Source organism: Exiguobacterium sp. FD-YE-25-4, assembly GCF_057004685.1.
In genome coordinates this window covers 1,535,601-1,650,943 of the sequence record NZ_CM168041.1, presented here as the reverse complement: position 1 = coordinate 1,650,943, position 115,343 = coordinate 1,535,601, and the positions used below count along the sequence as shown (strand labels likewise).

Below are 115,343 nucleotides of genomic sequence, written 5' to 3'. Positions count from 1 at the left end.
GTCTTGTTGGTAAATGGACGAGAAGTGGCTGAACATCATGTCATGTTGCATAAAAGTTATTGAACTTCCATATAATAAACGGTTCAAAAAAGGGCAACCCTGTCTATTTAGACGGGTTGCCCTTTTTTAGCGTATAACATAACGATCTGGTTAAAACGCACGTTTGAAGAACGTGGACGCATAGTCGAGCGTCGTATGTAGCGTCGTCGCGAAAACGAGTCCGAAGAAGCATGCTGCCCCGTTCAGGTCGAGCCACGATCTGACAGCTTCCTCATACGGCGTGACCGTGAGCAGAAGCGTGAGCGGGAAACCGAGATAGATGACCCGGATCAGATCGCTCAAGAGCGGAAAATGCGAGAATAACGACCGATGGGGCATAATCTTCACATAAGGGAGCCAAAAGCCCCGAAGCGGTCCCCATCGATAATAGGCGTCCGACTTCAAATCGAGATCCGGGGAGAGCCAGAACGTCCCGATGAGGGCGCCAAGCAAGAACACGGTCGGAACATCGATGTCAATAAAAGGCGTGGCAATCGCAAGAGCACCGATTGCCACGAGATTCGTACGGGTATGTGTCTTGCCACTAGCCATTAGTGAATCGTGCGGTATACACCGATGACCTTCCCTAAAATCGACACGTTATCGAAATACATCGCTTCGAGCTCGTCGTTCTCCGGCTGGAGGCGAACTTTCGAAGCTTCTTTATAAATCCGCTTCACGGTCGCTTCACCTTCATCCGTCATGGCGACGACAATCTCTCCATTGTCGGCCGTGTTCTGTTGACGGACGAGGACGCGGTCCCCATCCAAGATCCCCGCGTTAATCATCGAGTCTCCTGAGACAGAGAGCATGTAGACGTTGTCGGAACCGACGACGTGAGCCGGGAGCGGGAAGTGTTCTTCCACGTTCTCGATGGCCGTGATCGGCGTACCGGCTGTGACTTTCCCGATGACCGGCACGTACATGACGGCATCGTGGTCTTCGACGACGGACATCTCTTCATCCAAAATCTCGATGGCGCGTGGCTTCGTCTTATCACGTCGAATCAATCCACGCTTCTCAAGACGGTCCAAGTGACCGTGTACAGTCGAGCTCGATGCGAGCCCGACAGCCTCGCCAATTTCGCGGACCGAAGGGGGATACCCTTTCGCCCGAACCTCGGCTTTTATAAAATCAAGAATCTGTTGTTGTCTTGCTGACATTTTTTTCAATGGATTTCACCTCGATTATGTCGAATAACCTGCGAACGCATCCTATTCTTTATGGGTTTAGTTTAACACAAGAACACATGAGCGCACAAACATTCGTTCGTTTTTTTCTGCTTGACCGAACAGAAGTTCTTGTTTTATGATGAGAACAGATAAACGAACAGACGTTCTCGAGAACGTGTATTCTTATTCCCAGGAGGCAATGATTATGAGAGACACAATCAATGGAATCATCTTAGTCGGCATGTTGGCATTCGGTATGTTCGTATTTTTCGCGGTCGGAGAGCTTCGTGACAACGAAGCGGTCGTCGTGACCGAACAAAAAGTCGAACACAGTATTGAAGAAGAAGTCGCCTTGACAGAGGCGGAGACGCTCGAAGCGCATATTCTCGCTAAACGGGATGAGAAAAAAGACGACAAGACGACGTGGTTCGCCGCCGAATAATCGTTTCTGATTGCGAACATCCCTTCATCCTGTGTATCGTAGAGGGCGAATGGAAAGAAAGGAAGTGACGCGATGCGAGTCGTCATTTATTGTCGCGTATCGACGAACAAGTCCACCCAAGAGACGTCGCTCAGTCGTCAGGCGGACGAATTGAAGCAGATGGCGAGACGTCTTGATGCTGAGGTTGTCGATGTGATCAGTGAACAAGAGAGCGGGTATGAGGTCAATCGGGCGGGACTGCTCGATCTATTGGAGCACGTCTCGACGTCTGATCTCGATGCCGTGCTCGTGAGCGATGACAGCCGTCTCGGACGGGGAAATGCAAAAATCGCTATCTTGCATACGCTCATGAAACATAACGTGCGCTTGTTGACGATGCAGTCGTCCGATGAATATATCGTCTCCGACGCCGAGAAGATGGTGCTCGAAATCGTCAGTGTCGTCGAAGAGTATCAACGCAAGATCCATAACGCTAAAATTTCACGCGGAATGCGTCGGGCGGTCGCGAACGGATTTAATCCGCATCGGAATATCCAGCACCATGACCAGGGCGGCCGGAGCCGAATCGAAGTTCCGATTGAAGAAATCGTCCAATTGCGTGAACGTGGACTCACGTTCGCTGAAATTGCCGCCACCCTCCGCGGTTTTGGTTATGAGGTATCGAAAGCGACCGTGAACCGGCGCTACTTGGAGCACGTGTCGGTACCAGAAACTTGATTCCTGCTCGCTGATTTTGTACAGTAGAAGGACAAATTCAGTAGAGAGGGGGCGAGCCCGATGCTAGCACCTGAACAGTTGGAGCGAATCAATTTCCTCGCCAACAAAGCAAAGACAGATGGTCTGTCACCACAAGAGATGGACGAGCAGCAAGCGCTGCGCCAACAATATTTGCAAGCGTTCCGCCAATCATTCAAATCACAGATGATGGGAATGAAGGTCGTCGATCCGGAAGGAAACGACGTAACGCCAGAAAAATTAAAAGATGAGCAGGAACGTTACCGCTCAGAATGACCATGAATGCACATCCTATTTCATATAGGATGTGCATGTTTGTTATACGCGAACGTTGATCAGGGGGACTCATTGATGCGTTTTCAAACGAAAGGAAGTAAACGATTCCATTTAATGTGTTATACTAATTAATTAGTTGTGACACACGAATGAGTGTGCTAAAATATGACGGGTAGAAACTTTGTTAACAACAGAGAGGATGAAATTAGTGGAAACAACTACTAAAGAATTATTAGCGATTAACTCGATTCGGACGCTCTCAATCGATGCGGTCCAAAAAGCGAACTCAGGTCACCCGGGTATGCCGATGGGTGCGGCTCCGATGGCGTTCACACTTTGGACGGACAAAATGCGTCACAACCCGAAAAACCCGAACTGGTTCAACCGTGATCGGTTCGTCCTTTCAGCGGGACACGGTTCGATGCTCTTGTACTCGCTTCTTCACTTATCTGGTTACGATCTCTCAATGGACGATCTCAAATCGTTCCGCCAAATGGATTCGAAAACGCCTGGGCATCCAGAGTACCGTCACACGGCAGGTGTCGACGCGACGACTGGACCGCTCGGACAAGGGATTGCCATGGCTGTCGGGATGGCAATGGCAGAGAAACATTTGGAAGCGACGTACAACCGCGATGAGTTCAAAGTGGTTGACCACTTCACATACGGGATTTGCGGAGACGGTGACTTGATGGAAGGCGTATCGGCAGAAGCTGCTTCGCTCGCTGGTCACTTGAAACTTGGCAAACTCGTCGTCCTTTACGATTCAAATGATATCTCGCTTGACGGCGACCTTCACAAATCGTTCTCGGAAAGCGTTGAAGATCGTTTCAACGCCTACGGTTGGCAAGTGATCCGTGTCGAAGATGGTACGGATATCGATACGATCGCGAAAGCAATCGACGAAGCGAAAGCAGAAACGTCGAAACCGACCCTCATCGAAGTGAAGACGGTTATCGGCTTCGGTTCACCGAACAAGTCAGGCAAATCGGCATCACACGGTGCACCACTCGGCGAAGCTGAAATTGAGCTCACGAAGCAGTTCTACAAGTGGGAAGGCGAGAACTTCTACGTACCGAACGAAGTATACGACTTGTTCAACGATAAAGTCGTTGAGCCAGGCGCGAAGCATGAAGCGGACTGGAACGAACTCGTTGAAGCTTACAAGTCAGCACACCCTGAACTTGGTGCCCAGTTCGAGCGTGCGATGAACAACGAGCTCCCAGAAGGTTGGGACAGCGAATTGCCGACGTTCGAAATCGGTTCGAAAAAAGCGACTCGTCAAACGAGCGGTGAAGTATTGAACGCGATCGCCAAAGCGGTTCCGACTCTCTTCGGAGGCTCGGCTGACCTCGCTGGTTCGAACAACACGATGATCAAAGGCGCTGCGGACTTCGATGAAGATCCAGCCGGCCGCAACATCTGGTTCGGAGTCCGTGAATTCGCGATGGCAGCAGCCGTCAACGGGATGGCGCTCCACGGTGGGGTTCTCCCATACGGCGCGACGTTCTTCGTCTTCTCGGATTACCTTCGCCCGGCCGTTCGACTTGCTGCGCTCATGGGAATCCCATCAACGTTCGTCTTGACACACGATTCAATCGCGGTCGGCGAAGATGGCCCGACCCACGAACCGGTCGAGCACTTGATGAGCTTCCGTGCGATGCCAAACTTGTCTGTTCTCCGTCCGGCTGACGGAAAAGAGACGATTGCGGCTTGGAAGCAAGCAATCACAACGAAATCATCACCGTCACTTCTCGTCTTGACGCGTCAAGCGTTGCCAGAACTCGAGGGCACGTCGATTGAAGAAGCGGCCAAAGGTGGCTACGTCGTCGCCGGTAACTCGAGCGAGGCGGACGTCCTCCTTCTCGGTACAGGTTCTGAAGTACACGTCCTCGTCGAAGCTCGCGAAGCACTCGCGGCTGAAGGCGTGAACGCGGCTGTCGTCTCGATGCCTTCTTGGGAATTGTTCGAAGCGCAATCGGCAGAGTATAAAGAATCGGTCCTTCCGTCGTCGATCACGAAACGTGTCTCGCTCGAAGCGGGCGCGACGCTCGGTTGGTACAAATACGTCGGTTTCGGCGGAAAAGTACTCGGCATCGACAAGTTCGGCGCTTCTGCTCCTGGGGATCTCCTCATGAAAGAATACGGCATGTCTGTCGACAACGTCGTCGCAGCTGTCAAATCACTTTAATCGCATGTTGTCAGTGGTGGCCCGGAGGTTTTGGGTCACCACTTTTTTTTCAGACGACTAGCGAATTAGCGTAATATAGTGTATAGTAAAAAACGATGTTTCATATGGTAGAGGAGGTTAAGCCTTGAGTACATTATTCTGGATTCTTCTTATCGTGGCAGCACTAATCGGGGGTATTGCGATCGGTTTCTTTATCGCTCGTAAATACATGATGAACTACCTCGAACAGAACCCACCGATCAACGAAGATATGATTCGTACATTGATGATGCAAATGGGTCAAAAGCCGTCACAGAAGAAAGTCAACCAAGTGATGCGCGCCATGAACGTTCAAATGAAGAACGAAAAGAAATAAACTCGATTGACCGAAGCACTTTGCGCCCGCAAAGTGCTTTTTTCATCCAGTTTTTGTTAGACAATCGAACAAACTTTCGCTAATCTAATAGAATAGTCTGAATTCAAGACAACATAGGGGGTGTTTCCAATTCGTGTATTCAAACAACTAGCTTGGTTCTTCAAGCTCGAGTGGCGGACGTATGCGCTCGGCATCGTCTTACTCATGTTCGTCGCGGCGCTCGAACTTATACCGCCGCGCATCATCGGACGAATCGTCGATGAAATCAACCGGGGAACGCTTGGAACAGATTTATTATGGATGTTGCTCGGCGGGCTCGCGGCCGTCGGGATCGGGAACTATGTGGCCCGTTTCTTCTGGCGATACTTCATCTTCGGGGCTTCGATTCGCCTCGGTCGGATGTTGCGGAGTCAGCTCTATCGTCATTTCACCGATTTAGATCAACGGTTTTATAAGAAGTCGCGGGTCGGGGATTTGATGGCCCATGCGACAAACGATGTCCAAGCCGTCTCGACGACGGCGGGTGCGGGGATTTTGACACTCGTCGATAGCATCACTATGGGAACGTTCGTCATTATCACGATGGTGACGACCATCAGTTGGAAGTTGACGGTCGTGGCATTGTTGCCGCTGCCAATCATGGTCGCGTTGACGACGCGATACGGCAAACTCTTACATAATCGGTTCGGGGTCGCCCAAGCGGCGTTCTCTGAACTGAACGATAAAGTCCAAGAGAGCGTCAGCGGTGTCCGGGTGTTGAAGTCGACCGGGGAAGTCGGCCGCGACGTCGACTCGTTCGAGAAGCTATCCGACGAAGTCATGGCGAAAAACGTACGTGTCGCGAAAATCGACGCCTTGTACGACCCGACCATCTTCGGGATTGTCGGCCTCTCGTATATCTTGTCGATCGGTTATGGCGCGTATTTGATTGAACAAGGAGAGCTGACCATCGGACAGATCGTTAGTTTCACCGCCTATCTCGGCTTGCTCACGTGGCCGATGCTCGCTTTCGGCTGGCTGTTCAATATCGTCGAACGAGGGCGGGCGTCTTACGACCGGATCGAGCGGATGCTCGCCGTCAAACCTGAGATTCAGGATGATCCGATGGCGGCGACGAAACTCGCCCATTCGGAGATTGAAGCGGATATTCGTGCGTTCCGTTATGACGAGACGCCCGTCCTGCAAGACGTCACATTCCGCCTCGAACGCGGACGGACGCTCGGACTCGTCGGCCGTACCGGTTCTGGTAAGACGACGATTGTACGCTTGTTGACACGAGAGTATGACGTGCATGATGGGACGATCAAAATCGGTGGTGTCAACATTCGCCAAGTGAAAAAATCACTCCTGCTCGATAAAGTCGCCGTCGTCCCGCAAGACCATTTCTTGTTCAGCGATTCGATTGCGAACAATATCGCATTCGGCAAACCGGAAGCGAAACTCGACGAAATCATGGAGGCGGCCAAAATCGCCGAGGTTCATGATGACATCATGCGGCTGCCGGAAGGATACGCCACGCTCGTCGGGGAACGGGGTGTGACGTTGTCGGGTGGTCAGAAGCAACGGATTTCAATCGCACGTGCCCTCATGATTGAGGCGGACGTGTTGATCCTCGACGATGCCCTCTCGGCTGTCGATGCGAAGACGGAGGAGGCGATCATCGAGCATTTCCGGACCGGGAACCCTGACCAGTCCCGCTTGATCGTGGCGCATCGACTGTCTGCGGTCGAGCATGCTGATGAGATTCTCGTCCTTGAGGACGGTCGAATCATCCAACGCGGGCGTCATCAGGACTTGATTCGCGAGCCCGGTTGGTACAAAGACACGTACGATCGCCAACAACTCGAGGCGATTGTCGAAGGAGGTGGCCACCATGAAGCATGACGTTCAGGAATGGGCGGTCATCAAACGCCTGTTGGCCTACACGAACCGCTACGCACGTCCGCTCGGACTCGCTTTTGTGTTCTTGCTGCTCGCCACCGGCGCAAAACTCGCAGGACCGTTCTTAATCAAAGTGTTCATCGATGAGTTCGTGACGCCTGGCGTCTATCCGACAAACTGGGTCGTCACCTTGCTCGTCGTCTATCTCGTCCTCCATATCTCGGCGATCATCTTCGACTACTTGCAGTCAATTTCGTTCCAAAAGATTGCCTTGAAGATCGTGCAAAACATCCGGATGGATATCTTCCGACATGTGATGGGGATGCGGCTCGCCTACTTTGACCGGACTCCGGCGGGAGTGCTTGTCTCTCGAATCACGAACGACACCGAGGCCGTCAAGGAACTGTATGTCGGGGTAATGAGCACGTTTGTACAGTCAGCGGTTCAATTGGTCGGGACGTACGTGTTCCTTTATATCCTCGAACCGACGCTCGCGACGATGGGGCTCGTCCTTGTTCCGCTGTTCTGGCTCATCATCTGGGCGTATCGCCGCTATTCGACAAAATATTTTGCCCAAGTGCGTGACTTGTTGTCACAACTGAACGGGCAATTGAATGAATCGATCAACGGGATGGGAATCGTTCAACAGTTTCGTCAAGAAGAGCGGCTCGTCCGCCAGTTCGAAGAAACGAACGAGGCCCATCAAGAGGCACGCTATCGAAACTTGAAGCTCGACAGCATGTTGCTGCGACCGATCATCGAGCTGTTGCTCGCCTTCTCCATCATTGGACTGCTCGGCTATTACGGCGTCTTGTCGACGACCGAGCAAGTGCAGGTCGGGGTCGTCTATGCCTTCATCAGCTACATCGAGCGCATCTTCCGTCCGGTGCTCGACATCATGCAACGCTTGAGCGAGTTTCAACAGGCGGTCGTCTCGGCGGACCGTGTCTTCAAAATCTTGGACACGGATGAACCGGCTCCAGGAAAGAGTCTTGCCGGTCCTGCCGAAATCGGCTCCGGGGAAGTCCGGTTCGAGAACGTCACGTTCAGCTACGATGGGGAAGTCGATGTATTGAAACAGATATCATTCGTCGCCAAACCAGGCGAGACGGTCGCCCTCGTCGGTCACACGGGTAGCGGAAAGAGTTCGATCATCAACCTGTTGACCCGGTTCTATCCGTATCAATCAGGTCAAATCACGATCGACGGGTATCCGATTGAGCAGTTCGAGGAAGCCGAGCTCCGAGCCAAAGTCGGGCTTGTGCTCCAAGATCCATTTTTGTTCACAGGGACGATCGAGGATAACTTGAAACTGTTCAATCCGACAATCGACTCGGACAAAGTCCGGGAAGCGGCCGAGTTCGTGCAAGCTCATACGTTCGTCGAGAAGCTTGAGGCCGGTTACGGACATACGGTCGGTGAGCGCGGCGCGACATTCTCGAGCGGGGAACGGCAACTGCTCGCCTTCGCCCGGACGGTCGCCCGTGACCCGAAGATTTTGATTTTAGATGAGGCGACGAGTTCGATTGACACCGAGACCGAGGAGCGTGTCCAGCTCGCCCTCGATCGGATGAGACGGGGACGGACGACGATTGCCATCGCTCACCGTCTGTCGACGATTCAAGATGCCGACTTGATTCTCGTCCTTCATCGGGGTGAGATCGTCGAACGAGGTAACCATCAGGCGCTTTTAAAACAGGATGGGCTGTACAAAAAGATGTACGAACTTCAATCTGGTCAACGTCTGATGTCATAAATTACAAAAAAGACACCGTCAAGGTGTCTTTTTTCCATGGAAAAAGCCCGCCACTTCAAAGAAGGACGGGCCGTTCGGTTCGATTAATTTATGTGGTCTGAAGCGTGTATGGCTAGGACGTGACGTGTAATCAGCTTGTCCAATTCTTGGCTGACATGAATCACTTCTGGAGACGTCCAACTGTGCTGCGAGGCGATTTCATACAGTTCATCGCGTTTCTGTTCAATGGCATAATGTAAGTTTTCAGCTGTGATGACCGCCACGGTGTTTCCCCCATCATTTTAAGATCGATACTGACTAATAAGAATATCCAAATCTTAGCATCTAACACTACCGTTTACAAGTTTCATTTCCATTTCAAAGATTACAACTTCAATCATGTAAGGTGCTCGGAAAAAGATGCGAGCATTTTGAAAAGGTTTTCGCTATAATGGGGCTGAAAGGTGGAAGATCGCATGGAAGTCACACTTTGGCTCGCATTTGGGGCGGGCGTCTTATCATTTTTATCACCGTGCACGCTACCGTTGTATCCAGTCTTTTTATCGTATATCACTGGGGTCTCAGTCTCTGATTTAAAGAGCGAGGGACTGCGACAACGCACGGCCTGGTTTCACACGTTCTCATTCTTGATTGGTTTCTCGATCGTCTTCCTCGTGCTCGGTCTGTCGACCTCGCTCATTGCCGACGTGTTCATTCAATATAAGGATAGTTTGCGCATGTTCGGTGCCATCCTCATCTTCGTATTCGGCGTCTTTTTGGCGGGACTTTGGCAACCTAGTTTCATGATGCGTGAGAAAAAGCTCGCTTTAGGGGAGCGTAAAAGCGGCTACTTTGGAACGGCATTGATCGGAATTGGATTCGCGGCGGGTTGGACCCCGTGTACTGGACCGATTCTTGCCGGTGTCATCGCGCTCGCGGCCTCGAACCCGAGTCAAGGGATGGGCTATATGTTGGCGTACGTCATCGGCTTCGCCATCCCATTCCTCATCATGGCGAGCTTTGTCGGGAAAATCAAATACTTGGCGCGCAACAGTGCCAAGGTGGCAAAATTCGGAGGTTATTTGATGATGGCCTTCGGCGTCGTATTATATTTTGATGGCATGAATCGCTTCGCTGCTTGGATGAGCGAATTAGTAGGATTCACCGGATTTTAAAAGGGGTTGACCGAATGTCGATATTTTGGGGATCGACCCTCGTCGCACTAATGATGGGCCTGATTGCGAGCTTCGTTCGCGTCAAAGCATCAGCACGTCCGACGAATGCTAAAAAGATCTTGATTCCGCCCTTGGCGATGTCGACCGGGATGTTGCAATTCCTCGTCCCGGCGTTTCGATTGACTTGGCTCGAGGTCGGAGAAGCTTTAATCGTCGGATTGATTTTCAGCGTATTTCTCATCAAGACATCGAACTTCGAGAAACGTGATGGTGAGGTGTACTTATCCCGCTCGAAAGCGTTTTTTATCGTCGTCTTCGTCTTATTGGCGATTCGGACGGTCATGAAGGCGTTTCTCGGAGACGAAGTCAATATTTTCGCGACGGGCGGACTGTTCTATTTGATTGCCTGGGGCATGATCGTCCCATGGCGCATCGCCATGTACCAAAAATATAAACAAATCGCTTCAACATGAACGGCGTCCCTCGCGAGGGACGCCGTTTTGTCGATTATGAAGATTTTTTCGTCATGGCAGCTTCCGTCTCGGCATCGATCCCGGTGTTCGCTTTGACGAGGATGCGTTCGAAGTTTCCGGCGACTTCGTCCGACTTCGTCACGTACGTCCCGACGATGGCGGCCAGGAAGCCGAGCGGGATCGAGACGATTCCCGGGTTCGTGAGCGGGAATAACGCCTCACCGATAAAGATTGCCGAGCCATCCGGTGCCCACACGTTCGGGCTGATGGCGACGAGGAAGAGGGACGAGAATAAGCCGACGACCATGCCGAACACAGCACCGCCTGTATTGAACCGTCTCCAATAAATCGTGAACAAAATGACCGGCAAGTTCGCGCTGGCAGCGACAGCGAATGCGAGTGAGACGAGAAATGCGACGTTCATCGATTGGGCGAAGAAGGCGAGTCCCATCGAGACGAGGGCGACCGCGATTGAAGCAATCCGGGCCGCTGTGACTTGTTCTTTCTCGGTCGCTTCGCCCTTCCGGATGATATGACCATAGAAGTCGTGGGCGAACGCCGAGGCCGCCGATAGGACGAGTCCTGCGACGACGGCAAGGATTGTGGCGAAGGCGATGGCGGCCACGAAAGCGAACAATAAGTCACCGCCGAGCACTTGGGCGAGGAGCGGCGCGGCCATGTTCCCGGCCGGGTTGGCGGCGACGATGGCGTCCGATCCGACGAACGCGGCGGCCCCAAATCCGAGGAAGATCGTCAGTATGTAGAACGCACCGATGACCCATGTCGCATAGACGACGGATTGTCGTGCCGTCGGTGCATCCTTGACCGTGAAGAAGCGGATGAGAATGTGCGGCAGACCGGCCGTCCCAAGGACGAGTGCCAAATTGAGTGAAATCGTATCGAGCGGGAGCTTGAACTTGTTGCCAGGGTTCAAGAAGCTCTCCCCGAGCGGTGTCGCCTTACTGACCTCGGAAAACATGGTGAAGACGGAGAAGTCAAAGCGGGCGAACACGAGGAATGAAATGATGGCGGTCCCGATCATCAACAAGACGGCTTTTGTGATCTGTACCCATGATGTCGCGGTCATCCCCCCGAAAACGACATAGACGGTCATTAAGATTCCGACGACGATGACGCTCGTCGTGTAGGGGATGCCGAGCAAGAGCTCGATGAGTGCCCCGGCGCCGACGAGTTGGGCGATCATATAAAAGATGGAGATGACGATGGCATTCATGGCGGCAACCCCACGCACACGCGGCTTGTTGAAGCGTGCCGCAATCATATCGGCCATCGTATACTTCCCGAGGTTACGGAGCGGCTCGGCGACCAAATAAAGGACGACGAGGTAGGCAACGAGGAAACCGATCGAGTAAAAGAACCCATCGAACCCGGCGAGGGCAATCATCCCGGCAATCCCGAGGAATGAAGCGGCCGACATATAATCACCGGCGATGGCCAGACCATTTTGAAATCCGGTCAACCCACCGTCGGCCGTGTAAAAGTCGCTGGCGGTCTTTGTCTTTCGGGCGGCGAAAAATGTGATGACGAGCGTGAGTCCAACAATCGCGACGAATAGAAGAATAGCTGTCCAGTTCATCGTCCATCCTCCTCTTGTTTGATGGCTGCGACGAGCTCGTCGAAGCGGCGGGCCCGGCGGCTATACATGACACAAAACGTCCAGGTCATGAAGAATTGAGCGAAGGCGAGCACCCAGGCCCAAGTGATCTCACCGGCGACAGCGATGTTCAAGAACGTGAAGTAGCTCGTGGAGATTGGTAACGTAAAATAAAAGATGAGTGAGAAGATGATGGATGGAACAATGAACCGGTTCTTTTCTTGCATCAACTTGTGGAATGACGAGCTCTCGACGATTGTTTCGGCGGAGCGAGTGCTGTCAGTTCGCGTGACGTGCGTGACATCATGCATCGGAAAACCTCCTTTTGGAATCAAGATACGTACATTATAGAAATGTAAATAAAGGAAAAGCTATCCATTTTTTATTGCTAAAACCTATACATATTATACTAATATTGGTCATACCACTTTATTGTAAGCGTTTTCAATATTGTCTATATTATGAACGTTATTTAGGAATAATTAATCTGGCGAAAAAAGGTACTTTGGACCTAGTAGTCGTATGGCACAATTTCCGTTTCGTATAACTTAGTTGGGCTGTTGAAGACAAAAAAAGATGCCAAACCTAAGGCCGGCATCTCGTTTCATCATTGTTGGAAATAATGTTGATACATTTTCCAGTCGATTTGTTCTTCTTCAAGCGCCTTTTTTAAAAATTTATGGTCCCGCTTCGGTGTCGCGGCGATATAGCCTTTGACGACGAGCTCGGTCGTCATTTCACGGGCCCGCGTCTCGAGAGCGAACTGCCCGATTTTGCCCGCAATCTTTCGGATGGCGACGTCGCGGAACAGCTCCGGTACCGGTGTGACGAGACGATCAAGCAATGTACGCGTCTCCGGTGTCCATAAGTGGCGTGTCTTGTCGATGTAATCATCCTCGATGTCGAGGAGTGAGCGCCCGTCTTCTTTCGGCATTCGTTTTAAAAATTTGCGGAACATGAAGTAGCCGCCGATCGACATCAACCCGATCATCACGAATCCCCAGAAGACAATGAAATACATCACCAAGTTTTCTGGCATCGTCTTTCCCCCGTTCTGTCATTTCACGATCATTCAAGCTAAGTATACAAAAAAGGGGCGCGATACAAAAGCTACAGCTATCCGTTCATTACTATAAAGATGGACGAAACGCGTGGGCTTCGTTAGAATAGATAGCGTTGCAATGAGCAAGAGCCAGTGTAAATCGTAATGTTCAGAAAGGAAAGAGCCATACATGAACCAATTAAAACAAGAAGTTGAGAAGCGGCGTATTTTCGGCATCATCTCGCACCCGGATGCCGGTAAGACGACGCTCACCGAGAAATTGCTCCTTCACGGGGGAGCCATCCGTGAAGCGGGGACGGTCAAAGCCCGTAAAAACTCTAAACACGCCAAATCTGACTGGATGGAGATCGAGAAACAACGTGGAATCTCGGTCACGTCATCGGTCATGCAGTTCGTCTATCAAGACAAGGTCGTCTCGATCATGGACACACCAGGACACAACGATTTCGGGGAAGATACGTATCGCGTCTTGACGTCGGTCGACAGTGCCGTCATGGTCATCGATGCGGCCAAAGGGATCGAGACGCAGACGAAGAAACTATTTCAAGTTTGTCGGATGCGCGGGATTCCGATTTTCACGTTCATGAACAAGCTTGACCGCCAAGCGAAAGATCCGCTCGAGCTCATGGAAGAACTTGAAGAAGTGCTCGGCATGCCTTCGGTCGCCGTGACTTGGCCGATCGGGAGCGGAATGCAGTTCGAAGGGGTATACGACCGCTTAAAAAACGAAGTGCACTTGTTCCGTGGTGACAAAGCGACGCTCACATTGAACGAAGATGGGGTCAATGATCCAATCCTCGCCGATCACTTGACGGAAGAGAACTTGACGAACCTTCGAGATGAAATCGATCTTCTCGACGGTGCCGGCAATGAAATCGACGTCGATGCGATCCAGCACGGGAAATTGACGCCGGTCTTCTTCGGGACGGCGCTCGTCGACTTCGGGGTGACGTCATTCTTGAATCACTACCTTGATATGTCACCGGCGCCTGAGGCACGTAAGTCGAACGTCGGTCCAATCGACCCGACGTCAGAGGACTTCAGCGGCTTCGTCTTCAAGATTCAAGCGAACATGAACCCGGCCCACCGCGACCGCATCGCTTTCGTGCGCATCTGTTCGGGCGTCTTTGAGCGCGGCATGGATGTCACGCTCACACGGACGGGCAAAAAGATCAAGTTGAGCCAGTCGACACAGCTCATGGCCAACGACCGGGAGACGGTCGACAAGGCGTTCGCTGGAGACGTGATCGGGATTTATGATTCGGGCACGTATCAAATCGGTGATACGATCACGACATCGAAACAAAAAATCGCGTTCGAGGCGTTGCCGACGTTCCCACCAGAACTCTTTATGCGCGTCTCGCCGGTCAACTCGCTCAAGTCGAAACATTTCCACAAAGGTGTCGAGCAGCTCGCCCAAGAGGGAGCGATCCAAGTGTACCGTAACGAGTACAACGAGATTTATCTCGGTGCGGTCGGTCAACTCCAATTCGAAGTGTTCGAGTATCGCTTGAACAACGAGTACGGCGTCGACATCCGCATGGAGCCGGTCTCGTACAGCGTCGCCCGTTGGGTGAAGGACAAGGAATTAAAGGCGCTCAAGCCGTTCCAAGACTCACGCAACATGCTCGTGACAGACCGCTGGGAGCGTCCTGTGTTCTTGTTCGCCAACGAGTTCACGTTCGATCGCTTCAAAGAACGCTATGAAGACGAGCTCACGCTCGTCGACGCTCTCGACGTCAACGTCGAGATCGGCGCAGAATAATGGATGGACGGCTCTTCAAAGGGCCGTCCTTTTTTTGTTTCAGTGACTTGGTTGATTTTGATAAGTTTTACTTATGACTAATTTGTGACGGAATGTATTTTACGTCACGCTATAGTTGTATTATGATAAACATGTGATAAGTAAGCGATTACGGCACATGCCGAAGTCGCCGCTTTCAAAAAGGGGGATATCGTATGGAACAGACGAACGTATTAGACGCTTTCAAATCTCGGACGCAGTTCGAGGTCAATGGCAAAGCGTACGATTATTACCGGCTCAAAAAGCTTGAAGAAGAAGGGGTGACGGAACTTAGTCGACTTCCGTACTCGATTCGTGTGTTGCTCGAATCTGTACTTCGCCAGCAGGATGGCCGCGCCATCACGAAAGAACATGTCGAGAACTTGGCTAAATGGGGTACTGCCGAAGTCTCGAAAGACATCGATGTTCCGTTCAAACCGGCTCGCGTCGTCCTTCAGGACTTCACGGGTGTACCGACGGTCGTTGACCTCGCTTCACTTCGTAAAGCGATGGCCGACCTCGGCGGAGACCCGAACAAGATTAACCCGGAAATCCCGGTCGACCTCGTCGTCGACCACTCGGTCCAAGTCGATGCGTACGGTTTCGCCGGCGCACTCATGAAAAACATGGACATCGAGTTCGAGCGTAACGAAGAGCGCTACAAGTTCTTACGTTGGGCCCAGACGGCATTCGACAACTATCGTGCCGTCCCGCCAGCAACAGGGATCGTCCACCAAGTCAACTTGGAATACTTGGCTTCGGTCGTGCTCGAAAAGAATGATGGAACGGGCAATGTCGCCTATCCAGACTCGCTCGTCGGAACGGACTCGCACACGACGATGATCAACGGACTCGGTGTCCTCGGCTGGGGTGTCGGTGGAATCGAAGCCGAAGCGAGCATGCTCGGACAACCGTCTTACTTCCCGGTACCAGACGTCGTCGGCGTCAAAATCGTCGGTGAAGTCAACCCGGGTGTCACAGCGACTGACGTCGCGCTCGTCGTCACAGAGATGCTCCGTAACGAGAAAGTCGTCGGCAAGTTCGTCGAGTTCTTCGGACCGTCGCTTCACACGATGCCGCTCTCAGACCGGGCAACGATTGCCAACATGGCACCTGAATATGGTGCGACATGTGGCTTCTTCCCAGTCGATACAGAGACGCTCAACTACATGCGCACGACAGGTCGCCCAGAAGAATTGATCGACCTCGTCGAAGCCTACTCGAAAGCGAACGACTTGTTCTATACGCCAGACCAGGCTGACCCGTCGTTCACGAAAACGCTCACGCTCGACTTGTCGAAAGTAGAGCCGTCGCTTGCTGGACCGAAACGTCCACAAGACCGGATCAACTTATCAGACCTTCAAACGGCGTTCGTCGACAGCGTGACAGCACCAGCCGGACACAGCGGTTTCGGTCTTGAAAAAGCCGAGCTTGAGAAGACGGTAGCTGTCAACTACACGGACGGCGCTGTCGATATGCGTACAGGTGACGTGGCAATCGCAGCGATCACAAGTTGTACGAACACGTCGAACCCATACGTTATGGTCGGAGCAGGACTTGTCGCGAAGAAAGCCGTCGAACGTGGTCTCACGGTTCCGAAATTCGTGAAGACGTCGCTCGCACCAGGCTCGAAAGTCGTTACCGATTACCTCGATAAAGCCGGTCTCACGCCGTATCTCGACCAACTCGGTTTCAACACCGTCGGTTACGGATGTACGACTTGTATCGGAAACTCGGGTCCACTCGACCGCGAAGTCGAAGAAGCGATCACATCGAACGATTTGCTCGTCTCGTCGGTCCTCTCGGGGAACCGTAACTTCGAAGGCCGTGTCCACCCGCTCGTGAAAGCGAACTTCTTGGCGTCACCGCCACTCGTCGTCGCGTACGCGCTCGCCGGATCGGTCAACTTCGACATCATGAACGAGTCGTTCGGAACGGACAAAGATGGCAACGATGTCTTCTTCAAAGACATCTGGCCATCAAATGATGAAATCAAGATGGTCGTTCAAGACGTCGTCTCACCGGAAGCGTTCCGTAAAGAGTACGACACGGTGTTCACAGGAAACGAGCGTTGGAACGCCCTCGACGTGCCAGAAGGCAACTTGTATGACTTCTCGGACGATTCAACGTATATCCAAAACCCGCCATTCTTCGAAAACCTCGAGCCGGAAGCGGGCGTCGTCCATGCGTTGAACGGACTCCGCGTCATCGGGAAGTTTGCTGATTCGGTCACGACCGACCACATCTCACCAGCCGGAGCATTCTCGAAAACGACACCAGCAGGCCAATACCTTCAATCAAAAGGTGTCGCACCGCTCGACTTCAACTCGTACGGCTCACGCCGCGGAAACCACGAAGTCATGATGCGCGGTACGTTCGCGAACATCCGTATCCGTAACCAAGTCGCACCAGGCACTGAAGGCGGCTTCACGACGTACTGGCCGACTGGCGAAATCATGCCGATGTACGATGCGGCCATGAAGTATAAAGAGCAGGGCACAGGCCTCGTCGTCTTCGCTGGGAACGACTACGGAATGGGCTCGTCACGTGACTGGGCAGCCAAAGGAACGAACTTGCTCGGCATCCGTGCCGTCATCGCGCAAAGCTTCGAACGGATTCACCGCTCGAACCTCGTCATGATGGGCGTCTTGCCGCTCCAGTTCATGGACGGAGAGTCAGCGGACTCACTCGGACTCACAGGCGAAGAGGCGATCGACATCCAAGTCGACGAATCGGTCCGCCCACGTGATATCCTGAACGTCAAAGCGACTCATGAGAACGGTACGGTGACTGAATTCAAAGTCGTCGCCCGCTTCGATTCTGAAGTCGAGATCGATTACTACCGTCACGGTGGAATCTTGCAGATGGTCCTCCGTAACAAATTGAAATAAGCCAACTGACCTTCCTTTGAAAAAAGGAAGGTTTTTTTAGTGAATGTGCGAATATAAGGTGAGACGGTGCACGATATCGGGAAGAGAATGGGGAGAGGGGGGAGTGTATGGAGCGACAAACGAAATCAGGCAAAAACTGGTGGCAACGGCTGACGCAAAAAGAGGAAGTGACGGAACAGGAAGTCGACATCACGCTTCCTCAGTTGCGGGAGGCGATCCACGAGTATGAGCAGACGTTGCCGAAAGGCGTCAATCGGACGGTGCTCCTCGATGAAGCACAGGAAATCGATCTTTCGCGTTTGAAAAAACATTTACCCGGCAAACCGAGGCAGCGATTTTACATGTCGAAAGAGACGTTTCACATCGTTCCCGAAACTGAACGGGAAGTGGTCTATGAGATGGATCAAGTCCAGCGGGCGCTCGATTTATATTTCGAACAAGAAAAAAAATTACCGCTCCGAAAATTCCAACAGACGTTACAACTTGATTTGACACGATTACGTGAAGGCGGGTATTTAAAAGTGTTGCCGAAACGGCCTTATTACGTCGTGGACGAGACATTGATCGTCTCGTTAGAACCGAAGCCGCAAGAGTGACGAAACCGAATCGTCACTCTTTTTGTCAGCGGCGCGATTACACGCCGAGGGGTTGAGTCGGGTTTATAAACTATGTTACGGTGGAAAACGTATATGAAAATAAGAAAATTGAATAGGAGTGAGATTATGGAAAGAAAAAGCCAAGTGACGACCGTTTTTCTCGTTTCAGCCATCATTACGGTCTTGTTCACAATTTGGGGCGTCTTCCCGGAGAGCCTCCTCGGTAACGCGAGTCTCTTGAACGTGACGACGAAGTTACAAGGTTGGCTCTCGAACGGGATGGGTTGGTTTTATTTACTCAGTGCGACCGGAATATTACTTGTCGCCGTCTTTTTAATTTTTTCAAGATTTGGTTCGATTCGACTCGGAAAAGATACGGACCGACCAGAATTCAGCTACATGACATGGTTCGCCATGTTGTTCAGTGCCGGGATGGGGATCGGACTCATCTTCTGGGGGGCGGCAGAACCGTTGTCGCATTTCCACGCACCACCATTCGAATCACCGACGCCTGAAGGCGATGCGCGTACTGCGATGCGTTATTCATTCTTCCATTGGGGCTTCCACCCGTGGGCGATTTATGCGATGATCGCGCTCGCCATTGCTTACTCGACGTTCCGCAAAGGTCGTCCGGCGACGATCGGAGAGACGATCGGTTCGCTCGTCAATGACCGCTATGAACGTCCGGTCAAACAGACCGTTGATATTTTGGCCGTCATTGCGACCGCTTTCGGTGTCGCTACTTCGCTCGGTTTCGGGGCCCAGCAAATCGCAGGTGGTTTGCATTACTTGATTCCAGGCGTGCCGAACGCGTTCTCGACACAACTGATCATCATCGCCGTCGTGACGGTGCTCTATATGATCAGTGCTTCGACGGGTCTCGAGAAAGGGATTCGAATCTTGAGTAACACGAACATCTTCCTTGCCATCGTCTTGCTCGGGGCAACACTAGTGGCTGGACCGAGTGCGTTCATCCTCGATTTGTTCACACAGACGATTGGGACATACTTGCAACAGTTGCCGACGATGAGTTTCCGTACGGGTGCATTTGAACCTGTCGAACGGGAATGGATCAACGGGTGGACGATTTTCTATTGGGCATGGTGGATCTCATGGTCACCATTCGTTGGAACGTTCATCGCCCGCGTCTCAAAAGGTCGCACGATTCGTGAGTTCATCATCGGGATTCTACTCGTTCCGACATCGTTCGGTCTACTTTGGTTCTCTGTCTTCGGTGGATCGGCGATCTGGGCTGACTTGTTCGGCGGCGCAGCACTGATCGACCAAGTCAACGAGATTGGGACGGAAGTCGGGTTGTTCGCCTTGTTCGAGACGTTCGGCGGATTTGGGACGGTACTCAGTATCGTGGCCATCTTCCTGATTTCGACATTCTTCATCACGTCAGCGGATTCGGCCACCTACGTGCTCGGAATGCTGACGACGAACGGGAAACTGATCCCGCCGATGCGCATCAAGTTGATTTGGGGCTTCATCCAGTCCTCAATCGCTGCCGTCCTCTTATATGCAGGTGGGCTCGGGGCGCTACAAGCGGTCGCGATTCTCGTCGCCTTCCCGTTCATCTTTGTCTTGATTCTGATGATCGTCGCCTTGTTCAAGGACTTGGCCGACGAACCGGACGAGCGGGACAAGTGGATTGAAGCGTATAAAGACGAAGAAGATAAACTCGGATAAGTTGAAAGGTCTCCATACGGAGGCCTTTTTTAGTGGTTAATGTTTTGCAGGACCCTCTCGCTAGTGTAGGATAGTAAGTGAAGAAGATTGGGAGGGCATTCTATGAAACAACACGTAAAGAAGCGATTGAGTTGGGTGATTTTTGCCGGTATTCTCATTGTCGGCGCCCTGCTCGCCTATAACTTTTATTTGGTCACCAATTTAAATGACGACGACGGCCGCACCAATCGGGCCGAGCCGTTCTATACGTCTGTGGTCATCGGCTATGAAGAGAAAAAGTTGCCGGAAGACGGGGAGACGTTAGAAGTTCGTGAATATAAAGTGACATATGACGAAGACGGGCACTTCGTGTCCGAGGTCGTAGAGGGCCCGAACGTCGGCGCCCGTGCCGAGTGGGACGGGACCGTCTATCGTGAGTTCAATCCGGACGGCGATGAGACGAATAGCCAAGAGACGAGTTCAGGCGCGGTCGCCCCGCACCCGTTCTTGTCGCGGGCGACGAACGAACAGATTCGTAAATGGCTAGACGACGGAACACTTGGCTCGAGCGAAGGCGATGTCGATATCATCGGTCGTACGGCACAAGCGTTCGTCAAGAAAGAAACACCGGAAGCCGTCCCAGCGGAATGGGTCGAGAAGTATCCATCGATTTTCAGTGAAGATGAGAATGAAGAAGCGGTGACCTATTACGTCGATGCGAACGAGCGAATCCTGCTCGCCGCCGAGTCGCGTAACAACGGAAAGTTGTTCCATTCGATTCGCATGACTTCTTTTGAATCACGATAATCCGGCGAGGAGCAGACTGAGACGTCGGCTCCTTTGTCGTCTAAAAAGGAGAATATTATGAAACAGATCACCTTGGAGCAAGTCCAAACCGATTTGACGGCTTGGGAAGAAGGTGGGCGCGTCGATGAAGCGGCTCTCCTGTCCTACGCCCATTGGTCACGCGCGACCGGGCATCGTCAAGAATTGATTCGCACACTGACACTACTCGCGACGAGACGGTTACAGCACCGTCAGTCGATCGACCCGCTGTTAACTCGTTGGGTGAAAGAGTTGGAGTCGCTCGGTGCTTTGCCGCCAGCCCTTCGTGTCAGTCAATTGTATGATCTTTTGCGGCGCCACAAGCAACAGCTGCATGTCGAGTGGCCGAAGCTGCGTGAGACGGATTACGCGTCGATGAAAGTTCAAATATTGACCGAATATGAGTCGAAGACATCCGAGTTGCTCGAACATCTCGAGCAGCTTCACGATGAGATTGACCGCGCCAAATCTGATTTACGGGACTCGGAGTTTAAAGGGCAACTCGAACGTCTGTTCATCGTCGTCATCGAAGCGATGCAAGAAGTGGCCGCGCTCGAAGACGACACGGCCTCGCTCTTGGCGTCGATGCAAGGGAATTATTTCAGCCGCGAGGCGTTTCACCGCTTCGGCGAACGAGTCGGTCTCGTCAAGGAACGACTCGACGCGATCGTTGCGTTGTTACCAGAACAAACTGAAGCGACACGGTCGAGTGCGATTGAGTCGCTTGAGTCGATGATTGGCTTGTCTGACGTGAAGCAACGTGTCAAAGCATGGTATCGGTTCTTGTTGTTCCAGAAAGAGCGTGAGAAAGCGGGGTTCTCGTCCAAACACCAACCTTCACTCCATCTCGTGTTCACCGGCAATCCAGGGACCGGCAAGACGACGCTCGCGCGTCTCATGGCCGAGATTTATTTCGAGCTCGGTCTGCTCGCACGTCCCGATGTCGTCGAGGCGGACCGGTCGAGTCTCGTCGGTGCGTTCGTCGGTCAAACGGAAGAACAAGTCATGAACAAGGTGAAGGAAGCCGAGGGCGGTGTCTTATTCATCGACGAGGCGTATGCCTTGAAACGTCAAGATGCGAGTGGGAGTGACTATGGACAAGCAGCCATTGACACGCTCGTCGCCGCGATGACGAGCGGGGAGTATGCGGGAAAATTTGTCGTGATTCTCGCCGGTTACCCGGAAGAAATGCGTCATTTTCTGCTCGCGAACCCGGGACTTCGTTCCCGCTTCCCAGAATCCAACCATTACGAGCTCCCGAATTACAGTGATGACGAACTCGTCGCCATCGGTGAAAAAGTGGCGGCGGAGAACAACTACGTCCTGACGGTCGAAGCGAAACGCGCCTTGATTGCGCGAATCGACCGGGAACGGGTCGACGCGACGTTCGGCAACGCGCGGACGGTGCACAACATTCTACTCGACGCCATGTTCAAGAAAGGGTCGCGATTTGGTGCCGACGCCCCACTCGACGAGATGGCGCTCCTGACAGAAGTCGATTTTGATATGGATGCGACCGAGGATACGTCCGGTCCGACACTCGACGATTTGGTAGGGATGGATGAGGCGAAACGTCAACTGCGCGAGATCGAGGCACTCGTGACGATTCAGAAGCGTCGGCGTGAACTCGGGTTGAAGACGGCACCCGTCCAGCTCCATGCCGCCCTCGTCGGGAACAGCGGGACCGGAAAAACGACGTTCGCCCACCTGTACGCCCAGCTCTTGAAGAAGACGGGCTATTTGAAACGAGGACATTTGAAAGTCGTCAGCCGGGCCGATCTCGTCAGCGGCTATGTCGGGCAAACGGCACAAAAAACGAAAGCCGCGATTCGCGATGCGCTCGGTGGCGTGTTGTTGATCGATGAGGCATACAGCCTGAATGGAGGGCCGAACGACTACGGGCGCGAAGCGATTGATACGCTCGTCGACGAGATGCCAAAGCATGGAGACAACCTCGTCGTCGTGATGGCGGGCTATGAGGCACCAATGCGTCGCCTGATCGACTCAAACCCAGGGCTCAACAGCCGAATCAAACGGACGATTCACTTCGAGGACTACTCGCTTGAACAGCTCGTCGATATCGCCAAGAAGTATGCCGCAAAATTCGGCTATACGTGTGATGAAGATGTCAGTCAGGCACTCCTTGACCGTCTAAAAGAAATCGACCGACCGAATGCACGGACGGCCCTATCGTTGATCGATGAAGCGATCGCGAGACAATCATATCGTTTGATCGAAGCATCGTCACAAGACAGTGAATTGAATCGGATTTTAGTAGTAGATATTAAGACCAAGTTATAATATAATCAAGTTGAAAGTGAGGACGATTCAATGCATACGATTCAGATTCCGGTCCGCTATCAGGAGACCGACATGATGGGCATCGTCTATCATGCAAACTATTTAATATATCTTGAAATGGCACGCACCGAATTGTTGCGCCAGCTAGGGGTCGAATATAAAGACATGGAGGAAGCTGGATTTGTTTCCCCAGTGACGAACGTCTCGGTCGATTATAAGAAGAGCGTGACGTACGGAGACACAGTCCACGTACGAGTTTGGGTCGATAGTTATTCGAAGGTCCGGACGGTCTATGGCTATGAGTTGACTGATCAAAACGGTCATCTCGTCGGTTCGGCAAAGACGACACATGTCGTCGTCAAACGAGGTGACTTCAAACCGATTCGACTCGACCGTGAGTTTCCTGAGTGGCATGACATGTATATGCGCGTCATGAGTCCCGTCTTATAACAGTGGTTCTTTTGTACCGTCAGTATGGTATCATATCTTGACGGTATTTTTTGTACAATGAAAGGGGAAGATCGCATGCGAAAACCATCTATGCTGATGGTGTGCTGCGCCTTGACGCTCACATTAGTGGGTTGTACCACAAGCGACCAAAGCAAAACGGAAGAAGCCGAGAACAAACCGGCCGAAACCGAACAACAAACAGAAACTCCGGCCGAAACGCCGACGGATAAAGAAGACGAGCAAGCAGAACAACCGACTCCGGAAACGGAGGAACCGACAGCGGAAGAGCCTTCCGAGGATCAGCCTGAAGAAGAAGCGCCGGTTGCCGAGGCCCCTCCTGTAGAGGAGCCGACTGAAACGCCGAGCGAACCGCTTGAACAGAATGGGACGGCGAATTTGAAGCTCGACACACTCATCCTTGTCAATAAGCAAATCGCCTTGCCAGCGGGCTATAAACCAGCCGATCTCGTGACGGCGAATATCGATTTCGTCGAATCGGCGACCGGGGAGCGGAAGATGCTTCGTAAAGAAGCGGCACAGGCCATCGAGAAGCTCATGACGGGCGCGAAAGCGGCCGACATTGAGTTGAAAGGGACGAGTGCGTTCCGTTCCTACGATTATCAAGTGCAACTGTTCAATAACTATGTAGCCCGGGACGGGAAAGAACAGGCGATGAAATATTCGGCACCACCAGGACACTCGGAACATCAGACCGGGCTCGCCATCGATGTTTCGAGTGCCTCGGTCGGCTATCAATTGACACAAAGTCTAGAACAGACGAAAGAGGGCAAGTGGTTGGCCGACAATGCCCACACGTACGGATTCATCGTCCGTTATCAACGTGCATATGAGTCCGAAACCGGTTATATGTACGAACCGTGGCACTTACGCTATATCGGGGTAGAGCATGCGACTGACGTCCACAAGGCGAACGTCCCGCTTGAGCACTATCTCGAGCAATTAATGGATTAAGGGGAATTGCGATGCCTTACATGACAGAAATCATCATCATTTTAATCAGCTATTTACTCGGTGCGATTCCGTTTGCTCTTATCGTCGGAAAACTCGGCTATAAGGTCGACGTCCGGGAGCATGGGAGTGGGAATTTGGGCACGACGAACACGTTCCGTGTGCTCGGCAAAAAAGCCGGCACGCTCGTTCTGCTCGGGGATATGGGTAAAGGGTTGGTCGCAGCGCTATTACCGCTCCTCTTCGGGAGCGAGATGAGCTTGCTACTCGCCGGGATCCCGGCCATCATCGGTCATTCGTATCCGGTGTTTGCCAAGTTCAAAGGCGGAAAATCGGTGGCGACGAGTGCAGGCGTTCTGCTCGCGGCGTTCCCATGGTTTTTCGTCGTCGTCGTCGGGACGTTCCTCGTGACGCTGTTCGTTTCGAAGATGGTATCGCTATCTTCGATGGCTGCCGCAGCCGTGGGGCTCGTGACCGTCGTCACGTATGGTGTCATCGCGAAAGATTGGCTGCCGCTCATCGTCATCGTTCCGCTCGCCTTGTTCATCATCATCAAACACCGCACGAACTGGCAGCGGATTCGCTCCGGCACTGAACCGAAAGTACCACTGTTCCAAAAACGGAAATGAATGTTTCGATGACCGGCAAGCTCTCGGAGGACACGGAGAGAAGGCCGGTCATTTTCATGAGATGCGCTCGGGATTGAAAGCAAGACGTCAACGTTCGACTGTCTTTTTTGTGGATTTCTGTTGATTTTCGTCGAAATGAGCGAAAAATCTGTTGGATTTGCCCGTTCTTTACTCTCTGTTTACGTTAAATTTACATCCGTTCGCTACACTGAGAAAGGAAGCGATATTTGCGGAGGAGGCAGGGAAGTGTCTTTAATTGGAGAAGAACGTAAGCAAAAGATTGTGGAATGGATTGAACGAGAAGGCAAAGTGAAGACGAGTGAATTGATTGAACGGTTGAACGTCTCTGGGGAGTCGATCCGCCGCTACTTAGAAGAACTTGAAAAAGAACATCGCATCAAACGGGTGTATGGCGGGGCGGTGCTCCATCAAAGCGTATCGTTCCAACCGATGATGATTTCAAACATGGACGGGATTCGTCGCATCGCCTATACGGCGTTTCAGCTCGTCGAGGATGATACCCTCCTTTACATCGGTCATGGGGTCGCCCCGGAACAAGTCGCCGCGAGACTTCGCGGACGAAATTTGACGGTCGTCACACCGTCACTCATGGCGGCAAAGGCGCTCTTCGAGCAACGGGCCAAAGGCGTCTTCACGGGGGACATCCAACTGCTCGGCGGCACGATTGATCCGAAGCATCTCGTCACCGTCGGCGAACACGTCTTGCAGCAGTTAAAGACGTACATGTTTGACATGGCGATTTTCTCTGTCGAGGGGGTCGATCCCTCGCTCGGTTTGACGTGTGATGCTCACGGTCTCTCGACCGTGACGCAAGCGGTACTCGACCAAAGTAGACAATGTTTTCTACTGGCCGACCATACCCAGTTCAACCAACAAAAGCGGTATCGGGTCTCCGATTTTTCCAAGGTGACGACAATCATCTCGGATTTCCCGGAGCCCGCAGATTGGAAACGTGCGTTAGCGGAGCACGAGGTCGAATGGCGCTTCGCACCTTAATAAGGAGGCAGAAGACATGATTGAAGTGATCGTGACCACATTGAAAGAAGCGAAACAGGCAGAGCGTTACGGGGCGGACCGTCTCGAATTGATTGCGGATATGCGAGCTGGCGGGACGACACCAAGTTTCGGGACGATTCGAAACGTGCTCGAACAAGCGACGATTCCGGTCCACGTCATGATTCGTCCGCATGCAGACTCATTCGTCTATGATGAGGCGGACGCGGAGACGATTTTGGCAGACGTCGGTCTGTGTCGTGAGCTCGGAGCCGATGGCATCGTGTTCGGTGCTTTGACGAATGACGGGCGCATCGATGAGGCACTGCTCGGGGAAGTGATTAAACATAAGGGCGAGATGGCATTGACGTTCCATCGGGCCATTGATGACGCGGTCGATTTGATGGACGCCATCACCGTGTTGAATGATTTCCCTGAAGTGGACCATGTGCTGACGTCTGGCGGTCAAGCGACGGCATTAGAGGGCTTAGAGCGGTTGAGCGCGATGCACGACGTCGCGGAAATGAACATCCTTCCAGGCGCTGGGATCACGGCGGACAACGTGTCCCAACTCGTCGACCGATTAGGCATTGACTTTGTCCATGTCGGTAGTGGTGTAAGGACCGATGGACAGCTAGATGAGCAGAAGTTCAACGCCATCAAGGAAACGATGACACGCTAAAAACAGTCGGATGACTGTTTTTTTGCTATAATGAAAAAAACGATACAGTAGGTGAAGTCATGCAATCATCAGTCTATAAACAATTTGCCCTTCGGATGTTGTCCGGGAACTGGGGCATCTCGCTCCTTGCGGTCGTGGCAACGATGCTCGTTCAAGCGGTCATCACGACGCAGCTCGATTTAGAATCGACCGACCCGAGCATCCTGTTCGTCTCGATCGGTTTGCTATACACCGCGACCGTCTTGCTCGCTCCGCTAGAACTTGGCCGCAACTGGGTATTCCTCGACATCGCCAAAGCCGAGAAACCGTCGATCGGTCTGCTGTTCGAAGCGTTCGGTTCGCACAAAGATTACATGCGTGCCGTCACGTATTATGCCGTCTTTTATCTCGGCTTGAACGTGCTCATGCTGTTCTTGATCGTGCCGGGAATCTGGTTCTATTTGACGTATCGGATCGTCCCATTCGTCCTACGGGACCGCCCGGAACTATCCGCTTTCGGCGCGATGCGTGAAAGCCGCCGTCTCATGTTTGGACACAAGCGCACGATGCTTCGTCTATATGCGAGTTTCATCGGTTGGTATGTGCTCGTCTTATTCACCGGCGGATTGGCCTATATCTTCGTGCAACCTTATATCAACACGGCGCTCGCCGGACTGTACGTCGAAATCAAGGCAGAAACAGAAGCAAACGAACAACCGGTCGGCTGAATGAGCCGACCGGTTGTTTTTATGTCCCGTGCCGATCCGACTTTTGTGGGTCGGGAGCGTCACGGAACTCGTCTTTCTCTTCTTTTGAGGCATGTTCATGCCATTTTTTCGCTTGTTCCGTGGCGATCGGAATCGCCTTTTGATCGGAGTAGCCTTGGGCGAGCAAGGCGTTGGCGATATCAATGGCTTTCTTTTTGACGAGCGGGTCGAAGTTTTTCAGTGATTCCGGATAATCTTTCATATTCCATGGCATCTTACATCGCTCCCTTCTGTACTACTAATTCCACGAGCGAGCCGATTCAAACGTCCTGGTGCATGTAGTATTCGATGAGCGCCTGCGTCCCGTTCTCGCCGTAGCCGTTCTCTTCGAGGATCGAGTACAGTTTATGAGCCAACTCGAGGCTCGGCAGTTTGATATTCAACTGGTCTGCGCTCTCGAGGGCAAGTTTCATATCTTTGATGAAATGTTTGATGAAGAAACCAGGAGCGTAGTCCTCGATGATCATCCGCGGGACAAGGTTCTCGAGCGTCCAGCTGCCGGCTGCGCCGCCTCGGATCGTCTGGCGCAGTTGATCGGGATTGAGCCCGGCTTGTTTCGCAAAGGCGAGCATCTCGGCGTTGCCCATCATGATGCCGGCGATTGCGATTTGATTGGCGAGCTTTCCATATTGGCCACTCCCGGCATAGCCCATCCGTTCGATCGATTGGCCCATCGCCTCGAACAGCGGTCGTGCCTTCGTGAAGGCGTATTCGCCGCCCCCGACGAGAATCGACAACGTCCCGTTCTTCGCACCGACATCGCCACCCGTGACCGGTGCGTCGAGCGGGAGTAAGCTGCGATCGATTGCCGCCTCAGCGATACGTTCGGCAAGCGTCGGCGAAGACGTCGTCATATCGATCACGAGCGTTCCCGGCTCGGCCGACTGCAAAATCATACCGTCCCCGAAATAAAGGCTCTCGACGTCAGACGGGTAGCCAACGATGGTGATGACGGCATCGGCGTTTTGACAGACGGCTTCGACCGAATCACACCAGCGGACACCTTCCGCCAATAAATCAGCCGCCTTCTCTTTCGTCCGCGTATACGCTTGGACTTCGAATCCCGCCTTCATTAAGTTTCTGACCATCGATTGACCCATCACACCGAGTCCGATAAATCCGATTGTCTTCATAATTGATTGCCTCCTAAAAGTTGTTGTTTCACGAGTCGTTCATAGAGCGCGTTGTCTCGAAGCAACTCTTGATGCGTCCCGAGCCCACTAATGCCGCCGTCCTCGAGCACGACGATTTGGTCGGCATGTTGAACGGTCGAGAGCCGGTGGGCGATGACGAGCGTCGTCCGTCCTGTCATGAGCCGGTCGAGCGCTTCTTGGACGACGCGCTCAGATTCTGAGTCAAGGCTTGACGTCGCCTCGTCGAGCAATAAGATTTGCGGGTCGCGTAACAGCGCCCGGGCAATGGCGAGTCGTTGTCGTTGACCACCCGACAAGCGGACGCCGCGCTCACCGATCTCTGTGTCGAGCCCGTCCGCCATCGCCTCGATGAACGACCAGGCGTTGGCCATGTCACAGGCGTGACGAATCTCATCCTCGGTCGCGGACCGGGTCAAGCCGTACAAGATATTTTGCCGCACCGTCCCGGATAGGACGGGTGAATCTTGGGCGACGTAGCCGATGACTTGTCGCCATTCGTTTCGGCCATACGTTGCGATGTCCCGGTCCCCGTAATAGATGTGACCGCTCGACGGGAGGTAGAACTGCTCGACGAGGGCGAACAGTGTCGTCTTGCCGGCACCGCTACGACCGACGATGGCCGTCGTGGCACCGAACGGGATGGTGAGCGACACGTCGTCAATCACAGGTTGGTCGCCATAGCGGAACGTCAAACCCTCGAACGCGAGCGACGATTGCCGAATCGTCGACGGTTCATCCGTATACGGTTCTGGCTCGATGGCGAGCAGCTCGGAGATTCGTTCGGTCGCGCCGCGAGCTTTCTGGAGCCGGGTGATAAACTCCGTCATCGTGATGAGCGGCGTGATGATTTGGAACAAATACAGCATGAACGCGAGCAACGAGCCGGTCGACAAGGCGCCGGTCGAGACCCGATAAGCCCCGAAGCCGAGAATGGCGATGAGCATCGCGGTCAACGTGACGTTCAAGAGCGGAATCAAAATCGCTTGAATCCGTCCTTCACGCACACCGAGGGCAAAGAGACGCTCGATTCGGCGTTTCCCTTCTGCGACCTCGACGGATTCAGTCGCCTGTGATTTGACGAGCCGAATCTCTCCGAGCAATTCGGCGAAGAATCCGGACAAGTCGCCGAGCTCGTGTTGTGTCGCCTTGGCGATTTTGCGAAGTTTCCGTCCGAGTGGGATGACAATCAAGAGCGTCGTCGGTACAGAGAACAAGATGACGAGCGTCATCTGCCAATCGAGCGTGAACAAGATGCCGACGGCGCCGATGACCGAGACGAACGACGTCAAGAGTCGGACGCTCTGTTCGGACAAGAGTTGCTGCAATGTCGTCGTATCGTTATTTAACCGCGAGACGAGATCGCCTGATTTGACGCCGTCATAAAACGGGATTGGCAGTGCGACGAGATGCTCCCATAATGTCGTCCGCAAATTGGCGACGACGCGTTGTCCGACGATATGTAACCAGTAAATCGAAATCGCGCTCGAGATGACTTGGATAAGAAATGCCGTCACGAAAATCGCGACGAGGCGGGCGTCGAGTGCGGCCTCGCTCCAATTGTCGACGACGCGTTGCAAGATGAGCGGGATGGCGAGTGACGCCATCGCTTGGAGCAATGAAATCAATACAGCGCCGATAAACAGACCTTTCGGTGGTCGAGCGACACGGAACAAGCGTAGAAACGCTTGCCATGTGGATGTGGACTCCATGATTCGTCCCCCTTTCCTATTAACTTTCGCTGTTTCGAAAACAAGTGTCAAGACGTCGAATCGTGCACCGGAATAATGCTAGAATGGAATCAGAGGTGAAGTCGCATGAAATGGATACATACGGCCGATTGGCATTTAGGTAAAATCGTCCACGGTCGCCACATGACAGAAGAACAACAATATATATTATTTGAATCATTTTTACACATCGTCGACGAGGAGAAGCCTGATGCCATCGTCGTCGCCGGTGATTTATACGACCGGGCCGTGCCGCCCGTCGAGGCCGTCGATCTGCTCGATGAGATGTGGCGTGCGCTCGTCCTCGAGCGGGGCATCCCCGTGCTCGCCATCGCCGGCAATCACGATTCGGCCGAGCGGCTCCAATACAGCTCCAAACTGTTGACGAAAGTCGGTCTCCATATCGTCGGGAAATATGACCCGGGAACAGAGCCGATTGTCGTGAACGACGTCCCGTTTTATTTGATGCCGTTCCTGGAACCGGCGCGCATCCGTTATGCGTTCGGCGACGAGTCGATTCGGACCCATCATGACGCACTCGCCGCGGTCGTGGAATCTTACGGGACGATCGACCCGAAAGCCGTTGCCGTCGGGCACAGTTTTGTCGCCGGCGGCCTCGAGACCGATTCCGAACGGCAACTGTCCGTCGGGACGGCCGGGCAAGTCGCGAAAGGACTGTACGCCCCGTTCGGCTATACGGCGCTCGGACACCTGCATAACCGTGACGCCATCCGCGACGACCGCATCGCGTACAGCGGGTCGCTCATGAAATATTCGTTCTCTGAGGCGACCCATGTGAAATCGGTCGACATCATCGAGTGGGACGGGGGATGGACACGCCGTCGGCGCCCGCTAACAGCTCGTCGAGACTTGCGCATCTTGACCGGGACGCTGAACGAGTTGCTCGACCCGTCATTTTATCAAGACGAGGCCGTCGACGACTATTTAAAAATCGTCTTGACCGATGAACGCGCATTGTTCGACCCGATGGCGAAGTTACGCACAGTCTATCCGAACATCTTGCATCTCGAACTGGAGTTGTTGCGTCGCCAAGACCAGACGTCTCGCTTCGAACGGGAAAAACTCGAGCGGCAATCGGTCGAAGACGTCTATATGAACTTCTTTAAAGCCGTCCATGGCCGCGATGCCGATGCGACGGTGCGACGTTTCTTAGAAGGGGAGGAATCGATTTGAGACCCCAACAATTGACCATCACCGCCTTCGGTCCTTACGCCGAGACGGAACAAATCGATTTCACGCAACTCGAGGGCCGTTCGATGTTCGTCATCAGCGGCCGGACCGGTGCCGGCAAGACGACGATCTTTGACGCGATGACGTTCGCGCTCTACGGCCGGGCCAGTGGGGCGCTCCGGAACGCCAGCGACTTCCGAAGCCAATACGCGGACCCGGAACGGAAGACCGAAATCGACTTCTCGTTCACGATTCGCGACGAACGGTATCGCATCGTCCGGCAGCCGCAACAACCGCACCCGAAAAACAAGACGCCGATTCCGCATGAGGCGGTGCTCTATGAATGGAAGGACACCTGGAAGCCGCTCGCGACGAAAGTAAGCGATGTCGAGCAGACGATTGAATCGTTGTTGCAGCTGAGCTATGAGCAATTCAGTCAAATCTTGCTGTTACCGCAGAACCAGTTCCGTCAGCTCCTCGATTCTGATTCGACGAAGAAGCAACAGATTTTACAATCGATCTTCAAGACGGAGGCGTACCGCGCCTTTCAGGAAGAATGGATTGAACGTTACGGCAAGTACCGCAAACGTGTCGAATGGGCGGTCGAGACGACGCGTCTAAAACTGTTGGAGCTCGAAGATGAGGCCGTCGAAGACATGTCGACCCGCAACTTGCCTGACATCGTGATGTGGCTCGACGCCCGGGAGGAGCGGCTCTTGGCGGCGAGGGACTCGCTACAGGCACAACGCCGGACTGGTGAAGAACGGCTCGAGGCGCTGCGTCGAGAAGTGAATCAGGCGACCACGCTCGCCGAGTTGATGGAAGAGCGGGACGTGCGCGCGACCGCGCTCCAAGCATTCCGCGAAGCGGCACAGGAGCGCGAAGAACGCCAGACGCTCATTCAACGACTTGAACAAGTGGCAAGCGTCAGCCCGCTCTATCAACGTACCGAAACGGTGCGTCACGACATCGAACGATTGACCCGTGAACGTGACGTATCCCGTCAACGAGACGAAGGCTACACGAGACAGCTGGAAGAGTTGAAGGCAGAAGCAGAAGCCATCACGACCATGCGCCAGGAGGCAGATCAAGCCACAAGTCGCGTCAATGCGATTGACGAGATGTTGCCTTATGTCGACGAATGGCACCGGGCCACGAGACGTCGGGATGACTTGAAACGCCAGTTGGAGCCGCTCAGCCTGTTCTCAGAAGAAGCGCGTCTCAAGGAGCTCCAAGCGACTGAAGGCGAACTTGAGGCTAAGCTGGAACACGCACCGGCCCCAGACCAACTCGTCGAGGCCGAACGGCTGTATAGTCAGCTCCAACATCAGGTTCGGCTCGAGGCGAAAGTGGCAGAGGTCACGGAACGACTCGGTGCCTGTGAACGCAACGGGAAGGAAGTCCAGCGACAATTCACTGCCCAGACGAAGCAAGTCGACCAATTCGTCGAGGCCGAGCATGCGCTCATGGCCGACACGCTGCGCGAGCAACTCGAAGCGGGGGAACCTTGTCCGGTCTGCGGTTCATTGACCCACGGACACGTCGAGCGAACGGGGACGTCCATCGACCAAGCCAGTCATCGCTCAGCCATCGAGACGCTGAAACGGATCGAGGCTGAGCTACATGAAGCACGGGCGGATTATCGGGCGCTCAAACGCCAACTCGATGAGCTGATCCGTGAACGTGATCTCGCTCGACTTGAATTGAAGCTCGATGGTGCGGCTGACGCTGCGATGCAACACCAAGACGCCCGCGTCCGGCAGTTGCGTCAAGAAGCCGAAGAACGACAACGGATGGAGCGTCTCTTGCGCGCGACCACGACCGAATTGAAGCAACTCGAGACGGCGAAGCGTGTGCAGGCAGATGAACGACAGAAGTTGTTCGAACAGCTCCAAACCGTCCAAGAGCAGCTTCAGTCGATGCGTCAACCGGATGGGACGACGTTAGAAATGTTGCAGACCGAGCGGAATCAGCTCGCGACGCGACTCACTCACATCGAACGAAACGTGGGGACGTATGAACGTCGGCTTGAAGAATTGAATCGATTGAAGTGGGGGGAAGCGGAGCGACTCCGTCTCCTTGGTGAACAACTCGAGTTCGAGCATGTTCGTCTTTCCGAAGCGACGGCTGAACTGGAGGCTGCTCTCGAGAAGATTGAGTTGACTGAAGTTGTGTTCAAGGAGTATCGCGCGCGCGTCGAGCAACTGCCCGAGCTGCGCGAACGCCAAACGACCGAGCTGGAGGAAGGTGTTCGGCTCGAACACGCCGTCAAGGCGCTGAACGATAAAATCGGGGACCGTCCGCGACCAGACCTTGAACGGCTCCAGGAGAAGTTGCACGAGGAGAACCGTTCGTTCGAAGCGCTGTCCGAACAACTCGTGACGGCGGACGGGCAATTGAAACGTCATCGTCACATCGTAGCCGAATGGAACGCGCTCCGGGAGAAGACGGATGAGGATCAACGGAATCTGGAGACGGTCAAATTGATCGCCGACACCGGTCGAGGACTGAATCCGCAAAAGTTGACGTTCGAGACGTACGTGCAGACGGCGTTCTTCGATCAAATTCTCCATGCGGCCAACGTCCATCTCGATCAAATGACGAGCGGACAGTTCCAATTGGAGCGGAAAATCGAGACGGCGAGAGGAAATGCCAAGTCCGGTCTCGAACTATTAGTCTTTGACGCCTATACGGGTCAGTCACGCCGCGTCCAAAACTTGTCTGGTGGGGAAGGGTTCAAAGCATCATTGTCGCTCGCCCTTGGACTCGCCGAAGTCGTCCAGCAACTGAGTGGCGGGGTCAGCCTTGAGACGATGCTCATCGATGAGGGGTTCGGGACACTCGACGCTGAATCGCTCGACCAAGCGATCGAGCTTCTCATGTCGCTCCAATCGAGCGGGCGGCTCGTCGGGGTCATCAGTCACGTTCAGGAATTGAAGGACCGGGTCGACGCCCGGATTGAAGTCAAAAAATCAAGGAGCGGGTCGACGATCCAGCTCATCGTGGAGTGAATCCGATGAAACATATCGAAACGAAAACAAGTTTAGTTGCCCACTTACAGGGTGCCGGCGTCAAGCCGGGGGACACCCTATTCGTCCACACGTCCTTATCAAAGCTCGGATGGGTATGTGGCGGGGCTCAGACCGTCATCGAGGCGCTCCAAGATACGGTCGGTCCGGACGGGCTGATCATGATGGCGACCCAAAGCAGTGATAATTCAGACCCGGCTGAATGGGAAGCCCCACCCGTCCCAGTCGAGTGGTGGCCAACGATCCGGGAGGAAATGCCGGCGTATGACCAGGAAAAGACACCGACTCGAGGCATGGGCCGTGTCCCGGAACTGTTCCGTACGTATCCGAACGTGTTTCGGAGCGATCATCCGATGTGGTCGGTCGCTGCGTGGGGGAATGGTGCCGAGGAGATCGTGGCTGGACATACACTTGAGGTCGGTTTTGGGCCGGGTTCGCCAATCGAACGCATGATCGAGCGTAATGCAAAAATCCTACATCTCGGTTCACCGCTCGATGCGACGACGTTATGGCATTATGCCGAGTATGGAATTGACGGACCGGTGAAGTCGTTTGGGTGCGCGCTTTATGAGGACGGGGCGCGGGTGTGGAAGACATTCGACCATACGGATGTCAACAGTGACCCGTTCGGTCCAATCGGTGAAAATATCGTCCGACGTGCCGATGTGACGACGTTTCACATTGCGGAGGCGACGTGTTACGTCATTCCGTCTGAGACATGGGAACCGGTACAACATGCGTTAATCGCTTTACGGAGTTGGCTCCGATGAGTCAACTGAAAGCAAGTGGACAATGGAGAGGGGCAGTGCGATGAATCGTTGGGTTAAATATATAGGGATTGCGACCGGTGTGTTGCTTCTCATCGTGTTTCTCGCCGTCGTGGGCATCTCGGCCCACATCGGCGATCAGTTGACGTCGCCCGAACGTGAGACGTTGACGTATACGCCGAAGACGTTAGGTGTCAAATACGAGAATGTGACCATCGAAGCCGAGGATGGTCACGATTTGTACGGGTGGTGGATCCCGCACCCGACACCGCGCGCAACGATCGTGTTCGCACATGGTTATGGGAAGAACCGCGAGCAGTCCGATTTGCCGCTCAAAGAATTGATTCCGGAGTTTCATGAACAAGGATATCAGTTCCTGACGTTCGATTTTCGGGGGTCAGGCATCTCGGAAGGTGACCGTGTGACGGTCGGGGCGAAAGAACAAGCGGACCTCGCTTCCGCAATCGCCTATGCGAAAGAACGCTCGGACGGTCCGATCGTCTTATACGGGGTGTCGATGGGCGCGGCGACGGCGTTGTCTGCGGCTGATGAGACCGACGTGGCCGCTGTGATCGCCGATAGTCCGTTCAGTGACCTCCGGGGCTACCTCGAGACAAACTTGCCTGTATGGAGCGATTTACCGAACTTTCCGTTCACACCGGTCATCATGACGGTGACGCCGTGGTTCACGGGTCTCGATGCCGATGTGGTCAAGCCGATTGACGATATCGCTCAAATCGAGGCACCGGTGTTGTTGATTCATAGTGAAGGCGATGATGCCATCCCTGTGAGCGAGAGTGAACAATTGGCCGAGGCCGGGGAGGAAGTCGAACTGTGGGTGACCGAGAATGATGGGCACGTGCAGTCGCATCGCTCGTTCCAAACCGAGTATCGTCAAAAAGTATTCGGATTTTTAGAGAAGGTATTATAAACGAGGGGCGCCATAAAGCGCTCCTTTTTTGTTATGATTAATTATGAAAAGGAAAGAAAGAAGGTTTTTTCATGGATGTCACAGCAATACTATCGTTTCTACTGCTCGGAACGCTCATCGGGATTTTGAGCGGATTCTTCGGCATCGGGGGCGGGATCTTACTCACGCCGCTGCTACTCGTCTTCGGATACGAGGCGAGTGCGGCCATCGCGCTCAGTCTGATGCTCACGCTCGGGTCGACCACGGCCGGTACGATCTCTCATCTTAAATTAAAGAACGTCAATCCGAAACATGCCCTCATGATTGGCGCCTTCGGTGTCGTCGGGACGTGGGTGGCGACGCCGCTCGTGTTCTACCTTGAGACGCTCGACGGTGCGAAGCCGGTCATCTCGCTCGCCTACATCGCGCTACTGACGTACTTTGCCGTCTCGTTCTTCCGGTCGAAGCAACATGAAGAAGGAAGTGTCGGCTCGGAGTCGGTCCCACGCCTCGGTTTTATCGGGTTGTTCGGCGGGTTCATCTCGTCACTCATGGGTGTCAGCGGCGGATTCGTATTGACACCGCTTCAAGTCAAACTGCTCAATACCGAGATGAAACGAGCCGTCGGGACGAGTATCGCCGCGGCGTTCCTTATCGTCGTCTCGGGCGTCATCAACTATGCCGTCGCCGGGGCCGATGCAAACTATTGGCATGGTCTCGCGCTCATCGCCGGGGCGATGATTGGCTCACCGATCGGGGCGAAGCAGTTGCAACGGTTCAGTTCGCAACTCGTCAAAAAGGCGCTCGGTGGCTTCTATGTCGCTGTCGCCATCAGCGTCGGACTCAACTTGCTCGGCTTCAACGACATCTCGCTCGGACTACTCGTCGTCCTCGCGCTCTCGTTCATTGTCGCGCTGTTTATCCGGCCGCGTTCGAAGTGATGATCGACCCTCGTCTACAGGACGAGGGTCTTTCTTATAGGGATAGTCGGAGCATGATATATCCTACATATAAACATCACCATCGGTATAACGTGTGCTGAAGCGCATCAAAAAACCCTGTCCGAGGACAGGGTGTTAACGTCTGGCGATATGGTCAATGTTCTCTTGAATCTCTCCGACTTTGCTCTTCGCTTCACGCAACCGTCGTTCGAACGCCTCGGTGTCGCGTTTTTCACGTTGCGGCTCGTCTTTCCCGCGACGCTGTCCTTTCGGGGAGCGATGGATATGGGTCGCTTTCATCAAGCGCTTTTTAAACGTTGAATCGCTCATCAGGACACCCCCTTCCATACTATATACGTTCCACCTCTTCTATCCGATGAAACGTTTGAACCTTCACGAGGCGAGGGTTCTGCGCATTTGCGGGTTCGTTGAGACTTTGTAGGCGATGCCCGCAGCTAACACTGCTTTAATCAAGTCACCGAGGATGAACGGGATATTCACTTTGAGTGCATCGATGAACGTCAGTCCGAACACGGCTTGGAGACCGAGACTGCCGACTACATAGACGAAGCCGAGTCCGATCAGGATGTTATAAGCGACGAGGGCGGGGAACGTACGATGTCGTTCCGAGAACCAACCGATCAAAAAGGCGGCGATCGGGAAGGCGATCAAGTAACCGACCGTCGGACCGACGAACGGGGCGAGCCCGCCCGAACCACTTAAGACGGGTAGACCGATCAAGCCGAGCAATAAGTAGACGACGACGGCAAGACCGCCTTTTTTGGCGCCGAGCACGGAAGCGACCGTCATGATGCCGAGCATTTGAAGGGTGATCGGAACGGGGCCGATCGGGATGGCGATGGAGCCGATGCTCGCAAGCAAGGCGGCACCGATGGCAACTTGTGTCAAATCATGAATTTTCAATATGTAAACCCCTTTTCTGTTAACGTTGACTAAAGTTAGGTTAACATCATTTTTTTCGTCTGACAAGTAGAAAAATGAGGACCTGGTCGCAAATTGACCAGGTCCTCATCGTTTACGCATGTGTCGGTAGGTTCTCTTTCGCTTCTGTCAGTTGAATCCGAACTGAGTCAAAGCCCGTCCCGCCGTAACTGTTGCGGCGTTTGACGGCCGTCACCGGCGAGAGTGCCTCGTACACATCCGCTTCAACCAATTCAGAGTGGGCTTGGTACGTCTCGATCGGTAATTCTGATAAATACAGACGCTGGTCGATACAATACCGGACGAGCGTGCCCGTCACTTCATGGGCCTCACGGAACGGCATCCCTTTTGCCGTCAAATAATCGGCGAGTTCGGTCGCGTTCGAGAAATCGCGTTCGGTCGCTTGCTTCATCGTTTCCGTGTGGAACGTCATGTCTTGAATCATACCGGCCATGATGCTGAGACTGCCCTGAACCGTCTTGACGGTATCGAACATGCCTTCCTTATCTTCCTGCAGGTCCTTGTTATAGGCGAGTGGGAGTCCCTTCATAATCGTCAAAAGTCCCATCAGATTGCCGACGACGCGACCTGACTTTCCGCGGACGAGTTCGGCCATGTCCGGGTTCTTCTTCTGAGGCATCATGCTCGATCCCGTAGAGAACACGTCAGAGATCGTGATGAACCGATACTCTTCGCTGCTCCAAAGGATCAACTCCTCGCAGAACCGTGACAAGTGCATCATGAGCAGCGACGCATTCGACAAGAACTCTAAGATGAAGTCACGGTCGCTGACGGCGTCCAGACTGTTCGGATAGACTTTGGCGAAACCGAGCAACTCGGCCGAGCGATGACGATCGATCGGGAATGTCGTCCCAGCCAGGGCACCCGCTCCGAGCGGGCTCATGTCAATCCGTTTCAAGCTGTCACTGAAACGCTCTTTGTCGCGCTCGAGCATCCAGAAGTACGCGAGCAAGTGGTGGGCGAGCGAGACCGGCTGGGCCCGTTGCAAGTGTGTATAACCCGGCATGATCGATTCGACGTTTTGAGCGGCGTGGTCATAGAGTGCCGTCTGCACGGCCTCGATCCCGTCAATCGTCTCGAGGACACGGCGTTGCAAATACAGGTGCATATCCGTCGCGACTTGGTCGTTCCGGCTCCGCGCCGTGTGCATCTTGCCAGCGACCGGGCCGATTTCTTCATGCAAGAGGGCCTCGAGGTTCATATGGATGTCTTCATGGAAGACGTTGAACGTCAATTCGTCCGCTTGTGCCTTCTTGGCTAGCGTCTTCAACCCCGCGACGATTTGCGCGACTTCGTCCGCCGTCAAAATGTGCTGCTCCCCGAGCATCGTCACGTGGGCGATGCTCCCTTCAATATCTTCTAACACGAGCTGGGCGTCGAAATGAATCGAGGCCCCGAACTCGTCGACCCATTCACTGGCCGTCTGTTCGAACCGGCCGCCCCATAGTTTACTCATGCACCATCGTTCCTTTCTCTGCGAGCACTTCCGCTTGCACTTTTGTCGGCAGTCCCCATAACTTGATGAAACCGACGGCGGCTTGTTGGTCGAACGTGTCGGCCGACGTGTACGTCGCGAGATGTTCGTCATAGAGCGAGATCGGCGACTTCCGTCCGTCGACGATGGCTTGTCCTTTGAACAGTTTCATCCGGACCGTACCGGTCACGGTCTGTTGCGTCTCATCGATGAAGGCGAGAAGCGCTTTCGTCAGTGGCGAGTACCAGAGACCGTTGTAGATCGTCTCCGTCAATTTCTGTTCGACGATTGGTTTGAAGTGGGCGACTTCCCGAACGAGTGTGAGCGCCTCGAGCGCTTGGTGTGCCGTGATGAGCGTCATCGCACCCGGTGCTTCGTACACTTCCCGCGATTTGATCCCGACGACCCGGTTTTCGATATGGTCGATTTTCCCGATACCGTGAGCCCCGGCGACGATATTCAACTGCTCGAGAATGGCTGTGAACGTCGCTGCTTGTCCATTGATGGCGACTGGTACGCCGGCGTTGAACTCGATTTCGACATACGTCGGTTCGTTCGGAGTGTCTTCGAGCTGTGCCGTCAATTCATAAGCGCTCGCCGGTGGAGCGGCCCATGGGTCCTCAAGAATGCCGCATTCGACGGCCCGGCCCCAAATGTTTTGGTCGATCGAGAACGGCTCTTCTTGGACGATCGGAATCGGGATACCGTGCTCGGCCGCATAGGCGATTTCTTCTTCCCGTGACCATTTCCACTCCCGGACCGGCGCGATGATTTCAAGCGACGGGTCGAGCGCATGAATCGACACCTCGAACCGGACTTGGTCATTCCCTTTCCCCGTGCACCCGTGAGCGACGGCGATGGCACCTTCGGCTTGCGCGACCTCGACTAGCTTCTTCGAGATGAGCGGCCGCGATAGGGCAGAGACGAGTGGATAGACGCCTTCATACATTGTATGTGCCTGCATCGAGTAACGGGCGAAATCGTTGACGAATTCATCGACCGCATCGATGATGACCGATTTGACGGCCCCGACTTTGAGTGCCTTCTGTTGAATGCGCTCCAGGTCTTTCCCTTCTCCCACGTTCAAACAGCAGGCGATGACGTCATATCCCTGTTCATCCAACCATTTGATTGCGACCGATGTGTCAAGTCCACCTGAATAAGCTAATACGAGTTTTTGTTTCATTTCCTTACACCCCTTATACATAATTATTCATCTGTATTTATAAATATACGACTTAGTCTAACGGATGATTTCATGTAAAGCAACCTTTTTTGGCAAAAAAAAAGAATCACTTGTGAAAGTGATCCTTCATTGAACGATTTCGAGTTCTGGCATCCATTGCGACATATGTTCGCTCGTGGCATCGAACAACTCGGGTTTTGCCGTCTGTAACGGCACGACCTCGAACGGTCCGTCCGCACTAGAGCGCCGGGTGAACGTCGGATAGAACATCGGATTGGCGAGTTCGAACGTCGTCTCATCCGCTTCGACGGTCTTGACGACATCGATGCCGACGATGCCACCCGTATTACGATCGTCCCCTTGTTGGCCGGACAGGAAGTTGCCGAGCGAGTAGGCGACGAACGTTCGGTTGCCTTCAGCGCCGTCCACCCAAGCGACCGGTTGGAGGACGTGGGGGTGATGGCCGATGATGAGATCGACCCCGAGGTCAGACAGCTCTTGGACGAGTGTCTGTTGTGCCTCGTTCGGGAGTATCTCATATTCATTCCCGAAATGGAGCGAGACGACGGTGAGGTCGGCTGCTTGTTCGGCCGCTTCAATCTCAGGCTTCATTGCCTCGAGATCGATGTAGTTGACATGGTACGGTTGTTTCGGAACGACCCCGTTCGTGCCGTACGTGTAGGCGAGAAACGCGAACGAGATATCATTCTTCGTCAACGTCCGAATCTCAGCCTTGTCCGCTTCCGATAAGAACGAACCAGTATACGGCATACCGATCTCGTTCCAGTGGGCAATCGAATTCTCGATGGCCGTGACACCTCGATCGAGCGTATGGTTGTTCGCCGTCGTCACCAGGTCGATGCCAGCGTCTTGGAGCGCATCACCGACCTCATACGGACTGTTGAAGGCCGGGTAGCTCGATAAGCCGATCTCACTGCCACCAATCATGCTCTCTTGGTTGGCGATGGCAATATCGGCCTCGGTCAAAATCGGGGCGATCGGTTCGAAGGCGGCAGTGAAGTCATAGCCGTCCCCGCTCTTGGCGGCATTATATACGCTGTCGTGTAACAAGATATCGCCAATCGCATAGACGGACGTCGTCGTCACGACTGATTCTGGCTCTTCCGGAACAGGTGCCGGCTCCTCCGCCTCGGTCTCTGGTGCCGGGGTCTCCGTTTGCTCCGTAGACGTCTCGACGTCGGCGGTCGCACAGCCGAACAGAAAGAGGAGGGGCAAGGTCAATATGGCTTGTTTATACGGGATTACTCGTTTCAAGGGACGAGTCACTTCCTTTCTTATGATACAAATTGATCTATATGTACCTTTCGCTATAGACTGTCAATTTCCTTGTTAGGCGACAAAAAAAAGTGCCAGGCTATAGTAGCATGGCACTTCGATCGTTAAATCCGTTCTGTCTTCAAGATGTGTTCCATTTCCTCGAACTCGTTCGTGATCGTCGAGCTCGGTGGTGGTGTCATCAGACTGACGACATAAATGGCGAGGCTCGACAAGAAGAACGCTGGAATCATCTCATAGAGCTCACCGACGGTCCCGAACCAATCGGCGGCAAAGTTTTTCCAGAGGATGACGATGAATGCCCCGACGAGCATACCGGCGAGCGCCCCTTGTCGCGTCGTCCGTTTCCAGAACAGGCTGAACAGGATGAGTGGCCCGAACGACGAGCCGAAGCCGGCCCAGGCGTAACCGACCAAGTTCAAGATCGTATCATCCGCCCCGAACGCGAGCCAAATCGAGATGAGCGACACGAGTATGACCGTGATCCGGCCGACCATGACGAGCTCACGGTCGCTGGCGTCTCTTCGGAAGAACTTCTGATAGAAGTCGGTCGTCGCAGCACTCGACGAGACGAGGAGCTGTGACGAGATCGTCGACATGATGGCAGCGAGCAACGCCGCAAGCAAGACGCCGGTGATGAGATCGACGAATAATAAATCAGATAAATTAATAAAAATGTTTTCTGGGTTATCGATCTCAAGTCCACGCTGCGTATAATAGGCGAGTCCGAACAGCCCGGTCGCCATCGCGCCGACGACGGTGAACAGCATCCATGAGATGCCGATCCGTCGTGCCTTCTTGATGTCCTGTAACTTCTCGATGGCCATAAAACGGACGATGATGTGCGGTTGCCCGAAGTAACCGAGCCCCCAGGCGAATAGCGAGACGATGCCGATGAGCGACTGACCAGTCAGCGGATCAAGCAGCGCCTCATCGATGTCACCGATCGTCTGGAAGGCGGCGCTCACGCCGTCGGTCGCCGTGATGGCGATGGCCGGGACGAGGATGAGGGCGAACAACATGATCAACCCTTGAACGAAATCCGTCCAACTGACCGCCAAAAATCCTCCGATGAACGTATAGATGATAATGATAGAAGCCAAAATCAAGACGCCCGTCCCGAACTCAATTCCGAAGACGGCATTGAATAACCGGCCGCCGGCCACGAATCCGCTCGTGGCATAGAGGGTGAAAAAGATGAGTGTCACAGCCGCCGAGAACGATCGCAACGTGCCGCGTGAATCTTTAAAACGTTTCTCGAAAAAATCTGGAATCGTGATGGCATCCTCGGACAAATACGAGTACGTCCGCAAGCGAGGTGCGACGAGCAACCAGTTCAAGTACGCGCCGATCGTCAACCCGATGACGATCCATCCGCTCGAGAGTCCGGTCGCGAACATCGCACCCGGTAGTCCCATCAACAGCCAACCACTCATGTCGGAAGCACCTGCCGACAAAGCCGCGACGGCGGGACCGAGTCCGCGCCCTCCGAGCATATAGTCGCCGATGCTCTCCGTCCGCCGATAGGCGATGACGCCGAGTAGTACCATGAGCGCCATGTAAACGGTGATGGATATTAAAATCCCGTTCATAAAACATCCCCCTCAATCATAATGAAAACGCTTTCAATGTTTATGGTATGCACCATGTCAAAATTTTGTCACAAAACTGAATCAAGTGCACGATTTTATTGAAGGATTGACCAAATAATCAAATTATTTAGCGAAGCAAGAGGTCAGGTGGTCATTGACGAGTCCCGTCGCCTGCAGATGGGCATAGACGGTCGTCGGTCCTAAAAATTTGAACCCGCGCCGTTTCAAATCCTTGCTGATCTGATGAGACAGTTCGGTCGTGGCGGGGATGTCGTCATTGGCCGCCCATTGGTTGTTGATCACCGTATTGTCGACGAACGACCAGATGTAGGCATCGAACGTGCCGAACTCTTGTTGAATCTCGATGAAGCGCTTGGCATTATTGATTGACGCCTCGATTTTCCGGCGGTTTCGGACGATACCGGGATTGCCCAGCAACCGTTCAACATCCGTCTCGTCGAACGAGGCGACCGTTTCGACGTCGAAGTTGGCGTAGGCTTCCCGGTAATTGTCGCGCTTTCGTAAAATGGTGATCCAACTGAGGCCGGCCTGGGCGCTCTCAAGGATCAAACATTCGAAGTGCTTCTGATCGTCGTGGACGGGTTTGCCCCATTCCTCGTCGTGATGACGGACGTACATGGGGTCCGTGCCGCACCAAGGGCAACGTGTCGGTTCGGTCATTGTCGTTTCCTCGCTTTCGTTCAAGTACTTCATTTTAGCACGTCGGGACGGTTTTTGATGGGTGGTGACGGGTATAATAGGGGATATTGGAGGGTGAACGATATGAGAGAGTGGATGATCCAGGTCATTGAACAGTTCGGTTATTTCGGTATCGCGTTCATGATCTTTATTGAAAACGTGTTCCCGCCGATTCCATCAGAGGTCGTGCTCTTATTCGGTGGATTCTTTGCCGTGAAGACTGATTTGAACGTCCCGATCGTCATCTTCGCTGCAACAGCGGGCGCCATTTTAGGAGCGATTTTGTTATATGGGATCGGATTATATTTAGATGTCGAACAGATTGAGAGGTGGACGAAAAAATATGGGAAATGGATTCGGCTCGATATCGCTGACGTTCGACGGGCGGATGCCTGGTTCGACAAATATGGGGGCTGGATGGTGTTCTTTGGGCGATTGATGCCCGTCGTACGGAGCTTGATCTCGTTACCGGCCGGCATGTCGAATATGCCGTTTCTGAAGTTCTTGACCCTCAGTACGGCCGGAACGGTCATTTGGAACACGATTCTTATTTATATCGGCATCCGTGTCGGTGAGAATTGGGAATCGATTTTACGATATTTGGATGTGTATTCGTACGCGATTTATGGGTTATTGGCCGTCGGTCTGATTGTCTTTTTCATCTGGCGCAAGAAACGGAAGAAAAAGCAGTCGAAACAAGCATCGTCATTTTGACGAACAAAGGAGGACCTTCACGCGAAGGTCCTCCTTTGTGTTCTATCATTGATCTTCTTTATTTTTTGTCTCATCGGGAAGTACTTTCTCAAGTTTTTCCTCCGTCTTGTTAGCAAGAATCTCAGAGAAGCGGAACAAGACGATGCCGACGATGGCCGAGACGAAAATATAGAGACCGACAAATAAGTTGATCGTTCCGTTTGATAGGGCGGTGAATAAGATCGAGAACTCGCCACGCGGAGCGAGTGAGAAGCCGGCCTCGTTCGCCTGCACCCGCGTCAAGCCATACATGCGACCCCCGACGCGTCCGACGATCCACTTCGATAACACGCCCCAAACGATCAGGACGAAGAAGAGGGCATTGACGATGACCCCTTGATCGAGATTGATGGAGATCCCGAACGAGATGAAGAAAATCGGCAAGAACAAGTCGCGAACGGGTACGGTCAATCGTTTCAACGGCCGCACATCGTGGATGCCCGCAAGCATGATGCCGGCGATGAACGCCCCGAGAATCTCGGACAGGCCGAACACCATGCCGATCCCGGCAAAGAATAAAATCAATCCAATCAAACCGATACTCGCATCATCTTGTCGCAACAGATGTTTGACGAACCGCTGTCGGTTCAAAACGAAACGAGACCCGATGAAGAGGAGCACTCCGAAAATCAGAAATCCGGCGAACACTTTCCCGATGTCCGTGAAAGCGATCGGTTCGTCTTGGATGATGAACGGGGCCACGGTCAAAATGAGCGGGGCGAAAATGTCTTCGAAGATAAGGAGCGCCAGTACGAACTCTTTCACATCTTCATGTTTTTCAGAATGTCGCTCGAGAAGTTTCGCCGAAATCGACGAACTCGTCGCATAGAGGACGGCACCGATCAAAAATGCTTGTGAGAAGTCGAGACCAAACAACAAAGCGATTCCAATCGTGACCCCGAAGGCGAGAAGGACATCTAGGACGCCTGCTTTCCACACTTGTTTCATTCGCTTGACGAGCTCGCTCAGCGGAAACTTTAAACCGAGTAGAAAGAATAACAGAATAATCCCGATTTCCCCGGCGATTTTGAAGACCTCATTCCCGTCCCAAAAGAAGCCGACCGCGACGCCGATGGCAATGAAGGCGAGGATACTAGGAAAGAACAACCGCTCGATAATCAAACTGAGCACCGAAATTACGGTGAGTGCCAATCCGAGGAATACGATTACATTGAATACGTCCATACGTCACCCCCTAAAAAAGGGAAGGATTGCTTCACCATCAGTTTTCACTCCATTGATATTCCATCCCGACCGATTCGGGACGAGAATAGTCAAATCCGAACTGGCGATACAGGCCGTCTGCCGGAATGTCAGCAATCAGACTAATGATGGCCGTCTCGTCTGCTTCCTGTAAGATCCAATCCATCAATCGTTCCATGATCAATTTACCAAGCCCAAGGCCTTGACACTCGGGATCGACGACGATATCGACGAGATGAAACACCATGCCGCCGTCCCCGACGACACGTCCCATCCCGACCATCGTGTCGTCTTTATATAAACAAACGCCGTATAACGTGTTAGCGATCCCTTTCACCGTGCCTGAGTCGGAACGCTTCGGCATGCCTGCTTTGACGCGAAGGCGTTGATGCTCCTCCGGTGTCGGTGTCTCAATCCGTACATCTACTTCATTCACCATGTCACTACTCCCTCTCTGCGCATAAGTTAAAATTATTTTCCCGCTATATTGAATCGGTAAACCTTGATTTCCGGATGACGTTGTACAGATAATGAGAGAAACTGGAATGGAGAAAGGTTGTGTGGGAATGATTGAAGGTCAAACGATTTTGCCTGCTCTCCGAGACATGAAAGACCTCGAGACATTTGTGAGAGGGCCATTCAAAGTTGGCGTCTTGCTTGAAGTACATGTGGCCCGGCTTGATGCCGTGTTTCAGTTACTAGCGGCCCATGACAAGCAAGTGTTCGTCCATCTCGATTTGATTCAAGGTCTGAAGGCGGATGAATATGCGACCGAATATGTGTGTCAGACGTTTCGACCGTATGGAATCATCTCGACGAAAGGCAGTGTCATTTTAAAAGCGAAACAAAAGCAAGTTAAAACGGTGCAGCGTCTGTTTTTAATCGATTCGAGTTCGCTCGAGAAGAGTTATCGCCTCATCAACCGCACTCAACCGGATTATATTGAGGTATTACCAGGTCTCGTCCCGAAATATATCCGGTGCGTGAAAGCAGCGACAAACATTCCAGTCTTCGCCGGCGGCTTGATCTCGTCGTCTGAAGAAATCGAGGCCGCCCTTGAGGCAGGTGCGACCGTCGTGACGACGTCTGACCAAACACTTTGGTCGAACTGATAGGACTCATTTTCATGCAATCAGGGTATTCTACTGTTCAGGAGGGATGACAATGAAACAGACGATGATTATAACCGGTGTCAGCCAAGGAATCGGGCGGGAACTGGCCCGCCATTTTAGCACGACATATCGTGTTGTCGGACTCGATATCGGGCAAGACCCACAACTTGAAGGAGTGACGTTCCATCAGATGGATTTGGGGGATCATGAGGATGTGAACAGCGTATTCAAAGTAATTCATCAAGAAGTCGGCACCGCCCATGTGCTTATCAATAACGGTGGCGTATCCTCACTCGTCAAACCGATGACCGAACTCGACGTCGAGACGTTCAAACGCGTGATCGATGTTAACCTCGTCGGGACGTTCGCTTGCTCGAAAGCTTTCTTGACGTTGAACGAAGGGGCTGATTTCGGCCGCATCATCAACGTGGCCTCGACCCGCGCGCTTCAGAATGAGGCTGATTGGGAAGCATACGGCGCCTCAAAAGGCGGGATCGTTTCGTTGACTCAGTCGATGGCGGTCTCTTTGGCTGAACGACCAATCACGGTGAATGCGGTCAGTCCCGGATGGATCCATACCTCGGATGAAGCCCTTCGTGATATCGATCACGCGCAGCATCCGTCAGGACGTGTCGGGACGCCGGAGGATATCGTCCGTGCCGTCTCTTATTTGATTGACGAGAAAAACGATTTCGTCAACGGGCAAAATTTGATCGTTGACGGGGGCATGACGAAAAAGATGATTTACGAAGCTTGAATCAAGAAACTGGGACCATTACCCTATCTTTCAACAACCGATATGCGTGTAAAGGCCTAGTGACGGGTATAGGATGGGGAGTACATTGAAACTAGCGAAGGAGGAAGCGTCGTGCATCAAATCATCGAGGAGGCACTCCGTTTCGCGGCCGTCCGTCACGACGGACAGTTTCGAAAAGGAACGAATATTCCTTACTTGACCCATCCTGTGGCGGTCTCCATGTTGCTCGTCGAAGATCGGCAACCCGTCCCGGTCGTCGTGGCGGGTCTGCTCCACGACTTGCTCGAAGATACGTTGACGACACCTGATGAACTGAGTGAACGATTTGGACATGAAGTGACACGTCTAGTCAAGGCTGTGTCCGAGCCGGGGAAACACCAGTCGTGGGAAGAACGCAAACGGATGACGATTCAGCATGTGCGGACGATGCAGTATGATGAAGTCGCACTCTTGGCCGCGGACAAGCTACATAATCTGCGTTCGATTCGTCTCGACGTCGAGTCTGCCGGCAAACAAGTATGGGACCGTTTCAATCGGCCGCTCCGCGACCAGTCCTGGTATTATCATGAACTGCTCCATGCGTTGAAGCCGTTCGCGCAGACGACGACGCTCATCGAAGCGTTCGAGACGGAAATGAACTTGTTGTTTTACGGAGTCGAAGAAGGGCGGACCGAGAAGTTAGAGAAGTTGTTCGGTGTCATCAGACATGGGTTCCGTGAAGAAGAGTGGCTTCAAGAGACGACGACGCTTTGTCAGACCGCTTTCGAGCTGAACGAGACGATGCGCGAAGGGTATCGTCACGGGACCGAGGTCAATCAACTCGAGCTCGACGCCTTGTCGGCTCAATTGAAAGAAGCTGGACTGTGGGAACGCTTGTCGCTCCCGGCACTCCAAGCGATCGATGAATTATCGTATCGAATGGCATTGCAGTCGGACGAGATCGTCGCGTGGCTTGAGTGAAATGATTGTCAAGTGACCTTAAACGTGATATATTCATCGTGAACATAAGAAGGGGAGTAGCGACCACGAATGTGGTCGATGGATCGTCACTACGGTGCAACGCACTCGGTCCATCGAGCTTCTGATCCAAGTCCGCGAGACCTTTTTATGGATGCTTCTTCGGCGTCCATAAAAAGGTCTTTTTTGATTTTTTGAAAAAGGGGAGACACAGAAAATGGTATTTATTTACTTCATCTTGGCCGCAGCACTCACCGTGTATGCTGCCATCAAATTATCGACGTATGCCGACGTCATCAGCGAGAAGTCGACGATGAGCGGCATGCTCGTCGGGACCGTGTTGCTTGCCGGAGCGACATCGCTTCCGGAAGTGACGACGAGCGTATCGGCCGTCATGATCAATAACCCGGACATCGCCATCGGGAACATGCTCGGCTCGAACTTGTTCAACATCTTTATCTTGGCGATGTTTGACTTGTATTATCGTCAGAAGCGTCTATTTAACGAAGCAAGTCGGGATCACCTCTACACGGCGAGTCTCGGTTTGATGTTGACGCTCGTGACGATGCTCGCACTCGTCATCCGCATCGACTTCACGATTCTCGGGATCGGGATCGATGCCTTATTGATTGCAGGGTTGTACGCGGTTGGGATTTACTATATCGGACAACGTCCAAAAGAACCTACGACAGAACGGGAAGTCGAGCAAGAAGTCGGTGTCAGCGTCACCGACTCAATTCCGATCAAGCGCGCGGTCATCGGCTTCATCATCGCCGCACTCGTCATCATGGCGGCCGGAACGGCGCTTTCAGTGTTAGGTGACCAAATCGCCGTCGTGACCGGACTCGGTTCGAGCTTTGTCGGCAGTTTCTTGATCGCGGCCTCGACGTCGCTCCCAGAAGCGGTCGCCGTCTTCGTCGCCTTGAAGCTTGGTAACGTCAACTTGGCGTTCGGTTCGATTTTGGGGAGTAACATCTTCAATATGCTCATCATCGCGATGTCGGATGTCTTCTACCGAGGCGGTTCGATTTTGGCGGATGTGTCCACGTCACACTTGGTGACGGCGATCGGGATCACGATCTTGTCGGTCTTGGTCATGTACAGTGTCCTTCGAAAAGATGTCACGTCGAAGTTCCGCTACGTCTTGCCGTCCGTTCTCGTCGTCCTCGTCTATTTCGCGTCGTCTTACTTCATCTTCATCGGTTGATCGACCACACGGTGTCCTCGGACATCGTGTTTTTTGTTTGAGGCGGTTCGAGGAATCACTTTTCACTCACTTGGGTATAGAAGGAGGGAAGGAGGGGTGGCGATGCAAATGCATTCCGTGGAACGTCTTGATGATTACGTCATATTAATCCCAGCATATAATCCCGATCAAGCGCTCGTCACACTGGTCCGGGAGTTGAAAGAAGAAGGGTTCGTCCATCTGTTCGTCGTGAACGATGGGAGTGCCGAGACGTCCCGTCCGATTTTTGACGAGGTCGGAAAATGGGTCACGGTGCTCGAGCATACCCGGAATCAAGGGAAGGGTGCGGCGTTGAAAACCGGGATTCGACATGTCGTTCAGCATTTCCCTAGAACGAACGGGGTCATCACGGTCGATGCGGATGGGCAACATCTGCCGGCCGACGTCTTGAAGCTGTATGAAGAAGGCATACGTTGGCCTCATCATTTGATTATGGGCTGCCGCGACTTTTCAGGGTCCGATATCCCGTTCCGGAGCCGATTCGGAAATCAGATGACGCGCGGCGTCATGTTGCTCGGCAGCGGTCTTCGTCTGAAGGACACCCAAACCGGCCTCCGGGCGATTCCGCTGCGGTATGCAGAACAATTGCTTGATGTGCCGGGGAACCGTTATGAGTTCGAGATGAACATGTTGACGTTCACGAAACGATTGCAAGTTCCGATTCATCAGACACCAATTCAAACCGTCTATGTGGCAGAAAACGCCTCGTCCCATTTCCGGCCGGTGATCGACTCGATTCTTATCTATCGCATGTTTTTGGCCTATTCATTATCATCGGTCGCATCATTTCTGTTAGACATCGGGTTCTATGCCTTGTTCGTCTATTTGTTGAATCCGTGGTTCGAGACGACGCACGTCTTGATTGCGACGGTCGTGGCCCGTATCCTGTCATCGCTGTTCAATTATTTCGTCAATCGGAAAATTGTGTTCCATTCGAAGGCGAAGCGGGCGATGCCGAAATACTTCGGTCTCGTCGGATTGCAGATGGCGCTGTCGGCCGGTCTCGTCTATGCGCTGTTCTATGTCATCCGCGACGGTGAGGTGTGGATCAAAGTGTTCGTCGACAGCTTCTTGTTCGTCGTCAGTTATTATGTCCAGAAAAAATGGATCTTTAAACGCTAACAGGCCAAGACGTGTGTCTTGGCCTGTCTGGCATGCATATCGTTCAATAAGCGAGTTTTCCGAGCTTGACCGATGTGTACCGGTGCAGTTCACGCGGATCATGGATCCCGGTCTTCTGCATCATGTCGCGCATGAGCAGGGCACAGACGCGAGCATCTTCAGCCGCATCGTGGTGGATGAACGGGACGTTCAAATATTCCGCCATCGTGTTCAGCTTGTGATTCGGCAGACCTGGATACAGTTTTCTCGACAACTTGACGGTACAGCCGTACTCGATCGTCGGAAACGTATATAAATCGTATTTGGCGATCGCTTTCTTGAACGCGCCCATATCGAACGAAGCGTTGTGTGCCATGACGAGATCGACATCCCGCAGCGTCGGATAGAGCTGTTCGAGCACCTCGGGTAACGCTGGGGCGTCCCAGACATCGCTTGGCCGGATGCCGTGGACCCGGATATTGCCGGCATCGAAGTCTTCCTCCGGATTGACGAGCAGTTGGTTCGTTTCGATGATTTCACCGTCGACGAGCAGGCTCCAGCCGACAGAGCAGATGCTGCGACTATCGCGGTTCGCCGTCTCGACGTCGATGGCAAGAATTGAATGTGGCATAATTGATCCCTTTCTCGTAAAAACAAGTATAAAAAAAGTCTAACATATCGTTAGACTAAAAAGCGATTATGCGGCCACGAGGTTGCGGCATGCTTCGGCACAGCGGAGACATGCTTCGGCACAGCGTTGGCAATGGTCGTGCAAGTGGCGGCCACATTCGACGGCGCACGTGTCACACACCTGGGCGCAGAGTGCACCAATCGGTTTGGTGAAAGCCGAATCGGTCTCGAGCGCGTTCAAGGCGAGTGCACACACTTCCGAACATTCTTTCGTCAGCCGGATACACTCGGCGACCATCAACAAGTCTTCTTCTTGTAAGCATTTTGAGAAACAATGATTGCTTGCCCGCATACAGTCGATGACGGCTAAAATGGTCTCTTCGACAGAGGCTCGGTCCATGATAAGTCCCCCTTTAGAATAATGATGTCTTACAATCATTACCCGCTAGCGGATGAGTTAAACCGAGCGGCGACGCAAAAAAGTCACCCCTCGAATGAGTGGTGACTTCAATAATGGAGCATAGCGGGCTCGAACCGCTGACCTCCACGCTGCCAGCGTGGCGCTCTCCCAGCTGAGCTAATGCCCCGTTCGAAAATTATTATATCATCCTAGTAAAACATTTGGCAATGGCTATTTTTAATTTTTTTGAACAAAGTTTAATCAGCACTGAACGTGGGAAAATCACAAATGATGTTATATTACGAAAGCAGGTGTCATGTATGGAAATGATTTTACTCGCACTCTTACCTGCCTTGATGTGGGGGAGCATCCCGCTCATCGTCTCAAAGGTCGGCGGGAAGCCGATTCAACAGTTGATCGGGACGACAATCGGGGCGATGGTGATGGCGGTCATTATCGCACTCGTGTTCAATCCCGGGTTCACGACGCTCGCAATCGTGACCGGATTCATCTCCGGCGCGTTTTGGGCACTCGGACAATATTTACAGTTCCAATCGTTTCAAATTTTAAGTGTCTCGAAGGCGATGCCGATCAGCACCGGCATGCAGCTTCTCGGTACATCGTTGTTCGGTGTCATCGTCCTCGGAGACTGGAAAACGACGACCGAACTATGGCTCGGATTTTCGGCGCTCGTTCTCATCGTGATTGGGGCTGCGTTGACGTCGTATCAGCAGAACAAAGACGGCGACAGCAGCGGCGCCTTGAAGAAAGGCTTGCTCGTTCTGCTCGTGTCGAGTATCGGTTACGTGACGTACGCCGTCCTGACGAACTATTTCGAGGTCGACGGGATCACGGCGATCTTGCCACAGTCGGTCGGGATGTTCGTCGCGGCGCTGTTGTTCAGCCTGCGTGAGAAAGATGTGAAGAAGTTCGATCCGAAGACGTTCAAAAACATCTTGGCCGGGATCGCCTGGGGGATCGGGAACTTCGGGCTGTTCGTGTCGAGCGGTGAAGTCGGAATCGCGACGTCATTCGCCTTGTCGCAATTGAACGTCGTCGTGGCGACGCTCGGCGGGATCTATCTATTAAAAGAAGAGAAGACGACGAAAGAACGTGTCTTCGTCTTTATGGGTATCGGCCTCATCGTCGTGGCCGGATTCATGCTCGGAATCGCTAAAAGCTAAAAGACGGGTCAGACGACCCGTCTTTCGCTTACCAGGCTTGTTCGATGAATGCGTCACGCCCAGATTTTTTCCGGTCCTCTTTATAGTGGGCCGGATTTTTTTTATGGAAGTCTTGATGGTACTCCTCGGCCGGATAGAACGTGTCGGCCGGTAAAATCTTCGTGACGATCGGCTGTTGGAAACGTCCGCTCGCCGCGAGCGCGTCGCGACTCTGCTCTGCTTTCACACGTTGTTCTTCCGTATGATAGAAGATGGCCGGCGCATATTGACTGCCTCGGTCTTGGAATTGACCGCCGTCATCGGTCGGATCGGTCTGAATCCAATACAGTTCGAGCAGTCGCTCATAAGCGAACAGCGTCGGGTCGAACGTGATCTCGACGACCTCATAGTGTCCGGTCGTCCCTGTCTTCACTTGTTCATACGTCGGATCGTCGACGTGACCTCCCGTATAACCTGATACGATCGACTCGATGCCGGGTTGTTCCTCGAACGGCGTCACCATGCACCAAAAGCAGCCGCCTGCGAATGTTGCTTTCTCCATTATCTTGTCCCCCTCATCTTCATTCCCAAAAAAAGCGCCCATGTCATCGACATGAGCGCTCTGTCATATCGGCCAAGGCAATCGCCTTGCTGGTAGTAGCACCTTGCCGTAGCAGGTTGCTGTGAAGTCATAGAGCCAGGTCTCTCGTTCACTCAAGATATCGATATGTAGTTGGTGACAGCATCATACCATCAGATTTGAAGCGGCGTCAACGGTTTGGCTTGCGCCGTAGTTGGAGCAAGGTGGCACCGAGGATCAGGATGACGAGCACGATGGAGAGCGGTAGCGTATACGGGGCGTCCCCGGCATATAACTGTAAGAAGAACAAGGCAAAGACGGACAATAAGACGAGTACGTACGAACGGTTCATAGTAACCTCCCTTTTCTTTCAGTGTACCAAGTTACACATTCGTTGGCGAACGAAAACAGGAAATCAAATGTCGATAGCGAATACCATCGAGTGACCAAAGGAGGAATCAATATGACTGACACATTTGATTTTATGGAACTCGATATCGAATCTGCCCATCGCGGATATAAAGAAGGAACGTTTACGGCACGTGACGTGACGGCCTACTATTTGACCCGGATCGCCCAGTTCAACGACAAACTGAAGGCGGTCATTCAAGTGAACCCGGACGCGTTGTTCGAGGCCGAGTCGGCTGACCGGGCGTTTCGTCGCGGGTTACGCTTGCCGCTACTCGGCATCCCTGTCTTGATCAAAGACAATGTCGAGACAGCCGGACTCATGAAGACGACGGCCGGGGCCGTCGCCCTCGAACATCACTTCGCAGGCCGGGACGCCCATCTCGTCCAAAACCTGCGAGCGAGCGGGGCCATCATCCTCGGGAAAGCGAACTTGTCCGAATGGGCCAACTTTTTGACCGAGGGCATGCCGAACGGCTGGAGCGGTGTCGGTGGGCAGACGCTCAATCCATATGGGGATAAGCTCGATGTCGGAGGTTCGAGCTCAGGTTCGGCCTCTGCGGTCGCAGCGAACCTGACACTGCTCGCTGTCGGTAGCGAGACGAGCGGCTCCATCATCCATCCGAGCGTGCACAATGGCATCGTCGGCATCAAACCGACCGTCGGCCTCATCAGTCGGAGTGGCATCATCCCGATTTCGCGGTCGCAAGACACGGCGGGACCGATGGCACGAACGCTCGAAGACGCGGTAAGGGCACTTGAGGCGATGGTAGGGGAAGACCCGGCGGACCCGGCGACACTCAACCTCCCGGCCGGCCCGCCGTATCGGACGTGCCTCGACGAGCGCCAAGCGGTCGGGATGCGTGTCGGGATCGTCAAAGCTGATTTATCAGCAGAAGAACAAGCATTATACGGTGAGACGACCGAGCTGTTGAAACAGAGCGGCATCGACCTTGTCGAAGTCGAACTGCCCGCCCATGATACACTCGACCAAGGCGATATTTTGTACCACGAGTTCAAACTCGGGATCGAGGCGTACCTGGCCACGACGACGCTCCCGTACGAGACGTTGTCGGATTTGATGGACTGGAACAACAGACATCCTGAGACGATCCCGCACGGACAAAAGACGTTCGAGAAAGCGGAAAGATTGTCGGGACGTCTCATCGAGGCGGCCTATTTGACGCGCCGGCTCGATGACGTGCGTGACGCCAAGACGGACGGACTCGACCGCCTATTAAACGAACAGCAGTTGCACGCGCTCGTCTTGCCTCACGATTTGAACTATGACATGGCGGCAAAAGCCGGGCATCCGACCATCACGATCCCATATCGCTTGAAAGCGAGCGGGGCGCCGTTCGGCCTGTCGTTCACCGGGACGAGTTATGCCGAACGTGACTTGATCCGTCTGGCGTATGCGTTCGAGCGGCATATTTCGCGTCCCGTTCCACCGTTATAAGAACGTTGCACCCGTCGTCCACGTCCGCTACAATGGTACGTATGCGGATTGAAGAAAGGACAGATAGCAATGAAACCATCTATATACGGGCTGACGTTCGATCAGCTGACAGAAGCGTGTGTCTCTTGGGGATACAGCGCCTTCCATGCGAGACAAATTTGGGACTCGCTCTACATCGACCGAGTGAAACAAATCGAGGACATCTCGGTACGGGCCGAGGTGCGTGAGGCGATCGCCGCCGAATACGTCATCTCGACGCAAGACCTGTTCGTCAAACAAGAGGCGGGCGACGGGACGGTCAAATTTTTACTTAAACTACACGACGGGCACTATATCGAGACTGTGCTCATGCGACATAAGTACGGCCGTTCGGTCTGTGTGACGACGCAGGTCGGGTGCAATATCGGCTGCAGCTTCTGTGCGAGCGGTCTCTTGAAGAAGACACGTGATTTGACGGCGGGCGAAGTCGTCGAACAAATCATGACCGTTCAACACTACTTGGACGAAGTCGGCGAAGGGGCCCGGGTCAGCCATATCGTCGTCATGGGGATCGGCGAACCGTTCGATAACTTTGACAACTTGGTCGACTTCCTGCGTGTCGTCAAGGACGAGCGCGGTCTCGCGATCGCGCCGCGTAAAATCAACGTCTCGACGAGCGGACTCGCCGACAAGATTTACAAGTTCGCGGACCTCGATTTGCGCATCAACTTGGCGCTGTCGCTCCATGCGCCGAACGACGCGCTGCGGACGCAAATCATGAAAATCAACCGGGCGTTCCCGCTCGACAAGCTCATGCCGGCCATCCGGTATTACGTCGAGAAGACGAACAAACGAATCACGTTCGAATATATTCTCCTGTCGAAAGTGAACGATTTACCGGAGCACGCCGAGGAATTGGCGGCGCTCATCGACGATATTAAGGACAAGTCGTACGTCAACTTGATCCCGTATAACCCGGTCAACGAGCATATCCAATACGAGCGCAGTACCTCGGAGGACATCATGGCGTTCTATGATGTCTTGAAGAAGCGTGGCATCAACACCGGTGTCCGCCTTGAGCACGGGACTGACATCGATGCGGCATGCGGCCAGTTGCGCAGTAAACATATGAACGTCGAAGGTGCGAAATAAGTGGACTCCTTGAATCGAATGATTCAAGGAGTTTTTTTTTTTTTCATAGAGCCGCTCCGGTGAAGGAAAGACGGACATCGCCCCCAACTCTGCGGAACGATTTTGAAAAATCTTGAATAGACCTTGTCTGCTCAGGGAATAGTCAGTTGAAATCAATGTAGAGAGTGGAGGCAATTCAATGGAGACAGTAAACGCTGCGTTATGGATTCGAGTCAGAAATACACTTGGGGAAGGCCCGTGTTGGGATGCTGAACTGAAACGGTTCTATTGGGTCGACATCGAAGGACACACACTTTGGTGGTACGACGAAAAGGAAGATGAGCTGTCATCGTTCGATATGGGACAACAGATCGGGTTTGCGGTCCCGAAAGTGACAGACGGCGTCGTCGTCGGCTTGAAAGATGGCATTTATGAATGGGACGAGGGATCGAAGCGACTCGATAAACTCGTCGAACTCGATGACCCGGAAGGGGATCTTCGCTTCAACGACGGAAAGGCCGACCCGTACGGACGAATCTTTGCCGGGACGCTTCATCTCAACGACGAGGAGAACGAGGCGACGCTCTATCGCTTGAACCGTGACGGCACGACCGAGGTCATGCTCAGTGAATTGACGCTGTCAAACGGTCTGACATGGTCTCCGGACCACTCGACGTTCTACCATATCGATACACCGACCGAGACGGTCCGCAAATACCCGTTCGACTTGAAAACAGGAACACTCGGGGATGGGGAAGTCGTCATCGATTTCAAAGATGAGGAAGGATTCCCGGACGGTATGACATCCGATGAAGACGGCTTTTTATGGATTGCCCACTTTGCGGGCGGACGCGTCTCGCGCTGGAACCCGAAGACGGGTGAAAAAGTGCTCGAGGTGCTCGTGCCGGCCCCGAACGTCACGTCATGCTGTTTCGTCGGTGATGACTTGAAACAACTTGCCATCACGACGGCGCGCGAAGGAATGGATGACGCGGCGCTCGAGGCCCATCCGGACGCAGGTTCGGTCTTTAAAATTGATACAGATGTGAAAGGGATGCCGCTCTATCGGTTTGGTCGATAAGGAGGTACGAAGATGGTAAAACGATTGCTCGTTCGTGCGGGAATCGGTTTGGCGCTCGCGGCGGTCGCCCGGGTCGGGATTCAAAAGCTGTTGGAAGCGAACCGGGAAGACGATCATACGTATTTGAATCCGCGGTGGGATGAGACGCCGAGTGTGGATGCCGATAAGGACGCGGATGAGGTCGGTCTGACCCAGCTCGACTCGATTTATCGAGCCGAGTGGCAGGCGAACGCCTATCCACGCTCAGAGGCCGAACGCAAGGCGTTAGAAGAATAAGCAGGAGAACACGTCCGGAAACGGGCGTGTTTTTTCTTGACAAGACGTCACCGACCCGTCATCATCTAAAAAGTAACGATTACGATTTAGGAGTGGGTAGAATGAGACGAATCCCGATCACCGTGCTGTCCGGTTATTTAGGAAGCGGTAAGACGACACTATTGAACCACATATTGAACAATCGGACGGGCAAGAAATACGCCGTCATCGTCAACGACATGAGCGAGTTGAATATCGATGAGCGATTGATTGAACAGGGCGGTTTCTCGAGAACGGACGAAAAGTTGGTCGAACTATCGAACGGCTGCATTTGTTGCACGCTCCGTGAGGACCTGCTCGAGGCGGTAGCAGAGCTTGCGCACGACCGGGACCTCGACGGAATCATCATCGAGTCGTCCGGGATCTCAGAGCCGATCCCGGTCGCCCAAACGTTTACATATGCTGATGACGCCCTCGGCATCGATTTGACGAACCGAGTCTATATCGATGCGATGGTGACCGTCGTCGATGCGTTTCGGTTCTTAAAAGATTTCAACTCGGGCGAGTCGCTCCATGAACGTAAGCAGGCGATTGACGCGACGGACGTCCGCGAAGTCGTCGACCTACTCGTCGACCAAGTCGAATTCGCCGATATCATCGTCTTGAACAAGGCGGATCGCGTGACCGAGACCGAACTCAGCGAGATGACCGGACTGTTGAAGGCGCTCAACCCAACCGCGAAGCTGTTGACGTCTGTCCATGCGAACGTGGAATTGACCGAGCTGTTGGATGTCAATTTGTTCGATTTCGAACAGGCGATGCATGCGGCCGGGTGGATTCAAGAACTTGAGACAGATGTGCACACGCCGGAGACGGAAGAGTATGGCATCAGCTCATTCGTCTACCGTCGGCGTCGGCCGTTCCACCCGGAGCGTCTCCATACCTGGATTGAGACGTTTCCGGAAGAAATCGTCCGTGCGAAAGGGTTTTTATGGATCGCTTCACGGAACGACCTCGCCTGTCTGTTTTCACAAGCGGGTTACGCCTCGACGCTCGAACATGCCGGACGCTGGCTCGCGACGCTTCCGGAAGAAGAGCGTCGTCACATGTTCGCGGCCGAACCGGAACTCGACGCCGACTATGTCGAACCGTACGGGGACCGACAGACGGAGCTCGTCTTGATTGGGCAGCGGATGGATCGAGCCATCATCGAACAAGAGCTCGATCACTGTCTGCTGACAGATGAGGAGATGGCGCTGGATTGGTCGACGCTCCGGGACACACTTCCGGGGAACGAGGTCGTCACGTTCTCATAAGACCGTTTACAAAATGAAAGCGGTCGTCTATACTGATTCTTGCATGAACAACCGCATACATTGGACTACACTAGGGGTGCTTCGGCTGAGATGTGAGCATGGCTCCAATCCCTTATGACTCGATCCGGGTAATACCGGCGTGAGGAAGTGTGGCACTTTTTCTAATGGATTAAAATTGGAGGAGTGGCCGCATTCTCATGGATGCGGCTTTTTTGTGTACACATAATAAGGGGGAATAGAACATGAACAAACAATGTGGAACGAGCCCGATCGTCGGGTTCCGCTTTACACTGAGCCCGATGACGACTGATTTCGTGAGCATCATCAAAGGGGCGTTGAAGGAGACGGATTTACAAAACGTCTGGCGACATACCGATGACGTGTCGACGGTCATCCGTGGACGAAGTGAGCATGTATTCGATGTGGCTAAGGCCGTGCTGTCACACGCGACAAAGACAGGGGAACATGTGTCGATGAGCGGGACGTTCTCGGTCGGGTGTCCAGGGGATACGGCCGGAGATGAAGTGCTCGTTGTGTCGAGCGAACCGCTTAATGGTCCCGTCGGTCCGCAATATGTCTCCTCACAGTTCGCGCTCTATCCGCTCGGTGATGACGACTATATGGACATCATCTACGAAGAAATCGCTTTTGCGAAAGAGCGAGGTGTCTTCAATGACTCGATGCATTACGCCTCAGGTATACATGGGGACATCGAGCCGGTGTTCGCTTTCTATGAGGCGACGTTTGATCGCGTCCGACAGAAGACAAGCCATGTCGTCATGACGGTGACGTTCAGCGTGAACAGTCCGTCACACGAGGGACGTATGGATGCTTAAATCGTGGAAGTTAAAAGAAATCGTTTTGTTGTCGATTTTATCGGTCGTGTTCGCGGTGGTCTATTTGGCGTTCGTCCATGCTGGGAACTTGTGGGCCGGTCTGATTGGACCAATCGCCTACGAATGGATTTTTGGGATATGGTTCATCGTCTCGATTATCGCAGCTTATATCATTCGCAAGCCTGGGGCTGCATTCTTGTCCGAAGTGCTTGCGGCGACGATTGAGATGATGATTGGCAACGCCATCGGACCGCGCATCATTTTAGTCGGGATCGTTCAAGGGATCGGCGCCGAAGCGGCGTTCGCTTTGACGGGTTATAAACGCTATGATCTTTGGGTGCTCATGCTCGCCGGATTCAGTGCTGCTGTGACAAGTTTCGCATATACGTACGTCATGGGAGGTCTCAATGCCCTCAGTCCGACATATGTGGCTACGATGTTCGCACTACGCGCAACGAGCGGGATGTTGATTGCTGGTCTGGGCGGTAAGATTTTGAGCGACTTGTTGCTTCGGACGGGCGCGCTTGATGGGTATGCTCTCGCGCGACAGGACCGTATGCATGGTTGAGGCAGAACATCTGACATTTCGTTATCCGAACAAGAAATGCGATGTCTTGACGGATATCACACTACGTCTAACAAAAGGGAGAACGGTCATTACAGGGGCAAGTGGGTCGGGAAAATCAACATTGCTCGCTTTGATGAATCGTCTCTATCCGGACAATTGTGATGGCATCGTGACGGGCAGATTGCACTTGTTTGATCGCTCTTATGATACGTATGAAGCTGGCGAAGTGAACCGGCGCGTCGGAACGGTCTTTCAGGACCCGGACAGTCAGTTCGTCATGCAGACGGTCGAAGAAGAATTGATTTTCACGCTCGAAAACTTTGCCGTCGCGAGAGACGAGATGATGGCCCGTGTCACCACAATGTTAGAGGCGTTGCATTTGACCGATTATCGTCACCGTACCATTCATGACCTATCGGGGGGTGAGAAGCAGCAAATTGCCGTCGCTTGTGCCTTGATTGGCCGTCCCGAGTGGCTCCTCCTCGATGAGCCGCTCGCTCACCTCGATCCTGAGACCGCCCATCATTTCGTTCGTTGGCTCGACGGCGTCGCACAGACCGTAAACGTTGTCGTCATCGAGCATCGGCCATACATATGGGGTGATTTTTTTGACCGACAAATAAAGCTCGTGAGTGGGCGCATCGACTATGATGGACCGTTCATCGTCCGACCAGATTATGCGTTCTCTCCAATTAAAGTTGAACAAGGAAAGAAAATGTTATTTCACATACCGGAATTAAAACGAAAAACATTTCAATTAGCAGCGAGCGAGTTAAAGGTCGCTGAGGGTGATCTCATTGCGGTGCTCGGTCGAAATGGTAGCGGAAAGTCGACATGGCTGCGAAGCCTAGCCCGGAAACATCGTGAAGTCGGCCTCGTCCCGCAATCACCGGCGCATCTATTCGTTACGAATGATGTGACCCGAGAACTCGCATATGGCCATAATCGCCCGATTGAGGACGTCTTAACGCGGCTCGGGCTCGAATCAGTGCGTGACCACCATCCACTCTCCCTTAGTCACGGTCAAAAACGAAGGCTCGCCATCGGAGTGATGATGCTGTCTAATAAACAACTGATTGCGTTTGATGAACCGACTGCCGGACAAGACGAGGTATCGCTTCGTGCGCTCTATGACTTAATGGTCGAACGAATACGATCCGGCCAGACGATTTTGTTTGTGACGCACGACCTCAGCTTCGCGCGGATTGCGAACACATATTATTTGATGTGTGACGGCGACTTGAGTGGGCCATATGACGCTTCACTCTGGGATGAAAAAGAATTACTACGCACCCACGGCTTATTGATGGAGGAATCGCGATGACATTTCATGAGATGAACCCGACGATTAAATTTCTGACCGTGGCATGTCTCATGTTCGGTCTCGCCTTCATGTATAACCCTTGGACTCCGCTTGCTGTTTTTCTCGGAACAGTTACACTTCAAACGCTATTCTCTGCCGTGAGCTGGAGAAGATGGGGGTTGTTCATGATCCCATTTTTATTGACCGCGCTCGGGACATTGTGGACGACGCTCGTCTTTGGAAAGCAATCAAGCGGAGATGTCGTGTTCAAGCTGTTTGGCAATGATGTGACCGATGAGAATGTGATGCTAGCAGCGACGCTCTCCTTACGTGTGTTGGCATTCACAGCCTTGTCGCTTCTGTTCACGCTGACGACGGACCCGAAACGGTTCGTCTACAGTTTGATGCAACAAGGAAAGCTATCACCAAAAATCGCATATAGTGTCTTCGTCGGTTTTCGTTTCTTTCCGATTCTAAAAAAAGAACTGATGCAACTATATGAAACGCATACGCTACGAGGCGTACGTTTGGAGACGAGACTCGATCACATCCGCCACGTCCCCAAATTAATCGTTCCGCTTCTTGCTGGATCGATTCGCCAAGCGGAACGAATCGCGTTCTCGATGGAAGCACGTGGGTTTACGGGGGAACCTCGAGCGACGTACGAGGTTGTCCCCGTCACCAGAAACGACTTTCTGTTGGCGTCGCTTTTGCTCCTATTGTTTGGAGTGAGCGTGTGGCTTGGCGTACGTTAAAACAAGACGACTCACTCGGAGTCGTCTTGTTTCGTCTCTTTCACGATTCTAAATTTCGGTTTGATCGATTCGTTATTGAACGCCTCGAGCACGGTGTTCTCGTTGGCCATACGAATCTGTTGCGGCTCGCCTTTGGAAGTCGTGCCGATACAGAACATATGCGCCTCATGATCGGCAAAGAGCGCCTTATACGGGGTGGCATGATGCATCAAGCGTCCCGGAGAGCCCCAGCCGACGATAATCATACCTCCGCTCGCCTCGACCTCGTCGAGCGTTTCCTCAACGTAATGAAAGTTGACTTCGTCGAGTTGCGATTCGACGTACGGCAGATTGTCATTGATGGCGAGTGTCGGGACGAGGCTGATGACGCGCATCTCACGGATCGGTTGATCGAGATGGTTCCGCATGAGCATATACGCCCGCTGCGTTGTCGTACCGGACAAGAAAGCATCGCTCATCCGTGGCGAGTAGATGATGACGGCACAGATGACGCCGTCGACGACATCTGTGAATTCGTACGAACGCAAGTAGCGCTTCGTCTTGTCCTCATTGAAGACCGACTTGACACGAATCGTCACTTCCTCGATATGGGTGTTCATAAGGTTTCCTCACTTTTAATCAAATAGTGCCGGGTCAGACCCAGCCTGCGAACCATTCCAAGTAGCGGATTGTGTAGCGCGCGACACTTTGGGTTGCCGACGCCTTGTCATCCGGTAAATAAGACACATCGGTTTGATATGACTCATAAAACGACATCACATCATTGACATACTGTTCACTGCGGTTGTACTCGAAGATGGCGTTTCGAATCGAGTCCGTCGTGTCTGCCTTCGTCCCGCCGTGCTCGCTCAAATAGTAAGCGGCCGTATGGGCCGAGTCGACGAGACTGTGCGGGTCGGCTTTGCCATCATTGTTGCCATCGCGTCCGAGACCGCCGTACTGTTCAATGAGCGCGAGATCCGTCAAATCGACTTCGTCCTCAGGGACATCGCCTTTTTGATCGTCCGTGTCATATTGCCAACCGAGCCACGTCCGCGGCATGAATTGGAACGGTCCGATCGCCCCGACCGATGAACGCATCGATGAACTGTGGGAGAAAATCGTCTCGACGCGATGGACGGCGGCAAGTAAGCGCCAATCGACGTCATACGTGGCCGCGGCATCCTCATACACATCGCGATGGACGGACGGGACGCCATGGTCCCCGTAATAGGCCCGGTACAGGGCGTTGTTCACTTTATCATGTTGACCAAACCAGCCGATTGCGCCGAGGCACAGCACGATCACAAGCATGAGACCGGTCAGTCGCAAAATCAATCGTTTCAAGATTCCGCCTCCTAGCTTTCTAGACAATACCCGAATAGTGTAGCATATAGCTAACAGGAAGGACAGGAGTGGATATAGATGCTCGAACAGGCCGTCTTTACCATCATTCTCATGTATTTGTTGATCGTTCAATTGTTCAACGCCCGGTTGATGAAGCCGATGATCGAAACGCTCGGTCGTGGACGTGTCTATGAACAGACAGTCAAGTCGTCGTGGGGGCTCAGTCTGCTTTTGCTCGCCCTCGTCTTCTTGTTCGGCGTCCCGCCAGACATGGTCGGTCTCGGATTCGCCCCGGTCGAAGGGGACATGTCCGCTTGGAAGTTTTTCTTTTTCACGACCATCCTCATCTCCGTGCTGCTGGCGTTTTACTTGCTCGTCAAAACCTCGTCTCGGTTACGGCGGCGGTTACGACCGTACTATGAGCTCGAAATCGAGCGGTTGCTCTTGCCGCGGACGGATATTGAGGCGAAGGCCTGGAGCGCTGTCTCGTGGACGGCAGGTGTGACCGAGGAATTCATCTTCCGGGGTGTGCTCCTCTACACCGTCAGTCTCTATCTTGACGTCTCATCCTTGACACTCGCCTTCATCGGCGGCGCCTTGTTCGGGTTGGCCCATGCTTATCAAGGCGTCAGGGGCGTTCTGGTCACCGGGATCGTCGGCTGGGGACTCGGCTATTTGTACTTGGCGATGGGGGTATTATGGCCAGTGATGGTCGTCCATGCCTTGCTCGACCTTATCGCTGGACCGATTCACGTCGTCGATTCAGAAACTGACTGACGGCCGCCTCATAGGCGGGTTGATCTTTCAAGATACAGTTTGTGTGCTCGGCCCCATGGATGAGGGCTAACTCGTTTTGCCGGTTGAGCGCGTTCATCTCGACCGACATCCACGTCGGCACGAAATCATCTTTCGTTCCGTGGATGAACAAGACGGGCGCGTCAATCGCGGCGAGATCGTATTTGGGCCGGACTTGATGCATCCGGAAACCGGCCCGTGTCCACAAGAAATAGTTGATCCCTGGCAAGAGCAGGTCCCCGGGCAACCGATGCAGCACGTTCAACTGATGGCGCATGAGCTGTCTCATATCGTCAAACGGACATTCGGCGATCAAGAAGTCGACGTCGGTTAACGGTCCGGCCTGTAAAATCGAGGCAGCTCCCATCGAGACACCGTGCAACCCGACTTCCGTGACCACTTCATTGGCCCGCAACCAGTCGACCCAATCGGTGATGTCATGCTTTTCGTGGTAACCATAAGAGGCGTATACGCCCTCGGACTCACCGTGCGATCTCAAGTCGACAGCGAGGAGGTTGTACCCGAGGCGATGGAACATCGCCAAATGTGGGGCCATGAAACTGTGAGAGGCGGTATAGCCGTGAACGAACACGATCCATTTCGTCGACCCTTCATTGCGGTAGACGCGTCCATACAGCCGATAGCCATCCTGAGAACGGAGCGAGACGTGCTCGAACGGCACGTCATGATAAAACGATTGATCTTCTTTCGTATACGGGGCCAAGAGCATCTCTGGTGTCTTGCGTTTGCCTCGCGTCATGCGCTTGAACGCATAATAACTGATGGCATAGTAGCCGGTGAATAGTGTTGCAAGTCCAACTTTCCATCTCTTCTGCATCTGAACCGCTCCTTTCTCCATTATTGTACCCGAAAACGTGACGATAGTTCACGCGCAGTGTCAGTTTGACGGCGGGTTCATGCCGTTAAGCAAGGGACTTACCGATGATTGTCCCGTTCGTTTGAGCAGTATCGTCTTGCTATGATGGAACCAGACAATCATCAAGGTGAAGCGGGAGGAGACGAAGCGATGGGGCGAGAGGTGATGGATCAGTTGCTGCACGCGTGCTTGACGGGGCAGGTGGATTACAAGACCGCCGAAGGGGTGACCTTCTATCGTGCCCCGGTCAACGGCCATCGTCAGCATGCGATGGTACTCGATGTGCTGATTGACCGCTATGTGCTTGAGCCGGCACGACCGATCGAACTGTCCGTGTCGGACGTGGCGCAAGCGATTGGGTCATCGGCGGACGAGGTCTTCCAATCAGTCCTAGCGCTCGCCCGCATCACTCTCGTCTCGCAACATATCGAGGAAAGACTAATCCGGGTCGATTCGGCCGGAATCGACGAGCATGGGAACATGACACTCATCATCGGTTTCAACGCCTGGTTGACGCATCATTTAGGAAAACTCGTAAGTGCATCGATTGAGGAGCCACTTCACGCGCACGTCATCTGACAAACAACAGGGAAGGCCGCCTCAATCGCGGTCTTCCCTGTTTTGATGCCGGGGCGACGGTTGGAGCAGGCCGTCCTGAAGCATGAGGACCCGGTCACAGACGTCGAGCATCCGTTCGTCATGGGTGATAACGATGACCCGTCGCGCACTCATCCGTGCCTCAGTAACGAGCAACTCCATCACCCGTCGGCCATTCTCATAATCGAGGCTCGCCGTCGGCTCATCGGCCAAAATCAGTCGGGGGCGATTGACCAAGGCCCGAGCGACCGCGACACGTTGACGTTCGCCTCCGGACAGTTGCCCTGGTAACTGGTCGAGACGATGCCCCAAACCGAGCGCGTCGAGCAGCCGAATCGGATCTTGTTTCGACTCGCTCTCGGCCTGGACGAGCTCGAGTTGTTCCCGGACCGTCAAGTAAGGGACGAGATGTGCTTGCTGGAACACAAATCCGATTTCGTTCAGCCTCAAGAGGCGTCGCTCTTCTTCAGTGGCACCGAGCAAGTCTTGTCCTTCGAGCTCGACCTGTCCCGACACCGGTCGTTTCAATAGTCCGAGAATTTGGAGCAAGGTACTTTTCCCGCTGCCGCTCGGTCCGATGATGCCGATACATTCCCCGGCATCGACCTGCAAATCGATTCCACGCAACACAGATTGTCCGTCATAGGCGTGGCTGATGTTCATCAATTTCATTGTAATGTCCCTCCTAAAGCGTCGGCGGCGTCAAGGTGACGCAGTTTCCAAAGCGGTAACAACGTACCGATGAGTGAGAGCCCGAACATGATCACACTGTAGAGCAGCACATGTCCCGCATCGAAACGGAATGGGATATCAGTTGGGACGAACGAGGCGACGAGGGCCGTCAAGGCGGCTGCCGACAGGCTCGCGACGAGCACCGTTGCCATGACTTGCGTGACGAGCGCCGTGCCGATCACACGAGGGCGAATCCCGATCGCTTTCAAAATTCCGAGTTCTGGCAGTTTCTGGAGCGTCAACATATAAAAGAATGCGGTCAAGATGAACGCACCGATGAACAACAAGAAGCCGCGCATCATCGTGAACGTGCCTTGTTCGGCTGTATAGCCCGGGACGGCCTCGACGACGTCTTGTTTGGAGAGCGTTGCGAGCGACGTCTCAGTTTCCCCGAGCCAGGCCGAGACGTATTCGGGTTGTCCGCTGTCTGCCTGGAACGCCTCCCACGTCTCCATCGATGCCCACATGACGGGTGCATGACTGTAACGTCCGTCCGTCGTCCCCGCGATGGTGAATGAGTAGCCGGTCGTGAAATCTTGAATCGTGTCCCCGAGTTTAAAGTCCCCGAGAAAGCTTGGATCGACGAGGACTTCGCCGACGGCGAGGTCGAGGGCGGGCCCGATGTCAGAATCCCGCGGTAACGTGAATAGCGTGGCGTCCTGTTTCACGGTCCCATCGACGAGTGTCAACGGTTTGACCCCGAGCGGTGTAAGCGTTTCTGGCGTCGGCAGTTCGATGAACGAGCGGGTCAGTTGCCCGTCCGCATCCTCAGCCAACTGAAACGTCTCGGTGTCGAGTTCACGCAAACTGGCCCCGTTGTCATAGGCGAGCCCATCGGCAAGCCCGGTGATCAGCGTCGACAATAAGACGATGAGTAGGGTGATGACAAAAATCAATGAAAATTTTCGTTTTTGCCGCCACATTTCTTTAAATGCTAAATTCATACAAAAAAGCCTCCTTCATAGCGATGAAGGAAGCATAACTGACGGATATGAACAGAATATGAACGGGACTAAAACCGGACGTAAAAGGTGCTCCCTGTCCCGAGACGGGATTCGACCGTCATCTCACCGCCATGCAGGCGGACGATGTCTTGGGCAATAGCAAGTCCGAGACCGGTGCCCCGGCCGGTCCGAGAGACATCTCCTTTATAGAAACGTTCGAATAGGCGTGCCTGTGTCGCCTCATCCATTCCGACGCCGGCATCTTGAATCGAGACGGTCGGACGATCTCCTGCATACGCTTTGATGGTGATCAGCCCCCCGTCATGAGAGGCGTGAATCGCGTTCGTCAACAAGTTGGTCCAGACTTGGGCCAATAAGAGCGGGTCGCCGGTCACGACGAGCGATGTGTCAAGCTCTGTCGCGACGGCGATCCCTTTCTCATCCAGCTGGAACGCATGGCGACGAATGACGTCCTCGATCGATGCGCTCACATCGACTTGTTCGGAGAGCGACACGTTCGACTCGTCGAGCCGGGCGAGCAGGAGCAACTGTTTTGTCAAATCCGAGAGGCGATCCGTCTCGTCACGAATGATCCCGGCATACATCAAGGCGTCCCCTTCGGTTCGGGCGGCCAGTTCCGAGGCGTAGCCTTTGATTGAGGTGAGCGGTGTTTGGAATTCGTGCGAGACGCTTGAGACGAAGCGACGCCGTTCACCCTCGGATTTCTCCAGTGAGTCGACCATGTCAGAGAAACGACGGGCGAGGGTTCCAATCTCATCGTTGCGCTCGGTCGGGAGATCGAGCGGACGGGCCCCGGATGCGACGGAGCGAGTCGCATCCGTCAATGTGCGCACCGGTCGGACGATCAGGCTTGTCGATAGGGCGATCAAGATGAAGGCGAGCCCGGTCAGGAGTGCAAAGAACAAGCCGACGAACAAGTGCAATTCTCGGATTTGGGCGCCAAGGTCGGGGCGGATGAAGACGGCATCTTCCCCGTCCAGGCTGAAGCCATACGTGTTGACGACTTCATTGTCGAACAAGCCGAGCCAAAACAAGTGGAACGGATAAGCGCGCATCCCGTCGTAGCGTTCGCCGGACCGGACCGAGGCGATGACGGCTTCGTCGAGTTGCTCGTCCCGGAACGAACCTCCATAGCGGTCGATCTCACCGTCAGGACGCACGACGAGGAGTTGATAGCCCGTCTGAGCGAGCAAACGATAAAAGGCCGATGCCTCACCGTCCGTATGCGTCTCGAAGTAGTCAAGGGCGGCTTGTGCCGTCTGTTCGGTCTTTTCGCTGTAGGACGGCTGCCACCAGACGTAATAGGCGACATTGCTGACGAGAAGGGCGATGGCGCCGGACAAGAGCAAAATCATGAACACGGTCAGGACGATCCGGGTATAGAGCGTCTTCATGGCGAGACCTCGAGCGTATAGCCGACGCCCCGAACCGTTCGAATCGTGATCGTGTCGTCATGCAAGCGGCCTCGGAGTCGTTTGATGTGCACATCGATGGTCCGGTCGTCGCCCTCAAAGTCAAGGCCCCATACTTGTTCGATCAGTTCATCCCGGGTGAACACCCGGCCCGGGAACGCCGCCAGCTGATAGAGCAGCTCGAACTCCTTTTTCGGCAGGTGGATCGTCTCACTGTTCAGTTCAAGGCGATAATCGCGCAAGTCGAGCTTGAGCGGTCCGACTGTGACGAGTGTGGCCGCATTTTTGGCGTAACGTTTTGCGACGGCTTGAAGGCGGAACAGCAGCTCTTCCGGGATGAACGGTTTCGTCATATAATCATCGGCTCCGTGTTCGAAGCCGCTTCGTTTTTCTTCCCATTCCCCGAGGGCGGTCAATAAAATGACGGGAATGTCCGTCAGTTGCTTCAGACGTGAGCAGAGCGTCCGTCCGTCGAGGCCGGGTAGCAAGATGTCGATGATCGCGGCATCGGCAGGGTTCGCCATAAACAGTCGCTCGGCGTCGGCCCCATCCATGACCGCTGTCACCGTATGTCCGGCTCGCTGTAGCGTGGTCTCAACGAGGTGAAGGATAGCCAAATCGTCCTCTACAATCAGTACGTGCATCGCTCTCTTCCTTTCTATCACGACACCGAAAACAGGTGACCCGTTGCAGGTCACCTGCATGTTATGTCGTTTTGGTCAGTTCTTTATGCAAGGCTCGAAGTGCCCGCAAGAAGGCGTCTTTGAAATACTTGTCTTCTTGCGCCTCGAGTGTCTCAAGAGCAGAAGCGTCGCCGGCGCTCGCCTTGACGAGCAGATTGACGACTGTGCCCCACCGCTTGACGTGCTCGGGCTTCGGATGGTTCATCGCGACGGTCAACGTGAACCAGTACGGTTGGTCACGGCGCTGGAGCGTGGCAATCATCTGTTTGGCCGTCATCGCTTCATCCTCGGTTGGTAACGTGGCGGTGGCGAACCAGCCGAGCAGCGCGGCGCTCATCGCCTCGAGCCGGACTTTGGCGGCCGGGTCGATCGGTTCGCGCCCGAACTCGGAAATGTTGACAAAGACGAGTCGGTCTTTCCGGTCGAGGTGGGTGATCCATCCTTTGACCGATTTGAGTTTTTCTTTATCTTTCGACTGGGCTTTCACCGTGTAGCCGTTCAGTTTACCGATGTAAATCCGGAACTGACCGCGATCGAGCTGTTTATCGACCTTGAACTCGATATCTTGGCCCACAGTGAACGGTTGATCCTTTTTGCTGAGCGTCTCGCCTTTCTTCAGCTCAGGCCGGCGCACGATGTAGCGGAGTGCCTCCTGCTCGGTCCGATCGTCAAGCGTCCAAAGGTTGTTCGGCGTGACGTTTTTGAAACGGTGTCGTCGGACATAGATGTATTGGTCGAGCGCCTCGACGGCGTCGGCGACGGAATTTTTCCCACTCAAATAGTCGTCTGCGATATCCCGGAGCGTGATCGACTCGAGCCGGTCGATGTGCCCGACGTAAGGGACGTTCCCGACGACGAACAAGGCCGTGGCGATCAATTCACTCTCGCGAGGGGTCAAAGGGCGTTTGGCCATACTGCACTTCCTCTCTTCATGTCATCTCATTCAGTATACCAAAAACAGATTTCGTCATGTTGTATGAATCGACCATATGGAAAATTTTACAGGCATACAGGATTTCGCGGTTTCGTTCCGAATATTTGTTAAGATAGAGCTATGTGGAAGTTGAGATGAGGTGATGAGATGAAGCTATCGATTGATCCGGGGGACTATGTCGTCTTGATTGAAATCAATAAAGAGGTCTTGAAATGTACGTCCCTCGACCAAGCCGAGTATGCCGACCGGGACCGCTATGAATTGGTCGGCCGCATGAGTGAGCGGCTTCCGGCCGAGGTGATCGTGCCTTCCATCATCGATTATATCCGGTTCGGGAGCGGCTATATCGGCGACAATATCGTCTGGGACAAGGAGACGGAATCGTTCTTCTGTCAACAGTTCGAGACGATCGACGGCTCACCGCTCGGCGAGGACTTGGACGGATTCACACCTGACCCGTATCGGACGGAGCTGGCGCGCTATTACACGTATTTGACGATCGGAAAAATCATTGAATACGAGATGAACGACCCTGACCAGCCGGACTATTGGTAAGCGTCGCAAAAATGTCACAATCTATTTTTTGAAAAAAAGGGAAATCGACCGCGTGATTTGAGATAATGGGGTCATCTTATGAAGTGTGGATTGGAGCGGAAGGCGATGAAAAAAATTATGATTGCAGCAGCGCTCGCGCTGCTTGTCCCGACGTCTGTGGACGCGGCTAAACCGGTGCTGTTGGAAAAGCACGGCTATGTCGTGGCCGAGCCTAGGGTCGGTCATCAATACTATATCAAGCAAACGGGTACCGACTTGACGTGGAATACGACCCGAGGGGCGTCGGACATCGTCATCGCATTGATCGATTCATCGGCCGACCGGAGTCATAAAGAGCTGTATAACGTCCCGCGTGTCGTCAACTCGATGAAAGGCCCGTATAGTGTCGACTATCACGGCACGCACACGGCCGGCATCATGTCCGGACGCCATAACAAGTTCGGAATGGCAGGGCTCGCTCCAAACGTGCGTTATCATTTTTATAACGTCTTTTACGGCAAAAATTCGGAGTACACGGATTCTTGGACGGTCGCCAAGGCGGTGGACACGGCGGTCGCGAAAGGGGCGAACGTCATCAACATGTCGCTCGGAGGTCAAGATTATGACCGCGTCCTCGCCGACTCGATTCGTCGCGCCCGTGCCAAAGGTGTCGTCATCGTCGCCTCATCCGGGAATGACGGGAAGAAGAAAACGTCGTTCCCGGCCAATATGAAAGAAGTCATCGCGGTCGGGGCGATCGACGCAAACCGCCGTGTCGCTCCTTTTAGCAATATGGACAGCCAAGTCAAAATCGTGGCGCCCGGGGTGAATGTCTTGTCGCTCGGCGTGAAAAATAGCTTCGTCTACATGGACGGGACATCGATGGCGGCGCCGATGGTGTCGTCTGGGATCGCGCTCGTCAAATCGGTCAACCCGTTCCTGACGCCGGCCGACATCGATGCTTTGCTTCAAAAAATGCCACGTGCGAGCGGGAAGACGTATACCGAGCTCAACACGAAGCGGCTGATCGATGCGACACCACGACCGGTCGCGCTCTCCGCGCCATCGACGCTCAAGAGCCGCTATGTGAAAGAAGCGAAACTGACGGTCATGAAAAAGTCGAACTTGAAGACGACGTATACGTTGTATCAAGGAACGCGTAAAGTGAAGACACTCTCAGCCGGGAAATCGATGTTCACGATGTACGCCGGAGGAGATTGGTTACCGAGCGGGAAATATCGCCTGAATGCCACCGTCACCGACGGGAAACACAAACGCTCGGTCAATCGTTCGTTCACCTATGTGAACGCCGTCAAGCCGCTAGTCACGGTCAGAGCGGCCGATGCCGGGACGTTCGAGTTGACCACGTCCCGAAAAGGCGTCGTCACCGTGCTCGACGCGAACAAGAAAGTCGTCTATGAGGCGCTTCATGTACCGGGCAAGTTCCCCGTTCGTGGTGACACGGGATCGGCCTATACGGTGCTGTTGAAGCCGACCGACGTCACTGAAAAAGTGGTGACGGTCAAATATGTGCCGCAACCGGTTCAAGTCGAGACGGATACTTCGGCGGAATCGACATAAAAAAACACCCGGAGCCAGTGCTGGCTTCGGGTGTTGATTTATGTTTTCGTGATGGCTTCACCACTCCAACGGATATTCGCTTCTAAGACGTTGCCGTTATCGTCGATATGTTCAAAACTCAGTTTCCCGTCGACGATGATCTCGCAGAGGCCGACGCGGACGTCGTCGCTCCAGGCGCGACGTGTCTGTGTCGACGCGTCGAACGTCGGGATTGATTCAGGAAAACGTTCCTGTAAGTGGGCCAAGTTATGATGGTCGAAGTGATACGAACGTTTGGACAATTCATTTGGTGCTTTGATGTCAAACGGCTCGAATCCTCGAACGAGTCGATTATTCCGGTAGAAGGCGAACACGCCGTTGTTCGGGTGGAGCGCTTTAATGTCATCGATTTCAATCACATAGGTCAGTCGTTGAATCCAACCGTTTTTTGCATCTTGACGCATCAAAATCCCTCCTTGTTCAATGGAACACGCCTTATTTTAGCGCTGACGCCCATGAAAATCAAGTTCAGGTTCTCGGTTGTCATTTCTCGGGTTATCCGCTACAATGGGTAAAGTGACTATGAGGTCTGGGCAATCGCGGGACGCAAGTCTTGAGGAAAGTCCATGCTCGCACAGCCTGTGATGGCTGTAGTGATCGTGCTACACGAAAAGATAAGTGTAGGCAACGCAAGTTGACGGCAGAAGAAGCACCTAAGTCCTCGGATATGGTGCAAGCTTCTTGAAAGTGCCACAGTGACGGAGTCTGATCGGAAACGTTCAGAGTGGAACGAGGTAAACCCCACGAGCGAGAAACCCAAACTATGGTAGGGGAACTTCCTGACTGGAACCGAACGGGACGGAAGGCGCCAATCGGCGCAGATAGATGATTGTCACTCCATCGTGCCAGGGAGACCGTTATGAGCACCGGAGTACAGAACATGGCTTACAGGGCAGCATAGTCTCTCATTTAACATTGACCAGGAGTTCAAGCAATCCTACTTGAGCTCCTTTTTACATGACCATTTTAGGAGTTACACTATAGAAAGTAGGGATAGTATGGCAAAACGTAAACTGATCGCCACCGCGGCGATGGGCATCGAGGCTCTCGTCGCCAAAGAAGTACGTGACCTCGGCTACACGTGTGAGGTCGAGAATGGACGCGTCTATATCGACGCGGAGATGGAGGACATTCCACGTCTCAACCTTTGGCTCCGGACGGCCGACCGCGTCAAGCTCGTCGTCGCCGAGTTCAAAGCGACGACGTTCACGGAACTGTTCGACGGTGTGGTCGAACTGCCTTGGACGGATCTCATGCCGTGGGACGCCCGGTTCATCGTCGACGGCCGCTCGGTCAAGTCGAAGTTATTCTCGATCCGCGACTGTCAGAAGATCACGGAGAAAGCGATCGTCGACGCGATGCAACGCGGATACGACAAGCCGGGCGAGTGGCTTCCGAAGACAGGCGCGTACTATCCAATCGAAGTCGCCTTGTTGAAAGATGTCGCGACGATCACGATCGACACGTCAGGTGACGCGCTTCACCGTCGCGGGTACCGTGAGCTTCACTCACAGGCACCGCTCAAAGAGACGATGGCCGCGGCGATGATCCAGCTGACGAACTGGAAGCCGGACATGCCGTTCTATGACGTCTTCACCGGTTCTGGGACGCTCGCCATCGAGGCGGCGCTCATCGGTCGCAACATCGCACCTGGCCTCAACCGTGAGTTCTGTTCACAAGACTGGCCGTGCGTACCGAAGAAAGCTTGGTATGAGGCGATCAATGAAGCGAACGAGAAAGCGGAGTGGGACAAACCGCTCAAAATTTACGGCATCGACCTCGACCCACGCATGGTCAAGCTCGCCAAGGACAACGCCGAGCTCGCTGACGTCCGTGACGCCATCACGTTCGTCCACAGTGACGCGGCTGCCTTGAAGCCGAAAGAAGAGTACGGTGTCATCATCGGTAACCCGCCATACGGTGAACGGTTGCAGACCGAAGAAGAGATTATCGACCTGTACGAGCGGATCGGTCAACAGTTCGCCAAGTATCCGGGCTATAGCGTCTACATGTTGACGAGCTATGAGGACTTCGAGAAGGCGTACGGCCGTCCGGCGACGAAACGCCGTAAGCTGTACAACGGAAATATTGAGACGCAATACTACCAGTTCTTCGGCAAGCGTCCGCCGAGACGCCCTGTTGAGTCGACTGACTCAAAATAACAATTGGTCGAAGGACCGTAGACACTCGTCTATGGTCCTTTTTTGCTTGATTTTATGTCTTACAATCTCATATCGACGCACCATAAAAAAAACGCTCTCCCTTTGGTCAGGAAGAGCGTGACGTCGATGATTCTTTCATATCGTTGTGGGCGATGCAAAGAGCTTATTCTCCGACCATCCCGTCGCCATCATTGTCATGCATGTAAGGATAGAGCCAATGATCGCTCGTAATCGGCATGGTGAACCCGGCGTCCTTCGCCTCTTGGATCGTCACTTGGCCGTTCCCATTCATATCGATGCTCGCGACGTCACCGTCTTCAGACACGGACTCGGCTTCAGTCGCACTCTCGGTCAGCCCGAGCGACTCGTTCACCTCGTCCGGGTTCACGTTGTCGAACGAATCGGTAATGACATTTCCTTTGACAGTGTATGTGTACTCATAGTGTGAAGGGATTTGTGTCTCCGTATCCGGATAGGTGATGATGGCCTCGAAGTCGGTCGCGCCGCCTGCGCTCCGGATCACGCTCTCCATGTACGCCTGGTCCCCGTGGCGGTTGAGCGTGCTGTCTTGCGGAGTGATGTTGAAGGCGTTCGAGACGCCGCCGAGCGAATCGGCGATGACGTGCCCTTCGTCGAGGTCGCGATGCTCGACACCAGGCACTTTCGCCTCGTCTGAATAATAGCGACCCGAAGACGTGACGTCCTCGAGCTCATCATCTTGCAAGACGATCTCGTCGGCGAGCACTTTCACGAGTTGTCCGTGCTCGTTCGTGAACGCCCAGTACTCGCGTTCCCCGTATCCGATATCGACGACGACATGATGCTCGCGGTCGCCTGACAAATCTCCACCCTCGACTTCAATCAAGTCGTAGCCCGTGAAGTGATCGTTCGTTCCGGTCTGGTCAGGGGGCTCCGTCTCAACGGTAACCTGTTCCTGAGGTTCCGTCTTCGACTCGGGATTCGGTTCTGTCTCGTTCGTGCAACCGGCCAACAACAGCATGGCCAGCGGGAAGGCAAGATAAGTAAGATTGTTTTTCATGTTAAAACTCCTATGTCTTTGATGCATACTTGTCCATTCTAGGAATCTTCGCCCACATTTACAAGCAAACGGATTGGAGGCGGTTTTAATCGTGCTTCCGACAAACGAGACAGATTTTGTCACAGATGGAGGAGGCGTCGCCCTAGGTACGAATGGTACAATGGGGGAGCGCGGGTCGAACAGGGGGCTCTCGAGCGATTTGTGTCGCACACCCGAGGCGTTTCAATCATTTCGTTTCAGGCTATACATACGTATACATCGCTTGAGAGGAGACGTGTCATGCAGACATATACGATTGAATATGCGTTTCAAGATAAGGAACAGACGACACGAACGTGTGAAGTCGAGCTCGACCGGACGCCAGATTTAAAGGATAATGAGCAACTCGCCGACCTATATCAAATCGTGTCGGATGCGATTCGCAAGCCGATCACGAGTTTTGAGATTCTTGCCGTCCATTAAGTGAACCATCGACCCCGGGCGTACGCCATGGGGTTTTGTTCAGTCCATCGAAGAGGAGAGATGTTGAAATGAAGATCGTGGTTGTTGGGTTAGGGGATGTCGCGAAAAAAGCGTATTTACCGGTTTATGCCGGATTAGAAGGGGTGGACGTCTATCTCGTCTCGAGAGATGAGGCGAAAGCGGGGCAGCTCGTCGACAAATACCGATTCAGCGGCCATTACCGATCGTTACAAGACGTGCCGCTCGATGAGGTGGATGGCGTGTTGATCCATTCGACGACGTCAGCCCACGCGGACCAGGTCGGCTACGTGCTCGAGCGGGGCGTCCATGTGTTCATCGATAAGCCGGTCACGTTCTCGCTCGACGAGACGGAGCGGCTCGTGCGGCTCGCGGCAGACAACGGGGTCGAACTCGTCACCGGCTTCAATCGTCGTTTCGCGACGGCGACGGCGGCCTTGAAGGAAGTCACGGACCAAAACCTCGTCCTCATTCAAAAGAACCGCACGTATCAACCGGCGACGCTCCGAGAGTTCATCATCGAGGATTTCGTCCACGTCGTCGACACGCTCCGTTACTTGACGGGGCTCGCACCGGTTGAGAATTTGTCGGTGCGGACGCGCTATGAAGGAGAGACGCTGAAACAGTTGCAGATTCAATTCACGGCGGATGGGATCGAAGCGCTCGGGATCATGAACCGCGACAACGGTTGTACGGAAGAAGTGATGGAAGTGATGTCTCCGCGTCTGAAGCGGGTGTCCCGCGACGTCGAGCGCGTGTATGACTTCACGCGCGACGGCATGCTCGAGCGGGCTCTGAGTCCGTGGGAGTCGAACCTTATGCGTCGCGGTTTCACGACGATGATCGATGCGTTCATCAAGCTACTGAACGGCGAACCGAACGAGTCGGTGCTCGCTGCCGATAGTCTGACGACGCATGCGCTCTGTGAACGCATACTAGAAGAGGCTTCGCGCTGACCGTCTCGTTTCTGCGGTCCGTCGAGCGGGTAATAACTCCGTAAAAGGAGGGGATGCGCATGGACATTCGCGAGCTCGTCATGCAGGCGAATGATTTGTTATGGACGTACGTACTCATTTTCGTATTGATTGCCGGTGGGCTTTATTTCACGATTCGGATGGGGTTCGTCCAGTTCCGGATGCTGCCCGAGATGTTCAAGCTGTTATTCGTCAAAGGGATCAAGCACGAAAAAGGACAAGTATCGTCGTTCCAGGCGTTCGCCATCGGGACGGCAGCACGGGTCGGGACCGGGAATATCGCCGGCGTCTCGACCGCGATCGCACTCGGGGGACCGGGTGCCGTGTTTTGGATGTGGCTCATCGCGTTGATCGGTTCGGCGTCAGCGTTCGTCGAGAGCACGCTCGCCCAAGTGTACAAAGTGCATGACGGCAAGGCGTGGCGCGGCGGACCGGCCTACTATATCGAACGGGCGCTCGGTCAGCGATGGCTCGGTATCGTGTTCGCCATTCTGATCACGTTCGCGTTTGGATTTGCATTCAACTCGGTCCAGGCCAACACGATCGCCTTGTCGGTCAACAACGTCTTCGAGATCGACACGCTTTGGATCGGGATTATTTTGGCCGTCGTGACGGGGATCGTCATCTTCGGGGGGATCCGTTCCATCTCGACACTGTCAGGGATTATCGTCCCAATCATGGCTGGCGGTTATATCTTGCTCGCCCTGTGGGTCGTCTTGACGAATTTGGAGGTCGTCCCGGCCGTATTCTCAGCCATTTTCTCAGAAGGCGTGCTCGGGTTCCGACAACTGCTTGGCGGAGCGGTCGGTGCGGCCGTCTTGCAAGGGATTCGCCGAGGCTTGTTCTCGAACGAGGCGGGGATGGGGTCGGCCCCGAACGCGGCTGCGACCGCCGAGGTCAGTCACCCGGTCAAGCAAGGTCTCATTCAGTCACTCAGCGTGTTCGTCGATACGCTCTTTATCTGTACGGCGACGGCGATGATTGTCCTCATTTCTGGCGTGCCGGGTTCTGAAGATTTCCAAGGCATCGAACTTGCCCAAGAGGCGCTCCTCACCGAGATCGGGCCGGTCGCGACATCGCTCATGACGATCGCGATTTTATTATTCGCCTTCAGCTCGATCTTGGCGAACTACTATTACGGGGAGACGAACATCGAGTTCATCTCGGAACGGAAAGTGTATCTCGTCATTTACCGGATCGCCGTCATCGGGATGGTATTGTTCGGTTCGGTCCGTTCGGCCGGGCTTGTCTGGTCGATCGCCGACATCTTCATGGGTCTGATGGCACTCGTGAACATGTACGCCATCTTCCGACTCAGTAAAGTCGCGAAACTGTTGCTTGATGATTACGTGGCCCAGAAACGAGCAGGGCGCGATCCGGTGTTCAATCGGGACGATGTCGAGCTGCCAGGGAAAGAGCACGTCGAAGCATGGGAAGCGAAACGAGAGAATATTAGTTGAGTGTAAGGCAAGGATTGACGTACAGCGCCAGTCCTGCCTTTCCTTTTTGAAACTTTTTTATTTCACATACCGCATTTATATAATAAAAATAGAAAAGAGCACACGATATGATACAACCATTTCTTCACACATTCAAACGATTTTTTGCCGAACGATTCTTCGATCAAGCCGCGATGTTGGCTTACTATTTCATCCTGTCCACATTCCCATTTCTATTGTTCGTCCTCGGCATCGTCGGATGGCTGCCGTTCTCGAGCGGAGACGTCATCTCGGCGTTGTCCTTGGTGATGCCCGAAGCGAGTTATCGATTGTTACAAGGGAACATCGAAGCCATTTTTGATGATTCGAGACTGCGCTTGGCCTCGCTCAGCATCTTACCGGCACTTTGGATCTCGTCGATGGCCGTCCAATCGCTCGTTCGCTCCTTGAACGACGCCTATCGACTGATCCGAAACAAAGCGTTCTGGCGCGGGGTGTTGCAAGACATCGCCGTGACGCTCGCGCTCATGTTCGTCCTGCCGTTCTCGTTGCTCGTCCCGGTCATCGAGACGGCGCTACGAGAGTTGGCGACCCATATCATCTTTATCGATGACATCGTCGCCCGATATGCCCAGATTTGGTTCTACTTCCGTTGGATCATCGGGACACTCATCCTGTTCAGTGTCTTCCTGCTCGTCTATAAGTGGTTGCCGAGCCATCGCGGCACGTTCCGAGACAGCTGGGCCGGGGCGGCTTTTGCGACAATCGGCATCTTGACAGTTTCGAACGTATTCAGCTACTATTCACAGTATGCAAACTATGAACAGTTTTACGGTCAGCTCGGTGCCTTTATCATCTTGTTGATCTGGTTCTACTTGGCGGCCTCGGTCATCCTTCTCGGGGGACTTCTGAACGCCACGCTCATCGAACAAAAAGAAATATCCGGTTGACGTGTAAATCGTTGTTATCAATCTTTGATTCAGGGAATGATATCGATAAGATCACATCTTTTAATCGGAGGTGGGAAACATGGATATGCAACGGCTCGTACACAATCGTCGTTTCATCGATCAAACATTGTTTTACCTCGCCTTACAATTATGGAAGTGGGTCATGTTACTGCCGATCTTGTTCTATTTGGACGTTGAGATGAGTAGCGCTCCGTTCACCCAGTATGTGATGGTCAGTCTGTTACTGTACGTGGCCTTCCGCGTCATGCAGTACGTGATTGCCAGTCGAGCCTCTTTGATGGAGCTCCTCGAGTTCGGTTATGCGGTCTTATCACTTCTGCTCGTCCTCTCGTTACTGCTTGAAGTGGCCGCCTCACCGGGAGCCATCGCTTTGATCATTGGTGTGTTCTTGGTTCATCCGTCGCTCGCCTTGCATCATTACCGTGATTTCTCGGAGCGGAAATGGTTGAACAAACAGTTTCAACTGTTTAGCCCGATGTTACGAAAAGGTGAGATTCCGGTCCATGTGCTCGTATTGACTGAGGATGAAATCATCATCACGGCAGAGAGTGGAAAAGAATACACGTATCGACATATTTACTGGGGCGGGTTCTATATTGAAAATGTCTCATGAAGGTGGTCTAGTCATTGAATAGTATCATTGTGATGGTGTTTTGGATTGTGACGTTTATCGTATTCTTCAAAGGGGCGTTCGACATGTGGCGCGAATGGCGCACCACGAAACAACGCTCTGTGTTATATTTCTTTATCGTATTGATGCTCACCTGGTTCTGGTTCAACCCATATCAGCTGACGGCGCTACATCCGTTCGTCTTGATGGCGTACTACTGGAACCGTAACCGATGGATGCGCAATGCGATGCTCGTCCTCGTATTGGTGCCATTTTTCATTCAATTATGGTTCATGGCGAGAGCGATGTAATCGAGTCTCAAGCCCGCAGATATCATATCTGCGGGCTTTTCTTTAATGCATTGATCACGGTGATCTATAATACAAGCCGAGTTAGAGTAAAGATACGTGACCGTGCGCAACAAAAAAACGCGAGCCGTTCGGCCCGCGTTTTTGATTGATGTTATTCTTTTTTCGCAACGGCGAGTTCAGCTTCCATTTCACTGAATTCACGGTTGATTCGTTTTTGTTCACGTTGGCTCGTGAACGTGCTGACGAGAACGATGGCAAGCATACTGAGGAAGAAGCCTGGCACCATCTCATAAATCACGCTCGAGAGTCCAGTCACGATCCAAAGGATGACCGTGATGGCACCGACGAGGATACCGGCGAGGGCACCTTGACGCGTCATCTTGTTCCAATAGAGCGACAAGAGAATCGCTGGACCAAAGGCTGAGCCGAAGCCTGCCCACGCATAGCCGACGAGCGTCAAAATCGTGTTCGACGGGCTGAGCGACATGAGAGTCGCGACAACTCCGACCGTTAAAACACCGATTCGACCGGCGAGAACCATCGTCTTCTCACTTGCTTCTTTATTGAAGAACTTGCGATAGAAGTCTTCTGTCAACGCTGACGATGTCACGAGAAGCTGTGACGATACGGTCGACATGACCGCCGCTAGAATCGCAGCGAGCAAGAATCCAGTGATGAACGGGTGGAACAATACTTCTGAGAAGCGGATGAACACCGTTTCCGGGTCAGCCAGGGCATTCCCTTGACCACGGAAGTAGGCGATTCCGACGAGACCTGTCATAACGGCACCGATGATCGAGACTGTCATCCAGCCCATACCGATACGGCGTGCCGTCTTCAATGATTTCACATCACGGATCGCCATAAAGCGGACGATGATGTGCGGTTGACCGAAGTAACCAAGTCCCCAAGCGAGGAGACCGATAATCCCGAGCGTCGACGTCCCTTTAAAGAGGTCGAACAAATCCGTGTTGAGCGTCGTGGCCGTGTTGACGGCGTTTGAAACACCACCGACGTCTGTCAAAGCGACGATTGGGACGAGGACGAGCGCAAGGAACATGATGACACCTTGTGCAAAGTCTGTCCAACTGACGGCTGTGAAGCCACCGAAGAGCGTATAAAGAATGACGACGCTAATCGTCACGATGACGCCCATCTGATAGTCAAGCCCGAACGAGCTTGCGAACAACTTCCCGCCAGACACAAGTCCGGCTGACGTGTAGAACGTGAAGAAGATGATGATAACGGATGCAGACAGGATCCGTAGCCAGTTCGAGTGATCTCGGAACCGATTCTCTAAAAAGTCAGGAATCGTGATCGAGTCATTTGCCATCTCCGTGAAGACGCGTAGACGGGGAGCGACTAACAAGTAGTTCAAGTAAGCTCCGATGACCAATCCAACGGCTAACCAAATCGCTGATAATCCCGTGGCGTACATTGCGCCCGGAAGTCCCATTAACATCCAACCACTCATATCCGAAGCTCCGGCTGACATGGCGGTAACACCTGGCCCCATTTTACGGCCACCTAACATATAATCTGATGAATCGGTCGTTCGCTTATAGGCGACGTATCCGATGAGGAGCATCATCACGAGATAAAGCGCGATGGATACCCATTCTTGCCATAACATTTGATTACCTCCTGTACGTGTTCAATTGTTGTCGTTTTATCAATCGTAGTTCAATCATGTGTGAATCTCACACAAATGCGTCAAACTTGAGTGACTCGGCGAACTTGTGACTAACCATAACGGACCTACTCAATCATTGCAAACTGTCATCTTTTCATAAAAATGGCTCTAAAGCGCATTGTATCAATGGATAAGGGCTATATTTTTCATGATTAAAGTTTAAATATTCTGACAATTAGTCATGTGGGTGTTATTCCTGTGTCATCTGTTTGTCATATAACTCGTCTAATTTCTGATGTTTTAACGCAACCACCCGCTCTTCCCTGTACAGGGAAGAGCGGGTGGTTGATGTCCATTTATTCATGAGTAATGCCAAAAGCAATCTGTTCAACCGTACGCATCGTCGGGAACGTCTGTCCCGATTTAGCTTGCATGGTTACCAAAGCGTATTGTTTGCCGTCGCGTTCCATCAAGAACACCATCGTGTAGCCTGATTCGTCCGTATATCCGGTTTTCGTTGCTGTGACGAGCTTCGAATAGTGGATGCTCCGCTCGTTGATGGCCGACCCCAGGTGATACCACCAACGTCGTTTCAAATCTCCGGCCTGATCGACAAACTTCGCCTCGTATTCGTACGTCCCGGCGATGTCGACTAGCTCTGGATACGTGCCGAACGCGTAGGTGATTTTAGCCATGTCGAGTGCAGTCGTAAAGTGTTCCGGGTCGGAGTAGCCGTGCGCATTCCGAAATTGGGTCCCGGTCAACCCGAGTACTTTCGAACGGGCGTTCATCAAGTCGACGAATTCGGATGTCGAACCGCTTACGTATTCGGCGAGGCTATTGGCGGCGTCATTCCCCGACTCGAGCAACGTCGCATAGAGCGCCTGGCGGACGGTGAGCCGGTCACCGACTGCGAGATGGACGATGTGACTGTCCCACGGGATATCGAGCGTCGACTGTTTTACGGTGACGACGTCTTTGTCGAGCTCATCTTTGTCGACTGCCGTCTCATAAGCGAGGAGGGCAGTCATCAGTTTTGTCGTACTGGCAGGAAAGACGCGTTCCGATGCGTTTTTATCTACTAAAATCTGACCGTCCGTCAAATTGACGAACGCCATCGACCCGACGAGCAGATCCGGTGTCTCGGCTGCTGCAATCGGTTGATGTGTCCATTCCTTGATTGGAATCTCCGGGAAAGTCGGTCCGGATTTGACGGGGACGGCTACCGGAGCGGATGGTTCTGCTTTTGGTTCTGAGTCTTGCTTGAAGCCGATTAGGGCAGGGATGATGGCGAGTAGTCCGATCAGGGCGAGGCCGACGGTCAATCGCCTCATGATGTACGTCTTTCTACGGTGTCTGCGGTTTCGTTTCACTATGTAATCGCTCCTTCATTGTTTACTTTTCTACCATAATGGATGGAGCCTCTTGAAATCGTCATCAAAATAAAGAATCAGGTCAATAATTGACGCGTATGAAATGAAGTGGAATGGGTATACACAATAACAGACACTCAACCCACTAAAGGAGGCACCTTCATGCATCGTTATCCATTCACCAATTCCCTGTGGCGTCAACACGACGAGACCGTCCCGTATCCAAAGTTAGAAAGCTCGGTCTCATGTGACGTCGTCGTCATTGGAGCGGGCATCGCCGGGCTCGTGACAGCCTACGAACTACAGCGACGCGGTAAACAAGTCGTCCTGCTCGAGGCGGCCGAGGTCGGACGGGGGACGACCGGTCATACGACGGCGAAATGTTCCGTGCAGCACGGGACCGTTTACTCCAAATTGATTCGAACGTTCAATCATGAGACGGCCCGGCTTTATTATGAGTTCAATCAAGAGGCCCTTCGCTATTTGCAGGACCAGGTCGCGGACGGTTTCGACATCGATTACGAGACGAAAGATTCTTACTTATATTCTATCGACGGATCGAGCCAACTCGTCGCCGAACGGGAGGCATATGAGCAGCTCGACCTCGCAGGCGGGGACGCGACGGAGGAAGTGAATGCCGCGCTCCCGCTCCAAGTGAAACAGGCCCTTGTCATCCGGGACCAAGGCCAATTCCACCCGGTCAAGTACTTGAACGAGCTAGCCGTTCGTTTCGTTGAGGCGGGCGGTCGACTCCATGAGAAGACGCGGGCGACTGAGATCAGCTCCGGACCCCGACCAATCGTCACGACATCGACGGGGCGGCGGGTCCAGGCGAACCAAGTCGTCGTCGCCACCCATTACCCGTTCAATGATATCCGGGGACTTTATTTCTCGAAGTTCGAGGTCGAACGCTCTTATATCGTCGCTTGCGAGACCGAGCAAAGCGTACCTGAGGGGATGTATTTGAGCGTCGATTCACCGAGTCGGTCGTTCCGTACGTTCCAGGAAGGGGAGAAGACGTACATGCTCGTCGGAGGGGAGGGTCACTTGAGTGGTCACGTGACGGAGACGCGCTCGCGTTATAACCGGCTCGACCGGTTCGCCCATGACGCGTTCGAAACGAAGAAGGCCAGCTTCCGTTGGTCCTCACAAGACTTGATCACACTGGACCATCTCCCCTATGTCGGACAGATGTTTAGCCGGGAGCCGGATGTGTTCGTCGCGACGGGATTCGCCAAGTGGGGGATGACGAACGGGATCGCCTCGGGGCTCCTCTTGGCTGATCTGTTGACCGGTCAGGACAATCGCTTCCGAGAACTATTAAATCCACTTCGTTCCAAGTTCAAGCCGGCGGATGTCGGTCAGTTCTTGAAAACGAACCTCGACACGGCGACCCAGTTCGTCAAAGGTTCACTCGAGAAACCGGGTACGCTCGACGACCTGCAGCTGGACGAGGGAGGCATCGTCCAAGTCGACGGCAAGAAGGTCGGCGCCTATCGCGACCTCGACAACGAATGCCATCTCGTCTCGACACGGTGCACGCATATGGGCTGCACGGTCAATTGGAACGACGCCGAACGCTCGTGGGATTGCCCTTGCCACGGGTCACGGTTCGATACGAAAGGGAACGTGTTGGAGGGACCGGCGACGAAGCCGCTCTCATATGAGCAGAAAACCGATGTGTCGAAAGAATAGGCAACTTCCTTCGTCTATATTAAAGTAAAGAAGTAACGATATAACTGTCATAGGGGTGGAATCAGAATGGAACTAACAAAGCAGTGGCGTGACCATTTCAAACAATTGCGTGCCTTCGATGAGGCGATTTCTTTACTATACTGGGACATGCGCACCCAGATGCCGGAACAATCGGCACCGCTTCGGGCCGAGACGATCGGCTATCTGTCGACTGAGGCGTTCAAGCGCCAGACGAGCGAGTCGTTCAAAGACTTGCTCGCGCAAATGACCGAGACCGAGGAATTGACGCCGATTGAAGTCCGATCGGTCGCCGTCGCCAAGACGCAGTATGAGCGGAACGCTAAAATCCCTTCATCGGAATATCAGGCGTACGTGACGCTCGTCTCTGAAGCCGAGACGGCATGGGAGAAAGCGAAGGACCAGGATGACTGGCACATGTTCGCCCCATATCTCGAGAAGATCATCGGGTTCCAACGCAAGTTCGCCGAGTATTTCGGCTACGAGTCTCACCCGTATGATGCTTTGCTGTACGACTATGAACCTGGCATGACGGTCGAACAGCTCGATGCGTTGTTCCAGACGCTCCGGGACGAACTCGTCCCGCTCATCCGCGAATTGCCGGAACCTGTACAAGGACTCGACTGGGCGATGGACAAGTCGGTCCAACAGCGGTTGTGCGAGGATTGGATGCGTGTCGTCGACTACGATTTGACACGGGGCCGACTCGACGCGACGGTCCATCCGTTCGAGATTACGATCAACCGGCGCGACGTGCGCATTACGACAAAATATGACGAGGCCGACTTCCGCAACGCCTTGTTCGGGACGATGCACGAAGCGGGCCATGCCACGTATGAGCAACAAATCGACTCGGAACTCGACGAGCTCGGGCTCGGAGGCGGGGCCTCGATGGGAATCCATGAATCACAGTCGCTCTTTTTCGAGAATTTTGTCGGGCGAAGCGAAGCGTTCCTGAAGAGCGTCTATCCGCGTCTTCAAACAGAACACCCTGCGCTTCAGGACGTTTCTTTCGAAACGTTTTATGCCGGGGTGAACGAGGCGAAACCCTCTCTCATTCGAATCGAAGCGGACGAGTTGACGTATAGTCTGCACATCATCATCCGCTATGAGCTCGAAAAGAAACTGATCCAAGGCGATCTTTCGGTCGAGGAATTACCAGAGGCATGGAACGCGCTGTATAAGGAATATCTCGGTGTCGATGTCCCAAGTGATGCGAAAGGCGTCCTGCAAGACGTGCACTGGGCCGGCGGTTCATTCGGTTACTTCCCAAGCTATGCACTCGGCTTGGTCTATGCCGCCCAATTGACAGAGGCGCTTCGTGATGCCCATCCAGAGTTTGAATCGCTCGTCAGCAGTGGCGAGTTCGGCCCGATCAAACAGTGGCTCGAAGACAATGTCCATCGTCATGGGAAGGCGCTCACCCCGAACGAATTGATCAAACAAGTGACCGGGGAAGACATCTCGGTACGTCCGCTCGTCCGCTACTTGACGAGCAAATATAAAACGAACTGAGGCGAATACAGATGAGATTCTTCGCGCATCGAGGAGTGATGGACCGCCATCCCGAAAATACGATGACAGCGTTCCGGGCTGCACTCGAGGCCGGGGCAGATGGGATTGAAGCGGACGTTCATATGACGAAAGATGGACGTCTCGTCCTCATCCATGACGAGACGATCGATCGGACGACAGATGGTCAAGGGCGGATCGCCGATATGACGCTATCAGAACTGAGAGCGGTCAATGCGGGCGTCACGTTCGCGGTCCACGAGCAGATTCCGACGCTAGATGAACTGTTCGATTTGTGTCAAGGGACGTCGGTGGTACTGAACCTCGAGGTCAAGACCGATATCGAACGGTATGCCGGGATTGAGCAGCGCCTGGTCGATACAATCCGTAACCGACGTGTCCCTGTTGAACAAGTCGTGTTCTCTTCATTCAATCATGCGACGCTCAAACGTTTGAAACGGTTGGCGCCAGACATCGAGTGTGCGGTGCTCTTGGCCCAACCTCTCTATGACCTTGTGGCGTACTGTGCGAAGGTCGGGGCGATCGCCGTGCATCCGAACGTCCGGACGATGACCGATGAGGAAATCCTACAGCTTCAAACAAAAGGGCTCGCCGTGCGTCCCTATACCGTCAAGACGGTGCATGACCTCGAACGGTTTCGCCGGCTCGGGGTCGATGCGGTGTTCGTAAACGACATCGACTGGGCCAAAGCACATTCAACCCCGTAACGTTACGCGTTGCGGGGTTTTTAAATTAAGGTGAAGGGGAAGTGTGGGTAATGTAAAGAAAGCGGTTTCTTCTCGATGTGCCCAGCGGCATATTCAGAGCACACCGTCACCTTTACGCCGTTGCTCCGTTGTCTTAAATTTAAGATGTCACCAGCTACATAGCAATCAGATGTAGCATACTTTGCAGCACGCATCAAACTTGTCGTACGCAGTCAATCGGTCAACCCAAGCAGAAAAAGGAGGAAATTTCACATGAAGAAATTGATGTCTTTACTTGGTACACTCGCCTTGGCGTTTGCACTCATCGTACCGGTCAGTGCGGATGGACACGAGAACGCGATGGTACGTGTACTCCATGCTTCACCTGATGCACCGGCGGTAGATGTCTACGTCAACGGTGAAGTCGCAGTCGAAGGCGCAGAGTTCAAAGCGCTCACCGACTATTTGACACTCCCGGCTGGAGATTACAATGTTGAGATCAAGCCGGCAGGTGATGCCGAGACGGTCGTCGTTGCGGCAGACCTCTCGATCGAAGCAGGCAAGTTCTACACAGCGGCAGCAATCGGCCAACTTGAAAACATCGAGATCGCAGCAATGGAAGACGATGCGAACTTTGAAGACGGAAAATCGAAAGTCCGTGTCGCTCACTTCTCACCTGACGCACCGGCAGTCGATGTAGCCCCTAAAGGTGGCGACCCGCTCTTCTCGAACCTTGAGTTCAAAGCAGTCAGCGACTATGGCACACTCGACGCTGGCACGTATGACCTCGAAGTTCGTCCGGCCGGCGCGACTGACGTCGTGAAGGCGCTCGACGGTGTTGCCCTCGAAGGCGGCAAAAACTATACGGCGTTCGCCATCGGACTCCTTGAAGGCGAACCAGCGTTTGAAGTCCTCCTTGCAGCAGACGGCGGTGAAATGGCCGGAGCTCCAGAAACAGGACAAGGCGGTCTCGCTCAGACAGCATCAATGAACTGGTTGCTCGCAGCAGCGGTCCTTGGTGCAGCAGCAGCTGGCTTCTACGTCTTTCGTCGTCAGAAGCAAGACGCTTAAGCTTCTCTTGATTGGAACGCTATCGTTCCTTATGATCGCACCGGGCGCGGACGCACCGGACGCGGACTCGAAACTGACGACCGTCGGTTTCGCCGACCCGCTCGTCCTGTCAGCGACCGAGATCGATCGTCAATCTTTTCACACAGATACGTTCGTCCCAAAACGACTGAAGATTCCGTCAATTGATGTCGATGCCGTCATCCAACCGGTCGGGAAAGACCGACTCGACCGGATGGATACGCCGACAGACGCTGATGAGGTCGGATGGTATCGTTACGGGGCCAAAGCGGGTGCGACGGGTAACGTCGTACTATCCGGTCATCTCGATGACCTTCGCGGACCGGCCATCTTCGCAAACCTTGGCGAACTGCGCCTCGGAGAATCGGTGACGCTCCAGCGTAGCAAAAAGGTGATCGAATATGAAGTCGTCTCCGTCGAACGGTACCGACTCGAAGACGTTCCGCTCGCCTCGATCTTTGCGGCGACCCAAGCGACACGGCTTCAGCTCATCACATGTGCGGGTCCGTATGACCCGGAACACGGATATCGTGACCGGATCGTCGTCACGGCAATCGCCAAAGCATAAACGAAAAACCCTCGATCAAGGCAACTGCACTGATCGAGGGTTTTTCGTTTGTAGGACGACACAAGAAAAACGACTGCGGCCGAAATGAATCGGGCCCAGTCGTTTTTATGCGTCCATTCGATCAAGCAATTTGGACAGAAGAATCAATTCGTCATCTGAAAAGTCTTCGAACACGTCCATCAAGTACTCGATTTTCATATCTTCTAACGTCTCGAACAAGGAACGACCTTCCTCGGTCGCCTGTAACTCGACGACGCGACGGTCGCGTTCGCTACGTTCGCGTGAGATCAATCCTTTTTTCGTGAGCTCATCTGCGAGGGCCGTGATCATCGAAGCCGAGAACTGAAACTCGTTCGATAAGGCCGAGGCGATTTGAGGACTATTTTGACAAAGCGAACGAAGGATGAAGAATTCGTTGCGCGTCAAGTATTGAGAGAACATCGACCGGAGGTTTTTCTTCACTCCGCGATAGTTCATGCGAATCCCTCGCTCAGCATCAGCGACGAGCTGACGGCGGGATGCTGTTTGTACAGGCGTTGTCATCCTCAAGCGTACCTCCTAGGTAAATATCATTATTTGCATATATTTCAGAACATAAAAACATTCTACAACAAAAACATGAAGTCTGTAAAGTTATGATGGCTCTTCACGGATGCGAAGTTCTTGGATGACTTCATCGTAATGTTTCAAGTCCGGATAGAAGCGGCGGAAGAAGAACTCGATCTGCTGGTCATCCCCTTCGGCGAGCAGCTTGGCAAGGACTGCGTAAACGACACCCATCCCTTGCCGCGGCAATAATGACGACGGTAAGAGCGTCGCACATTGGATGGCCCGGTTGAAGTAACGATCGAGTGTGTCACTCAAGTCCTGGAACGTGCGAATCTCGGCATAATGGAACATGCGCGTCAATTCGATGATCGTCGACAGGTCGGTGTCGAGCAACCAGTCGCTCTGGAAGATGGCATTATCAAGCTTCTCGACAGTGACGTCATTGGCGATATAATAGTTCAAGTTGTCCCGGGTGATGCTCACTTTGTCCGGTGACTCGACAATCCGTTCGACCGTCTCCTGCTCGAACGTCCGCAGCTGCTTGCGGATGTTGACGAACTCGGAATCAGCGATTTCGAGCAGTCCCGCGACACGGCTGAAGCTGCGTTTGATCTCCGGCGGGACGGCGTTCGGGTTTTTATAGCCTAGGTCGTGCTCAATCTCGGCCCAGGCGTGTTGCAAGATGGACCGGACTTGAATCTCGGCCTCTTTCTCCTCGAAGCGGCGATACTCCCCGAGAGCGAGCCGCTTGTCACTCAAACCGACGACGTAATGGACCGAGAGGTAGCCGAACTCGTTCGGGTCGAGCAGGGTGGATTTATCAATCGACTGTTCACGGTCGATTCGGAACTCGTCCTCAAGGATTTGGGCCACGGCCCGGACGTCGTCATGGAAATAGGTCACGATCCGAATCCCCGCCAAGTCTTGGACGTCGCGCAATGACCGGTATTGGTACGGTTTGCGGGACAGTTTGGCATATAGACTCTCCGCTTCCTTGGCCCGGGCGACGATCGAGTGGAACTGAATCCCGGCGTCATTCAATAGTTCACTGAGAAGCGACTTCAGTTTGGCGGCGAACGCCTCGTAATCCTCTTTCTCATTCATATAGTCGAGCATGATCGTATTCATATCCTGTCTCGGCATCTACATCACTCCTTGTCTCATTATAAGTAGTATAGCATCATTGAAATCGCTGTCGCACCTGTCTGCCGTCCCTATGATACAATACGGCTTGGAACGGGAAGGAGTGTCGCATGTGAGAGTGAGCCATACATTGAAATCGATGGAGCGCGAGAAGCTCGAGATCGTCGCCGGCCTGTTGCAACAGGCCGGTTATCGGGCGGGGAAGATCGATTGGCAGACCGGGGTCAATATCGTCCGTCTCAGCCGTGAAGGGGTCTCGTCTGAACCGGAGGAACGGGCACGAATCCAAGGCATCGTCGATCATTTTGGAATCGATGACTGGACCGCCACGTTTTCTTGAGTCCCTCTTTTTCAAATCGCTGACGGAAAATGGGTTTTACGACTCATTTTTCGGGAATAGTATATTATTCGATTTTAGAACAGCGGACGTTTAGGAGGATGAATATGTTAGAAACAAGAATCGTGCGGGATATGACCTCGGTCGACCATGAAGTGAATGGAATGGTGTCAGGCGGATGTGTCAACGAGAACATTTACTTATTTGCCAAAGATGAAGAATTGACGGTGCGTCTTGCCGCAGAAGCAGGTGTACAACCATACCGCATCACTGAAAAAGGATTGTGGGAATCACTCATGTCGAAGTTCACGAAAAACTCGGATGACCGCATCGATCAGCTCGAGAGCCTCGGTCTGACGAAAGAGATGGTCGAGTCACTCGAAAGTGAAATCCAAGCCGGGAAGATCGTCCTCGTTTGCGACAAATCATAAAAACAGCCGGAACTGATACGGATCAGTCCCGGCTGTTGTCATTTCGTCTCGTAATAGGCGTTCACGATCCGGCGCAGCGAGCGCTCATTCAAATCGAGCGGTTTAAACCCGGCGTCCTGCAACAGGCGTTTCGTGTTCGCATCCTGGAATGAGATGTTGCGGTTCAAGTACGGGTTGAATACTTTTACCATCTCGTTGAACGTCTGCTCGACGTTGCTCAATGAGGACGTCGCCGTCTCGGTGATTTTCAAATGCGGGAATTCGAGCGCCTGCTTCATATATTCGAGCATCGTCTCGTTACGCGGCGGGGCATCGTTCGTCACGTTATAGATGGTATCCGGCTTGGCGTGTTCGATGGCCGCGAGCAGCACGTCGGCGACATAGTCGACCGGGACGAGGTTCGACGTGCCCGTCTCAGAGCCGAGGAGTCGGATCGGGCCGACAGGCGCGCCTTTGCGTTCGAGTCGACGCTTGAACACTTCCAGGGCCCGCATATAGCCGTACATCGTGAACTTCGAATCGGCTTCGCCGGTCTTCGAGTCACCGACGATGATGGCGGGCCGGAAAATGGAGACGGCCAGGTCATGCCGGGCTTCCCAAACGGCTTGTTCGGCATGGGCCTTGCTCTCCTCGTACGGGTTATGGAACGTCTGATCGGTCGCATACAACGTCTCATCTCCGATCTCGCGTGCGCCGAGCGTATAGGCCGTACTGACGTGGAAAAAGCGGGGGCAGTGCAAAGCTTTCGCGAGGTTGAGCGATTGCTGAGTCCCCGTCAAGTTCGTCTCGAACAGCTCATCGCGGAGCTCCTCGTCGAATTTGACGAGCGCGGCCATGTGGAGTACCAAGTCGAAGCTCCGCTCATGTTTTTTGATAAACTCATCGTCCGCTCCAAGGAACGGGGCCGTCAAATCCCCAGCCAGCACTGTCATCGAGCGGCGTTCGTCCTGCGAGAACATCGCCTCCACTTTTTCAGGCGTGCGGGCGAGGACACATAACGTGTGGCCTCGATGAATCAACTCGCGGGCGAGCCGCCCTCCTAAAAATCCGGTCGCACCGGTCATAAAAATGTTCACAGCGTTCTTCCTCTCTTTTCAGTCTCTCCCCATCATAACAAGCGACGGCGGAATGAGCCACTTTCAGCCTGATGTTTCAAATTAGGGGTTTAACATTTTTTAAAGTGGGTTATGACTTAAGGAGAAGCGTACGCAAGGTACGTCATGACAGTGTTGATCTGTCAAATAACTTAAGTGAGGTTTTTTAGAATCATGGCTAATCTATTCGGAACTGACAAGGATGGCAACAGGAAGAAGCAAGAAGAGATTGAAAAAACGGTTCAGGAGAAAGGGATCACTCAGATCCATATGTACTTCTCCGACGTGCTTGGAGACTTGAAGCTATTGACTCTCTCTGCAAAATTGTTGCCGGAAGTTTTTGAAGGGAAGACGATGTTTGACGGTTCATCCATCGCTGGTTTTTCTTCCATCAAAAACTCAGACCTATTCTTGAGACCGGATTTAGATCGTCCACGCTACGAACAGGACGGGGACGAGAGCATCCTCGCGTTCTTCTGTGACGTCTGCACGCCAGACGGGGAACGGTATGAGTTCGACCCGCGCAACGTCTTGAAGGATGCCCTCGAGCGCGCTGCTCGTGACGGATACTCGATCTTCGTCGGCGCCGAGCCGGAATTCTTTATCTTCGACGAAAACGGAGAGTTCTATGACGAGGCCGGATACTTCTCGACACGTTCGGAAGACAAAGGCTATGAGGTACGTCAACATATCGCCAACCGGTTGAGCGATGTCGGCTTCAACATCGAAGCGGTCCACCATGAAGTGGCACCGGCCCAGCACGAGATCGGCATCAAGTACGATGACGCGTTGCATACGGCCGACAACATCCAGTTCTTCAAAGAAATCGTCACGTTGGCAGCCCAAGAGAAAAACGCGAAAGTGTCATTCTTGCCGAAACCGCTCCGCGACGTGAACGGTTCGGGGATGCACCTCAACATCTCGGTCTGGAAGAACGACAAGGACAGCAATCCGACGGTCAACGCGTTCGAAGAGCCGGAGTCGGATTACGGCCTGTCGATCACAGCCCGTCATTTCATCGAAGGCATCTTGAAGCATGCCCGTGCGACGGCCATCTTCACGAACCCGCTCCCAGAATCATATGAACGTCTCGTTCCAGGCTTCGAGGCACCGGTCAACATCTGTTGGAGCCCGTCGAACCGCAGTTCGATGATTCGAATCCCGGCGTCACGCGGCAGTGCGACACGCGTCGAAGTCCGTAACCCAGACCCGAGCGCCAACCCATATCTCGCCCTCGCGGCCCTGATTTACGCTGGACTCGAAGGGATCGAGCAACAGCTTGAGCCGTCATCACCGAACGAGGACGACTTGTTTGAGTACTCGGCCAAACAAATCGAGAGTCAAGGCATCTCGTCACTCCCGGCGACCTTCCATGAGTCGATCCAATCGCTCAAGTCGGACCGGTTCCACGATTACTTCAACCATGACTTGATCGACCGCTATTTGTCGCTCATCCAAGTCCGTAAATAAGCAAAGCATACAAAAGCCCATTCCTCGGCCGAGGAATGGGCTTTTACGCTTAATGAATGCCGCGCATATACTTTTTGATGACCGGGGCGAGTGCGAACAGGATCAGACTGAGCACGATGGCCGCGCCACCGATAATCCCGAAGTAGAGCATCTCGTTCTCCGGTGAATAGAAACGGACGAGCTGAGCGTTGATCCCTTGCGCCGCAGCGTTCGACAAGAACCAGAGCGACATCGTCTGGGCCGAGAAAGCGGCCGGGGCGAGTTTCGTCGTCGCCGACAGACCGACCGGCGACAGGCTGAGCTCACCGAGCACGACGATGAAGTAGCTAAGGACGAGCCAGAGCGGGTTGACGAGCGTGTCCGGGCCTCCGAAATAGGCCGGGAGCAAGATCACCAAGAAACTTAACCCTGCGAACAAGATCCCGAACGCGAACTTCGTCGGGATGCTCGGCTCACGGTCACCGAGTCGGACCCAAAGCCATGCGAACACCGGTGCGAGCATGATGATGAACAGCGGGTTGAGCGACTGGAACCAGGCCGGTGACAGCGTGATCCCTAAAAATTCAAGATCGGTCCGCTTATCGGCATAGCTGGCCAAAATCGTCGCCCCTTGCTCTTGAATCGCCCAGAACATGACCGAGGCGATGAAGAGCGGGATGTAGGCGATGATCCGTGACCGTTCGACTTCCGTCGTTTTCGGACTGCGATACATGATAATGAAGTAAATCGTCGGAATGGCGATCCCGAACACACCGACGAGGCCGATGAACGTGTTGATCGTGAACAAACCTTGCGGGATGAGCACGGCCAACAGGCCACCGATGAGGACGACCGCGATCGTCGTATACTTGATCGCGTTTCTCTTCTCAGACGGCGTCAACGGGTTCGGTACATATGAACCGGCAAGACCGAGGTTGCCTTTCTTCGTGACGAGGAAGACGACGAGACCGATGAACATCCCGACCGCGGCGAGTGCGAAGCCCCAATGGAAGCCGTAGCTCTTTTGGACTCCACCGACAATCAAAGGTGAAATGAAGGCACCGAGGTTGATCCCCATATAGAAGATGCTGAACCCGGCGTCACGACGACGGTCCGTCTCGTGATACAGGTCACCGACGATGCTTGAAACGTTCGGTTTCAACAAGCCCGTACCGATGACAATCAGTGCCATCGAGATGAACAAGAACGTCAGGCTGCCTGGAATCGACAAGACGATATGACCGAGCATGATGAACACGCCGCCGAAGAAGACGGCCCGAGACGTCCCGAAGACACGGTCGGCGAGCCATCCCCCAATGACCCCCGACATGTAGACGAGTGCGCCGTATACCGACATGATTGACAAGGCGACATTCTGGTCGAGACCGAGACCGCCCTCAGATACTTCGTAGTACATGTAGAACACGAGGATGGCGCGCATCCCGTAATACGAGAACCGTTCCCAAAACTCAGTGAAGAATAGCGTGAACAAGCCTTTAGGCTGTCCGAAAAAACCTTTTTGTGGCACGCTGTCCACAATTTTCTGTTTATCGATCCTTTCCATGAAAGATCCCTCCTTAACCGTATCATCATAAAAAAGAATCATTATGTTTGTAAAGAATAAACGAATGAAAAATTCAAAATTTAATGATATTCGAACGAAATCAAAAACCACACTAAACGACTAGGTTCAGTGTGGTTTTATAAGTCAAGCTGTCTTTTGTTTCGCTTCGGCTGCGCTGACGCGGCGTCCAAGTTGCCAATAGATGAGTCCCGACACGCAGCTGGCCGCCCCGACGAGGATCAACGCGATATGTCCGGCGCGTTGGTCGAAGAACAAGCTTGCCATGATCGGTGCGGTCACCCCACCGATCAACCATTGGATGCTGGCGGCCCCGTTGTAGGCACCGCGCATATTCTCCGGAGCGATCAAGGCGATGAACGTCTGTTGGACCGGGGACATGATCATCTCGCCGAGCGTATAGAAGGCGTACACCGCGAGCAAGACGCTGACGAGAACGAGGTACGGTGTCCCGAGTGAATAGAGGAGACGCGGCATGACGGCGATCAGAATCATGCCGACCCCGAAGATGGTCGCCCCGGCGAGCATGACGTTGCCGAACGGCTTGCGGCCGAGTTTCGAAGCGATTGGGAACTGGAACAACACGACCATGATGCCGTTCAAGGCGAGCATATAGGCGAACGGGTTCTCACGATCGGTGTACGATGGCATCGACTCTCTCAAGAAGAGGGGCAGCATGCTCTCGATGAGCGAGAAGCCCATCGAGATGAAGACACCGGCAAAGATGAACACGAGGAACACCTTGTCATTGTAGAACACGCGCAGGACATCCCGGTTCGACGGCGTGTCGACATCGGTCGTCTCTGGGAGTGACTCCCGGATGAAGCGACCGAGGACGAGTGCGTACAAGACGAAGACGAGAGCGGCCGAGTAGAAGATATACTGCCGGTCGATAAAGAGGACGGCACTCCCGAGGAGCGGGCCGAATGCAGCCCCGATATTGTGCCCCATCCGCAACAGACCGAACGCCTCGTTCATCTGTTCGGGCTCGGTCACATCGGCTACCATCGCGCTTGCGGCCGGGTGGAACAATGAGTTCGTCAAACCGAGCATGGCGTTCAAGAGAAGGAGCGGCCAAAACGTTTCGGCGAAGGCGAAACCGACGAGGGCGAGGGCGTCGCCGAGAATGGCAGCCATCATGATCGGTTTGCGGCCATACAGGTCTGCGAGCCGTCCACCGACGACCGATCCGATGAGCGCCATGATCGGTCCGGTCGCCATGATGACCCCGACCTGGATATAACTGTCGAGCTTGTCGCTATAGTAGAGGACGAGGAACGGTGCGATCATGAACATCATGACACCGGTGATCGTCTCTCCGAGGAAGCGGATCCAAATGTTACGGTCGAGCTGTTTGAGTGATTGAATCATTAAGGTCACCTGCTTTAGTTGATAGAATAAGAAAAGGGACGCAGCATGCTCAAAGGCATACGCGTCCCTACGATCTTAGGCATGCCTCGGAAGGCAGGCGACATCACGGATTCAAATCACGGAGAGGCGCCTGCCGGTCAATATGAACTTGGACGTGCGAGCGTTGAATGACTGACATCGGTACCTCTCCTTTCTGCATTGGACTGTCTTCTCTTCAAGATTATGATATTTCCGTGAAATGTGTCAACATAAATCGTCAATGTGTCATAATAATTCGTTCAAATTCTTTCGGCTGAGCCGGTAGTCGATCAACCGAGAGAACACGACTTGAATCATCGCCGTGACCGGTACACTGATGAACATCCCGACGAGACCGAACAGGCTACCCCCGATGATGATCGAGGTGATGACCCAAAACGGGGTGATGCCAACGCTGTCGCCGAGAATCTTCGGGCCGAGCCAAAGTCCGTCGAATTGTTGCAACAAGAAGATGAACAAGAGGACGATGAGCGCCGTGAACGGGTCATAGAAGTAGGTGATGATGAACGCCGGAATCATCCCGAGCAGCGGACCGACGTACGGGATAAAATTCAAGACGCCGACGATGACGCCGAGTAGAAGCGCGTAAGGTGCCCCGATGATCAACAGACCGGCGACGGCCAACACCCCGATGATGAGGCAGTCGATCGACTTCCCGATGATATAGCGTTTGAAGATGTAATCCATCTCTTGAAAGATGTCGATCGTCGTCTTAGCCGACGCGACCGGGAACATCGCATATAACAGCCGCTTGAACATGCGGGCAAAAACCTCTTTGTCTTTTAACAGATAGATTGAGATGACGATCCCAATCAAAAAATTGATGAGCGTCATCGTGAAGCTCGACACGTAGCTGACCGACGACAAGACTGCGGTCTCGACCCAGCCCGAGTAACGTTCCTCGAAGCGGCTGAAATCGATAGCTTGGGCGATCGTCGCGTTGTACTCTTTCAAGTACGTGTTCAACTGGGCGAGGAACCCGTCAATCTGTCGGATGTAGAACGGGAGCTCTTCGATGAGTGAGGCCACACTCGAGTAGATGCGCGGGAACAATGTCACAGCGGAGATGACAAGAATCCCGATGAAGACGATATAAACGATCAGCAAACCTTGATAGCGTTTTAATTGAAACCGTTCTTCTATATAGGACAGGACGGTATTCAGGAGCAGCGCGATGGCAATTCCCATGATAATCGGCGTCAGCAACTGGAACGTGTAGTGCAACACACTAGAAATCGTGTCCGGTTCACTGATGACTTTCCATAGGACGAGCAGAATCAATCCGATCACGCTCAACTTCCAAATCAATTGACGATTTAATTCCAAAGGTCCATCCCCTCATCTTTTAAATTTTGTAGAATAGTGTTCACTTTGTACTATGACCTTTTTTTTATCGGGATTCAATAGGCCACACCCATTTTCGAAAAAGGATTGACAAGATTGGTAACGTTTGGTTAACTAAGTGACATATTACAAAAAGACAAATCGCATATAAAAACACTTTCTATCAAGAGAAGCGGAGGGACTGGCCCGATGAAGCTTCAGCAACAGATTGTTCCAATACTGTGCTAATTCCAGCAAGGTGACCTTGAGAGATGGAAAGGTGGTTGTTTGAATACGTCCGTATCCCGACACCCCTTTCCGCGGAAAGGGGTGTTTTTTTGCATAGGAGGACTATTCATGACAGATAGACGCTCACACTTACTTAAAACTTTACCACCCCAACATTTTGTCGGACTCGCCGATGAAGTCGCAGCACTTGAACAGGCCGGTCGCGATATCATCCGACTCGGTCAAGGGACGCCGGATTTGCCGACGCCCGCCCCGATCTGCGACGCGCTTCAGACGGCGCTTCTTGATGCCTCGACCCATCAATACGGTCCGTTCCGCGGTCAGGCCCGTCTGAAACAAGCGGTGGCGACGTTTTACTTGAATGAGTACGGCGTCGAAGTCGATCCCGAGACGGAAGTCGCGATCCTCATCGGTTCCAAGTCCGGACTCATCACGTTGCCGCAATGTGTGCTCGAGCCAGGGGACGGCATCTTGCTGCCGAACCCGGGCTATCCCGACTACATCTCCGGGGCACGACTCGCCGGTGCCGTCGTCCGTGATCTCATCTTACGCGAGGAGCACGGTTTCCTCCCTGACTATGAGACGCTCGATACGGAAGGGGCGAAACTCATGTATTTGAACTATCCGAGCAATCCAACGGGGGCCGTGGCCACACCAGCCTTCTTTGATGACACCGTTCGGTTCGCCCAGGAGCGGGACTTGATGGTCGTCCATGACTTCGCGTATGGCAGCATCGGGTTTGATGGACATGTCCCGCCGAGCTTTCTGCAGGCAGAGGGGGCGAAAGACGTCGGCATCGAGGTATATACGATGTCGAAGGCGTTCAACATGTCCGGTTGGCGCGTCGCCTTTGCCATCGGGAACGCAGACATCATCGAGGCGATCAATACGTACCAGGATCACGTCCACGTCAGCGTGTTCTCGGCCATCCAGGCGGCGGCTGTCGCCGCGCTCGAGGCCCCACGCTCTATCCGGGACGATTTGGCCCGACTCTATGAGGCGCGACGCGATCGCCTGATCGATGGGTTGAACCGGGCCGGGTGGGCCGTCGAGCCGCCGGAGGGTTCGTTCTTCGTCTGGGCGAAAGTGCCCGAGGGCGATGCCAAATCGTTCTCGCGTAAGTTATTGTACGAGGCAGGAGTCGCCGTCACACCGGGCTATTTCTTCGGTTCAGAAGGGAACGGATACGTCCGCTTCGGACTCGTCTCACCCGAGCCGAAAATCGATGAGGCCGTCGAACGAATCGAGCGGTTGTTTGCCGCCTATGAGGAGGTGCGGGCATGATTCGTCAGGCCGTCCTTGAATATGACCACGCCGATGACGCGCTCGACCGTCTTGATGAGTTAGTCGACGGCCGACGTGCCCACGTCCTGCGCGGTCAGAACGGGTACGAAGTCGTGCGGGTCGTTCATCCATCCATCACGGACTATCCGGCCACGACGTTCCGTGGGGAGTGTACGGACAAGGAAGTCGAACGGCTGATTTTTGAAGACGTCGATGTCCTCATCGCCATCGGGGGCGGGAAGCTCGTCGACACGGCCAAACTCGTCGCCTATCAACAGAACGTGCCGCTCATCATCGTCCCGACACTCGCCTCGAACTGTGCGGCGTTCACGCCTCTCAGCGTCGTCTATCGGGAGGACGGGAGCTACGACCGCTACGACATGTTCCGCGTCGTCATCGAACGGGTCATCGTTGACTCGCGGGTCATCTCGCGCTCTCCATATGAATACTTCCGAGCCGGTGTCATCGACACGGTCGCGAAGTTTTACGAGGCCCGTTACTTGAGCGGTGACAGCTCGGTCGACGCGGGCGTCAACACCGGGCTCGTCTTGGCCGAGCAGTGCGGGCGTCTCGTCGAACTTGATTTGAGCGAGCACACTTTTGAGTCGTATAGTGACGACGTCCGCTTCGCTGTCGATCACGTGCTCGCCATCGGAGGTGCCGTCGGAGGATTTGGTGACGCCGGGACACGGGTCGCCGTGGGCCATGCGGTCCATAACGCTCTTAGTCGCTTCGAGTCGACGCACCGTTTCTTACACGGGGACAAGGTCGGCTTCGGCTTGATCGTCCAAGAGCGGTTGCGGTGCTCGGCCGATACCCCGTATTTGGAGGCTTGGCTAAGCGAGTTCGGTGCCCCGACGACGCTCGAGACGCTCGGGGTCGGGTCGAGCGACATCCCGGTATTGGTCGACTCCGTCATGACGGAGACCGAGCTGCAACAGTTGCCAAAGCCGCTCGATAAAGACTTTCTGAAAATAATATTTGAAAATTTGCAATTTTCTATTTACAAATAAAAGAATTGAAAGTAAGATGATAACAATTAAATAGACCGATTGCTTATCAAGAGTGGTGGAGGGACTGGCCCTATGAAACCCGGCAACCAGATCATTATGATCATGGTGCTAATTCCAACAGACGGAACGTCTGGGAGATGAGCGTGTCCGACTTTGTCTTGTCGTGCCCGCCACTCTTCATGAGTAGCGGGCTTTCATTTTGGAGGAGGAAAAACAGATGAACATCAAACAGAAAACAGCACTCGCAGGAACTTCACTACTCGCCGCCATCGTACTCTCGGCGTGCGGTCAATCGGACGCGAGCGAATCGCTCAGCACGGAGTCGCTCACGATCGGCGTCACGGGCGGTCCACACCAACAAATCGCCGAAAAAGTGAAAGAACTCGCGGCCGAGGACGGCCACGAGCTCGACATCAAAGTGTTCAACGACTATAACACCCCGAACACGGCGCTCGCCGAGGGCAGTCTCGACGTGAACAGTTATCAGACGCTCTCATTCCTTGAACTGCAAAAGTCCGACAAAGGCTATAAGATCGACGATGTGTTCAAGACCGTCGCGTTCCCAATGGGTCTTTACTCGGAAAAGTTGACCGACATTGAGGACTTGAAAGAAGGCGACAAGGTCGCCGTCCCGAACGACCCGGCGAACGAGCTGCGCGCACTCCGTCTCTATGAGACAGCGGGCCTCATCACGCTGAAGGAAGGCTTGACGGACAAGGCGACGAAACGCGACATCGCTGAAAACCCGCTCAACCTCGAATTCATCGAGCTCGAGGCGTCTCAGCTCCCGACCCAGCTCCCGGAAGTCGCACTCGCGGCCATCAACACGAACTTCGCGATGGGTGCCGGCCTGTCGATCAATGAGGACGCCTTGTTCCACGAAGACACGGTCGACAACCCGTATCCGAACTACGTCGTCGTCCGCACCGATAACAAGGATGACGAAGTCGTCGAGACACTCAAATCGTACTATCACTCGGACGAGGTCCGGACGTTCATCGAAGAGACGTTCAACGGCTCAATCGTCCCGGCGTTTTAAGGAGGGCCTATGATCGCACTAAAAGGAATCACGAAGACGTTCACGGTGAACAAAGGTGCTGTCACCGCACTCGACGACGTCTCGCTCACGATCGAGAAAGGCGAGATCTTCGGCATCATCGGTCGAAGCGGGGCCGGCAAGAGCACGCTCATCCGCATGATCAACCTGCTCGAACGCCCGACCTCGGGCCAGGTCGAGATCGAAGGACAGGACATCACGAAGCTCGACAAACGTGGGCTCTCAAAACTCCGCCATCGAATCGGAATGATCTTCCAACACTACAACCTGCTCAAGACGGCGACCGTCGAAGATAACGTCGCCATCCCGCTCCGGCTTGAGGGTCTCGACAAGGCAACGATCCGCGCTCGCGTCGACAAATACCTCGACATCGTCGGCTTGACGGACCATCGAAAACATTATCCCGAGCAACTCTCGGGCGGACAGAAGCAACGTGTCGCCATCGCCCGGGCCCTCGCGCACGAGCCGGATATCCTGCTCAGCGACGAGGCGACGAGCGCGCTCGACCCGGAGACGACCGAGTCGATCCTCGACCTCTTGCTCGACATCAACCGCGAGCTCGGACTGACGATCTTTTTGATCACGCACGAGATGGAAGTCATCGAGCGCATCTGTGACCGGGTCGCGGTCATCGAGGCCGGCCGAATCATCGAGGAAGGGGACGTGCTCGACGTGTTCTCGGACCCGCAGCATGCGACGACACGCAAGTTCTTGAAGACGAACCTCGATGTCCCGAAAGAGGTCGTCGAAGAGTTGAGCACGCACGGGATGCTCGTCAACTTGTCGTTCATCGGTCATCAGAGTGAACAGGCCGTGCTCGCCCAGTTGACGAAACGGTTCGGCTTGCTCCCGAATATCATCGGGGGCGGCATCAAAAAGCTAAAAGGCGGTCTCGTCGGCAATCTACTCGTCCATTTGGACGGGGATGAGGCCCAGACCGACCAAGCCGTCCGCTTCTTAGAGGCGAGCGGTGTGAAAGTGAAGGAGGTGACGAACCGTGCTTCAGTTTTGGGAAAATTGGGGTGACTTGATTTGGACGGGGACGATCCAGACGCTCACGATGACCGGCATCGCGCTCGTCATCTCGACGTTGATTGGACTGCCGCTCGGGACGCTTCTCGTCTTGACGCGACCGAACGGCCGGCTCGCCAATCGTTATTTCTACGGGGCGTTATCAAGTGTCATCAACGTCGTCCGTTCCATCCCGTTCATCATTCTCTTATTCTTCATCCTCCCGTTCACCCGTTTTATCATGGGCACGACGATTGGCGTCCAAGGCGTCCTGTTGCCGCTCATCGTGTTCACGGCCCCGTATATCGCCCGGCTCATGGAGTCGGCGCTACTCGAGGTCGACCGTGGGGTCGTCGAGGCGTATGAGGCGATGGGCATCTCGACCCGTAAAATCATCTGGTACGTGTTGATCCGGGAGGCCCGCTCTTCAATCGTGCTCGGTTTGACGATCGCGACAATCGGTTTGATCGGGGCGACCGCGATGGCAGGACTCGTCGGGGCCGGCGGACTCGGCGATATCGCTTACCAATACGGGCATCTCCGGTTCGAACCGGAGGTCATGTACGTGACCATCTTCGTCTTGATCCTGCTCGTCCAATCCATTCAATCGTTCGGTAACCGCTTGGCGGCCCGACTCAAGAAGGCATAAGAAAAGAGCTCTGCTTCGGCAGGGCTCTTACTTGTTGTCGAGCAATCGTTTCAATTCGGCGATTCGGTCATGGCGCGGGATGAACGTACGAATCTCTTTCTCGCTGAACCCGATTTGAATCCGATTGTCGTCGACGACGATCGGACTCTTCAAGATTTGGGGGTGCGACGCCACAAAGCTGTACAGCTCACGGAGCGACATCTCGTCAAGTTGGTCCGCCGCTTGTTTGTACACGCTCTTTTGGACGGACAACAGGTCGGTCGTCCCGTTCTCGGTGAGGCGGAGCATGTCTTTGAACTCGGTGAACGACATCCCTTGATCGGTCAATTTTTTCTCGATGAATGGGATGTTCTGTTCGCGTAACCAATCAATCGTCTTACGGGAAGAACTGCAGCTTGTATGTGTGAATACGGTGACCGTCACGGCAACCACTTCTCCTTTACGTAAGTATGGACTTCTCTATTTTCTCTCATTCATACGTTTCGAACGCGAAATATGTTTCAAATCACATATACTTTTTATCGCCATCGGACGATTTGTCGTCAGTCAGTTCGGGTACATGACGAAAGAGACCATAACCGAGGAGGGATTTACATGTTTGATTACACGGTCAAGACGGACCAGACGGTCGAAGCGGTCGTCGAGAAGCTGAAAGCGACGCTCAAGGAAGAAGAGTTCGGAGTGCTCTGGGACTTTGATTTGAGCGAGACGCTCGAAGAGAAAGGCCAAGCGATCGACGGGGACTATCGCATCCTTGAAGTATGTAATCCGAAAGAAGCGAAGAAAGTCATCACGACACATCGGGAAGGCGGCTATTTCCTGCCTTGTAAGCTCGCTGTCTTCACGAAAGATGGGTCGACCCATGTCGGGATGCCGAAGCCGACGAAACTGATCGAGCTGATTGAGGATGAGTCGCTTCAATCGATCGCCCACGACGTCGAGACGCGACTGACGCGTGCGATTGATCAAGCCGTATAATTGAATGAGCGAACCCGTCCATGAGAGTGGACGGGTTTTTTCCTGTTCCTCCTTAAAGTCATATAATGGTAAAATTGGTACAAATAGATTTTAAGGGGCGGATGATTTGAAAAAGTTAGCCAGTGCACTCGTATTATCCATGGGCTTATTGGCCAGTTGCGGTGGGGAAAAGCCAGACGTCGTGAACTTGTCGTATGTCGATGCGCATTGGACCGTTAACAAGTATTCCTTAGAGCAACCGGAAGCCCTCGAATCGGTCGATGAGACGTTACAGGCCTGTACCGGGGAATTGACGACTGAATTGAAGGGAGACTTGACGGTTTACGATACGGTCATCGCGAATCGCCATCAGATGACCGATACGGGAGATGAATATGCATATAAATCGGTGACGTACATCAAAGGCGATGAGCATTATGCACTTTGTCGCGATATGCTCTCGGAACGCTTTCAAGCCGAGGTCATTGAGTCATTCCCCCCATTCGTTGATACACAGAACGGGAAGCGAATTCAACGAAACCCTTTCATCGAACCTGCCGACGAAACTACTCAAGCAGAATTCCTCGATACGGATGGATTATTGGAGCCGAATAATGCTGTCGAACCTTTTCCTGATACCATCGTCACGTTCATACCGGCCTTCCACGGCGAGGTGGAATTGACCATTGGAGATCGACAACTCGCTTTCCCAGTGCTTATGTTCGACCCGATGATGGCACACATAGATGAGGTAAAAATCGCAATCGGATATCATCCCGATGAAAAGAAACCCTATGTTTTATTGATGCTCGCGGACCTCTATTTCACAATGAGTCCGCTAGATGAAATTATCGACCCGGTAAAAGGAGAACAGTCGTATGAAGAGTTGACAGTCAAACGACTGCCACTTCGTTCGGAACTATTACCCGACAAATCCTATCCATTGTATGAGTTCAATTATACCCGTGACGGGAAAGCGGTGACCGAAATCGCGACCATTACATATCGTGCCTCTGAACTGTTGACGATTTCTGAACAAAAGGCGCTTAAAGACAATCCGGACGAGCAGTATATGCCGGTTGTGTCAGGGCCACTGATTTACCTACACGAGAAACGGTTCAACAGCGAATCGATATTGACGTATCCGACCGTGCTGCGTGCGGCCGGTAACGAGATGGATGACCTCATTCAAGCAATCGCCTCGGCTGAGCCGACGAAGCGCACGGGTGATCAAGGGAACTATCCTTATCTCACAATCGTCGACGGACTCAAGGGACAAGAGTTCGAGGTGACATATAAACAGCGCTCGAAGAAGCTAGATATTTACGTGACGGACCGATCGACCAAGGAGACGTATAAACTGACGAGCGAAGGGGCAGAGACGTTCTTGTCTTACTTCCCTGATTTGAAGACGAAATGAGTGGGTTGAACATGAAGAAACGAACGTTGGCGGCAATGTCGCTCTTGTTGATGACGGCGGGTTGTTCGGAAGACGTGGACGTCGTCCGCTATGGCCATATCGAGGAACACTGGCAGGCCGAACGGGTCACGATGAACAGTCAAGAGCCTGTAGTGGATGCCGAAACAATCTTGAACCAATGTGAAGATGAGGAACGATTGACCGAACTAGCTGGAGAGACGTTTTCCATACTCGGGATGGCCTACGCGACCCGCGCCCCGTTTATGAATGACGACTATGACGGATACGCCTTCGACGAAGTGACGTATGTCGAGGGAGATGCGGTCTATGCGCTCTGTAGGTCGCATCAAATGGATGGGATCCCAGGGTACCAAGCCGTCGAGCTCGAGGCACGGCCGTCTTTCTTAAAAGACGAAGTTGGCACTGAAGTCTCGTTCCTTCCGAACGTCCATGTCGCGACGGAGAACGAGCGGGCCTCGCTACATGAGCCGGACGCCTTCTACGAGAATGGACAAGATATCGAGCCGTATCCGGTCACGCTCATGAGGATGTCCCCCGGATTTAACGGCACGGTCGAGATTGGGATTGGAGAATGGGGCTTCTTTAACCCATCCTTCGACTTTTCGCCGAACCTCAGACAGTTTGATGTGTTCATCGCACTAGGGCGGGATACGGAGACGAACCTGCCTCATCTGCTCATGTCCTATGGCGGGGACGGGGCTCGCTACTCTTCATCCATTCTTCAAGATACCGACCTGCTCAATGGGGCAGACAGTCTGACCTTCCGTCGGGTATTCGAAGGTGGAACGATGGAACCGTCGAAACAAATTCCGCTTTACGATATTACGGTCGAGGTGGACGGACAGATGGTGACGAAGACCTTGTGGATGCGGTTCAAACCGATCCCGTTGCTCAGTGATTCTACCGAGTTAGAGAAGGTTTCGATTGCTTACCTCCATAAGTATCCGTACCACCGTGAAGTCCCGCTCCCTTATCCGGACGCCGTCAGCGTGAGTGGCGAGGCGTATGATCGATTGGTCGAAGCCATCGAGACCGCGCGCCCGTCGACGAAGAGCGGTGAAACGGAAGATTATAAGTATTTGACGCTATTGCGTGGAAATCTTGGGCAACAGTTCGAGGTCAGCTACCAGCAACGGTCGAAAAAAGTCGATGTCTATGTGAAAGACGTGAAGACCGGTGAAGTGTTCAAACTGTCGAGCGTCGGGGCGGAGACGTTCCAAGAACTGTACCCGCAAGCGTTCGAATGAACAGATTGGACGTGAATCAGGGAGGGATGCGCTGTTGAAACGCATGTTAGCTGGATATGTCATCTGCGCGGGACTGTTGCTTGGAGGTTGTGCCAGTAGCGAGGAAGACGTGGATCCGTCTCGTATCGAGTACCAAACGATACATACTGATGGGGACTACGGGCCGACACGCACCATTACCGACGCTGAGACGAATGCCGAGCTTGACCGAACGACCGAAGAAATCAAATGGGAAGACCACCCCGTCCCAATCAATCGTGACCCGGATGTAAAAGCGACGTTCGTGTTCACGCCGGACGATGCGCCCGAACGTTCGCTCGACTTCGGAATCTGGTTCGATGAGCGGATGATCGGCGGTATCGAACCGAAGGACAGCCGGGGCGAACTCACCGCCGAACAGGTCACGCTGTTCCAAGCCATCTTCGATAAATCAGAATGATCAAGGGCTCGTGCATGGCACGGGTCCTTTGTTCATGGACTTAGCAATGAACCAACTGGAAAACACTTCAAATTCAAGATATTGACTCAATTTCAAAAACCGACGCTATTCAGGACTTTTCACACAAGGTACACTAGAATTCCGCTACATTCCAGGAATAAAGCACTAAAGGAAATCGAGAAAAGAAGGTAGGAATAATCGGAATGGAACTGACAAAGACCGCTAGCCTCTCATCCCCTGACGTGCTCCGTGCCCTCGAGGCCAACGTGGCGATGATCCGATTCGACCGTCAACGACGCGTCGTCGATGTGAACGACCTCTTCGCCAAGGCAATGAAATATAAACGTGACGAAATGATCGGGATGCACCATCACTTGTTCTGCACGCCAAGTTTCGTCAGCAGCCCGGATTATCAAGCGTTTTGGAACAAGCTGTTCGACGGTTTCAGTTCGGCCGACAAGATTGAGCGCATCGACGCCCGCGGTGATTCAATTTGGCTCGAGGCCACCTATATGCCGATCTATGAACAGGACGAAGTCGTCGGCGTCGTCAAAATCGCCTCCGACATCACGAGTCGCCAACAGACGATTGAAGAATACGCGCGCTCATTCCGTGACATGGCAGAAAACCTCGACACCCGGGCCCAACGCGGCATGGAAGAGAGTCAACAGTTGAAACAGACGATCGAACGCCTTGATGCGGACTCGAATCAGAACTTGAAGACGCTCGCAAACTTGCAAGAGCAGGCGGGCGAGATCACGAAAATCGCCAGTACGATCAAAGAGATTGCCGCCCAGACGAACCTGTTGTCGCTCAACGCCGCCATCGAGGCCGCACGGGCAGGTGAGCACGGTCTCGGCTTCAACGTCGTCGCGACCGAGGTGCGGAACCTGTCACGTCTCGTCGAACGCGCCGTCATCGAAGTGCGCTCGAACACGGATGGGATGAACAAGGAGCTCGTCTCGATCGTCGACGGTGTATCCCGCTCCAGTGCAGACATTCAAGAGAGTGTGCGCATCATGGAACAGACACTCGAGCGGTTCGAGCATATCGAACAGTCGGCCGAATCGCTGAACGGGACAGCCGAGCGATTCACCTCCGCCATCTAAAAAAAACCAATCGGACATGCCTCCTGAAAAGGGACACGTTCAATTGGTTTTTTTGATTTGCAGCGTATGGCCATGCTGTTTCAACCAGGCCATCGCGCCGGCGACGTCTGGATACACTGACGCAAGCTTCGACCAGAACGCTTTCGAGTGGTCGAAATGAACGAGATGGGTCCATTCGTGGGCGATGACATAGTCCATGACGTCCCGCGGGGCGAGCATGAGCCGGACGTTGATCGAGATCGTCCCGGTCGAACTGCATGACCCCCAGCGCGTCTTTTGGTGGCCGATGCGGATTCGGCTCGCCTTCACACCGAGCTGACGTTCATAGTGGGGCGCCCGATTCGTGACGTAGGCGAGAGCCCGCTCGCGGAGCCAAGCTTCGTGCGCTTTCCGAAGCGATGACTCGTCCCATGCAGCGGGACAGTGAAAGTTTTCGCCGTCGAAATGGAACCTTGTCTCGGTATCACGTTTGACGAGCGGGAACGTCTCCCCGTGCAAAAGCAGTCTGTCGGCTGGTAAGATGTCACGCTTAGGCAATGCGGCGAGGCGATCTTCGATCCAGCCGGCATGCTCCGTTAAAATCGTCTCGACGACCCGGTCCGGGAGCCTAGCTGGAATCCGCAGCTCGATTCCGTCCGGCGTTACGAAGAAAGCCGCCCGTTTCCGGCGTTTATGGCGGATGACGGTCACGTCCATCAGATTCACCTCCTTGTAGTATCTCGGTCGATTATAGCCGACGTGCCCCGAATCCGCCATCGTTTTGCGGACTCGGACGTCCGTTTTTTGTTACAGTAGGAGTAGGAGGGATGAACATGAAATCAATCTTACATCAATCGCTTGACCGGACCGGAACGGATTCGGTGAAATGGGACGGGCTCGACCGCTGGTTCCATTTGAAAGATGACGTCTTGCCGCTTTGGGTGGCGGACATCGATATCCGCACGGCCCCGTCCATCTCGGAGGCGCTCACGGCGCGGGCCGCGACAGGCGAGTTCGGATACACATTGTTCTCTAGAGAGGCGCAAGCGGCCGTGAGTTCATGGTACGACCGCCGTCACGGGCTCAACGTCGATGCCAATCACGTCTTGTTCTCGAGTGGAGTCGTACCGGGATTGACGCATATCGTCGAGGCGTTGACGGAGGAAGGGGATGGGGTCGTCATCCAGTCGCCCGTCTATCCGCCATTTCATGAACTGGTCACCGGGTTGAAACGGGAGTTGCTCGACGCCCCGCTTCGTCAAGTCGATGGTCGCTACGAGATGGACTTTGATGCGCTCGAGACACAGATGCGCAAGGCGAAGCTGTTCTTGCTCTGCTCGCCGCACAACCCAGTTGGACGGGTATGGACCGAGTCCGAGCTGAAGCAAGTCGTCGAGCTGGCACGTCGCCATGACGTCATCCTCGTCGCTGATGAGATCCATGCCGATTTGACGTACCCGTCACAACGGCACACTGCCCTTAATCGACTCGATGACTCGGTCATCACGGTGAGTGCGCCGTCGAAGGCGTTTAATATCGCTGGACTGTTCGCTTCTTACATCATCTGTCCGGATGATGCGATGCGTAAACGAATCATCCAAGTCCAGAACAAACATCACGTCCTACCGACACCGTTCGCGAACACGGCCATCATTGCCGCCTACACGGATTCGCGCGCCGAGCGTTGGCTTGACCAGTTGACGGCCGAACTCGAGGAGCAGGCGACGTACCTCGTCGAGCGGCTCCAGGAAGAACTACCACAATTGAAGACGTTCATGCCCGAGGCGAGTTATCTCCTCTGGATCGACTTCGCGGGGCTCGGTCTTGAACCGGAAGCGCGGAAGAAGTGGCTGCACGAGCAAGTCCGTCTGTTCTTGTCACCAGGCCTCCCGTTCGGTGCGTCAGGGACGACGTTCGAACGGCTCAATTTCGGGACGGCACGACCAGTGCTTGACGAAGCACTCAAGCGTCTGACAGAACACGCCGGTGGAAAGGCGTTTGTATGAATCAAGAAACGGGAAAAATTTCACAATGAGCCACAAAGCTGACATGGCAACAGAAAGCGAGTGAATGCGATGGAGACGATCAATTGGAAAAAGAAGATGGAAGAACAACTGAGGCGTAGCGGATTCACGTTACAGGTCGAGAACATGGCCAACCTTGGTCTGACGGAGATTCATGCATCTTCGTCCCCGTTGATCTCGTATCCGCTCCGGATTCGGCTGTACGTGCGTATGGGATGGCTCATGTGCACCGTCGATGCGACCTCGGTCGACCGGAACGAGGACCATCCGCTGTTCGAGCGCATGATCGCCGCCGTGTTCGAGCGCATCGTCCGCCATCTGTATCACGCCTATGACTTCCATGTCTTGACGTACATCGGTAACACGGGCAACTATATCGCACCGAAGGACTCGGAGACCGGGGAAATCGTCCGCTTGCTCGCACAACTGTGGACCGACCGCTCTTACCTGCACCTAGAGACGTATGAAGAGTATCCGGCATTATACGTGACGCCGCCATGGGCGCACCAAGCCTACGCGTTTGAGAGCACCGAAGACGAATGGATTGTCTATGCGGGCCGGAGCGGCCGTCCGGCGACGGACTATCGCGCCGACGGGACCGAACTCAAACCGCATCGTCTGGCGGAGGGTGACTTGTTCTTCCCGGTGCACCGGATTCAGAAAGACCGAGGCACGCTCGCGCTCGCCGAATGGTTACGGCTCGAGCGTCGAGAGGTCGAGGATTTCATGCTCGCCTTCATGAAGACGATCCAAAAGTTCGATCCAGCCTTCGGATTTTCTTGGGGTGGGGTGGACACGTTCTTTCACGGGGTACCGGTCGAGCCATACGCGCAAGTACTCCGGCTGGAGAGCGGGAAGCGACGTTATCGGGTCATGAACAACTCGGCGAAGCGATTGTTCGCGGTGGCTGACGATCCGCTCGAATGTTTGAAAGAAGTCGAACAGACGTTACGGACGGTCCGATTACCGGAACAACGCGTCTCGGCACTCGGGCAGCTCGTCATGGGCATTTGGCAACAGTTCGAAGCCGACGAGACGACGTATATCCAAGAAGTCGCCTATCGCGGCATCTCGCAGTTCCAAATCGAAGAAAAAATCGGTCATGCCTTGGCGAACCGGCAACGAATACGCTGGATTGAGAAGGCCGACCCTCGCCAGTCAGTCATCGAATTTGCCCATCTGCGGATTTCATTCCCGAAACGACCACCCGGTATCGTCACCGTCGAACCGGTCGAATCTTCTTATGAGAGAGGTGCGCTATGAGAATCGTTGATGCACGTGCCATGTCAATCAGCCATGAGGACTTGATCGCGGTCACCGAGACGTCCGTCTATTACCGCGAAAAGTCGGGTGAGACAAGTTTCTCGATCTTCCGCTATGACGAAGAAGACGGTTCCGTCACTCCGGTCGGCCGTCGTGTGTATGAAGACTACGGGATCTCGAAGCTGTTCGTCAGTAAGGACCGCGTCTATTTCTTGAACGAGACACCGGACCGGACCGGGGTCGTCCGAACGGAACTGATCGCCTTCGATTACCACTCTGGACAGGAGGTTGTACTCGCGACATTCGAGAAGCGAGGCAACAGCACGCTCTATTGGGTACTCGCCGATCGTTACTTCCTGTTCTTGACGAGTTTCGGGGATGCGGACGAGGCATGGTTGTATGATGCCGAGACGTCGTTCCAAGAACGGATCCGTGATGAACGGCTCGTCGGCCATGCCGGTAAGTTCCGCGAGCTGTATCTGTTCACGACCGAGCTGGACGGGGTCCCTTATATCGTCTGTAACGCCCGATTGGACGAGTTCGCCTATTACGAGGCGCTCGAGGACGGACGGGTCTCGCCAGACGATGCGATCGACCACTCGGAAGCGATCCTCATCTGTTCGCTCGACGAGGCGGTCGAGGCTATCCGGGACCGACAAGGGGAGATCCCGTTCGAGGACTTGATTCGGCTCCATGGGGAAGGGGACACGGTCCAATATCTCGGGGAACGGGACGCGAAACTGCGGTTCTCTGCGTTCGTCGATGCAGCGAATGAGGAGACGATTTATGAGTTGGCGGCACCGGACGTGCTCCGGGAGGTCACGGTCGTCGACTGGGGGGCCTATGAACCGATCGACTTCACGTATGACGATGTCAGTTCGACGGTTTTTATCAAAGTCGAGGAATCGGAAGATCACACCGAACTGATTGACGCGACGACCGGTGCCCGCTTCCTCGATACGGCTCCGTTCGAGCGCGTACTCGCTTCGACCTATTTCATCCATGAATCGGCTGAAGGAGGGGGCGGCGTGAGCATCTTCAACCTCGAGACGAACGAACGTCAAACGTTCGAGGATGCTTACTATACAGTGCTCGATGAGACGATTGTCATCCTCTCGACAAAACAGTTATGACAAAAACACCCGAACCTATCCTGTTGATAGATTCGGGTGTTTTATCTTGGTTTACATAATAAGTTATCGTAAACCGGTTAACGCTTGTTTTTTCTTCTCGTCACCGATATGGGCATATACTTGCGTCGTCGCCACCGACTCGTGTCCGAGCAGTTGTTGGATCGTCAAGACGTCGACCCCGCTCATGGCGAGACGAGAGGCGAACGTGTGTCGCAATTTATGCGGCGTGACCTGCTTGTGCGTCAAAAATGGCAGATATGGCTTCAGACGGTCGATGTGCCCTTTCAACGCGTGCTGCACCGTGCGGACCGAGATCCGTTTGCCTTTCTCGGAGCAGAACAAGGGACCTGCGCCTTGACCACGATATCCGTCAAGGAGCGGCTCGAGCGGGGAGGCGATCGGGATGACGCGTTCCTTGTTCCCTTTCCCGATGACACGGATCGTCCCGTTCTCTCGGTCGATGTCGTTCCAATCAAGGCCGAC

118 protein-coding genes, 1 tRNA gene, 1 other RNA gene and 4 riboswitches (2 of these 124 cut by a window edge) are annotated in these 115,343 nt (G+C 53.7%); of the genes, 76 read left to right on the top strand and 44 right to left on the bottom strand.

The features are described 5' to 3' along the window. On the top strand, positions 1-63 hold the 3' portion of the coding sequence (locus AC13H5_RS08540; protein ID WP_483545606.1) for a DNA alkylation repair protein. 1,038 nt of this gene lie to the left of the window's left edge; 63 of the gene's 1,101 nt are visible here — the last part of the coding sequence; its start codon lies beyond the left edge, outside the window; it ends in the stop codon at positions 61-63. A gap of 87 nt (positions 64-150) precedes the next feature. Here the strand turns inward: AC13H5_RS08540 and AC13H5_RS08535 are convergent, their stop codons facing one another. Together AC13H5_RS08535 and lexA are read right to left on the bottom strand one after the other, a co-directional pair. After that, on the bottom strand, positions 151-591 hold the full coding sequence (locus tag AC13H5_RS08535; RefSeq protein ID WP_034777795.1) for a metal-binding protein: 441 nt from the start codon (positions 589-591) through the stop codon (positions 151-153). Continuing rightward, positions 591-1,211: a transcriptional repressor LexA gene (gene lexA, locus AC13H5_RS08530; RefSeq protein ID WP_021067589.1), complete on the bottom strand. Its 621-nt coding sequence runs from the start codon at positions 1,209-1,211 to the stop codon at positions 591-593. The genes AC13H5_RS08535 and lexA overlap by 1 nt, the downstream gene beginning before the upstream one ends. A 205-nt stretch (positions 1,212-1,416) precedes the next feature. Here lexA and AC13H5_RS08525 point away from each other — a divergent pair, with 205 nt between their 5' ends. The 7 genes from AC13H5_RS08525 to AC13H5_RS08495 all read left to right on the top strand — a co-directional run bounded on the left by AC13H5_RS08525 (position 1,417) and on the right by AC13H5_RS08495 (position 8,847). After that, on the top strand, positions 1,417-1,653 hold the full coding sequence (locus AC13H5_RS08525) for a hypothetical protein (protein WP_034777792.1): 237 nt from the start codon (positions 1,417-1,419) through the stop codon (positions 1,651-1,653). A gap of 72 nt (positions 1,654-1,725) precedes the next feature. After that, positions 1,726-2,370, top strand: coding sequence for a YneB family resolvase-like protein (locus AC13H5_RS08520; protein WP_034777790.1), 645 nt, complete (start codon positions 1,726-1,728; stop codon positions 2,368-2,370). Positions 2,371-2,430: 60 nt separating this feature from the next. Beyond that, on the top strand, positions 2,431-2,664 hold the full coding sequence (locus AC13H5_RS08515) for a DUF896 domain-containing protein (protein ID WP_034777788.1): 234 nt from the start codon (positions 2,431-2,433) through the stop codon (positions 2,662-2,664). Between the two features lie 199 nt (positions 2,665-2,863). After that, complete coding sequence (gene tkt, locus AC13H5_RS08510; protein WP_034777787.1) at positions 2,864-4,855, top strand: transketolase; 1,992 nt, start codon at positions 2,864-2,866, stop codon at positions 4,853-4,855. Positions 4,856-4,979: 124 nt separating this feature from the next. After that, the gene (locus AC13H5_RS08505; protein ID WP_021067584.1) at positions 4,980-5,210 is read left to right on the top strand and encodes a YneF family protein; all 231 of its coding nucleotides are present in this window, start codon (positions 4,980-4,982) and stop codon (positions 5,208-5,210) included. Positions 5,211-5,339: 129 nt separating this feature from the next. After that, positions 5,340-7,094, top strand: coding sequence for an ABC transporter transmembrane domain-containing protein (locus AC13H5_RS08500; RefSeq protein ID WP_034779934.1), 1,755 nt, complete (start codon positions 5,340-5,342; stop codon positions 7,092-7,094). Beyond that, positions 7,084-8,847 (top strand): ABC transporter ATP-binding protein, encoded by a 1,764-nt coding sequence (locus AC13H5_RS08495; protein WP_034777786.1) that lies wholly within the window; start codon positions 7,084-7,086, stop codon positions 8,845-8,847. Before AC13H5_RS08500 ends, AC13H5_RS08495 begins: the two co-directional genes overlap by 11 nt. Positions 8,848-8,930: 83 nt before the next feature. On the opposite strand, the gene AC13H5_RS08490 is transcribed toward AC13H5_RS08495, so the two are convergent. Beyond that, complete coding sequence (locus AC13H5_RS08490) at positions 8,931-9,110, bottom strand: aspartyl-phosphate phosphatase Spo0E family protein (protein ID WP_034777785.1); 180 nt, start codon at positions 9,108-9,110, stop codon at positions 8,931-8,933. 192 nt (positions 9,111-9,302) lie between these two features. Between AC13H5_RS08490 and AC13H5_RS08485 the strand changes: the two genes are divergently transcribed. Then, positions 9,303-10,001, top strand: a complete 699-nt coding sequence (locus AC13H5_RS08485) for a cytochrome c biogenesis CcdA family protein (protein WP_034777784.1) — start codon at positions 9,303-9,305, stop codon at positions 9,999-10,001. Positions 10,002-10,021: 20 nt separating this feature from the next. Next, complete coding sequence (locus tag AC13H5_RS08480) at positions 10,022-10,474, top strand: CcdC family protein (protein WP_034779932.1); 453 nt, start codon at positions 10,022-10,024, stop codon at positions 10,472-10,474. A gap of 34 nt (positions 10,475-10,508) precedes the next feature. Here AC13H5_RS08480 and AC13H5_RS08475 read toward each other — a convergent pair whose 3' ends face one another. The 3 genes from AC13H5_RS08475 to AC13H5_RS08465 form a co-directional block, all read right to left on the bottom strand. Continuing rightward, positions 10,509-12,071: a solute symporter family protein gene (locus AC13H5_RS08475; protein ID WP_215190027.1), complete on the bottom strand. Its 1,563-nt coding sequence runs from the start codon at positions 12,069-12,071 to the stop codon at positions 10,509-10,511. After that, positions 12,068-12,400, bottom strand: a complete 333-nt coding sequence (locus tag AC13H5_RS08470) for a DUF485 domain-containing protein (protein WP_214711308.1) — start codon at positions 12,398-12,400, stop codon at positions 12,068-12,070. Before AC13H5_RS08470 ends, AC13H5_RS08475 begins: the two co-directional genes overlap by 4 nt. Positions 12,401-12,696: 296 nt before the next feature. Continuing rightward, complete coding sequence (locus AC13H5_RS08465) at positions 12,697-13,128, bottom strand: DUF2621 family protein (RefSeq protein WP_034777781.1); 432 nt, start codon at positions 13,126-13,128, stop codon at positions 12,697-12,699. Between the two features lie 193 nt (positions 13,129-13,321). On the opposite strand from AC13H5_RS08465, the gene AC13H5_RS08460 reads away from it, so the two are divergent. From AC13H5_RS08460 to AC13H5_RS08405, 12 genes are all read left to right on the top strand, one after another. After that, a complete protein-coding gene (locus AC13H5_RS08460; protein ID WP_034777779.1) occupies positions 13,322-14,917 on the top strand; it encodes a peptide chain release factor 3 in 1,596 nt (531 codons plus the stop codon). Positions 14,918-15,111: 194 nt separating this feature from the next. Beyond that, a complete protein-coding gene (acnA, locus tag AC13H5_RS08455) occupies positions 15,112-17,826 on the top strand; it encodes an aconitate hydratase AcnA (RefSeq protein WP_483545605.1) in 2,715 nt (904 codons plus the stop codon). A gap of 107 nt (positions 17,827-17,933) precedes the next feature. Continuing rightward, positions 17,934-18,422 (top strand): DUF3939 domain-containing protein, encoded by a 489-nt coding sequence (locus AC13H5_RS08450; RefSeq protein ID WP_483545604.1) that lies wholly within the window; start codon positions 17,934-17,936, stop codon positions 18,420-18,422. 126 nt (positions 18,423-18,548) lie between these two features. Further along, positions 18,549-20,114: a BCCT family transporter gene (locus AC13H5_RS08445; protein ID WP_214753212.1), complete on the top strand. Its 1,566-nt coding sequence runs from the start codon at positions 18,549-18,551 to the stop codon at positions 20,112-20,114. 102 nt (positions 20,115-20,216) lie between these two features. Then, entirely contained in the window at positions 20,217-20,900 is a 684-nt protein-coding gene (locus AC13H5_RS08440; RefSeq protein ID WP_034777768.1) for a hypothetical protein, read from the top strand. 57 nt (positions 20,901-20,957) lie between these two features. Next, positions 20,958-23,219 (top strand): AAA family ATPase, encoded by a 2,262-nt coding sequence (locus AC13H5_RS08435; protein WP_483545603.1) that lies wholly within the window; start codon positions 20,958-20,960, stop codon positions 23,217-23,219. A 30-nt stretch (positions 23,220-23,249) separates the two neighbouring features. Then, entirely contained in the window at positions 23,250-23,669 is a 420-nt protein-coding gene (locus tag AC13H5_RS08430) for an acyl-CoA thioesterase (RefSeq protein ID WP_483545602.1), read from the top strand. 75 nt (positions 23,670-23,744) lie between these two features. Then, positions 23,745-24,641, top strand: coding sequence for a M15 family metallopeptidase (locus AC13H5_RS08425; RefSeq protein WP_483545601.1), 897 nt, complete (start codon positions 23,745-23,747; stop codon positions 24,639-24,641). Between the two features lie 11 nt (positions 24,642-24,652). Next, a complete protein-coding gene (plsY, locus tag AC13H5_RS08420; RefSeq protein WP_371743412.1) occupies positions 24,653-25,267 on the top strand; it encodes a glycerol-3-phosphate 1-O-acyltransferase PlsY in 615 nt (204 codons plus the stop codon). Between the two features lie 246 nt (positions 25,268-25,513). Then, complete coding sequence (locus AC13H5_RS08415) at positions 25,514-26,284, top strand: DeoR/GlpR family DNA-binding transcription regulator (RefSeq protein ID WP_034777760.1); 771 nt, start codon at positions 25,514-25,516, stop codon at positions 26,282-26,284. A 16-nt stretch (positions 26,285-26,300) separates the two neighbouring features. Beyond that, the gene (locus tag AC13H5_RS08410) at positions 26,301-26,963 is read left to right on the top strand and encodes a copper homeostasis protein CutC (RefSeq protein ID WP_214711314.1); all 663 of its coding nucleotides are present in this window, start codon (positions 26,301-26,303) and stop codon (positions 26,961-26,963) included. 59 nt (positions 26,964-27,022) lie between these two features. Further along, complete coding sequence (locus AC13H5_RS08405) at positions 27,023-27,670, top strand: DUF975 family protein (RefSeq protein ID WP_483545600.1); 648 nt, start codon at positions 27,023-27,025, stop codon at positions 27,668-27,670. Between the two features lie 19 nt (positions 27,671-27,689). On the opposite strand, the gene AC13H5_RS08400 is transcribed toward AC13H5_RS08405, so the two are convergent. The 3 genes from AC13H5_RS08400 to AC13H5_RS08390 are packed head-to-tail and all read right to left on the bottom strand — an operon-like array spanning position 27,690 to position 30,572. Further along, complete coding sequence (locus tag AC13H5_RS08400; RefSeq protein ID WP_052090131.1) at positions 27,690-27,923, bottom strand: DUF2188 domain-containing protein; 234 nt, start codon at positions 27,921-27,923, stop codon at positions 27,690-27,692. A gap of 46 nt (positions 27,924-27,969) precedes the next feature. Continuing rightward, positions 27,970-28,842: an NAD(P)-dependent oxidoreductase gene (locus AC13H5_RS08395; RefSeq protein ID WP_034777753.1), complete on the bottom strand. Its 873-nt coding sequence runs from the start codon at positions 28,840-28,842 to the stop codon at positions 27,970-27,972. Continuing rightward, positions 28,839-30,572 (bottom strand): ABC transporter ATP-binding protein, encoded by a 1,734-nt coding sequence (locus tag AC13H5_RS08390; RefSeq protein WP_483545599.1) that lies wholly within the window; start codon positions 30,570-30,572, stop codon positions 28,839-28,841. The genes AC13H5_RS08395 and AC13H5_RS08390 overlap by 4 nt, the downstream gene beginning before the upstream one ends. Positions 30,573-30,677: 105 nt before the next feature. On the opposite strand from AC13H5_RS08390, the gene AC13H5_RS08385 reads away from it, so the two are divergent. The 5 genes from AC13H5_RS08385 (at position 30,678) to AC13H5_RS08365 (ending at position 37,428) form a co-directional block, all read left to right on the top strand. After that, positions 30,678-31,784 carry an exonuclease SbcCD subunit D gene (locus AC13H5_RS08385; RefSeq protein ID WP_483545598.1) on the top strand — a complete coding sequence of 369 codons (1,107 nt, stop codon included), beginning with the start codon at positions 30,678-30,680 and terminating at the stop codon, positions 31,782-31,784. Further along, positions 31,781-34,792, top strand: coding sequence for an AAA family ATPase (locus tag AC13H5_RS08380; RefSeq protein ID WP_483545597.1), 3,012 nt, complete (start codon positions 31,781-31,783; stop codon positions 34,790-34,792). The genes AC13H5_RS08385 and AC13H5_RS08380 overlap by 4 nt, the downstream gene beginning before the upstream one ends. Positions 34,793-34,797: 5 nt before the next feature. Next, positions 34,798-35,580 (top strand): AAC(3) family N-acetyltransferase, encoded by a 783-nt coding sequence (locus AC13H5_RS08375; RefSeq protein WP_034777745.1) that lies wholly within the window; start codon positions 34,798-34,800, stop codon positions 35,578-35,580. Between the two features lie 40 nt (positions 35,581-35,620). After that, the gene (locus AC13H5_RS08370; RefSeq protein WP_052090130.1) at positions 35,621-36,508 is read left to right on the top strand and encodes an alpha/beta hydrolase; all 888 of its coding nucleotides are present in this window, start codon (positions 35,621-35,623) and stop codon (positions 36,506-36,508) included. A gap of 71 nt (positions 36,509-36,579) precedes the next feature. Beyond that, positions 36,580-37,428 (top strand): sulfite exporter TauE/SafE family protein, encoded by an 849-nt coding sequence (locus tag AC13H5_RS08365; protein WP_034777743.1) that lies wholly within the window; start codon positions 36,580-36,582, stop codon positions 37,426-37,428. 135 nt (positions 37,429-37,563) lie between these two features. Here the strand turns inward: AC13H5_RS08365 and AC13H5_RS08360 are convergent, their stop codons facing one another. The 7 genes from AC13H5_RS08360 to AC13H5_RS08330 form a co-directional block, all read right to left on the bottom strand. After that, entirely contained in the window at positions 37,564-37,758 is a 195-nt protein-coding gene (locus AC13H5_RS08360) for a hypothetical protein (RefSeq protein ID WP_034777742.1), read from the bottom strand. Positions 37,759-37,821: 63 nt separating this feature from the next. After that, on the bottom strand, positions 37,822-38,352 hold the full coding sequence (locus AC13H5_RS08355; RefSeq protein ID WP_214823571.1) for a biotin transporter BioY: 531 nt from the start codon (positions 38,350-38,352) through the stop codon (positions 37,822-37,824). Between the two features lie 112 nt (positions 38,353-38,464). Continuing rightward, positions 38,465-39,847: an argininosuccinate lyase gene (argH, locus tag AC13H5_RS08350; RefSeq protein ID WP_483545596.1), complete on the bottom strand. Its 1,383-nt coding sequence runs from the start codon at positions 39,845-39,847 to the stop codon at positions 38,465-38,467. Then, complete coding sequence (locus tag AC13H5_RS08345) at positions 39,840-41,051, bottom strand: argininosuccinate synthase (RefSeq protein ID WP_034777739.1); 1,212 nt, start codon at positions 41,049-41,051, stop codon at positions 39,840-39,842. Before AC13H5_RS08345 ends, argH begins: the two co-directional genes overlap by 8 nt. A 126-nt stretch (positions 41,052-41,177) precedes the next feature. Further along, the gene (locus AC13H5_RS08340; RefSeq protein WP_235420198.1) at positions 41,178-42,326 is read right to left on the bottom strand and encodes a CapA family protein; all 1,149 of its coding nucleotides are present in this window, start codon (positions 42,324-42,326) and stop codon (positions 41,178-41,180) included. A 125-nt stretch (positions 42,327-42,451) separates the two neighbouring features. Then, complete coding sequence (putP, locus tag AC13H5_RS08335; RefSeq protein ID WP_034777738.1) at positions 42,452-43,939, bottom strand: sodium/proline symporter PutP; 1,488 nt, start codon at positions 43,937-43,939, stop codon at positions 42,452-42,454. A gap of 123 nt (positions 43,940-44,062) precedes the next feature. Continuing rightward, the gene (locus AC13H5_RS08330; protein ID WP_215191410.1) at positions 44,063-44,620 is read right to left on the bottom strand and encodes a DNA-3-methyladenine glycosylase I; all 558 of its coding nucleotides are present in this window, start codon (positions 44,618-44,620) and stop codon (positions 44,063-44,065) included. 102 nt (positions 44,621-44,722) lie between these two features. Between AC13H5_RS08330 and AC13H5_RS08325 the strand changes: the two genes are divergently transcribed. After that, complete coding sequence (locus tag AC13H5_RS08325; protein WP_034777733.1) at positions 44,723-45,352, top strand: DedA family protein; 630 nt, start codon at positions 44,723-44,725, stop codon at positions 45,350-45,352. Between the two features lie 45 nt (positions 45,353-45,397). Here AC13H5_RS08325 and AC13H5_RS08320 read toward each other — a convergent pair whose 3' ends face one another. After that, complete coding sequence (locus tag AC13H5_RS08320) at positions 45,398-46,576, bottom strand: cation:proton antiporter (RefSeq protein ID WP_483545595.1); 1,179 nt, start codon at positions 46,574-46,576, stop codon at positions 45,398-45,400. A 37-nt stretch (positions 46,577-46,613) separates the two neighbouring features. Then, the gene (locus AC13H5_RS08315; protein WP_483545594.1) at positions 46,614-47,033 is read right to left on the bottom strand and encodes a GNAT family N-acetyltransferase; all 420 of its coding nucleotides are present in this window, start codon (positions 47,031-47,033) and stop codon (positions 46,614-46,616) included. A gap of 127 nt (positions 47,034-47,160) precedes the next feature. On the opposite strand from AC13H5_RS08315, the gene AC13H5_RS08310 reads away from it, so the two are divergent. From AC13H5_RS08310 to AC13H5_RS08290, 5 genes are all read left to right on the top strand, one after another. Continuing rightward, the gene (locus tag AC13H5_RS08310; protein ID WP_034779918.1) at positions 47,161-47,706 is read left to right on the top strand and encodes a glycerol-3-phosphate responsive antiterminator; all 546 of its coding nucleotides are present in this window, start codon (positions 47,161-47,163) and stop codon (positions 47,704-47,706) included. Between the two features lie 52 nt (positions 47,707-47,758). Continuing rightward, positions 47,759-48,463 (top strand): SDR family NAD(P)-dependent oxidoreductase, encoded by a 705-nt coding sequence (locus tag AC13H5_RS08305; protein ID WP_034777727.1) that lies wholly within the window; start codon positions 47,759-47,761, stop codon positions 48,461-48,463. 111 nt (positions 48,464-48,574) lie between these two features. Then, positions 48,575-49,423: an HD domain-containing protein gene (locus tag AC13H5_RS08300; RefSeq protein ID WP_034777725.1), complete on the top strand. Its 849-nt coding sequence runs from the start codon at positions 48,575-48,577 to the stop codon at positions 49,421-49,423. 214 nt (positions 49,424-49,637) lie between these two features. Further along, complete coding sequence (locus AC13H5_RS08295) at positions 49,638-50,627, top strand: sodium:calcium antiporter (protein ID WP_034777723.1); 990 nt, start codon at positions 49,638-49,640, stop codon at positions 50,625-50,627. A gap of 102 nt (positions 50,628-50,729) precedes the next feature. Beyond that, positions 50,730-51,788: a bifunctional glycosyltransferase family 2/GtrA family protein gene (locus tag AC13H5_RS08290; RefSeq protein WP_052090129.1), complete on the top strand. Its 1,059-nt coding sequence runs from the start codon at positions 50,730-50,732 to the stop codon at positions 51,786-51,788. A gap of 43 nt (positions 51,789-51,831) precedes the next feature. Here the strand turns inward: AC13H5_RS08290 and AC13H5_RS08285 are convergent, their stop codons facing one another. The 3 genes from AC13H5_RS08285 to AC13H5_RS08275 form a co-directional block, all read right to left on the bottom strand. Beyond that, positions 51,832-52,398: a 3'-5' exonuclease gene (locus AC13H5_RS08285; protein ID WP_214707664.1), complete on the bottom strand. Its 567-nt coding sequence runs from the start codon at positions 52,396-52,398 to the stop codon at positions 51,832-51,834. A 66-nt stretch (positions 52,399-52,464) separates the two neighbouring features. After that, positions 52,465-52,797: a four-helix bundle copper-binding protein gene (locus AC13H5_RS08280; protein WP_034777716.1), complete on the bottom strand. Its 333-nt coding sequence runs from the start codon at positions 52,795-52,797 to the stop codon at positions 52,465-52,467. Between the two features lie 114 nt (positions 52,798-52,911). Continuing rightward, positions 52,912-52,984, bottom strand: a tRNA-Ala gene (locus AC13H5_RS08275). Positions 52,985-53,117: 133 nt separating this feature from the next. Here AC13H5_RS08275 and AC13H5_RS08270 point away from each other — a divergent pair. Next, entirely contained in the window at positions 53,118-53,981 is an 864-nt protein-coding gene (locus tag AC13H5_RS08270; protein ID WP_034777713.1) for a GRP family sugar transporter, read from the top strand. 28 nt (positions 53,982-54,009) lie between these two features. Here AC13H5_RS08270 and msrA read toward each other — a convergent pair whose 3' ends face one another. Both msrA and AC13H5_RS08260 read right to left on the bottom strand, forming a co-directional pair. Next, positions 54,010-54,522, bottom strand: coding sequence for a peptide-methionine (S)-S-oxide reductase MsrA (gene msrA, locus AC13H5_RS08265; RefSeq protein WP_034777710.1), 513 nt, complete (start codon positions 54,520-54,522; stop codon positions 54,010-54,012). 63 nt (positions 54,523-54,585) lie between these two features. Next, positions 54,586-54,686: riboswitch (SAM riboswitch) on the bottom strand. 44 nt (positions 54,687-54,730) lie between these two features. Continuing rightward, positions 54,731-54,892, bottom strand: coding sequence for a hypothetical protein (locus AC13H5_RS08260; RefSeq protein ID WP_034777709.1), 162 nt, complete (start codon positions 54,890-54,892; stop codon positions 54,731-54,733). A 111-nt stretch (positions 54,893-55,003) separates the two neighbouring features. Between AC13H5_RS08260 and AC13H5_RS08255 the strand changes: the two genes are divergently transcribed. From AC13H5_RS08255 to AC13H5_RS08215, 9 genes are all read left to right on the top strand, one after another. Further along, entirely contained in the window at positions 55,004-56,407 is a 1,404-nt protein-coding gene (locus tag AC13H5_RS08255; protein WP_084592822.1) for an amidase family protein, read from the top strand. Between the two features lie 69 nt (positions 56,408-56,476). Continuing rightward, a complete protein-coding gene (gene rlmN / locus AC13H5_RS08250; RefSeq protein WP_034777707.1) occupies positions 56,477-57,538 on the top strand; it encodes a dual-specificity RNA methyltransferase RlmN in 1,062 nt (353 codons plus the stop codon). A gap of 178 nt (positions 57,539-57,716) precedes the next feature. Continuing rightward, positions 57,717-58,598: an SMP-30/gluconolactonase/LRE family protein gene (locus tag AC13H5_RS08245; RefSeq protein WP_034777705.1), complete on the top strand. Its 882-nt coding sequence runs from the start codon at positions 57,717-57,719 to the stop codon at positions 58,596-58,598. Positions 58,599-58,610: 12 nt separating this feature from the next. Further along, a complete protein-coding gene (locus AC13H5_RS08240; RefSeq protein ID WP_034777704.1) occupies positions 58,611-58,874 on the top strand; it encodes a hypothetical protein in 264 nt (87 codons plus the stop codon). Between the two features lie 101 nt (positions 58,875-58,975). Beyond that, a complete protein-coding gene (locus tag AC13H5_RS08235) occupies positions 58,976-60,169 on the top strand; it encodes a GTP-binding protein (protein WP_483545593.1) in 1,194 nt (397 codons plus the stop codon). Positions 60,170-60,231: 62 nt separating this feature from the next. After that, positions 60,232-60,332: riboswitch (TPP riboswitch) on the top strand. 79 nt (positions 60,333-60,411) lie between these two features. Next, a complete protein-coding gene (locus tag AC13H5_RS08230; protein ID WP_214763168.1) occupies positions 60,412-61,005 on the top strand; it encodes a Ykof family thiamine-binding protein in 594 nt (197 codons plus the stop codon). Next, a complete protein-coding gene (locus AC13H5_RS08225; RefSeq protein ID WP_034777699.1) occupies positions 60,998-61,573 on the top strand; it encodes an ECF transporter S component in 576 nt (191 codons plus the stop codon). Before AC13H5_RS08230 ends, AC13H5_RS08225 begins: the two co-directional genes overlap by 8 nt. Next, positions 61,566-62,897, top strand: coding sequence for an ABC transporter ATP-binding protein (locus AC13H5_RS08220; RefSeq protein ID WP_483545592.1), 1,332 nt, complete (start codon positions 61,566-61,568; stop codon positions 62,895-62,897). The genes AC13H5_RS08225 and AC13H5_RS08220 overlap by 8 nt, the downstream gene beginning before the upstream one ends. Next, complete coding sequence (locus tag AC13H5_RS08215; protein WP_483545591.1) at positions 62,894-63,631, top strand: energy-coupling factor transporter transmembrane component T family protein; 738 nt, start codon at positions 62,894-62,896, stop codon at positions 63,629-63,631. Before AC13H5_RS08220 ends, AC13H5_RS08215 begins: the two co-directional genes overlap by 4 nt. Before the next feature lie 11 nt (positions 63,632-63,642). On the opposite strand, the gene AC13H5_RS08210 is transcribed toward AC13H5_RS08215, so the two are convergent. Together AC13H5_RS08210 and AC13H5_RS08205 are read right to left on the bottom strand one after the other, a co-directional pair. Further along, on the bottom strand, positions 63,643-64,230 hold the full coding sequence (locus AC13H5_RS08210) for a DUF1643 domain-containing protein (RefSeq protein WP_034777694.1): 588 nt from the start codon (positions 64,228-64,230) through the stop codon (positions 63,643-63,645). A 34-nt stretch (positions 64,231-64,264) separates the two neighbouring features. Beyond that, positions 64,265-64,957: a lytic transglycosylase domain-containing protein gene (locus AC13H5_RS08205; protein ID WP_233004295.1), complete on the bottom strand. Its 693-nt coding sequence runs from the start codon at positions 64,955-64,957 to the stop codon at positions 64,265-64,267. Between the two features lie 78 nt (positions 64,958-65,035). Here AC13H5_RS08205 and AC13H5_RS08200 point away from each other — a divergent pair, with 78 nt between their 5' ends. Next, on the top strand, positions 65,036-65,734 hold the full coding sequence (locus AC13H5_RS08200) for a CPBP family intramembrane glutamic endopeptidase (protein ID WP_034777692.1): 699 nt from the start codon (positions 65,036-65,038) through the stop codon (positions 65,732-65,734). Here AC13H5_RS08200 and AC13H5_RS08195 read toward each other — a convergent pair. Next, complete coding sequence (locus AC13H5_RS08195) at positions 65,691-66,590, bottom strand: alpha/beta hydrolase (RefSeq protein ID WP_034777690.1); 900 nt, start codon at positions 66,588-66,590, stop codon at positions 65,691-65,693. The genes AC13H5_RS08200 and AC13H5_RS08195 overlap by 44 nt on opposite strands. 189 nt (positions 66,591-66,779) lie before the next feature. Here AC13H5_RS08195 and AC13H5_RS08190 point away from each other — a divergent pair, with 189 nt between their 5' ends. Beyond that, a complete protein-coding gene (locus tag AC13H5_RS08190; RefSeq protein ID WP_034777688.1) occupies positions 66,780-67,208 on the top strand; it encodes a hypothetical protein in 429 nt (142 codons plus the stop codon). 21 nt (positions 67,209-67,229) lie between these two features. On the opposite strand, the gene AC13H5_RS08185 is transcribed toward AC13H5_RS08190, so the two are convergent. From AC13H5_RS08185 to AC13H5_RS08165, 5 genes are all read right to left on the bottom strand, one after another. Beyond that, positions 67,230-67,898, bottom strand: coding sequence for an ABC transporter ATP-binding protein (locus tag AC13H5_RS08185; RefSeq protein ID WP_052090128.1), 669 nt, complete (start codon positions 67,896-67,898; stop codon positions 67,230-67,232). Further along, positions 67,895-68,902 carry an ABC transporter permease gene (locus AC13H5_RS08180; protein ID WP_138859379.1) on the bottom strand — a complete coding sequence of 336 codons (1,008 nt, stop codon included), beginning with the start codon at positions 68,900-68,902 and terminating at the stop codon, positions 67,895-67,897. The genes AC13H5_RS08185 and AC13H5_RS08180 overlap by 4 nt, the downstream gene beginning before the upstream one ends. Before the next feature lie 68 nt (positions 68,903-68,970). Continuing rightward, positions 68,971-70,317: a sensor histidine kinase gene (locus AC13H5_RS08175; protein ID WP_034777686.1), complete on the bottom strand. Its 1,347-nt coding sequence runs from the start codon at positions 70,315-70,317 to the stop codon at positions 68,971-68,973. Then, the gene (locus tag AC13H5_RS08170; protein WP_214823558.1) at positions 70,314-70,979 is read right to left on the bottom strand and encodes a response regulator transcription factor; all 666 of its coding nucleotides are present in this window, start codon (positions 70,977-70,979) and stop codon (positions 70,314-70,316) included. The genes AC13H5_RS08175 and AC13H5_RS08170 overlap by 4 nt, the downstream gene beginning before the upstream one ends. Before the next feature lie 61 nt (positions 70,980-71,040). Then, on the bottom strand, positions 71,041-71,931 hold the full coding sequence (locus AC13H5_RS08165; protein WP_034777683.1) for a hypothetical protein: 891 nt from the start codon (positions 71,929-71,931) through the stop codon (positions 71,041-71,043). A gap of 168 nt (positions 71,932-72,099) precedes the next feature. Here AC13H5_RS08165 and AC13H5_RS08160 point away from each other — a divergent pair, with 168 nt between their 5' ends. Together AC13H5_RS08160 and AC13H5_RS08155 are read left to right on the top strand one after the other, a co-directional pair. Next, the gene (locus tag AC13H5_RS08160) at positions 72,100-72,507 is read left to right on the top strand and encodes a hypothetical protein (protein WP_034777682.1); all 408 of its coding nucleotides are present in this window, start codon (positions 72,100-72,102) and stop codon (positions 72,505-72,507) included. A gap of 78 nt (positions 72,508-72,585) precedes the next feature. Next, positions 72,586-74,067 (top strand): S8 family peptidase, encoded by a 1,482-nt coding sequence (locus AC13H5_RS08155; RefSeq protein WP_483545590.1) that lies wholly within the window; start codon positions 72,586-72,588, stop codon positions 74,065-74,067. A gap of 38 nt (positions 74,068-74,105) precedes the next feature. Here the strand turns inward: AC13H5_RS08155 and AC13H5_RS08150 are convergent, their stop codons facing one another. Further along, on the bottom strand, positions 74,106-74,510 hold the full coding sequence (locus AC13H5_RS08150; protein WP_214753253.1) for a hypothetical protein: 405 nt from the start codon (positions 74,508-74,510) through the stop codon (positions 74,106-74,108). Positions 74,511-74,631: 121 nt separating this feature from the next. Between AC13H5_RS08150 and rnpB the strand changes: the two genes are divergently transcribed. Both rnpB and AC13H5_RS08140 read left to right on the top strand, forming a co-directional pair. After that, an RNA gene (gene rnpB / locus AC13H5_RS08145) (RNase P RNA component class B) lies at positions 74,632-74,999 on the top strand. Positions 75,000-75,104: 105 nt separating this feature from the next. Continuing rightward, positions 75,105-76,268 carry a THUMP domain-containing class I SAM-dependent RNA methyltransferase gene (locus AC13H5_RS08140; protein ID WP_114166232.1) on the top strand — a complete coding sequence of 388 codons (1,164 nt, stop codon included), beginning with the start codon at positions 75,105-75,107 and terminating at the stop codon, positions 76,266-76,268. A 163-nt stretch (positions 76,269-76,431) separates the two neighbouring features. Here the strand turns inward: AC13H5_RS08140 and AC13H5_RS08135 are convergent, their stop codons facing one another. Further along, complete coding sequence (locus AC13H5_RS08135; RefSeq protein WP_483545589.1) at positions 76,432-77,307, bottom strand: DNA/RNA non-specific endonuclease; 876 nt, start codon at positions 77,305-77,307, stop codon at positions 76,432-76,434. A 279-nt stretch (positions 77,308-77,586) separates the two neighbouring features. On the opposite strand from AC13H5_RS08135, the gene AC13H5_RS08130 reads away from it, so the two are divergent. From AC13H5_RS08130 to AC13H5_RS08105, 6 genes are all read left to right on the top strand, one after another. Beyond that, positions 77,587-77,769 (top strand): hypothetical protein, encoded by a 183-nt coding sequence (locus AC13H5_RS08130; RefSeq protein ID WP_034777673.1) that lies wholly within the window; start codon positions 77,587-77,589, stop codon positions 77,767-77,769. 68 nt (positions 77,770-77,837) lie between these two features. After that, positions 77,838-78,743 carry a Gfo/Idh/MocA family protein gene (locus AC13H5_RS08125; RefSeq protein ID WP_214753257.1) on the top strand — a complete coding sequence of 302 codons (906 nt, stop codon included), beginning with the start codon at positions 77,838-77,840 and terminating at the stop codon, positions 78,741-78,743. A gap of 59 nt (positions 78,744-78,802) precedes the next feature. Then, positions 78,803-80,221 (top strand): alanine/glycine:cation symporter family protein, encoded by a 1,419-nt coding sequence (locus AC13H5_RS08120; RefSeq protein WP_034777671.1) that lies wholly within the window; start codon positions 78,803-78,805, stop codon positions 80,219-80,221. 107 nt (positions 80,222-80,328) lie between these two features. Next, a complete protein-coding gene (locus AC13H5_RS08115; protein WP_034777670.1) occupies positions 80,329-81,150 on the top strand; it encodes a YihY/virulence factor BrkB family protein in 822 nt (273 codons plus the stop codon). Between the two features lie 79 nt (positions 81,151-81,229). Further along, positions 81,230-81,784, top strand: coding sequence for a hypothetical protein (locus AC13H5_RS08110; RefSeq protein ID WP_034777669.1), 555 nt, complete (start codon positions 81,230-81,232; stop codon positions 81,782-81,784). A 14-nt stretch (positions 81,785-81,798) separates the two neighbouring features. Then, positions 81,799-82,092 carry a hypothetical protein gene (locus AC13H5_RS08105; protein WP_233004283.1) on the top strand — a complete coding sequence of 98 codons (294 nt, stop codon included), beginning with the start codon at positions 81,799-81,801 and terminating at the stop codon, positions 82,090-82,092. A 151-nt stretch (positions 82,093-82,243) separates the two neighbouring features. Here AC13H5_RS08105 and putP (AC13H5_RS08100) read toward each other — a convergent pair whose 3' ends face one another. Then, positions 82,244-83,725: a sodium/proline symporter PutP gene (gene putP, locus AC13H5_RS08100; protein WP_138859392.1), complete on the bottom strand. Its 1,482-nt coding sequence runs from the start codon at positions 83,723-83,725 to the stop codon at positions 82,244-82,246. 356 nt (positions 83,726-84,081) lie between these two features. After that, positions 84,082-85,059, bottom strand: a complete 978-nt coding sequence (locus AC13H5_RS08095) for a D-alanyl-D-alanine carboxypeptidase family protein (protein ID WP_034777667.1) — start codon at positions 85,057-85,059, stop codon at positions 84,082-84,084. A 201-nt stretch (positions 85,060-85,260) separates the two neighbouring features. Here AC13H5_RS08095 and AC13H5_RS08090 point away from each other — a divergent pair, with 201 nt between their 5' ends. From AC13H5_RS08090 to AC13H5_RS08070, 5 genes are all read left to right on the top strand, one after another. Further along, positions 85,261-86,793 (top strand): FAD-dependent oxidoreductase, encoded by a 1,533-nt coding sequence (locus AC13H5_RS08090; RefSeq protein WP_214753260.1) that lies wholly within the window; start codon positions 85,261-85,263, stop codon positions 86,791-86,793. A 66-nt stretch (positions 86,794-86,859) separates the two neighbouring features. Beyond that, a complete protein-coding gene (locus AC13H5_RS08085; RefSeq protein ID WP_138859395.1) occupies positions 86,860-88,326 on the top strand; it encodes a carboxypeptidase M32 in 1,467 nt (488 codons plus the stop codon). Between the two features lie 11 nt (positions 88,327-88,337). Continuing rightward, positions 88,338-89,051, top strand: a complete 714-nt coding sequence (locus AC13H5_RS08080) for a glycerophosphodiester phosphodiesterase (protein WP_483545588.1) — start codon at positions 88,338-88,340, stop codon at positions 89,049-89,051. Between the two features lie 252 nt (positions 89,052-89,303). Continuing rightward, positions 89,304-90,101, top strand: a complete 798-nt coding sequence (locus AC13H5_RS08075; protein ID WP_034777661.1) for a DUF4397 domain-containing protein — start codon at positions 89,304-89,306, stop codon at positions 90,099-90,101. Beyond that, a complete protein-coding gene (locus AC13H5_RS08070; RefSeq protein WP_353048154.1) occupies positions 90,049-90,687 on the top strand; it encodes a class F sortase in 639 nt (212 codons plus the stop codon). The genes AC13H5_RS08075 and AC13H5_RS08070 overlap by 53 nt, the downstream gene beginning before the upstream one ends. Before the next feature lie 105 nt (positions 90,688-90,792). On the opposite strand, the gene AC13H5_RS08065 is transcribed toward AC13H5_RS08070, so the two are convergent. Both AC13H5_RS08065 and AC13H5_RS08060 read right to left on the bottom strand, forming a co-directional pair. Beyond that, positions 90,793-91,230: a MarR family winged helix-turn-helix transcriptional regulator gene (locus AC13H5_RS08065; protein ID WP_483545587.1), complete on the bottom strand. Its 438-nt coding sequence runs from the start codon at positions 91,228-91,230 to the stop codon at positions 90,793-90,795. A 90-nt stretch (positions 91,231-91,320) separates the two neighbouring features. Continuing rightward, positions 91,321-92,379, bottom strand: a complete 1,059-nt coding sequence (locus tag AC13H5_RS08060; RefSeq protein WP_200881484.1) for a GTP pyrophosphokinase — start codon at positions 92,377-92,379, stop codon at positions 91,321-91,323. Positions 92,380-92,491: 112 nt separating this feature from the next. Between AC13H5_RS08060 and AC13H5_RS08055 the strand changes: the two genes are divergently transcribed. Further along, positions 92,492-92,719 (top strand): hypothetical protein, encoded by a 228-nt coding sequence (locus AC13H5_RS08055; RefSeq protein ID WP_157964157.1) that lies wholly within the window; start codon positions 92,492-92,494, stop codon positions 92,717-92,719. Between the two features lie 104 nt (positions 92,720-92,823). Continuing rightward, entirely contained in the window at positions 92,824-93,147 is a 324-nt protein-coding gene (locus tag AC13H5_RS08050; RefSeq protein ID WP_034777657.1) for a YflT domain-containing protein, read from the top strand. Between the two features lie 38 nt (positions 93,148-93,185). On the opposite strand, the gene AC13H5_RS08045 is transcribed toward AC13H5_RS08050, so the two are convergent. Then, complete coding sequence (locus tag AC13H5_RS08045; RefSeq protein ID WP_483545586.1) at positions 93,186-94,223, bottom strand: SDR family oxidoreductase; 1,038 nt, start codon at positions 94,221-94,223, stop codon at positions 93,186-93,188. 192 nt (positions 94,224-94,415) lie between these two features. Between AC13H5_RS08045 and AC13H5_RS08040 the strand changes: the two genes are divergently transcribed. After that, complete coding sequence (locus tag AC13H5_RS08040) at positions 94,416-95,711, top strand: glutamine synthetase family protein (protein WP_483545585.1); 1,296 nt, start codon at positions 94,416-94,418, stop codon at positions 95,709-95,711. 49 nt (positions 95,712-95,760) lie between these two features. Here the strand turns inward: AC13H5_RS08040 and AC13H5_RS08035 are convergent, their stop codons facing one another. The 3 genes from AC13H5_RS08035 to AC13H5_RS08025 all read right to left on the bottom strand — a co-directional run bounded on the left by AC13H5_RS08035 (position 95,761) and on the right by AC13H5_RS08025 (position 100,008). Continuing rightward, a complete protein-coding gene (locus AC13H5_RS08035) occupies positions 95,761-97,254 on the bottom strand; it encodes a peptide MFS transporter (RefSeq protein ID WP_214707724.1) in 1,494 nt (497 codons plus the stop codon). Positions 97,255-97,398: 144 nt separating this feature from the next. Further along, on the bottom strand, positions 97,399-98,643 hold the full coding sequence (locus tag AC13H5_RS08030; RefSeq protein ID WP_034777653.1) for an MDR family MFS transporter: 1,245 nt from the start codon (positions 98,641-98,643) through the stop codon (positions 97,399-97,401). 264 nt (positions 98,644-98,907) lie between these two features. Next, positions 98,908-100,008 carry an AI-2E family transporter gene (locus AC13H5_RS08025; protein WP_034777652.1) on the bottom strand — a complete coding sequence of 367 codons (1,101 nt, stop codon included), beginning with the start codon at positions 100,006-100,008 and terminating at the stop codon, positions 98,908-98,910. Positions 100,009-100,183: 175 nt separating this feature from the next. Beyond that, positions 100,184-100,284, top strand: a riboswitch (SAM riboswitch). A 78-nt stretch (positions 100,285-100,362) separates the two neighbouring features. On the opposite strand from AC13H5_RS08025, the gene AC13H5_RS08020 reads away from it, so the two are divergent. The 5 genes from AC13H5_RS08020 to AC13H5_RS08000 all read left to right on the top strand — a co-directional run bounded on the left by AC13H5_RS08020 (position 100,363) and on the right by AC13H5_RS08000 (position 105,268). After that, positions 100,363-101,538: an aminotransferase class I/II-fold pyridoxal phosphate-dependent enzyme gene (locus tag AC13H5_RS08020; protein ID WP_215190057.1), complete on the top strand. Its 1,176-nt coding sequence runs from the start codon at positions 100,363-100,365 to the stop codon at positions 101,536-101,538. After that, the gene (locus AC13H5_RS08015) at positions 101,535-102,551 is read left to right on the top strand and encodes an iron-containing alcohol dehydrogenase family protein (RefSeq protein ID WP_483545584.1); all 1,017 of its coding nucleotides are present in this window, start codon (positions 101,535-101,537) and stop codon (positions 102,549-102,551) included. The genes AC13H5_RS08020 and AC13H5_RS08015 overlap by 4 nt, the downstream gene beginning before the upstream one ends. A 40-nt stretch (positions 102,552-102,591) precedes the next feature. Next, positions 102,592-102,695, top strand: a riboswitch (SAM riboswitch). Positions 102,696-102,768: 73 nt separating this feature from the next. Next, a complete protein-coding gene (locus AC13H5_RS08010) occupies positions 102,769-103,590 on the top strand; it encodes a MetQ/NlpA family ABC transporter substrate-binding protein (RefSeq protein WP_483545583.1) in 822 nt (273 codons plus the stop codon). Between the two features lie 9 nt (positions 103,591-103,599). Beyond that, positions 103,600-104,634, top strand: coding sequence for a methionine ABC transporter ATP-binding protein (locus AC13H5_RS08005; protein WP_483545582.1), 1,035 nt, complete (start codon positions 103,600-103,602; stop codon positions 104,632-104,634). Positions 104,635-104,668: 34 nt separating this feature from the next. Further along, positions 104,669-105,268 (top strand): methionine ABC transporter permease, encoded by a 600-nt coding sequence (locus tag AC13H5_RS08000; protein ID WP_251130456.1) that lies wholly within the window; start codon positions 104,669-104,671, stop codon positions 105,266-105,268. Between the two features lie 27 nt (positions 105,269-105,295). On the opposite strand, the gene AC13H5_RS07995 is transcribed toward AC13H5_RS08000, so the two are convergent. After that, a complete protein-coding gene (locus AC13H5_RS07995) occupies positions 105,296-105,691 on the bottom strand; it encodes a Spx/MgsR family RNA polymerase-binding regulatory protein (protein ID WP_021067479.1) in 396 nt (131 codons plus the stop codon). A gap of 171 nt (positions 105,692-105,862) precedes the next feature. On the opposite strand from AC13H5_RS07995, the gene AC13H5_RS07990 reads away from it, so the two are divergent. The 5 genes from AC13H5_RS07990 (at position 105,863) to AC13H5_RS07970 (ending at position 110,461) form a co-directional block, all read left to right on the top strand. Further along, positions 105,863-106,246 (top strand): DUF302 domain-containing protein, encoded by a 384-nt coding sequence (locus AC13H5_RS07990; protein WP_214753274.1) that lies wholly within the window; start codon positions 105,863-105,865, stop codon positions 106,244-106,246. Positions 106,247-106,352: 106 nt separating this feature from the next. Further along, entirely contained in the window at positions 106,353-107,645 is a 1,293-nt protein-coding gene (locus tag AC13H5_RS07985) for a hypothetical protein (RefSeq protein ID WP_483545581.1), read from the top strand. Between the two features lie 11 nt (positions 107,646-107,656). Beyond that, positions 107,657-108,913 (top strand): hypothetical protein, encoded by a 1,257-nt coding sequence (locus AC13H5_RS07980; RefSeq protein WP_483545580.1) that lies wholly within the window; start codon positions 107,657-107,659, stop codon positions 108,911-108,913. Positions 108,914-108,947: 34 nt separating this feature from the next. Beyond that, the gene (locus AC13H5_RS07975) at positions 108,948-109,352 is read left to right on the top strand and encodes a hypothetical protein (protein WP_483545579.1); all 405 of its coding nucleotides are present in this window, start codon (positions 108,948-108,950) and stop codon (positions 109,350-109,352) included. Between the two features lie 203 nt (positions 109,353-109,555). After that, entirely contained in the window at positions 109,556-110,461 is a 906-nt protein-coding gene (locus tag AC13H5_RS07970) for a methyl-accepting chemotaxis protein (RefSeq protein WP_034777642.1), read from the top strand. A gap of 39 nt (positions 110,462-110,500) precedes the next feature. Here AC13H5_RS07970 and AC13H5_RS07965 read toward each other — a convergent pair whose 3' ends face one another. Next, entirely contained in the window at positions 110,501-111,157 is a 657-nt protein-coding gene (locus AC13H5_RS07965; protein ID WP_483545578.1) for a M48 family metallopeptidase, read from the bottom strand. 116 nt (positions 111,158-111,273) lie between these two features. Between AC13H5_RS07965 and AC13H5_RS07960 the strand changes: the two genes are divergently transcribed. From AC13H5_RS07960 to AC13H5_RS07950, 3 genes are all read left to right on the top strand, one after another. Then, positions 111,274-112,446 (top strand): MalY/PatB family protein, encoded by a 1,173-nt coding sequence (locus tag AC13H5_RS07960; protein ID WP_034777639.1) that lies wholly within the window; start codon positions 111,274-111,276, stop codon positions 112,444-112,446. 69 nt (positions 112,447-112,515) lie between these two features. Beyond that, complete coding sequence (locus AC13H5_RS07955) at positions 112,516-113,727, top strand: hypothetical protein (protein WP_215190066.1); 1,212 nt, start codon at positions 112,516-112,518, stop codon at positions 113,725-113,727. Continuing rightward, positions 113,724-114,860, top strand: a complete 1,137-nt coding sequence (locus AC13H5_RS07950; RefSeq protein WP_034777636.1) for a hypothetical protein — start codon at positions 113,724-113,726, stop codon at positions 114,858-114,860. The genes AC13H5_RS07955 and AC13H5_RS07950 overlap by 4 nt, the downstream gene beginning before the upstream one ends. A gap of 63 nt (positions 114,861-114,923) precedes the next feature. Here AC13H5_RS07950 and AC13H5_RS07945 read toward each other — a convergent pair whose 3' ends face one another. Further along, positions 114,924-115,343 carry the 3' portion of a tyrosine-type recombinase/integrase gene (locus AC13H5_RS07945; RefSeq protein ID WP_483545577.1) on the bottom strand. Its footprint extends 591 nt past the window's final position, so the window shows 420 of its 1,011 coding nt (coding positions 592-1,011); the start codon falls outside the window, past its right edge; its stop codon occupies positions 114,924-114,926.

Coding starts and splice junctions, on each gene's coding strand:
- AC13H5_RS08170 (WP_214823558.1), bottom strand. CDS start 70,979: ATGCACGTACTGATTGTAGAGGACGATTTGGCTATCCTTCACCTCGTT.
- AC13H5_RS08085 (WP_138859395.1), top strand. CDS start 86,860: ATGGAACTAACAAAGCAGTGGCGTGACCATTTCAAACAATTGCGTGCC.
- AC13H5_RS07955 (WP_215190066.1), top strand. CDS start 112,516: ATGGAGACGATCAATTGGAAAAAGAAGATGGAAGAACAACTGAGGCGT.
- AC13H5_RS08310 (WP_034779918.1), top strand. CDS start 47,161: ATGATTGAAGGTCAAACGATTTTGCCTGCTCTCCGAGACATGAAAGAC.
- AC13H5_RS07970 (WP_034777642.1), top strand. CDS start 109,556: ATGGAACTGACAAAGACCGCTAGCCTCTCATCCCCTGACGTGCTCCGT.
- AC13H5_RS08255 (WP_084592822.1), top strand. CDS start 55,004: ATGACTGACACATTTGATTTTATGGAACTCGATATCGAATCTGCCCAT.
- AC13H5_RS08440 (WP_034777768.1), top strand. CDS start 20,217: ATGAAACAACACGTAAAGAAGCGATTGAGTTGGGTGATTTTTGCCGGT.
- AC13H5_RS08225 (WP_034777699.1), top strand. CDS start 60,998: ATGCTTAAATCGTGGAAGTTAAAAGAAATCGTTTTGTTGTCGATTTTA.
- AC13H5_RS08125 (WP_214753257.1), top strand. CDS start 77,838: ATGAAGATCGTGGTTGTTGGGTTAGGGGATGTCGCGAAAAAAGCGTAT.
- AC13H5_RS08175 (WP_034777686.1), bottom strand. CDS start 70,317: ATGAAGACGCTCTATACCCGGATCGTCCTGACCGTGTTCATGATTTTG.
- AC13H5_RS07960 (WP_034777639.1), top strand. CDS start 111,274: ATGAAATCAATCTTACATCAATCGCTTGACCGGACCGGAACGGATTCG.
- AC13H5_RS08000 (WP_251130456.1), top strand. CDS start 104,669: ATGACCGGCATCGCGCTCGTCATCTCGACGTTGATTGGACTGCCGCTC.
- AC13H5_RS08165 (WP_034777683.1), bottom strand. CDS start 71,931: ATGGCCAAACGCCCTTTGACCCCTCGCGAGAGTGAATTGATCGCCACG.
- AC13H5_RS08095 (WP_034777667.1), bottom strand. CDS start 85,059: ATGAGGCGATTGACCGTCGGCCTCGCCCTGATCGGACTACTCGCCATC.
- AC13H5_RS08425 (WP_483545601.1), top strand. CDS start 23,745: ATGCGAAAACCATCTATGCTGATGGTGTGCTGCGCCTTGACGCTCACA.
- AC13H5_RS08110 (WP_034777669.1), top strand. CDS start 81,230: ATGGATATGCAACGGCTCGTACACAATCGTCGTTTCATCGATCAAACA.
- AC13H5_RS08495 (WP_034777786.1), top strand. CDS start 7,084: ATGAAGCATGACGTTCAGGAATGGGCGGTCATCAAACGCCTGTTGGCC.
- AC13H5_RS08285 (WP_214707664.1), bottom strand. CDS start 52,398: ATGCCACATTCAATTCTTGCCATCGACGTCGAGACGGCGAACCGCGAT.
- AC13H5_RS08395 (WP_034777753.1), bottom strand. CDS start 28,842: ATGAAGACAATCGGATTTATCGGACTCGGTGTGATGGGTCAATCGATG.
- rlmN (WP_034777707.1), top strand. CDS start 56,477: ATGAAACCATCTATATACGGGCTGACGTTCGATCAGCTGACAGAAGCG.
- AC13H5_RS08520 (WP_034777790.1), top strand. CDS start 1,726: ATGCGAGTCGTCATTTATTGTCGCGTATCGACGAACAAGTCCACCCAA.
- AC13H5_RS08120 (WP_034777671.1), top strand. CDS start 78,803: ATGGACATTCGCGAGCTCGTCATGCAGGCGAATGATTTGTTATGGACG.
- AC13H5_RS08015 (WP_483545584.1), top strand. CDS start 101,535: ATGATTCGTCAGGCCGTCCTTGAATATGACCACGCCGATGACGCGCTC.
- AC13H5_RS08210 (WP_034777694.1), bottom strand. CDS start 64,230: ATGAACACCCATATCGAGGAAGTGACGATTCGTGTCAAGTCGGTCTTC.
- AC13H5_RS08030 (WP_034777653.1), bottom strand. CDS start 98,643: ATGATTCAATCACTCAAACAGCTCGACCGTAACATTTGGATCCGCTTC.
- AC13H5_RS08460 (WP_034777779.1), top strand. CDS start 13,322: ATGAACCAATTAAAACAAGAAGTTGAGAAGCGGCGTATTTTCGGCATC.
- AC13H5_RS08235 (WP_483545593.1), top strand. CDS start 58,976: ATGAGACGAATCCCGATCACCGTGCTGTCCGGTTATTTAGGAAGCGGT.
- AC13H5_RS08220 (WP_483545592.1), top strand. CDS start 61,566: ATGGTTGAGGCAGAACATCTGACATTTCGTTATCCGAACAAGAAATGC.
- AC13H5_RS08035 (WP_214707724.1), bottom strand. CDS start 97,254: ATGGAAAGGATCGATAAACAGAAAATTGTGGACAGCGTGCCACAAAAA.
- AC13H5_RS07965 (WP_483545578.1), bottom strand. CDS start 111,157: ATGGACGTGACCGTCATCCGCCATAAACGCCGGAAACGGGCGGCTTTC.
- AC13H5_RS08280 (WP_034777716.1), bottom strand. CDS start 52,797: ATGGACCGAGCCTCTGTCGAAGAGACCATTTTAGCCGTCATCGACTGT.
- AC13H5_RS08445 (WP_214753212.1), top strand. CDS start 18,549: ATGGAAAGAAAAAGCCAAGTGACGACCGTTTTTCTCGTTTCAGCCATC.
- AC13H5_RS08150 (WP_214753253.1), bottom strand. CDS start 74,510: ATGCGTCAAGATGCAAAAAACGGTTGGATTCAACGACTGACCTATGTG.
- AC13H5_RS08245 (WP_034777705.1), top strand. CDS start 57,717: ATGGAGACAGTAAACGCTGCGTTATGGATTCGAGTCAGAAATACACTT.
- AC13H5_RS08325 (WP_034777733.1), top strand. CDS start 44,723: ATGAGAGAGTGGATGATCCAGGTCATTGAACAGTTCGGTTATTTCGGT.
- AC13H5_RS08230 (WP_214763168.1), top strand. CDS start 60,412: ATGAACAAACAATGTGGAACGAGCCCGATCGTCGGGTTCCGCTTTACA.
- AC13H5_RS08390 (WP_483545599.1), bottom strand. CDS start 30,572: ATGGAGTCCACATCCACATGGCAAGCGTTTCTACGCTTGTTCCGTGTC.
- AC13H5_RS08450 (WP_483545604.1), top strand. CDS start 17,934: ATGGAGCGACAAACGAAATCAGGCAAAAACTGGTGGCAACGGCTGACG.
- AC13H5_RS07990 (WP_214753274.1), top strand. CDS start 105,863: ATGTTTGATTACACGGTCAAGACGGACCAGACGGTCGAAGCGGTCGTC.
- AC13H5_RS08215 (WP_483545591.1), top strand. CDS start 62,894: ATGACATTTCATGAGATGAACCCGACGATTAAATTTCTGACCGTGGCA.
- AC13H5_RS08180 (WP_138859379.1), bottom strand. CDS start 68,902: ATGAATTTAGCATTTAAAGAAATGTGGCGGCAAAAACGAAAATTTTCA.
- plsY (WP_371743412.1), top strand. CDS start 24,653: ATGCCTTACATGACAGAAATCATCATCATTTTAATCAGCTATTTACTC.
- AC13H5_RS08060 (WP_200881484.1), bottom strand. CDS start 92,379: ATGCCGAGACAGGATATGAATACGATCATGCTCGACTATATGAATGAG.
- AC13H5_RS08200 (WP_034777692.1), top strand. CDS start 65,036: ATGCTCGAACAGGCCGTCTTTACCATCATTCTCATGTATTTGTTGATC.
- AC13H5_RS08375 (WP_034777745.1), top strand. CDS start 34,798: ATGAAACATATCGAAACGAAAACAAGTTTAGTTGCCCACTTACAGGGT.
- AC13H5_RS08195 (WP_034777690.1), bottom strand. CDS start 66,590: ATGCAGAAGAGATGGAAAGTTGGACTTGCAACACTATTCACCGGCTAC.
- AC13H5_RS08525 (WP_034777792.1), top strand. CDS start 1,417: ATGAGAGACACAATCAATGGAATCATCTTAGTCGGCATGTTGGCATTC.
- AC13H5_RS08270 (WP_034777713.1), top strand. CDS start 53,118: ATGGAAATGATTTTACTCGCACTCTTACCTGCCTTGATGTGGGGGAGC.
- AC13H5_RS08400 (WP_052090131.1), bottom strand. CDS start 27,923: ATGCCATGGAATATGAAAGATTATCCGGAATCACTGAAAAACTTCGAC.
- AC13H5_RS08010 (WP_483545583.1), top strand. CDS start 102,769: ATGAACATCAAACAGAAAACAGCACTCGCAGGAACTTCACTACTCGCC.
- AC13H5_RS08515 (WP_034777788.1), top strand. CDS start 2,431: ATGCTAGCACCTGAACAGTTGGAGCGAATCAATTTCCTCGCCAACAAA.
- AC13H5_RS08385 (WP_483545598.1), top strand. CDS start 30,678: ATGAAATGGATACATACGGCCGATTGGCATTTAGGTAAAATCGTCCAC.
- AC13H5_RS08290 (WP_052090129.1), top strand. CDS start 50,730: ATGCAAATGCATTCCGTGGAACGTCTTGATGATTACGTCATATTAATC.
- AC13H5_RS08075 (WP_034777661.1), top strand. CDS start 89,304: ATGAAGAAATTGATGTCTTTACTTGGTACACTCGCCTTGGCGTTTGCA.
- acnA (WP_483545605.1), top strand. CDS start 15,112: ATGGAACAGACGAACGTATTAGACGCTTTCAAATCTCGGACGCAGTTC.
- AC13H5_RS08090 (WP_214753260.1), top strand. CDS start 85,261: ATGCATCGTTATCCATTCACCAATTCCCTGTGGCGTCAACACGACGAG.
- putP (WP_138859392.1), bottom strand. CDS start 83,725: ATGTTATGGCAAGAATGGGTATCCATCGCGCTTTATCTCGTGATGATG.
- AC13H5_RS08260 (WP_034777709.1), bottom strand. CDS start 54,892: ATGAACCGTTCGTACGTACTCGTCTTATTGTCCGTCTTTGCCTTGTTC.
- AC13H5_RS08190 (WP_034777688.1), top strand. CDS start 66,780: ATGGGGCGAGAGGTGATGGATCAGTTGCTGCACGCGTGCTTGACGGGG.
- AC13H5_RS08535 (WP_034777795.1), bottom strand. CDS start 591: ATGGCTAGTGGCAAGACACATACCCGTACGAATCTCGTGGCAATCGGT.
- AC13H5_RS08465 (WP_034777781.1), bottom strand. CDS start 13,128: ATGCCAGAAAACTTGGTGATGTATTTCATTGTCTTCTGGGGATTCGTG.
- AC13H5_RS08330 (WP_215191410.1), bottom strand. CDS start 44,620: ATGACCGAACCGACACGTTGCCCTTGGTGCGGCACGGACCCCATGTAC.
- AC13H5_RS08365 (WP_034777743.1), top strand. CDS start 36,580: ATGGATGTCACAGCAATACTATCGTTTCTACTGCTCGGAACGCTCATC.
- argH (WP_483545596.1), bottom strand. CDS start 39,847: ATGAGTAAACTATGGGGCGGCCGGTTCGAACAGACGGCCAGTGAATGG.
- AC13H5_RS07950 (WP_034777636.1), top strand. CDS start 113,724: ATGAGAATCGTTGATGCACGTGCCATGTCAATCAGCCATGAGGACTTG.
- AC13H5_RS08005 (WP_483545582.1), top strand. CDS start 103,600: ATGATCGCACTAAAAGGAATCACGAAGACGTTCACGGTGAACAAAGGT.
- AC13H5_RS08430 (WP_483545602.1), top strand. CDS start 23,250: ATGCATACGATTCAGATTCCGGTCCGCTATCAGGAGACCGACATGATG.
- AC13H5_RS08470 (WP_214711308.1), bottom strand. CDS start 12,400: ATGCATGATGTCACGCACGTCACGCGAACTGACAGCACTCGCTCCGCC.
- AC13H5_RS08370 (WP_052090130.1), top strand. CDS start 35,621: ATGAATCGTTGGGTTAAATATATAGGGATTGCGACCGGTGTGTTGCTT.
- putP (WP_034777738.1), bottom strand. CDS start 43,939: ATGAACGGGATTTTAATATCCATCACCGTTTACATGGCGCTCATGGTA.
- AC13H5_RS08135 (WP_483545589.1), bottom strand. CDS start 77,307: ATGAAAAACAATCTTACTTATCTTGCCTTCCCGCTGGCCATGCTGTTG.
- AC13H5_RS08405 (WP_483545600.1), top strand. CDS start 27,023: ATGCAATCATCAGTCTATAAACAATTTGCCCTTCGGATGTTGTCCGGG.
- AC13H5_RS08360 (WP_034777742.1), bottom strand. CDS start 37,758: ATGAGCGATTCAACGTTTAAAAAGCGCTTGATGAAAGCGACCCATATC.
- AC13H5_RS08475 (WP_215190027.1), bottom strand. CDS start 12,071: ATGAACTGGACAGCTATTCTTCTATTCGTCGCGATTGTTGGACTCACG.
- AC13H5_RS08240 (WP_034777704.1), top strand. CDS start 58,611: ATGGTAAAACGATTGCTCGTTCGTGCGGGAATCGGTTTGGCGCTCGCG.
- AC13H5_RS08485 (WP_034777784.1), top strand. CDS start 9,303: ATGGAAGTCACACTTTGGCTCGCATTTGGGGCGGGCGTCTTATCATTT.
- AC13H5_RS08315 (WP_483545594.1), bottom strand. CDS start 47,033: ATGGTGAATGAAGTAGATGTACGGATTGAGACACCGACACCGGAGGAG.
- AC13H5_RS08320 (WP_483545595.1), bottom strand. CDS start 46,576: ATGGACGTATTCAATGTAATCGTATTCCTCGGATTGGCACTCACCGTA.
- AC13H5_RS08410 (WP_214711314.1), top strand. CDS start 26,301: ATGATTGAAGTGATCGTGACCACATTGAAAGAAGCGAAACAGGCAGAG.
- AC13H5_RS08155 (WP_483545590.1), top strand. CDS start 72,586: ATGAAGTGTGGATTGGAGCGGAAGGCGATGAAAAAAATTATGATTGCA.
- AC13H5_RS08115 (WP_034777670.1), top strand. CDS start 80,329: ATGATACAACCATTTCTTCACACATTCAAACGATTTTTTGCCGAACGA.
- AC13H5_RS08435 (WP_483545603.1), top strand. CDS start 20,958: ATGAAACAGATCACCTTGGAGCAAGTCCAAACCGATTTGACGGCTTGG.
- AC13H5_RS08185 (WP_052090128.1), bottom strand. CDS start 67,898: ATGAAATTGATGAACATCAGCCACGCCTATGACGGACAATCTGTGTTG.
- AC13H5_RS08050 (WP_034777657.1), top strand. CDS start 92,824: ATGTTAGAAACAAGAATCGTGCGGGATATGACCTCGGTCGACCATGAA.
- AC13H5_RS08305 (WP_034777727.1), top strand. CDS start 47,759: ATGAAACAGACGATGATTATAACCGGTGTCAGCCAAGGAATCGGGCGG.
- msrA (WP_034777710.1), bottom strand. CDS start 54,522: ATGGAGAAAGCAACATTCGCAGGCGGCTGCTTTTGGTGCATGGTGACG.
- AC13H5_RS08140 (WP_114166232.1), top strand. CDS start 75,105: ATGGCAAAACGTAAACTGATCGCCACCGCGGCGATGGGCATCGAGGCT.
- AC13H5_RS08065 (WP_483545587.1), bottom strand. CDS start 91,230: ATGACAACGCCTGTACAAACAGCATCCCGCCGTCAGCTCGTCGCTGAT.
- AC13H5_RS08345 (WP_034777739.1), bottom strand. CDS start 41,051: ATGAAACAAAAACTCGTATTAGCTTATTCAGGTGGACTTGACACATCG.
- tkt (WP_034777787.1), top strand. CDS start 2,864: ATGAAATTAGTGGAAACAACTACTAAAGAATTATTAGCGATTAACTCG.
- AC13H5_RS08160 (WP_034777682.1), top strand. CDS start 72,100: ATGAAGCTATCGATTGATCCGGGGGACTATGTCGTCTTGATTGAAATC.
- AC13H5_RS08080 (WP_483545588.1), top strand. CDS start 88,338: ATGAGATTCTTCGCGCATCGAGGAGTGATGGACCGCCATCCCGAAAAT.
- AC13H5_RS08040 (WP_483545585.1), top strand. CDS start 94,416: ATGGCTAATCTATTCGGAACTGACAAGGATGGCAACAGGAAGAAGCAA.
- AC13H5_RS08130 (WP_034777673.1), top strand. CDS start 77,587: ATGCAGACATATACGATTGAATATGCGTTTCAAGATAAGGAACAGACG.
- AC13H5_RS08295 (WP_034777723.1), top strand. CDS start 49,638: ATGGTATTTATTTACTTCATCTTGGCCGCAGCACTCACCGTGTATGCT.
- AC13H5_RS07980 (WP_483545580.1), top strand. CDS start 107,657: ATGAAGAAACGAACGTTGGCGGCAATGTCGCTCTTGTTGATGACGGCG.
- AC13H5_RS08020 (WP_215190057.1), top strand. CDS start 100,363: ATGACAGATAGACGCTCACACTTACTTAAAACTTTACCACCCCAACAT.